Source organism: Megasphaera vaginalis (ex Srinivasan et al. 2021) (assembly GCF_000478965.1).
GTDB lineage: Bacteria > Bacillota > Negativicutes > Veillonellales > Megasphaeraceae > Megasphaera > Megasphaera vaginalis.
Map to the genome: position 1 here is coordinate 115343 of NZ_AWXA01000008.1, position 88554 is coordinate 203896.

The window sequence follows — 88554 nt, forward strand, 5'->3', positions numbered from 1 at the left end:
TCCTTGCTTAGCTTTAAAATTTATTCCATTTAAAACTTTTGCGTCTTTATTGTAAGAAAATTCAACATCTTTTAGATCAATATCAAATTTTTTCAAATTATAGTCTTCGCCCTCTTGTAATTCTTGATTTTGAATTTCTTTAAGTCTTTCAATCTTTGGCGTTAAATAAAATATCTCCATCATGCCCTCTTTAGATGCATCTAGAGAGTCTTTTATCTTCATAGCCGCCAGTAAATATCCTATAAGGTAGAGAGGGCTTATCTCTTTATTAATAATTAGATTTACCCCAACAAGTATTACGACAGCAAGGGAAATAAAGCTAAATATTGAAGATATAGACATAGTTAAAATAAGTCCTATTTCTGTCTTTAAGTGGACTTTTTCGCTTTTGTCCATTTTTTCATATAGCTTTTCTTTCATTTCCTCTGACAAGCCATAGGCTTTAATCTCCATTTGCATCTCGATATTTTCTTGAAAGCTTTCAGAGTTTTCTCTTAAGGCGTCATAATATCTTTTCTCTCCCTTAACTGAATGTTTTTTAGATAAAGGTATAAATATAAAACTTAGAATCGTTGGAATAATTACAGCTAAACCCATCTTGACATTGCCCACTAGCATCATGATGGATATAAGCGGGAAGAATAGTGCCATGCCGCCCACTTTGGGTATCGAGTGGCTCATTGCATGCTCTATGCCTTCAATATCAGCCATAATTGTTTGTGAGAGATCGGAAATATCATGCTTAGAAAAGTATGATAGAGGTAGTTTTGATAAATTCTCTGCTGTTCTTACCCTTAAATCTGCACTTTCTTGATATGTTGTGCTATATAATTTATCGTATTCGATAGAAAGCAAAATATACATTGCTATCAAAGTCAAAACCGAGAATGCTAGATAAAATCCCTTGCTTTTGTCAATATTCTCCAAAACTTCTTGCGCAAAAATCATTAGTAATATGGCAGGAAGCATGGTTATACAATAAACCAAAAATGAGGACAGTGTTGCTTTAGTTAAATTCTTCGCTCCTTTATCTGTAAGAGCAAATCTTTTTTTATAAAACTCCTTCATTTAAAACTCTCCATTCATTCGCACTGTTAAAGAGCTCTTGCAGTCTCTTATACCTTGTATCTCTTGACATTAATTCTTTGTCAGAACCTCTTTCTATAATTTTTCCATTATCCATTACAAGAATTTCATCTACATCTTTAATTGTAGAAAGTCTATGAGCAATCATGATAACTGTTTTATCCTTCATAAGGTTCTTGAAAGCTTTTTGTAGTTCAAACTCGTTATCTGGGTCAATAGATGCTGATGCTTCATCCATAATAATAATTTTGGAATCCTTCAAAATTGCTCTTGCAATTGCAATTCTTTGTTTTTCTCCCCCGGATAAATAAACTCCTTTTGAGCCTATGATTGTATTTTCTCTATCCGAGAATTTGTCCAATATCAAATCGCATCCTGCTAATTTTAAGGCTTTCATAACATCATCTCTTGTTGCATCTTTATTGGCCAAAGCTACATTGTCATAAATGCTCTTCTTAAACAACTTTGAATCTTGAAAAACAAATGAAATAGCTTTGATTAATGCCTCGTCGGAATATTCACTTATCGGAATGCCGCCTATCTTTATACTTCCTGCATTGACATTGTAAAAACCTGATATAAGTTTTGCTATTGTTGATTTACCTGATCCGGAGGAACCGACCAGTGCATAGGACTTTCCTTCTTTCAATTTAAAGGATAAGTTTTCAATGACGGCTTTATCATTATAAGCAAAGCTTACATTGTCAAACTCTATATTATAGTTTTTGAAATTTTTAAGATTGCCGTGCTCCAATTTGTCTTTTTGCATATCCTCGTATAGTGCCTCTAAAGTATCTACTGCATAATTGCCTTGAGAGATGTACAAGGAGTACCACATCATTCTCATAAATGAAACAAAGAGAACTCCTGATAAAAATAAAATCATGATAAGCTCAAGTAAAATCACCTTGGCGCTGCCTAAGCTAGCCATAAAATAAACTATAGGAACAATTAAAATTGCAATTAGACCAAAAAATAACCATTGATACAAAACATAAGGCTTTTTACAAGACAGGGAATAATTATAAGCATACTTTGAATAATCTTTTATCGCCTTATAAAAGCTTTTAAATGACTCTACATTTGCTCTAAATATTTTTACAACTTGCATTCCTCTAACGTATTCAACGGTCTCGGCACTTAGTTTAGATAGAGCTTCCTGGTATATCTTCATAAATTTTTGCTCGCCCATCATTGCCCCTAAAATTAAGCAGCCAATTATTGTAAGAGCAAGTAAAGTGATGCCAACCCTTATACTTACTATAAAGCCAAGTACAAGCACAAGCACGGGTGTAATTATTGCCTGAGAGCTATCAGGAATCATATGAGCTACAACCTGATGTGTTTGTGCGGCATTATCATCTATGATCTTTCTAATTTTCCCAGAAGGATTTAAATCAAAGAACCTAAAGCTTGCGTTCTCTAAACCATCAATTCCTCTTTTTCTTAAATTTGTTTCAAGCCTAAATCCCAATAAATGGGAAAAAGCTCCTGAAGCAAAATAAAATATTGCTCCTGCTGTTAATATAAGAGCAGATTTTATTGCTAAATTTTCTGCTCCAGATAAATCTGTATGGATAATTAAATTGTCTAAAAATCTGTAAATTAAATAGTATCCATATACTGTAATTACTGCAGATATAACAGAAAAAATTATAGCGAAAAATCCAAGATATTTTTTGTCTTGTACATAAGCAAATAGCTTTTTATAAATCTTCATAATATTATCTCCCTTTTCTTTGATATCCCGTTTAGATATAAATTTGCTTTGTTGATAGTAATTATCATTGCCTTTCTATTGTACATCGGGTATGATTACTAATACAATGGCTTGTCGAATTTAGGGCTAATTGGAATATTGTCTAAAGGGGATAGTGTGTTATGACTTATTATGATTTTGTAAAAGATTATATGAAGGTAGATGAATGTAAAAACAATAGAAAATATTCAAGTGCCGGGCATACATTTTGTTGGAGCAAAAATAATTCAACTCATGCAGAAGGGCTTTATTGGTTTTATGAAGGAGATGGCTTCATTATTGATGTCCACGATTTTTATATCAGAGAAGAAGTTATTCAAAATAGTACTTATAGTATGTCAGACTATGTTTCAATCTATTCAAGCTACATCGTCAGCGCAAATGGCGAGAAATTTAGTCCTTATCAAACTTTGACTGCAAACTCTTTATGCACTCTTGATTTTGATAATATAAGAGATGACTTCCTGTTTTTATTACACGAGAATTCATATTATCTTTCTGTTTCTATAGGCTTTAAAAGAGAACTTTTGGACAAGCACCTATCATCCATTAATATTGATCCAGAATCATTTTATAGGGCTTTACTTCAAACAAATCAAATAATACTTACAAAGTCTTTAGAAAAAGTGGCTATGGAAATTTTAAATTGCAAGATGGAAGCTCCTGCCGCTGATTTTTTCTTTAAAGCAAAGGCTAATGAGTGGATAAGTATAGTGATTGATACATACTTAAATAGAAAAAAATATAAAATTGAGTCTGATGATAATAAAGCACTTGAAGATGTAGCAAGATTCTTAGATGATCATTTCGCAATTAATATAAATCAGGAGACTCTTGAAAAAATTTCTAAGATGAGCGGGACTAAATTAAAAAATTTGTTCAAAGAAAAATATGGTCAAAGCATTACAGAATACACCCAAAGAAAAAGAATGAATGTAGCTGAAACTCTTCTCTTAAATACCGAACTACCTATAAAGGAAATAGCAGAGTCTGTTGGATACACATCCCATAGTAAATTTTCCATTTATTACAAAAGATATAAGGGAAAACTTCCTAGTGAAGTCCGTAATCTAGCTTGCGAACATCTCAATTTAAAATGCGATTGCTGTAATTAAGATAAATTTTTTTATACGCCTTTATCTTTTATGAGTTTATATATATTTGTATAGGTGTGTATAAATTTGATAAAAAATTAACAAAAAAAATAAAGACAGTCCGAGACTGCCGATATTTATCTTTCTATACCTTTGCTATGATCTTTCTTATTTGACTTAGCTTTATCATCCGTCTTAAAGCTTTCTATTTGCCCTAATATGGACTTTTTATCCTTGTCTTGACTCTTTTACCTGTTCTTTTGCTTTTAAGAGCTTAGAAGACAAAAAGAGATATTATATTAAAACAATATTTCTCCGGTACTGGGACTGGGACGGGACTAAAAATTTGAAAACGTCCTATAATTAGGTGGATTTAGTGATATTAGAAAAAATAGAATATGGTATTTTGAATGGTTTGAGATATATCGGACGTTTGGAAAAGAAAGGAGGGAATAATATATAGTGTTTTTCAAAGAATTTGAAATAAATTGGGCTGATTTAGTAAATGAAAAATACAAAGAGAATGAAATAGATAAAAAAAATAGATCATCGCCGGCTGGATGAAATTAAAAAAGAAAAAGACGGACAATTAATCGACGCAAACTATTATGACCGCAAACCGCGTAAAAGATTGGGTAGAAAAATTATGCAAAGTCCAGCAATAGTTTTTTATCTTTGATAGGTTGTAAAATTAAATGGAGCTCAATAACAGACCTAGAAAGTGTCTAAATTATCAAACTCCATTTAAATTATTTTTACATGAGCTTAGTTTAATTTAAGTGTCGCAATTTTATTTGCAATTCATCTTATCTATAGATAAGATCAACATCATCTTAAATCTTGTAATTGCAGTTACATTATGAATTACATTTGCCGGAAATACTATTTGTTCTCCGGATTCAATCTCGATTTCTTTATCTCCTACAAGAAGCTTTGCCTTGCCCTCAAGTGCTAGGACAAGAGCATCCCCAGGAGCCTTATGTGGTTTTAAACCCTCTCCTGCATCAAAGGCCATTAGAACAAGCCTAACCCCTTCTTTTGCTACAAGGTCAATATTTGCTATTCCTCCGTCTACATAATCTAAATAGTCAACCAGTTTGATTTTCTTTCCTTTTTCAATATTTTTCATTTCTTCCTCCTTTAAGTTAATTGCGATTTCTAAAAATATACTTTTTTCCCTTGCCCCTATGTCAAAAAGTTTGTCTTTTTCAAAAAGAATTAGGTCCTTGCCTGTAAGTTTTTCATTATTAAATTTAAGGTCTCCCTTTAAGACAAGATATATTCTTTCTTCAGCATAAAATTCAGGGGAAATGCTGGTGTCTTGGCCAAGACTCATAAGTAAGATGTGAAGATCAGATAAGTCTACCAGTTTCTTGCTTATGGTTTGATGGTCTTTTATGGGTATGACCTCTTCTAGTGTCAATATTTTTCCCTTGCCAATATTTTTCATTTTAATCTCCTATAGTGTAAGATGTTTATAGCTCATATTAACCTCCGTGTTTGTTTTTGTCGTGATTAACATTTTACACGAAGTTAGTATGAGTTTTTTATATTTTATTTGTGTCGCATTTAATTTTACAACCTATCACTTGCTAAAACTATATAGGAAATTTTTGTGTTTTTAGACCTCTCTAACATTTTTGTAAATCTGTCCCTATTTTCTTCTGAATAAGCTTTTTTATAAAAATTTGCAGCTCCAACTGGTCCCTCATCTTTTATAATTGTGTCCCTGTCTAAGAGCATCATCCTGCCAGTTCTTTGTGAAAAAGGTCTAAAGGAATTATCTATAAACAGTTTGTTCCAATTTTCTACGGTTAGAGGATACACGTCCATGTTTGTAAATCTTGAAAGTTGCCTTCTTATATCTTCACTTTCATTTTCCACTGCCACATCATGAGTTAATAAATAGCCGCCTTTTTTTAAAACCCTGTGATAATTTTTAAGAGCTTTTGCTTTTTCTTCATTTGGAAGCATGGTAAGCATTGCCTCATTAATTATTAAATCAAATGTTTCATCCTCAAAATCTATCTTTAAGGCATCCATATTCATAACTTCAATTTCTTTATCTAAGCCCAAAAGCTTTATATTCTCTAAGGCTTGGTCTATGACAACTTGGTCATTATCTATGCCTATTATTTTGCATTTATATTTAGTATAAACTCTTATTAGGTTATCTCCTCTATTGCAAGCAACTTCCAAAACTTGCATATCTTTATCAATCTGTACCTGATCAAGTAACCAATCGGTCATAAGACCTCCACCTGGTCTGAGTCTTGTTCGTCCAAGCATCTTTAAAAAATCATGTCCAAATGTAATTTTGTTTTGTTTCATATATTTTCTCCTCCTTAATAATGATAATCATTATATATATAATTATAACATAGGTAATTTTTATTGCAGTTGCTAAAGCAACAAGAAGAGAATGAAATAGATAAAAAAAATAGATCATCGCCGGCGGGATGAAATTAAAAAAGAAAAAGACGGACAATTAATCGATGTAAACTATTATGACCGCAAACCGCGCAAACGATTAGGTAGAAAAATTATGCAAAGTCCATCAATAGTTTTTTATCTTTAAATAAAAAAGATCGGAATATAATGTTCCGATCTTTTTACCGTTCCAATCCTTTGCTTGTATTTTTTACGATTTGTAAATTCGCATTTAATTTTACAACTTATCTCTTCTTTCGAGGAAGCCAAAAGAGAGAAGTTAATCGGAATGAAGGAGCATCCGTCGGTCCAGCCCAGTGTCATCATGCGGAAGCCTTTTTTGAACTTCATGCTGACATGGTCGAATACTTTGGACGCCAGTTCGGTGTGTTTATAGCCAATCCTCTCGTAGAGGGAATCATCGACAACAAAGCAGTCAGCCCTGTCCGTGGAAGTCAGCCCGCGCAAATGTTCATTAACGATCTTCTCAGAGAGCAGTGTAGTGAAGCGAAGCCAGTTGGAATGGGAACCGCGAAGGAAACGGTAATACGCATTCTTGGAAAAATCCTCTTTGAAGCTTCCCGTTTTCTTCTGCATGTACATGCTCCTGTCGCGGAAAACATTGCAGAGGATGTAGGTGAACAGCTTCATAAAGGGAATATCTTTTTCCTTCTTGCAGTTGCATTTATTCAGGAGGGAGCCGACTTTTAAATCACGGATAAATCGTGAAATCGAGTTGGAAATTTCCTGTTTGTTGCCGGCTTCAGATGGTATAATAGACATGGCGCAAGTCCTCCGAGGTGTGATTGGTTTTTCGTCAAATCTATTATACCAAGGTATGGGGCTTACGCCTTTTTTTATTGGCTAAACTATTGAGTTTTCAAGGTTCGCGGACATTTCCCGTGTGGGAAGTTTCAGTGTTTTACTATTTTCATGTCCCGCCAATGTCATGGATTCCGCTGTTGTGGAGAATATCCTCCACTCTGCCAACGCTGTCCTGCCTATAAAAGAGTGCATATTCATAGGCGATAAGGGCTATGACGCGAAAGCGGTCTACAATTTGGTAAAGGATGTTTACGGGGGAGAAGCCGTTATCCCTCTGAATAAGCGGAGAATGAAAGACCCCAAAAAGCTGTCCGTGGACAATCCCATCTGTGGCGCAGGCCTTGCGATGCACAAGGACGGAAAAACAACCGACCATGGCCGAACCCGACAGAAATTCTGCTGCCCTTTCCGACAATCCAAAACCGGCGTCTGCCCTTGTAACCACAAAAATTGGAATAATGGGAAGAAGAACCGAAGTAGTGCTTGACCACAAAATGTAAACTGTCAACATCGGAATTATGTCTTGCCGTACAAAGCCTTTTCCTTGTCCATTTTCAATAAATGTAGCAAGCGTGGTATTGATTTCCGTTCCTAATAGCAAAAAATGATTAGAGCAGTTTGAAACTCAATCATCTATTTTTCATAGAGAACACTGGCCGTCCTCATAACATTATTCTACTTTCATCATACGGTAGCCCACACCAATATGTGTTTGGATATATTGTGGAGACTCCTCTGTTGGCTCAAGTTTTTTTCGTAATGTCGCCATAAATACCCGCAGCGAAGCTACATCGTTATCCCAACTGCGGCCCCAGATATTCTGCGTGATAAAGGTATGGGTCAGTACCTTGCCAACATTCTTTGACAGCAAGCACAACAGCTTATATTCAATGGGTGTCAGGTGAAGTTCGTTTTTATCCAGATAAGCGCCTCCTGCGGCATAATCCACTTTCAACTTACCATTAACAAATACAGAACTGGCGGTGAACATCTCTGCCGTCATCAGAGAGAGTCTTCGCTGCGTCACCCGAAGTCGTGCCAGCAGTTCTTCTACCGAAAAGGGCTTTGTCAAATAATCGTCCGCTCCTGCATCCAGTGCCTTGATTTTATCGTTATCCTCGCTTCGGGCACTAATTACAATAATTGGAACATTGGACCAAGAGCGAATTGTTTGAATGACTTGAACGCCATCCATATCCGGTAAGCCCAAATCCAGTAAGATGATTTCAGGATTGTGCGATGTAGCTGCTATAATTGCTGCTGAGCCATTAGCTGCCACCATATAACGATAATCATTTGTTTTTAAAGTGGTCGTAATGAGATTTCGTACAGAAGGGTCATCCTCAACCACTAATATCAAAGGTTTATTCATTAAGTTCTACCTCCCCTGCAGGTAATGTAAATTTAAAAACAGTGCCATTTGGCTGACTGTCTGATACGGAAATCGTTCCGCCGTGGGCGGTCACAATGGACTTACAAAGGGCCAGCCCCAATCCAAGGCTTCTGCAGCTGTCGACCACTTTATTGGTACCACTGTAAAACATATCAAAAATACGGGGTTTTTGCTCATCAGGAATCCCAGGGCCGTTGTCAGAAACGGAAACCGTGACCCATTGCTCTTTTTGATCGGTGTCTATTTCAATTACTGAACCGACAGGGGTATATTTGATGGCGTTGTCAACCAAATTGATAATCACCTGAACGATCAACTTCGCATCAATGCGGGCAAGGATAAAGTCTTTACCGCTGGTCACGCGAATGGTGTGTTCTTTACTCTTCCTGTTGATGTGCTTCAGTGCTTCAGAAACAACCTCATCCATAAGTTCGATACTCCGAGTTAGATTGACCGGTCCGCCCTCAATCCGTGTGACTGCCAACAAATTTTCAACCAGATTGATTAGCCACATGGAATCGTCATAAATATCAGTAAAGGTCTGCTCCCGCAGTGCATCGTCCATCTTTTTATAATTTGCAAGCAAATTGTCTGCACTGCCGGAAATTGCTGTCAAAGGTGTCCGAAGATCATGGGAGATTGCCCTCAGCAGGTTGGCACGAAGTTGTTCATTTTGTGCCAGGACAGCCGCTTCCTCCTTGTCCTTGGTATTTTTGATGTTTTCCAGTGCCAATGCACACTCGCCAAGAATGGAAAGAAGCACACTGTTTTCAAAAGAGTCCAGCGGAGTACCGTTCTCAGCAATACCAGCTACCCCATATACATGCTGGTTAACCCGAATCGCAAGGTATAGACACTTTGCACTGGATAATGTATCGGTCGTTGCTCCTGCGTGTTTGTTATTTCGGAAGACCCAATCGGCGACTGCTTTCTCATTCTCAGAAATTAAACTCTCTTGAGAACTATTAACAGTACGAAAAACGTTTGGGGTGGCAAGTCCTTTACCATCAGACAGGTAGACGACGATATCTTTTTTCAACAGCTTCATGAGTTGCCCTGCCGTAACGGTGATTACCGCTTTATCCTCCTGTTCTTTTTGCAAAAGCTGGCTGGTTTCAAAGAGAATCTTTGTGCGGTAAGCTGTATGGGCAGATTGCTTTGCATTTTCCTTCAGCCGGCTAGCAAGAGAACTTGAAAGCAGCGTTACCATAAACATAATGGCAAAGGTAACAAAATAGTTAGGATCGTTAAAATCAAATGTCAGTCTCGGAGTAGTAAAGAAAAAATTAAAGGCCAACACGCTGACAACCGAAGTCAGAATCCCGCACAGTCGGTTGGTTGTGATAACGGCGGTCACAAGTACACCCAATATGTAGACCGCGACAATATTGCTTTCCGTGAATCCAAGGGCGTCAAAACCACAACCAATCAATGTAGCTGCTAGCAATACGAGTATACTTTTCAGAACATCCCGCAGGGATATTGTTTCTACCTGTGCCCTTTTCTTTTTTTTCTGATAACCGGAACCTATGCTAGCGTCTGGGATCACATGAATATCTAAATTCGGTGCACTGAAAATCAGACGCTCCGTCAAGGTGGGTTTGCTGAAAATCTTTTTTCGTGCAATGGTACTTCGTCCAATTACGATTTTAGAAGTGCCGGAAAGACGGGCAAATTCCGCAATTTGATAAGGCACGTCATCGCCATAACTTGTCTCAATCGTAGCACCAAGTTGTTGTGCCAGCCGTTTATTGTACTGCAACCGTTTTTTATCCTCGTCGTTCATCGTTGCTGTGTTAGGTGTTTCCACATAAAGGGCGGTAAATGTTCCTCGGAAGGCTCTTGCCATTCTGGCAGCAGTCCGAATGATTTTTGCGTTGGATGGCGACGAGGAAAGACAAGCCAGAATGCGCTCGTCTGTATGGTAATCGCCTCGGCTCTGTACTCTGGCGCTTTCCGTCAGCAGATTTACCCGGTCAGCACACCGACGGAGGGCAATCTCACGCAATGCAGTCAGGTTTTCAAGTGTGAAGAAATTAACAGTAGCCCGCTGTGCCTGATCTTCCCGGTACACATTTCCACTTGCCAGTCGTTCCAGCAACTCCGCAGGCTCAATATCCACTAGTTCCACCTGGTCTGCCTGATCGAAAGTAGAATCCGGAATGCGCTCCCGTACCAATATTCCGGTGATTGATGCCACAGTATCGTTGAGACTTTCAATATGCTGGACATTCACAGTTGTATACACGTCAATGCCGGCGCTTAGCAGTTCCTGGACATCCTGATACCGCTTTGTATGGCGGCTGCCTTCTGCATTGGTGTGGGCATACTCATCCACCAGGATGAGCTGAGGTTTCCTCTTTAATGCGGCGTCAATATCAAATTCACGAAGCATCATTCCCTCATAGGCAACTTGCTTCACCGGGAGCTGCTCCAGGCCGTCCAAAAGTGCCGCTGTCTGAGGTCGGGCATGGGGTTCTATGTATCCAGCAACCACATCAATGCCGCGCTCCTTAGCTTGGTGAGCCGCCTGAAGCATGGCATAGGTCTTTCCGACACCCGCTGCATAACCGAAAAAGATTTTGAGTTTTCCACTTTCCTTAGTGGCTGTATCGTTACGGATCGCACGAAGAAGCTGATCCGGATCTTGTCTTGGTAGTTCCATTTTACCCCTTCTATCTGTCACTCAAGTAAAGACGATTCTTTTCCAGAATACCGTCCAGCATCAGATTGACTTCCAGCACATTGACAGTCTCTTCACCAAAGATACCAAAGAATCGTCCGTCGGTGCAGTTTTGGATAATCTCACGCACTTCATTTTCGGTCATATCATTTGCTTTTGCAATGCGGGTTACCTGATACTCCGCTGCTGCCGGGGAAATATGGGGATCAAGCCCACTGCCGGAACAGGTGACAAGATCCACCGGAACAGCTGTTTCATCCATTTCAGGATTTGCATTGCGGAGCTTTTCTACACGCTCTGCCACAAGCTGTGCATATTCCTGACTTGCCGGAGAGATGTTGGAGGGAGCGGCGTACATCAGTGCCTTTCCGTTTTCATCCGTATAGGTTGAAACATCAATATTTATAATGCGCCCCCACATATGGGCCTCATCTGTATATTGCTGCCCAAGTAATTCACAGCCATATTTTTTCCCGTTTACTTCAATGATACTTCCGTTGGCATTGTCCGGAAAAATTAGCTGAGCAATTACTGTGACAACACCCGTATAGACTACGCCGCACAGCAGCGTAAAGATTAAAAAAATCATACCTGCCTTTGGTAGTACACTTTTCATTGATTTCATAATATATACCCCCTTAGCCGAAGATGGTGAGAAAAATTTTCTGAAGTAATTCAGGTTCCCATATGGCGAAACGCAGTGTAATCGCACATAGGACGGCTAAGGTCATTCCAAGAATTCCTTCAAAATACGAGATTGTTTTCTTTGTTATCGCATTCATATTTTACACCCTCCTTATACCAGACCAGTAAGCACAAGCAGAACATCAATCAGCTTCACAAAGATAAAGGGAGCTGCCAGACCGCCCAGACCATAAATCAGCAGGTTCCGTGACAGCAGCTTTCCGGCGGAAACTTCACGGTATTTCACACCTTTCAGCGCCAATGGAATGAGCGCAATAATGATGAGTGCATTATAAATAATCGCAGAGAGAACAGCACTTTGCGGGGAATGCAGCCCCATAATATTCAGAGCAGACAGGCCTGGATAAAGTCCCATAAACAGCGCTGGAATAATGGCAAAGTATTTTGCCACATCGTTGGCAATAGAGAATGTAGTCAGGCTGCCTCGTGTCATCAAAAGCTGTTTGCCGATGCGCACAATGTCGATAAGCTTTGTGGGCGAAGAATCCAAATCCACCATGTTACCTGCTTCTTTTGCTGCCTGTGTGCCGCTGTTCATGGCAACTGCAACGTCTGCTTGTGCCAAAGCCGGGGCGTCGTTGGTGCCGTCGCCTGTCATGGCAACCAAATGACCCTTTGCCTGAAAATCGCGAATCATTGCCAGTTTTCCTTCCGGTGTTGCTTCCGCAAGGAAGTCATCCACACCGGCCTCGGCAGCAATGGCCGCAGCAGTAATTGGATTGTCGCCGGTGATCATAATGGTCTTGATGCCCATTTTTCGTAGATCTGCAAATTTCTCCTTCACGCCCTGCTTAATAATATCCTTCAGATAGATGACGCCGAGAATCTTGTGGTTCTTAGCTACAACCAGAGGTGTGCCGCCCTTGGACGCAATAGACTTGACAACTCGATCACAGTCCGGAGAATGCATACCGCCTGCATGGGTTACATAACTTTGCATGGCGTCTGCTGCGCCTTTTCGGATTTCGTTGCCGTCAAAGTCGACGCCGCTCATACGGGTCACGGCAGTAAATGGGACAAAGTGCATATCCTTGTCCTGAAGGCTTCTGCCACGAATTCCAAACTCCTTCTTTGCCAGCACAACAACGCTTCTGCCCTCAGGGGTTTCATCTGCCAGAGAAGAAAGCTGAGCCGCGTCCGCCAGTTCCTGAATATCTACACCATCCACCGGAATGAACTCCGATGCCTGTCGATTACCCAGAGTGATTGTTCCGGTTTTATCAAGCATCAGAATGTCTACATCACCAGCGGCTTCAATGGCACGTCCACTCATGGCCAGAACATTTGCCTGGTTCAGTCGAGACATACCGGCAATACCAATGGCGGAAAGCAAGGCACCAATGGTAGTAGGCGCAAGGCACACCAACAGCGCTATCAGAGTTGGTACAGAGGTGGGATTCTCAATTCCCGCCAGCTTTGCAGAAAAAATGGAGTACGTATAGAGGGAGACTGTCACCAAAATGAAGATGATGGACAAGGCTACCAGAAAAATCTGCAAAGCAATTTCGTTGGGCGTCTTTTTCCGGGCAGCACCTTCTACCATCGCAATCATCTTGTCCAGAAAGCTTTCTCCGGCTTCATTGGTCACTCTGACAACAATCCAGTCCGACAGCACAGTGGTGCCGCCAGTGACGGCACTGCGGTCGCCGCCTGCCTCACGAATTACAGGAGCGGATTCGCCAGTGATAGCGCTTTCATCCACAGATGCCGCACCTTCCACGACTTCGCCGTCTGCCGGAATCTGCTCTCCTGCTTTGACAATCACCAGTTCCCCCTTTTTCAGCAGGGCGGATGGAACCACGGTCACACTGTCTTTCTGCGATACAGAGTGAATTTTATGTGCGTCCACATCCTTACGGGATGCCCGTAGAGAATCTGCCTGTGCTTTGCCTCGGCCTTCTGCAATGGCCTCGGCAAAGTTGGCAAATAGCACGGTAAACCAAAGGATAACGGCAATCGCCAGTGTATATCCGCTTGGAGCGTCTTTTAACCCAAACAGGGACACCAGCCAAAGGATGCTGGTCAAAATCGCAGACACAAAAACCAGAAACATGACCGGGTTTTTTGCCTGTGTTTTCGGACTTAATTTTACAAAAGAATCTTTAACTGCCCTGCCGAGCATTTTCCGGTTGGCAAAAGCACTTTTCTGTTTTGTACTCATATCTGTAAACCTCCTTTACGCAATGCTGCCAAAGAACTCAGCAAGTGGTCCAAGGGCAAGTGCCGGGAAGAAGCTCAGTGCACCGATCAGAAATACCACAACAATCAGCAGGAAAACAAACATTCCATTTGTGGTAGACAAGGTACCCGCAGTCGTGGCGATTTTCTTTTTCCCGGCCAGGCTACCTGCGATTGCAAGTGTGCCGATGATGGGCAGGAACCGGACAAAGAGCATCACCAGTCCCAAGCTTACATTTAGAAATACGGTATTCGCATTGAAACCGGCAAAGGCCGAGCCGTTATTGCCGCCACAGGATGAGTAAGCGTACAGCATTTCAGAGAAACCGTGGGCGCCGCTGTTATTCAGGCTATCCATGACAGAGGGTACTACAGCGGCAAGGCCACTGCCGACCAGAATTGCAATGGGCGTTGCAAGGCAAACCAGTACCGACCATTTCATCTCATAAGGCTCAATTTTCTTGCCAAGGAATTCCGGAGTACGGCCTACCATCAGACCAGCAATAAACACCGCCAGAATGGCAAAGGCAAGCATACCGTAAAGGCCGCATCCCACGCCGCCGAAAATAACCTCACCAAGCTGCATCAGCAGCATAGTCACCATACCGCCAAGAGGCGTGTAGCTGTCATGCATGGAGTTTACAGAGCCGTTGGAGGCTGCTGTGGTGAAGGCTGCCCAGGTAGAGGATGCCGCAATGCCGAAGCGGGTCTCCTTGCCTTCCATATTGCCGCCAGCCTGTTCTATCATAGAGGTATTGACTGTACCATTTTGTGCAAGCTGAGATGTACCGACCTGCTCACTGACAGCGATGCAACCCAAGGCAACAACCAGACAGAGGAACATTGCCATAAAGATTGCGATACCTTGCTTCTTGTTCTTTACCGCAGAGCCGAATGTGAAGCAGAGTGCCGCCGGAATTAGAAGAAGGGAAATCATTTCAATCAGATTGGTAAAGGCATTGGGGTTTTCCAAAGGATGTGCAGAGTTGACGCCCATGTAGCCGCCGCCGTTGGTGCCGGTCTGCTTGATTGCGACCTGACTGGCTGCAGGACCCATTGGTACGAACTGCTCGGTGACGATCTGTGCATCCGAAAAGATTTCGCCATCTACAGTGACGGTTGCGGTGTCTAAGTCAATTACTGCATCCTTAAGGATTTCACCTTCTGCACTGACAGCAATCGGTTCTACAAGAGATACGGTTTCTGAAATTTTCAGATTCTGGATTACACCGCCGCCTACCAGCAACAGAGAAATGACCAGATTCAGTGGGAGCAGGATGTGAACCACAATGCGGGTCAAGTCCACCCAAAAGCTCCCTAACCCGGTGGATTTCACCTTGATAAAGCCACGGATCAAAGCAAACAGAACGGCGATACCTGTGGCTGCGGAAACAAAGTTCTGAACAGTCAGACCTAAAGCCTGAGTGAGATAACTCAATGTAGATTCACCGGAATATGCCTGCCAGTTTGTATTGGTAATGAAACTTGCAGAAGTATTAAATGCCAAATCCCATTTCACACCGGAAAGATGCTGCGGGTTTCCGGGAAGAACGCCCTGTAAAAGTTGGAGCAGGAACAGAAAAACAAGTCCAACACCGGAAAAAACCAATACGCTTACCGCATATTTTTTCCATGTCATCTGTTCTGCTTTATCTACACGCATAATCCTGTAAACAAGGTTTTCACACGGTGTCAGAATTTTGGACAAAAAAGTTTTCTCGCCATTCATAACTTTGCTTATGTATGCGCCCAACGGAATTGCCAAAACAATCAGAATGGCAAGGTATAAAACATACTGAATTATGGTGCTCATGCCTGCTCATCTCCCTTCATTAAAATATAGACATACCACAGCAGCATTGCTGCCGCACATACACCTATGAGTGCAATTAGTATTTGCATAAGATTCATCCTCCTTTTTTGATACTCCAAGTATATTATAAAGCCTTTCATCTAAAAGTGGCATTAGTCATCTTTTGTGGATATAAAGATAAAATAAAGATTATAACCAACCTAAAATATATGTCATCGGAAAGGCGATAACGATTGTACTGATACAGACACACGCCAAAACCAGTAATGGCATTCCAACAAAGATGGAGATGAAGCCAAGTAGCGGATGATGCCAAATAAAGCGTTCCGCTTTTGCGTCAAATCTCTGTTCAAATCTTCTCGCTGCATTTATAATGCTCATAACTGTTCACCTCATTTCTTTCTTGCAAAGTCATAATACCACTAAAAGTATTAAGAGGGAAAAAGTGTCCTGCAATCGAAGCTAAGATTGTATAAGTTTTTACAACTTATCATCTTTAAATAAAAAAGATCGGAATATAATGTTCCGATCTTTTTACCGTTCAATCCTTTACTTGTGTTTTTTACGATTTGTAAATTCGTATTTATATTTTAATGTGTTATAAATTCTTTTTCTAAATATTTTTCCAATATATTTAAGTCTTTATACTCCATAGTGGTTTTTAGATGTTAAAAACTTATCATTTTAACATCTAAAAAATTTAGGAGGACATTATGATAAAAAACTGATAGGATTCTTAACGGTATTATGTATGGCCTTCTTTATTGCCGGATGCAGTAGTACTCCAGATGTGTCGGGAACGTACACTGCTTATAACAAAAACATAAATGGCGTTAGCTCGATTATTGTTTTAGAAAAGAAAAATAATGATAATTTATATGAATGCTCCGGTTTTTATGTTGATGAAAACAACAGAAAGTATAAAAAAAGTTCCACGCACTGGGTATCTAAATTTAACCCGGATATAAAGCAAATGGTTGCTGACCCAAACAACAATCCGCTAAATCATCGGCCCCTGTTTTTTAATGAAGATTTATCTAGTGTAGGATTCGATAAAATGCATACAAGCACTTTTAAAAAAGTTTCTAAATCCGAAGCACAAAAGTATGATAAGTTTGTAGAAGAATAAAACCATGCATTTTAAAAGGACGGATGCCCCGTCCTTTTTTGTTTGCTTAAATATCTTAACAGTCTAGACCCTTTTAAAACGTTTTCTATCATACCCAATGATGAACCAGGCAGCGACGCTCTATTTACAAGCCTTGGATAAAATCAACAAGCGTACCGACGTAATCGAAGCGGTAAAGGCAGAAAATTCTGAAGCCGTATGCGTATAGTATAATAAGAGCACGAATAGCAGTAATTTGTTTTCCGCCTTTACGAGATGTAAGAAAGGGACATTCCAATGTTGGATATCGCGAGCACATTGCAGGTACTGAAAAACACATCTAACGGGATATATGACGATTTCAAAGTGAAATTTCTGTATCACACCAATAAAATTGAAGGAAGCACTTTTTCTCTGCCGGAAATAATAACGCTGCTGAAAGAGAATTTCGTCAGTGGTGATCATTCATGGGATGATATTATAGAAACCAAAAATTCACTGCATTTATTCGACTACATCGTGGAAGACTACCAAAGCCCTCTTACCGCATTTAAGTTAAGAGAATATCATCAATTATTGAAACAATATACAACTGACGCCGATCACGGTTTCGCCGGCGTATTCAAAAAAATCCCCAATATGATTATCGGACCGGCCGGCAAACGCATCGCGGTCGAGCAGCCGCATGAAGTACCGGAAAAAATGGACTATTTATTGGGAAAATACAATGAACGCCAAATGACATTGCAAGATATGGCGGCGTTTCATCTGGAATTTGAAACCATTCATCCGTTCCAAGACGGAAACGGTCGCATCGGTCGATTTTTATTGCTCAAACAATGCTTGGCATGCAACCAAGATCCGATTTGCATTCATAGTGAAAGCGCGCAATCTTATCGCAACGCCTTGCAGTTATCTCGTGTGGAAAAAAGTATTGAGCCGTTGGTAGAAGTATTTCAATCGGCGCAAACAAATTTCAACGCGGATTTTCCATTAATATATGACATCCGAAAAAATTATGAGCAGGAAGTGCGCGATATAATGGCCGCCGAGAAGGCCGTCCAACAAGAGCGCACTCCGGAAAGGGGAATATGATGGACGAATATAAAATTGAACTAAGCCCGTCGATGATGATTTTTGAACGTGAAGTAGTTGTGGAGCTGATCGCCGCAGTATCCGGATTTGGTGACCGACATTGGCTACAAAAAAACAAGCCGATTCCTGAACATCTGTTGCTATTTATCGAGAAAATTCAAGACTATCGAGAAACGGCATTACACACGGACAGTCTGGAAGAACTGTTGAAAATCAAATTTCAAGCAAGCTTAGTGCTGGAGGTCTTGAATAAACTTTATGAATTACACAAAATCTGAACTAAACGAACAAGTTGAAATCCTTTACCGACGACTTACTCAGGGCAAAACTCCCGCCCACGAACCGCGCGCCATTCTCACCGGCGGGCAACCCGGGAGCGGCAAAAGCAGCATTGTGAGGCTCGTTAATCGTAAAGATAATAACTTTATATTTCTGAACACCGACGAGTTTCGCGATTCGCATCCGCATTACACGGAAATTCAAAGAGAATACGGATCGGATCACCCGAAACACACCGCCCAATGGTCGGGAGCGATCACGGAAGCATTAATTGAGCGGCTGGCAAAAGAAAAGTACAACTTGCTGATTGAGGGAACGCTGCGTACAACGGAAGTGCCCGAACGAACCGCGAACCGCTTGCGCGCGTACGGATATGAAGTCGATTTGTATGTCATGGCGATGAAGCCGGAAGTCAGCTTCACCGGTACCATGACAAGACTGTTTCAAGGATTGCAGCAAGACAATGCCCGCACCGTGGACAAAAAACACCATGATTTAGTCGTTTCTCTGTTAAAAGGAAATCTTATCTATTTGGCGAGAACGAAATGTTTCAACGAAATCGTCGTATGCAATCGCGCCGGTGAACTTTTCCGTTCCAAAAACGATCCAGACGAAATCACGGCCGCCATCGATCACGAATGGTCACGACCGTTGACGGAAACGGAAACGCAGGATTTGCATCAACAACAAGCATTTATTCGCAAGATGCTGGAAGCGGAGCAACAAAAAGAAGTTTCCGAAATTAATGAAGCAACTATCACGGAAATACGTTCCTTTTTAGAAAAGTGAAGCGGAAATCAAGTTGCCGATAAAATCCGTGTCATACTCTGTAACGCGCAAAAATGTAATCCTGCCGGTTCGGAAAACCTCATTAATAATAAAATATGCAATTGAAAAAGACGGGGCTCGCCCCGTCTTTTTCGTTTTTCTGAACCCTTACTTTGTGCTTTTTGGTTTCTTACTACCTTTATTTTAGCACGAAGTCGCTAACGGTCAAGTTACTTCTCAGCCAATACGAGCACTGCTGAGGCGGTCGTCTACCCGCGAGGTCTGCCGTTATTTTTGATACGACCGAATCAATTTCTCCGATATGCTGTGCAGATACTTTTCTAATTGCGTCGCGATGAAATCGATGTGAGGATCTTTATGCCGCGGCAGTGTCAGTTTTGTCAGCTTTTGTAAGCCGGACAAATGGCGACGGCGCAAAAAAAGTTTCGCTTGTTCTTCAAACGTCAGTCCGATACAACTGCGACGGGTCGGCGCATATTCAAAAATATCGGCGAACTCCTCATCGGTGGCGTTGAAAAAGAGAGAGTTTCCGTGGTCAAAGAGCGGCGCGGGACCTTTCAGGCAATTGCTATTCGTGTCCAGCAAAAACCCGAAATTGCCCAAGTGTCGATCCTCATTAGCGATCACCGCGTCAAACAAAAGCATGTCTTCCCACTGCGTCATGCCGTATCTTTCGCCGATGGTTTCCCATGTTCGCGGATCATTGAGCGAATGGGTTTGAAAATATTCCGCCCCCAGCGCATCGTACATCGGAATAAAGCCGGTGTTTTCATCCGTAAAAAGCGGGCATTTGCTGACGGAAACGCCATGAAGTTCCGCCAGTTCATAGGGAACATGGTTCAAATTCATCGCCTTGGCGATTTCCGCCGCGAATGTTTCCATGTACGGCTCCAACCCGCCATTCGCGAAACGTTCACTGCCGCCTTTATATAAATAAATCCGATCTTCTTTCCGTTGCCAACATTTCCGCAATGCGCCGCCTGTCGTAAATTCCGGCGTCGTCGTCACGCCGTCAATCCGACCGCCGACACCGGTAAACGCGAGCCGCGCGACCCGATCATCGAATGCGTTTTGATATGCATTGACCGCATCCCACGATACATCGCGTTCCCTTACCGGGCAAACCCAAAACGAATCGTTAAGCGAAAGTCCGTAAGTAACATCGATATACGTAAACGGATTCGCGCCGGAGTCAATCGCTTTCATGAGACAATCCGCGAACGCTCTGCTTTCCGGCACTTTTCTTAACTTGAGCCAGTTTCCCAATCGCTGATCCAATTCCTCCGCGCCGACGGTTTCCCCCTGCATCTGCAGCGGCAGTTGTTCGACATCTTCACATAACGAATCGACGCGGACTTGATACGCGACGCCAACTTGTGACGTCGTTGTTGCCGGAGACGTAACTTCCGTTTCTTTTTTGATGATTTGAAAGGTTAAAAGATTTTTGTCCTTATTTCGCAAAAAATACACTATAAGCCGCCTCCATCCGGCGCGCGCGGATCCATGGATTGCAATTCGATATACAAATGTTCCAGCGTATCCACCAGTTCTTGAATTTCTTTTGATTTCCGTTCGGGTAAAACAATGTCTTCTCGAATATAGGCTCGAAATATCCGCGCCCCTCCTTTGCACCGAAATATTCGCGTATGTATGCGGCATGATGAAAAGATCTCTGTCGCTTTTCCGTTCGCGCCTTTACGCTGATGCTTATTTCTTCACGATCGATCCGGCTCATGAACATGTCGCGCATCGCCGAATACTTTCATCGCTCCAGACCTTTGGTGACCTGATCGGACTCATTAAACGAAATCTTTTCCGCTTTCATGGCGCGATTTAAGGCCGGCTCTAAAAGCAGTTCTTTTCGCAGCGTCAATAAATGAATAAGAAACTCTTTTCTGATCTCTGTAATGACGGGGGTATGGGTGATAATGGCTTTGATTGTATCCATATCAATTCGCGGCACGATTCGTTTTACGGCAGCAAGGAAGTCAGGATTTTCGTAGTTCCGACAAAAATCCAAAAAGTTAATTTTAGCTCCCTTATAACGAACGGTAGAAGACGGTTCATTGGCGGAAAGTTGTTTCATCATGCTTTCGTTTTGTAAACAGGTCCGCATCTCTTCGTTTGTTAAAAGCGGGTAAAGAGATGATCCGCAATCATATATCGGCGCTAAAGAAACTTCAAATGTATGGTTGTCGACCAAATATCCCCAGTTCCCGTTATGACGATCCGAATTAGCAATAAACGCATCCACGACAAACATGTCCCAATATCTGTCGGTCAATACCTTCGGTTGAAAAACAGTTTGCTTTGAAATGAGCTCCAGCGTGCCCTCAAGAGTGGTAATCGCTTGCGATGCGCTGTTTTTTGAAATAGACGGATGCATAAAATCGGTGGCCAATTCTTTAAACGAATACAACCGCGTATTTCCTTGGCAAAAATGTTTGCAGGCAACGGCGATTCTGTCATCTCGTTTTACCAAAAAAGTTTCTTGTGTCGGTAGTCCGATCGATTCATAAATATGGGATCCGATATATTCTGATGTGTGATGATGCGTGTGTGAAATGGAAGCTTTGCGCCGGGGATATTCTTCAAATTTCAAAATATATAGAGAGTCGTTTCCTTGAACGGCATATTTATAACTTGCTCCGTCAAATCTGAGGGGAGTAATTTTTTCAAAGTGTGTAAAATCTTGTAACACGGAAACCTCCTCCTAAATTCCTAAATATTTTTTTCGTAGCGCGCGCGCTTCCGCCTCGGTAATAACGTCATGAATCAACGCCTGATTGATGTCCGCATAAACTTCTTCCCACACGAGTTTGACTTTCATTCCGATCCAAATATCGTTTGTTTTTTCATACTCCTCTTCCAACCGTTGTTGTTTGTCCAGTGTATCTTGCAGATACTTAGGAATTTTTATGTCCATGTTACCTCCTAAAGTCCCAAATACTTTTTTCGTAAATAATCGGCGACTTCTTCACTGATTACATACGCGTGTTGGTACATATTAATCGTGCCGTAAAGCTCATTATGATAAACATCCCAATTTCTTTCATCGTCTTGATGATCTAACCAATTTTGAATGTCTTGTTGCAAGTCCATCGGTAATGTTCTTTCATCCAACTCCATTTTGCACCTCTCCTTTATGTTGTCTGACCCAACGGTAAAAGGTATCTTTTGAAATACCTAAGGTGTGAAATGCTTCTACTGCCGTTATTTCTTTCTTTATCCACCGATCATATATCGGAAAAAATTCCGGCGGTAATACTTTTTTCGGTCGGCCTAACTTTATACCTCTGGCGCGCGCTGCGGCAATGCCTTCAGCTTGTCTTTTTTTAGTGCGCAACATTTCTGTTTCCGCAAGAGTAGATAAAACCTCAATCAACAGATTATTGACCATATCCATAATTGTTTTTCCTAATTCTCCATAATTAGAAAAATCAATTAAAGTAGTCGGAACATCAAGTACTCGAACCGTTATTTCTTTCTCTCTAAAATAAAGTAGTTGGTCTTTGATGATTTTTTTATTTCGTCCTAGTCGATCCAACTCATGAATATATAATTCATCGCCGGGGCGCAACAGCCGCTTTAATAAATCCAGTCCGGGACGATCTCCAACTTTACCGGTAATCCGATCAACAATAATATCGCGTTCATCAGATACATATTTCTTTAATTCATCAATTTGTCGTTTCGGATTTTGCTCTCTTGTCGAAACTCGTACATAGCCGAAAGTTTTCATTGCTCTAAGCCTCTATCAATGGATTTGGTAATTGTGATTTTGCTAGTCGATAGATGTTTTTCTAATTCCTTTGGTAAAGAATACTCTTTTATGAATTGAGCGCAAATCAACTGATAATCGTCTTGCGCTTTGCCACAAGTTTCAAATAAACGATTATATAATCCTTGCCGACACTCATTGAGCGCGGTCATATACCACGGTTTTATTTCCGGGGTAATAATAAGCGGCGGGATGTTGTGGTGCAAACATTCTTTGAACATAAGTAAGCGACCGACGCGACCGTTGCCGTCTTGAAACGGATGAATTTTTTCAAAACCGTAATGGGCCAGAGCGACTTCCTTTAGTTGCGGATTTTTTTTACCCCGACAGTCATGCAACCATGTTTTCATATGCTCCGACGTTTCTTCCGGCGATGATGTTTCGGTCAGCAGGCCGATCCGATTGGCTTCTTTTTTATACTCCCCAACGGCAAACCAAGTTTTCATCGCTTCCTCTGTTCCCCAAAACAGCAGGTAATGAAAATGCTTTATCTGTTCTTCCGTGAGCGTTTGCTCCGCGATATCCAGCATGTAATCAAATGCCATGCCATGATTACGCGTTTGAATCGCGTCATTCAGTTTCGGATAGTCTTTGCCGTTCAATCGTCCGGTGGTTAAAATGGCGTGGGTATCCTCCAAGCTGACCGTGCTGCCCTCAATCGTATTGGAAGTATATGTCAGCCAAACTTTGGTGTATTCGTACAATCCGCCGGAAATACCGCACCTCTTTTCGCCTCGCAAACGATCCAAAATAATATTTTTCATTTTATTTCCTTTCCGTCATAATAATCTATTGCTTTTTTGTATGACGTACTAATAAATGAATTTATATATTTATAATACTACAATCTTTATTATTTTTATAGGCATAAAAAAGTAGACTTTGATGAGACTCTTTATCGAAAGTTATTACCCAATTCAAAAGGGATCGGATTGCAATCCGATCCCTTTTGTTGATGCATGCTGTTTAATTTGATTTTGGCTTGCTTAAAAGGTGATTTAAATTTTGCGATGCCAGCTCTTCTATAATATCGTCATAATCAGCTGCCCATTTAAGATGAAGCAGCATATCGTAAGTGGCATTCTCCACTCCTTCTTTCCCCGGCAAATCCACATCAAGAGTAATCCCCGCTAATTCCAGCATTTTTTTCGACACTCGTGACGGCAGATGGACTCCCAAGCAAGTCGATATGACATTGAGCTTGTTTAAGTCTACACCTCTCCTCATGTTGCTAATAGTTAACTTGCCTAACCCCGTGGTATTTTCTAAAAGCTTGAATGAATAGTTGCATACTTGTTTGCTCATTAGTTTTTGTAGTGCATTGCCAAACTCAAGATTATTTATAGCTTTTAACATTTCACCGGACATCTCATTTACTAAACCGTATTGGACCGATAACTCTTCCGGTATATGGTCATGACAGTTAAACGATTTAGATCCCAGAGCTGACGGTAAAGTCACATATTTAAGCTTTCCATCTTCGTCTGTAATAAACTTTAAGAAACACTCTTCTCCATGTTCTTTCGCATAATCCGTTAGCGCAAAGGCACCGGATACGTTCTTTTCCAAATAAGTATCTTTGTTCAGGCATAAATGATCATCGACATAAGCAAACGCATCGCTCTCAATGATCGATGCCAAGGCACCGCCTTCTTTATACCATGCGCTTAGTTGCGCAGTGGGAACCGTAGTTACAATTTTTGTATCCTTTATGTCTTCCTCGGTCAGAGCAACATCGATTTGCTTGTACTCTTTCGTTTTATATTCCTCATTGAGGACTTCTTCATGGTCTATTTCAACAAACTGATCCTCTCCGTTATGCAAAAGAAAATACCGCAAATATTTATCTATGTACATAGACAGATAACTATCAGAATAGCTTTCTCCATGTTCTGCCTCGAAAAATTCCCGTGATTTCTCTCGATCACAGCTTTCTTTCAATTCATCGAAGACTCCATATTCAGAAATATTAGTCTCAGTAACTCCTTTCCTGAATAGCTCTCGTAAAAGCTCTTCAGAGCAACCAAGATTTTTAACGACTCTTTTTATTTTTCTGTTTTCAAGTTTACCAAGCATCTCATTGATATAATCGTTAAAAGTTTTATTTGGATCCAGATCAATCTTGCCAGTCTGAATGCCGTAAAGCAGGCTCCCCGCAAGTTTTTGTCTTTCTTGGGAAAGCATGGAAAATGAACTATGCAGTTCTTTCCTTAACTTTTCCGCCTCTTTTGAGAAAATATCTTCCGCTAATAACTTGGTATATTTCTCAAATCGAGAGTTCATATAGTCTTTATCAATCTTCTCACTATCGTACTCTATAATTCGAGTATCTATATCGAAGGGAGCATCATCGGTTCCGGACCCCGGGTCAGCTTTCGGTAATTCATGATATCTGGCTAAAAGCTTTAAATAGTCTTCTTCTGTGAAGATGACAGAAACGGTAGAGCCCTCAGTCTTATCTTTATACTCCCTAACGCTCCACTCAAAGCCCTGAATTAAAGCCGCATCCAGATGCCTTGAAAATGCATTGAACTCTTTCGCAAACTTTGCCTTGACTCGATCATCTTCCGGCAGTTTTTCAAAATTTTCAATACCGGCGTTTTCAAACAAGTCCCTTATATTTTCAAAGCCATTGTTCATATTTCTGATGTTAGCTGGTAATTTATCCACAAATAAACCTTGCGGAACATTTTCGGAATACGCCTTAATCGCTTCGTTTAGATTTCTCTCCATCGTGTTGGGTCTTCTGTACCATTTTATAATTCCAAATGGTTTCTCTTTTCTGTTGTAGACCCTGTTCGTTCTTGAAATCGCTTGAATGAGATTTTCATATTCAAGCACTTTGTCAAGGTACAGGGTGTTCACCCTTTTAGCGTCAAACCCTGTCAACATTTGATTGACAACAATCAAAATGTCGATTTGTTCATCTCTATTGATGTTTTCGTATGGCTCCTTATGAGCAAGTCTGGTGCTGACATCCTTTCTGAATTTATCATAAGTCGGAATCGTAAATGACATATCATACTTCGCATTATAGTCTTCAAGCATTTCTACAATGCCATCCTCTTTATCCAGAGAGGTTTGTCCATTGTTATCTATGGTCGGGTCAAACATAGCGGTAATATTAAGCCCTTCCATTTCATTCTTCATAAGCCTATAGTAAGCAACCGCTTCAGGAATACTGGAGGTGGCAAAAATAGCGTGAAATTTATTGTTATTACTATATAAAGTCCATTTCTTCTTTATATCAGTAATGACGGCCAGTCGATATTCTTCCGTTTCGTATTGCGCATTGGGCACATAGTCTTCTATGCCCTTGACCCATTTGTTATTAACGCGTTTTCCGCACATGCCTACTTCAGAAGAGTTCATAAATTTGAGGAAAACTTCTGTTTTCTTTTTATCCGTCATAGCGTCGTCAAGAGACTCCGCCTTAGCCTCATGCAAAGCGACCTGCTCTCTAACATCTTCGTCCGGATACACCTTTACCATGTACGGATCAAATCCGAGAACGTTTCCATCTCTGATACCATCCGCTAAAGTATAGCTATGAATTTCTTCTCCAAAGATCGTTGATGTGGTGCTGTCTTTCTTGATATTGACTTCTTGAATAGGCGTACCCGTAAACCCAAACATAAGAGCATTTCGGAAAGTTTTCTTTATCGTTGTAAGCATTCTGCCAAAAGTGGATCTGTGGCACTCGTCGACAATAATGACCAATCGCTTTTTCGCAATAGCTTCAACATCAGCCGTATTCAAAGCTTCCGAGTCCGCACTAATATTGGATAATTTTTGAATGGATGTGACTATAAGCGTATTGTCGTAATCATTACTCTTTAGCTTGCTAATTAGGACGTTGGTGTTTTCTGTAGCCTGCACTGATTCATCATCATTTTTAAAGGCCCTATACTCACTTAAAGATTGCGTAGCAAGCTCTTTCCTATCCACGAGAAAGATAACTTTATCAGCGTCATTGGAAGATGCAATAAGTTGCGCTGATTTAAAACTGGTCATGGTCTTTCCGGATCCCGTTGTATGCCATATGTAGCCGCCCAATTGATTCCCTTCAAACCAATCGTTTTCCGCTACTTTCTCGGCTATGCCTTTGGCCGCATAGTATTGATAGGATCTCATGACCTTTAAAATACCATCGCTGCTGTCAGCGACCGTATAAAACCCGATCAACTGATGCGCCGTCGGAATATTTAATAAGTCCGCTATGACGTGCGCCCAATTATTAATCGGTTTATTTTTATCATTTCCCCAGTGAAAATAAAAGTCTTGATTGAACTTTCCTTCTCCGGGATTGGCAAAATAAACGGTTTCTTCCGGCTGCATGGCTACAAATATCTGCACAAGAGAAAAGAGACCTCTAAAAATCCCCTCATGAGAGTATTTTTCGATTTGGTTATATGCTTGGCTAACTTCAATACCGCTTCTCTTCAGCTCCAAATGAATCACTGGCATGCCGTTAATAAGCAGCATCAAATCGCCTCTTCTATCATTTAAGATAGAAGATTTCGCTTTAAACTTCGGCTGGCAAGCAATTTGATATTTGCTCTGCCCAAAGGCAATCTCTTGCCTGTCATAGATTTTCAAGCTGACTTCTTTACCCGAATGCAGCTCATCGTCAGGATTATCCCTTTTAATCGAGACACTCCTGCCGTTAATAAAACCATTGAGCCTCATAGGACTTTGCAGAGCAGTAATCTGCTCTAAAATTTGGTCCATTTCCGTTCTCGTTAGAGGCACATCATTCAGCTTATCTTTTGACTGATTATTTTGAAATAAAATATCCGCCCAATTTTGTATAAGCGCCTCTTCGGTAGGATAGTAAATAACCCCGTCTTTCCAGCCATATTGTACTAAAGTGTCAATCACCGCTTTTTCAAATTCAGCTTCCGTGTTAAATAGCATTTTTCGGCTCCTAGACGAACATCTTATCAAGCAACAATGACTTAATATTTTTTAGCTTCTCAAGCTTTTCTTTGTTAAGTTCTATAAGTTGATCAAGTTTAGAAAAGTATTCTCCTATTGCTTTTTGTTCCTCATAAGATGGAGTCAATGTAATTATTTTTGAAAATTCTGAGCGATTTACAATTTGCATTGCACTTAATCCAGCATTCTTTTTCATATAATTTGACCACAATACACTTTCTGTCAGTAAAAAGTAAGGATGATATTTCCCACGATAAGGAATAATGCAGTTAATTTGTTGATTAAAACTTCCTTCTCTTCCCAATATTGTGTTTTTACCAATACTAGCAATACAAGTTACTAATATAGTATCTTTGGGAACTATCCTCGCAGTTTTCTTTCCTTCCACACTAAGTTTTCTTTCACTGTCAATAGTTACGCTTCCCTTTATATCTGTTGGTGTAACCCACATTAGTCCATCATTGCTATAGTTGTTTTTAATTGAAGTTGGCGGTGTGCTTCCTGTAATTATTTCACCCAATTCTCCTAACTTTCTTTTTTCCCATTCTCCACTAAAACCGTCAAACCGTATTTCCGGAGTCGTTTCTCCCTCTTTGGGAAAAAGCTTGTAAAGCATAGCCTTTTTTAGGTCGAGAAACTTTTCGTATTTCTGCTGATGAAGGGTGATAAGATAGTCAAGATTTTCAAAGAATACCCCTATGAACTCTTGCTCAGGAACAGATGGCATACAAATGACTGTGTTAAGAATATTATCGTTATACAGCCTTTTTATGGTGCTGCCCTCAATTCCATCCCACTTTACCACTGAGTAAAAACACTTCAAAAATTGGTTTGAGAGCCTTTCATCGTGCTTGAGCCACACGATATTTGAATCCTGAAAATACTCATTATTTCCAGTAAATACAACGGTTCTGCCGATACTGCCCGATGCTGAAATCAAAATATCACCCTTTTGCGGATAAGGATATTTAGATTTGTATTCTTCAAAAAGCCCTCTGGGAATAAAGGCATCAGGTTCGGCACCAAATGTTCCAATCTTATAAAAAGGTATATCTCCAACTTCTGATGTCTGTTCCTTGAAAATACGGCGGCACATTGAAATCGAGCCTATTTCTCCCAACTTACGCTGTTCCCAATCGTCAGTAAATCCTTCAAACCTTGCAAGAAAGAATCCAAGCCCGTAGAAGCAAGATTGGCGAGTTTTTAGAAAACAAGTATGGGCTAACAACTATTCCCGAGCTGGAAAAGTTATTCGCCCAACTTTCAAATGGAAAGGAGGTCTAGCTTCTACGGTACGAACCATACTATTTGTACGTACAATACACGTATTGTACGTAAAGCAGCTTGGTTCGTCTCCGACGGGCAGGGAGTCCCCTGCACCCCTTGAAGCAAATCAAAATGAGCAAACCGAAGAAAACGCACCGGCTCTATATACGACTTACAGAGGAAGAATGGCTAATCATAAATGAGTTGGCTTGTATCGCCGGAATGAACGTTTCCACATTCGTTATCTACGCCATTTTAAACGGCAAAATAATTATCAATGAAATGGATACGCAAGCCATATTGCGACCGCTATTGGGTCTGCAAAGACACTACAATACAATTCGCCACTGGATGATTAAGCACAATTACTCAAACCCTATTCTAAGTGCCGAATATGAGCAGGAGTTGAAAAGCTTATGGCAGCTATTAGCGCAGGCAAAGGATCCGGTAGCGCAAGCGGATCTATAAAGTATGTTCAATATGAAAAAGATAGCACCCGGCCCCGCGTCTTATTTTCTGAAGGTATAGAATGCAGCCCGTACTATCAAGATGCCATTGAAGACTTTGCCTATATCCGTGATATCCATCATAAATCCGGAGGCCGTGAAGCGCATCACATGGTATTGGCATATTCTCCGGAAGAAGAAAAACGTTTTACCAAAAAAGAGTTATTTGATAAGGCCATTGAGGTCGCAAAAGGAACCTTCCCTAATCATCAAATTTGGTTGGGAATGCACAATGATACGGATCATCTGCACGTACACATGATTGTAAATTCAGTTAATTTAGAAACAGGCAAAAAGCTCCAAATAGCCGGGCGTAAAGGGATGCATGAAATCATGAACAAAGTGCAAAATATATGCCACAGTTTAGAGCTTGATAATACGTTGGAAGTAGGAAAACGCAGTCAAAAGGAAGGTCAGGTGATTACACACAATATCGTAGAGTACAAATTAATCGAGCAAGGTAAATCTTGAAAGGCTGACATAGCAAAACGTGTATATGAATCTCTAAATGCGGCTGACAGTAAAATGGATTTTATTTTGAACTGCAACGAAAAAGGAGTGTTGTGCAAATGGGATGATAATCGTAAACATGTCACTTTTTGTTATATGGATAATCCATCGCGCAAAGTGCGAAGTGCAAATCTAGCGAAGACCTTTACATTAAAGCAATTAGAATCGAAAGAATCTATGGAAAAAGCATTTAAAGCAAACAAAGACAAACATGTTGAGCAGTCAACCGATGAAGATTTAGCACTTAGTCGTTCTAAATCTTTAGAAAAGCAACCTATAAAAATTTTGAAAAGAAATCGCTCTATAGAGCTTGGGAGGTAATGACATATGAACTTAATGGACAATAACAACAATGAAAACAACAACGAAAAAAAATTAGAGATTATCCGCAAGCGAAATCGTCGCGGAATTGGATTAGGCGGTTCGTCATCAAGCGCAAAAAAGAATGTAATGCCGCCTGAACAAACCATATCTGAAGATGAAGAAATAGCTGAACGCCTATATTCCTTAAGAAACAAAAATCTACAATTAAAAACGGACTCTCTCCATTTTGGCGCAGAGATTTGTAACACGATGGTTGAGCAAAATAAATTAATGCGCTCATTGAAAGCAATCATACGTCAATCCGATGAAAAAAACGAAAGACAAATCGCACCTGTGATTGAGGCATTAAAAACACTGGAAGAAAGAATCGCTAACTCTGCAGACGCTGCGGATGCCCGCACAAAAAAGACGTTGGAAGAACTTTTTTCACACCTTGATGATGCAGGAAGAACTTATAGCAAAGGCCTATGCGAACGCTTAGATGTAACTGCAACTCGTTTGGAAGTGCTACTTACGTATGGTCGTGAAAAGCTTAGGTTTTGGAGTTTTGGGAAAAAGCTTGTCGTCGCTATTCTCACCATATTGCTTTTATTCCAACTTTCCCTAAACTACAAAATGAAGAACGAATTACAGGGGCTACATACACAGGTCAGTATGATCCATAGCCTTTATAAGGGAGATGCTAAGTATTGGTTTGATCCTGACAATCAGATGACCTATGTAGAAACGCTGAAACAACATGAACAAAGAGAATAAAATTTGCATGCCATTCAATGGAAAGGAGGATAAAGTATGGCACGTGGTAATGGCGAAGGATCTATTCGTTATTTAGCTGCCAGTAATCGTTACCAGTACCGAGTTTCTTACAAAGATAAAGACGGAAACACTCGCAGAAAAGCTTTCTATGCCTCGAAAGCTGCCGATGCGCGAAAAAAAGGTCGTGAATGGCTAAGTTTTTACGAAAGCTCAAATAAAAGTGCCGATATCAATCCCATGCTGGATGATTGGATCCGAATATGGCTGGATGTTTACATGAAAAACTCAGTAAGGCCTTCCACTCTGGAAAAATATGCATGTTGTTTAGATCCGGTTGGCAAAGCGTTTAAAGGAATCCGCCTTAACAAGCTAAATCCCACTGCACTACAACAGTTTTTCCAGCAATAATTATTTAGCGGTGGTCGCAAAAAACAGGGTTTAGCACCTGTAACAGTGCGTAATCAAAGACGCTATTTGACATCTTGCATTGACATGGCGATAAAATTAGGCCTTACTAACTCAAATCCTGCAAAACTTACTATGCCTCCAAAGGTAGAAAAGAAAGAAATCCATCCCCTATCAGAGTTAGAAGTCCAAAGACTTTTGGATGTCGCGAAAGACCAAGTAGAGAAGGCTAAAGCTTCTACTAACATAGGAGATTGGATGGGTGCCGCCGATCTCTACATAGGCGTTATGATTGCTGTTTATACAGGAATGCGTCTTGGTGAAATCATGGCATTGAAATGGGGTGATTTTAATGTTCACACATCCTTTCTATCTGTGCAAAGATCTAAATCAGATGTAAAGGGTCAATCCATAACAAGCCCTAAAACAGGATACGGACGAAAAATACAAATCGGGTCTAACTTAGTGCATGCATTAAAGCAGCACAAAAAAATGCAACTCTCATACAGAGAAAATGTAGGAAATCTTTATGAGAATTGTGATTGGATCATAGGCGGCCTATTTGGACGCGGCTATAACAAAAGGCACTACAGTTCAAGAAAATTCCAAAAACTTTTAAAAGATGCCAAAATCATGCGTCATATTCGCTTTCATGACTTACGGCATACTCATGCAACACTACTATTATTAGCCGGAATAAACCCCAAAATCGTTCAAGAAAGGTTAGGTCATGCCAGCATTGACATGACCTTAGACACCTATTCACATTTAACGCTGGCCAATCAAGGTGTTGCCGTAACTGCGCTTGATTCGATTATCGCTCCAAACGATACTTGAAGAATGATTTTTAAGAAGAAAAGGCTTCATATGTACGTACCTTTTCCAATAATTCAAATCCAATTGGGCTCAAAATTGGGCTCAAACATAAAAAAAAGGCTTCTCGAATTTTCGAGAGGCCTTTTTTATGCTGGTGCGCCTAGCAGGAATCGAACCTGCGCACCCGGTTCCGGAGACCGGTGCTCTATCCCCTGAGCTATAGGCGCATGCATAATTCGTACTTAATGATAATACCATGAAATTGCCATGATTTCAAGAATTTTTTATCGCCCTTGCCGGCATGGCGGAATCAACGATTCGTCTTTGCGATCTCGACAGCGAGATGAAGTCAACAGTCCCATGATGCAAGCCGCATTTTCGACAACTTTCATTGATTGCAATCGAACAGCTGGCCGCAAGGCGGGAAGACCGTTTATTCTTTCGTAAAATCCCATTTGCTCAGGTCAAGGTGACAATACCCGCCGGGATTCTTCTTCAAATAATCTTGATGATATGCTTCAGCGCAATAAAAATTCTCCAACGCCATGATTTCCGTTACAACAGGCCGATCATATTTTCTGGATTCTTCCGCCAAAACCGCTTCGGCGATGTGCCTGCTCTCTTCGTCAAGATAGTAGATACCTGTCCGATATTGCGTTCCCACATCGAAGCCCTGCCGATTCAACGATGTCGGGTCGATGGCTTCAAAAAACACCGTCAAGATCCGTTTTAACCCCGTGACAGTACCGTCATGAACAACCTTCACCGTTTCCGCCGCTCCCGTCGCACCGGTACAGACTTGTTCATACGTCGGCTGCGGACGCCGACTGTTGGCATAGCCGACTTCCGTCGACACCACGCAAGGCGCCTTCTGCAACAACGCCTCAAGGCCCCAGAAGCACCCTCCTGCCAGATAAATTTCCGTTTCCACGCGCACACCTCCCGCCATTTTTACCATGATTTACTACAGGTGGCAACGTTCGCCACCTGGCGCACCTTCGTCCTGATTTTCACGCTTTCGCCAGGCGATGGTAACGAGCATCGTTTTATCGTCTTTTCACGCTGCCTTGACACGCACCGCACGGCCTTCTCTCACAGCCATATTCGAACATCCCTTTTGAACCGTTATACCGCCAATTCCTGTTTTCACCTAAGGATATCCCACCTAGTCGTTCCGCCGCTCCAACGGTAGATTGCAATAACCGTAAAATATCGATCTCAGTAAGCGTCACGCCGTTGTATGCATCATAATTTATGCACCCATCTCGTCAGCAATTCCCGCGACGGATGACCGTTGCATACTCTTCCGGTTTTCCAGACGGCCGTTTCGGAACAGACTTTTTTCAACAAAGAAACGGTACTGCCGAAATCGCTCTCTCCTGAGGTGCAGAAGGGAATGATCGTTTTCCCTGAAAAGTCATAACTTTCCAAAAAAGTCAGGATAATATTCGGCGCCTTGTACCACCAGATGGGAAAGCCCAAGTAAATCGTATCGTATTTTTCCATATGCGCCACGCTGTTGGCAATCGCAGGGCGAAAAGAAGGATCCTCTTTTTCTTTCGACGTTCTGCTGTTTTTATTCTGCCAGTCCAAGTCTTCCTTCGTATACGCATCTTGCGGCGTAATCGCAAAGAGATCCCCCTTCGTTATAGCAGCCAGATCTGCGACAACCTTTCTGGTCACATTTGTACAAGAAAAATAAGCCACTAACACGTTCGTTTCCAATTTATCTTCCTCCTAAATAATAACTGCGCCGATAAAAAAATACACAATCCTTGCTCCTCTTTTGCCGTCTATTGCGAAATGCCTTCCTCCGCTGTTTTACCGTAAAACAATTAAAAGATAGAAGCCAAAGTGATGAAATGACGCAACAGAATAAGACCGTAGATGAGAATAACGACGCCGCAAAGACGATTGATCCACTGTAATACCTTGCCGGTCAGAATATTGCCGATACGGGAAACAATCAACGTAATGGAGGAAAACCAAAGACAAGAAGCCGAAACAACGCCGCTAATAAAAAAAACGCCGGATTCCGGCGGCAGTGACGCCTGAAAAGCCCCCAGCATCATGGTCCCGTCAATAATCGCCTGCGGATTGAACCAGGTCACGACACAAGCCGTAATAACGGTCCGGCGCAGCGTAAAGCGGCTTTTTTCATGGAGAACCGTTTTTTCTCCCGCGCGAATCAGACCGACGGCAAGGTAAATGATAACCAGACTGCCGCCAAGCAGAACCGCGGCCTGGAGCCATTCATATGCTTCCATAATAAAGCCGATGCCGAAAAAGCAAGCCAAAGCCAGCGTAACATCAAAAAAGGTGACGATCCATGCCGTAAGCAAGGCACGGCCTGTCGATAAAGACAAAGCGCTGTTAATGACAAAGAGGTTCTGCAAGCCGATGGGCGCCACATAAGCCAGTCCCATCGTCAACCCTTGTATATACACATCCACGCTTACGACCCCTTTACCGATTGATAGACTGATTATAGCATCCCGGTATCAAGATTGGCAAATTCTCCCTGCCTTTCTATGCAAACGAAACGGCGACGTACATACAGATGTTATGACGCCGGTCCGGAATGCTTCTCTGCCCAATCGAAAACGATCATCTGCCAGGTCGGTATTCCCTCACCGCGCAAAAAATCGTCTGACAGTAAAATAAAACGGCGGCTGAAAGCCGCCGTCACCGATCTTACATCTTGCCGCCAAATACAGGAAAAAAACTATCCTTTCCGTAATCTTTCAAAGGACTGACGTGTTTCAGCCGTTCCATATCTTCAGCCGAAATAACGAAATCGACGGCTCCATTGCTCTTCATATGTTCAGGATTTACAGTTTTCGGCAAAACCACCATACCGAGCTGCAAATCATAACGGATACACAGCTGCGACGCCGAAACGCCGTATTTTTCAGCCATGGCAGTAATTTCTTCCGCCTGCAGGGCCATGCCGTGAGCAATCGGCGAATACGCTTCAACGACGATGTCTCTATGTTGGCAGTAATCGATAAGCGCGAACGGCGTATTGCCGATATGAGCCAATATTTGATTGACCATCGGTTTTATCTCGCCATGAGTGCTAATGTTCTCCAAATCAATTTCCAGAAAATTGGAAACGCCGATAGCTCTAACCTTACCTGCTTTATAAGCGTCTTCCAAGGCCTTCCAGGCCGCCAGATTTCCTTCGAAATACCGATCGTCAGATTGGTTGACAGCTTTCCACGGCTGTGGGCTGTGGATAATCATCAAGTCTAAGTAGTCCAATCCCATTTTTTTCAGCGATCTGTCGATAGACGCTGCGGCATTGGCATACTCCTTTCGTTCAGCAGCAACTTTGGAAGTCACAAAAACATCTTCCCGCTTCACGCCGGACTTACGTATTCCGTCACCGACGCCGGCTTCATTCCGATAAGCCTGTGCCGTATCGACATGGCGATAACCGATCTGCAAGGCAGCCGCTACGGCAGCACCGGCGTCTTCATCGGCGACAAGCCATGTTCCCAAAGCCAATTTTGGAATTTTCACACCGTTATGAAGGGTAAACGTTTCTTCAAAGATCATCTCAATACACCTTCCTTTATTCGATAAATTGACGGTTTGACAAAAGACAGAGAAGCACGCTCCTCTGTCTTTAAGTATACGAAATATTGTCACCTATGTAAAATACGTATTTCCTATATTTCTTTATGCTTACGACGTTTTGCAAAGACGGACTCATGCCGGTACAACACCGCAAACAAGTGCGGTAACGAGCATGATGATCGTGACGGCAAAAGCCCAGGGAATGGTCCTGCGCTGATGCTCTGCCAAATCGAGTTTGGCCATCGCCACCAGCATGAACGTAGTGCCCGTAAGAGGGCTGACGGGAAATCCCATATTCATTTGTCCGAAAAAGGCGGCCCGTGCCATTTCGACAGGCATAATGCCATATGTCGTACCGGCTTCAGCAAGAACGGGCAACACACCGAAATAAAATGACGACGGGTCAAAGAGAAGTGTCGCCGGCATGGCAAAAACGCCGACGATAACCGCCATATGCGGCCCCAGAACAACCGGAATAATCATGACCAAGGCCTCGGCCATGGCCTGAATCATTCCCGTACAGTTCATGACCCCGACGAGAGATCCTGTGGCAAAGACGATACCGGCCATCGTCAAGGCGCTATGCGAATGATAGGCCAGCATGAACTTCTGCTCCGTCACCCGAGGATAGTTGACGACCAGCGCAATTGCCAGCGAAATCATGAAAACAACGGCCGCGTGGACCATGCCGGAGATCAAAACACCGATCGTAACGACAACGAGCAGCATATTGAATTTTGCAAGTTTCGGACGTTCGTACTCAGCCATTTTGATTTCATCTACCGTCGGCTTCAACTGAATCGGTTCAGCCAGTCTGGCAAGACCGATCCGCTTGCGCTCACAACGTCCGAGATAACAGTCAATACAAAAAATACTGAGCAGTCCGACAGCAAGGGGAATAATGATCGGTACCCATAATTCGTGCGACGTCAGATTCAACGCCACCATGCAACGTTGCGCCGTCGATCCCCAGGGCTGCGTACATTGAAAACCGGCGCTCAGGGATAACACCGTAGCCAACGTCGTCCGGCGCATACCCAACCCGTCAAAGAGCGGCAGCATCGCCGGAATGACGGCCATAACCGTAACGACGCCGCTGGCGCTCATTTCCGCCAAAAGCGCCAGAATCCCCGTACCGATACAAATCCGTACCGGGTCATGACCGACTGCATGAAAAATGAAGTGAACAATAGGCCGCAGCGTACCTGCACTGATGATAACGCCAAAAAACAGTGTGGCAAAAATGAACATAATACCGATAGGCGCCACAGCCCGCATGCCCTTCAATATGAAGTCACCGGTCTGCCAACCGTAACCGGCAGTCAACGAAATAACGGCAGGAACAAGAATAAAAGCGGGTATCGGTCCCATGATACGCCGCAAAATAAAAACGACGGAAATAATTACCGTTGCAAACCCGAAGACAGCAGTCATTCTACACACTTCTTTCAACTGGAAATATTTTCATCAATGGTGTACAGTACCTGCATCTGCCAATTGCTCTTTTCAAAACACAGGCAACCAAACGCGACTGATCCCGGCAAAAAATTCGCTGCCGCCGTAAATGACAAAAATCGTATCGACTAACTACTTTTATTATAAGTAACTACGCCGGGAGACGCAAATAAAAAACGACAGTCTCCGAATCATCGGAAACTGTCGCGCAATATCGCTTATTTGCCGCAATAGGCAATAACTTCTACTTCCACGCTGGCGCCCTTCGGTAAATTGGCAATAGCGACGCAGGAACGAGCGGGCAATGTCTTTTGGAAATATTTACCGTACACTTCATTAACGGCTCCAAAATACTCGATATTTGTCAAATACACCGTCGTCTTGACGACATGATCGAAAGAAAGCCCTGCCGCTTCCAGTAACGCGCCGACATTTTTCATGCACTGTTCCGCCTGATCAACGACGCCGCCGCCGACAAGCTTTCCTTTTGCCGGGTCAAGAGCGACCTGACCGGAAGCAAACAGGAAATCGCCTGCTTTAATCGCCTGTGAATAGGGACCTACCGCGCCCGGTGCTTTTTCCGTTTTAATTACATCTACTGCCATAAGAAAACACTCTCCTTTATAATTTATTGATTATATTATACAACTTATTTTACGCTATTGCGTCATTTATTCCACAAGTTTTCCGTCTCTGTCGTATTTTTTCTTATTCAGGCCGCAGATATAATAGATCACCGTAATAGCCACAATAAATGCCCAAGAAGAAATCAGAGACATTCTCGTATCGGTGTTGAACCACATGCCGACAGTGACTAAGCCCAGGAACGCAATGCAGAACCAGTTGGCATAGGGATACAAAGGCGACTTGAAATCATGTTTCGCCATCACTTCTTCACCCCAATATTTGCGGAAGTTCTTCTGTGCATAAGCCAACACGAACCAAGCGATCATGCCAGGGAAAACGGAAGCGCTATAAAGGTAAATAAACAATTTCGAATCGGGAATCATGTAGTTCAGGGTGACGCCGACAATCAGGAGCGCAATCGTAATGCCGATGCCGATGCGCGGTACGCCGGAAGCAGACAAGCGTTTGAAAATAGCCGGAGCCTGGCCGTTCTGAGCCAGCGTGTATAACATGCGGCCGGAGCTGTAAAGACCGCTGTTGCAACCGGAAAGAGCCGCAGTCAGTACGACGAAATTGATGATGCCGGCCGCCAAGGAAATCCCGACCTTAGCAAAGGTCATAACAAAGGGACTGCCGATAAGGCTTACCTGATTCCAAGGATAAATGGAAAGGATGATGAAAATCGAACCGATGTAGAAGATCAGAATACGCCAGACGATATTTTTCGTAGCTTTCTTCAACGTATTCTTCGGATCCTGCGCTTCCCCTGCCGTTATGCCGACAAGTTCGACGCCTTGGAAGGCAGCGGCAACGACACACATGGCAGCCAACATGCCGCCGAAGCCGTTCGGCATGAAACCGCCGTTCGTCCAAAGATTGGAAATACCGACGGGAACGCCGTTATTGCCGAAGCCGAAGAGAATAACAGCGGCGCCGACGAAAAGCATAACGATAATCGTCACAACCTTAATCAGCGCAAACCAAAATTCAAATTCACCATAATATTTAACGGCAGCCATATTGGCAACAGCTACGACGACCATGCCGCCAAATGCCGCAATCCATTGCGGCAGTAAGGGGAACCAATACTTAACGTAAATGCCGACAGCCGTCACTTCCGAAAGGCCGATAGCAACCCACATGAACCAATAAACCCAAGCCGTCAGATAACCTGCATAAGGACTGATATATTTGTGTGCGTACGTTGCAAAAGAGCCGGTAACCGGTTCCTGATACAACATTTCGCCCATAATGCGCATGATGAAAAACATGACGACGCCGGTTAAGGCATAACAAAGCAATACGGAAGGACCGGCCATCATGATCGTACTGGCAGATCCCATGAACAAACCTACACCGATTGTCCCGCCTAAAGCAATCATTTCCACGTGTCTCGGCTTGAGACCGCGCTGCATTTTTTCAGATTCCATTTAAAAATCCTCCTGAACAGTTATTTTAACGTAACATGATAATGTTGAGCCCGTAATTCCGCCACCAAATGTTCCACATGCTTTTCGTTGGCCGTTTCCAGCTCAAAGGAGACGGCAGTCTGACCGATGCCGATATTATGCTGGCTCCGTTCATGGGTGATAGAAAGCACGTTGGCGTTGGATTCCGCGATAATAGACAAGAGCTTAACCAATACGCCGGGACGATCGGGAACGACGGTTTCAAAGAACACCTTGCGCCATGAGCGAAGCAATCCGCTGTTGATAACACGCGTCATATTGTTGACATCAATGTTGCCGCCGCTGACAAGAGCAGCGACTTTTTTGTTATGAAGCCCCGATATCTTACCATTCATCAACGCCGCCACAGGAACGGCGCCGGCACCTTCAGCCACCGTTTTAACACGTTCGATAAGCCAAAGAATCGCGCTGGCAATTTCCGTTTCATCAACGGTAACGATGTCATCGACATATTTTTTGCAGATTTCGTATGTATTACAGCCTGGCGTCTTTACCGTAATGCCGTCAGCCAAACTCGGTTTGCCGTTTACGGTCGTAATTTTGCCCTCTTCCAGAGACGTCTTCATTGAAGGCATATGCGCCGTCTGCACGCCGATGATCTTGATTTTCGGATTGACACTTTTCGCCGCTACGGCCAAGCCGGCAATCAGTCCGCCGCCGCCGATAGGAGCAATGATTGCATCGACATCAGGCAGTTGTTCAAGGATTTCCAAAGAAATAGTCCCTTGTCCGGCAATAACCAACGGATCATTGAAGGGATGAACAAAGGTATAGCCATGCTCTTTGGTCAGTTCCTCCGCCTTGGCAGCCGCTTCATCAAAAAAATCACCGTGTAAAACGACTGTCGCGCCATAGCCGCGCGTTGCCGCCACCTTCGTAAGAGGCGCATGTTTCGGCATGCAAATAATCGACTGACAGCCGTATTCACTGGCCGCTAACGCCACGCCTTGCGCATGATTCCCGGCTGAAGCCGCAATTACCCCCTTTTCACGTTCTTCCGGTGTCAATGAAGCAACTTTATTGTATGCGCCGCGAAGCTTAAACGACCCTGTCCGCTGCAGGTTTTCCAACTTCAGGAAAACCTTGCACTCAGCTACTTTGCTCACAGAATTTGAAAAAGACAATCCTGTTTTCTGTGCTACGCCGGCTAAGCGCGCCTGTGCCTCCTGCACCATTTTCAAACTTACACAATCTTCACTCATAACGATTTCCTCCCTAAAATTGACCGGTCGCTAAGATGTTGCACTATTTTCTATATGAAGAAAATAGTCATTCATCTTTTTGCATGTTTACTATACTCCTAACATATGTTCATTGTCAACGGATTCATATTTTTGTATAGTTTTCCGTTTTATTTTTCTTTTTCACGCTTATTTTTTGCATATTTTACATATTTTTCATATATTAAAAGTATATTTTTCGATTAATCATAAAAAATTTTTGAGTATGATCATCGCTTTGTCTCTTCCAAGAACACACGTGAATTTTATAACAATACTATCCGATATTGGCATAAGAAAAAATGCATCATCAACTTTTTTGCATATTCGCAAGAATACGAAATTCTCCTTTATTAAGCCATTTTTTACTTCTAATCCAGTATTTTAAAATAGTATTTTCAAATAATTTGTTCAACAGCCTCAAAAAAACAACCTGAATTAATGATATTGAAATTAACCTATAATTCAGTATATTATTTGTATTATAAAAGATATGTTTTTATTATTTAATGTAAATTATCCATTTTTCTTTATATATATAGTATGTTAATGAAATCACATTATCTATTCTTCTGCCATTTCGGCTATCTTCCCGCTTTTCAGAAAACGCGTCTCTTTCCCATCCATCGTGATTACGCTGAAAAACGTGGAACGATAAAAAGACGATCTGTTTCTTTGCCTTAGCTCTACCACTGTAAATTCAAGCCGCAGGCGCATCGTTTCATCATTCCTGACTTCCCTCTCCCGACCGGCCGCTCTCTTCACTACATCGCCCCTGCTCCTCGATGTAGTTGGACTGCCGACCCTGATAACGTTAAATAATCAGGCACCCGGTCTTCCCCTTTCAGCCTCAAACAAGGCCATATCAGCAGTCTGCAAAAGAACGATAATTGATGAAAAGGATGCCATATTTTCGAATATCCTGCATCGCCGCCACAAAGTTCTTCAATAAAAAAAGCCCTGTAACACGATGGTTACAGGGCCACATGATATAAAATTGGTGGACCATCAGGGGATCGAACCCTGGACACCCTGATTAAGAGTCAGGTGCTCTGCCAGCTGAGCTAATGGTCCGTACGCATGCACTTTTAAGGCACATACGTTATGTTACACCATTTATCGATAAAAATCAAGTGCTTTTTATGGCGACTCATCATGAAGTTGCAGGATTACAATACGGATGTTACACCGGCAATAAAAAGAGAAACGTCTTTGCGTTATGCTTTAAGCGCTAATCAGATCCGGTGCAAAGAAGGCGCCCTTGTGATTAAGTTCTTCCGTACCCATCATGCCAGTCGGCCGTGCGAAGCAGGGAAAGAAGAAGATTTCAAGCTGATCATGACAGGAAAACAAAGCGACCGAAGTATGTTGCCATCTTTATTCCCACGGAATGGACCCGTTTTCTTCAAAAATGGAGCGCCGACCAAATCGGCTTGCCGGCCTACCTGTACCGCACAACCTCCGTTCGTTCCGCCGGAACTGCGGTCTTTTTGACGGCCTGATGAAGGAATTCATCACAGTGAAATTGGCCGTATTGTCAATGATAAAGAAAGAAAAGTACAAGAAAGCCTGCAACGGCACGAGTGAATACCTCCGTACCGTTGCAGGCTTTTTGGTAAAGAAAAGCAGAAAAGGGCCGCCACATCTGTGGCGCCCTTTTATTGGTGGAGATGAAGAGGCTTGAACTCTCGACCTCACGGATGCGAACCGTACGCTCTCCCAACTGAGCTACATCCCCAAGACCTTACTACATAATGATAAAACTTTTGAGGAAAAATTTCAATGGTATTATTTAATTTTTTTGCCGATTTTTGTAGAATTACCATACATATCGCATGTTACACGACAGCAAAAGAGAGTCTTCTTCGTGTCATGCTTTCACGTGCTACAAAAAAGACTCTCCTCTATAGGCTAACAAATCCAAGTTTTATCGCAATTCGCAATGAAGCGTATCTTTAAGCTTTTTCAAGATACTGTCAATCGAAGACTGAATATCGCCATCAGCCAAGGTACCCTCGCCGGATCGGAACACCAGAGAATAAGCCAAACTCTTAAATCCTTCAGGAACCTGTTTTCCCTGATATAAATCAAACAGACGGACATCTCCCAAATAAATTCCGCCATATTCTCGGATAATCCCCAAAATCCGGGCATTGTCGATTTCCAACGGCGCCAAAAAGGCTAAATCACGGCTGATTGCCGGAAATCTGGCAACCTTATGGTATGCAGGGACAAAGTTGACGTGTGGCAATAACGCCTCGACGTCCATTTCAAAAATATAGACAGGGCCTTCAATGTCATAACCGTCGATAGCAGAAGGATGAAGCTCGCCAAATTGGCAAAGAATCTTGCCGTCTTTAACAAATCTGGCAGCCTTGCCCGGATGGAGCGGCGCAAAATCGGAAGTTTCCAACTCCGCTTCGATTTCCAGACCGCTAAGAACGGCTTCGACCAGTCCCTTGAGGTCATAAAAATCATAATCTACCGCCTGATCAGGCCAAGCCGCGCCGCGCCGCTGCCCATACAGAAGGCCGGCAACATGCATTGACTCACGCGGCAATTCCGTAACGGGAAGCTGCTTGGGTGTATAGACTGCCGCTATTTCATAAATTCCGACCGATTGGTTTTTTACCGCCTGATTACGGACAAGCACATCCATCAACGACGGAATCAGCGTCGTACGCATCAACGGAAATTCTTCTGTAATCGGATTCAGAATAGGAACGGCTCGATAGAGCGGATCTATTTTCCGGAAATTGTAATTTTCGAAGCGAATCGCTGTTCATAAAACTGAAGGTCACCGTTTCATTTAACCCGCTGCCGCTCAGAATCGATGATATTTTTTCGCAAATGCAGTGCCGATAGCCTTCCTGCCCTTCCGACACATTACTCAGAGGACGTGTGGACGGAATATTTTCATAACCGAAAATACGAGCTACCTCTTCGGCTATGTCGGGCATCTCCGTACAATCACCCCGCCAGGACGGCACAACAGCCGTCAAAACGGCGCCGTCCTGTGCGATGCCGAAGCCCAATGTCTGCAAGATCGCAATCATTCGTTCGGCAGGAATTTCGGTTCCCAAGAACCGATTTACTGCCGCCGCCGTAAATTTGATGTGCTGCACCTTTTGCGGCTGCGGATATATATCGACGATCCCCTGCGCTACGTCACAGGCCGACATTTGCTGCAAAAGCTGCGCGGCTCTGTCCAGCGAACGCAGGCAGCCTTCGGCATCGAGACCGCGTTCGAAACGAGCCGACGCTTCCGAACGAAGCCCAAGGGCACGACCGGTCTTGCGGATACTGGAGCCTTTGAAGGAAGCGCATTCCAAGATGACCGTCCGCGTATCTTCCGTAACTTCCGAATTAATTCCCCCCATAACACCGGCTACGCAGCAGGCTTTTTTCGGATCGGCAATGACGAGCATAGCGTCCGTCAAGGTCCGTTCAACTCCGTCGAGTGTTTTCAGACTTTCTCCCCGAGCGGCACGGCGGGCAATAAGATGATGTTCATCTACGTGATCATAGTCATAAGCGTGCAACGGAATTCCCAACTCGATCATGACATAATTCGTAACATCGACGACGTTGTTAATCGGACGAACGCCGGACTTACGTAACCGTTGCTGCATCCAAAGCGGTGAAGGCCCGACCCGGACATGCGTCAAAAGACGTGCCGCATACCGCGTGCACAAATCCTCGTCTTCAATGGAAACGGTTACTTTGCCGTTAATCGGCTCTTCACTCTCCGCAACGGTAATTTCCGGAAACATCGCTTTCTGTTGACTGAGCACCGCAAATTCACGGCTCAATCCGATCATACTGAAACAATCGGCGCGATTCGGCGTCAGCTCATATTCATAAACGGTATCCCGTAACTGCAAATAGTCGAGAGCATCGACACCGATCGGCGTATCTTGCGGTAAAATCCAAATTCCTTCCCGCTCCTCCGGAAGCAGCAAACCGTCCTCCAGTCCCAGCTCATGAGCGGAACAGAGCATGCCTTCCGATACTTCTCCGCGCAACTTCGACTTCTTGATCGTAACGCCGCCGGGCAATTTGGCTCCATGCACGGCAACAGGGACGATCTGCCCTTCACGGACATTTTTAGCGCCTGTAACGATCGTCAATCTGCGATCTCCCAGATCGAGCGTACAAATGACCAATTTATCGGCATTAGGATGGTTGACGATGTTGAGGATTTTGCCGGTATAAACATGCTGGATATCATTGCCCCAATATTCCACCTGTTCCACAGGAATGCCGGCCATCGTAAGAACGTCGGCAAATTCCTGCGGGTCTCTTTCCATATCGACAGCGACATAATCCTGCATCCATTGTAAAGAACTTTTCATCGTGTATACCTCCTAGAACTGGTTTAAGAACCGCATATCATCTTCGTAGAACAATCGCAAGTCGTCAATCCCGTACTTCAGCATGGCGATACGTTCGACACCCATCCCGAAGGCAAACCCCGTGACTTTTTCAGGGTCATACCCGTTAAGGCGGAGAACATTGGGATGGACCATGCCGCAGCCGAGTATTTCCAGCCAACCGGTGTGTGAGCAGACGCGACAACCTTTGCCGCCGCACATGACACAGGAAATATCCACTTCGGCACTCGGTTCCGTAAAAGGGAAAAAACTGGCGCGGAAACGGACTTTCGTCTGGGACCCGAAAATTTCACGCAAAAAATACTTCCAGCATTCCCTTCAGATCGGAAAAGCGTATATTTTCATCGACGATCAATCCTTCCATCTGATGAAAGACGGGTGAATGCGTTGCATCGTAGTCCCAGCGATAGACCTTGCCGGGCACGATTACCTTGACAGGCTCATTCGGCCGATGTGCCTGCAAAGTACGCGCCTGCATCGGCGACGTGTGCGTACGCAACAGAATTTTATCCGTAATGTACATGGAGTCCTGCATATCGCGAGCCGGATGGTCGTCAGGGAAATTCAGACATTGGAAATTATAATAGTCGTCTTCGATTTCCGGTCCTTCGACAATGGAAAAGCCCATCTGCAAAAATGCCTTTTCCATCAGCCGCTTCGTGCTGTGCAGCGGGTGCTCATGCCCCATAACCGGTCTTCTGCCGGGCAAGGTAATATCGATTTTTTCAGAACGAAGCCGTTCAGCCAAGGCCTTCTCTTTTACTTCTTCCGTCTTTTTTCTCAATTCTTCTTCGATCAGTCCCCGCGCCGTATTGACAAGTTGACCGACTTTCGGACGCTCTTCCGGAGACAACGTCTTCAATTCTTTCATAATTGACGTCAATTCCCCCTTTTTCCCCAGATACCGGACGCGGATATCCTGTACGTCCTGCAGCGTCGTCGTTTTTGCCAATTGTTCCGCTACTGCACTCTTAATTGCTTCGATCTGTTCATTGATCATGATATGCCCTCCTCAAAAAAAACAGACTTTCACCCCTAAAGGGGCGAAAGTCTCGTCTCGCGGTACCACCCTAATTACTTCTCCAGTATTCTGTAACGGGAACTCCCGCCTTGCCTACTCCGTTCAGCAAGAAACTCGGAAGTGAACGCATATGCTCTTCACTGCGGCCCTCTCAATAGGAAGCAGCCGTTCCCTGTAAGCGAAGATAACGCTATGCTCTCTTCTTCATCGTCAATTTACATTGTCTCTTTTATCAGTATAAGGTCTTATTCGCTATAACTAATCGCTGAATCTGATTCGTGCCTTCATAGATCTGCATGATCTTGGCGTCACGCATATATTTTTCGACAGGATATTCTTTCATATATCCGTAGCCGCCCATGACCTGAACGGCATTGGTCGTCACTTCCATAGCCACATCGGAAGCATTGCATTTGGCGATAGCCGCTTCACGGCTGAAGTCCAGCCCCTGATCTTTCATCCAGCAGGCACGCTGCACAAGAAGACGGGCGCCTTCCACCTTCATCGCCATATCGGCAATCATCGCCTGTACCATTTCAAAGGACGCAATAGGTTTGCCGAACTGAACACGCACCTTAGCATATTCACTACAGGCGCGAAAAGCCGCTTCAGCAATTCCGACAGACACAGAGCCGACAAAAGGACGAGCCGCATCCAGCGTATTCATGGCAATACGGAATCCCTGCCCTTCACGGCCCAGACGATCTTCCAACGGCACAAAGCAATCCTGGAAAATCAGCTCCGTCGTATTCGAAGCGCGGATCCCCATCTTATTTTCCGCTTTACCGACAGTAAAACCGGGCGTGCCCTTGCGAACGATAAAGGCTGTCAAGCCGCGAATACCGCCGCCTTTGCGCGTATTGGCAAAAACGACAAAAACCTCCGCCAAGGCGCCATTAGTAATAAAACACTTCGTTCCGTTCAAAACATATCCTTTGCCGTCCTTTGTCTTGACAGCCTGTGTCGATACGGATCCGGCGTCGGAACCAGTCCCCGGTTCGGTCAGGGCAAACGCCGCCAGATTATCTTCGTTGATAATATCGAAATATCGTTTCTTCTGATCATCATTACCGGCGATAATAACCGGATACGACGCCAATGCATTGGCGGCAACGGTCGTCGCCACACCGGCACAACCTTTCCCCAGTTCCTCGTAAATCGCGGCAATGGTAACGGCATCAAGTCCGGCACCGCCGAATTCTTCAGGAATCGCTACTCCCAGCAAACCTTGCGCGGCGAGCTTATCCAGCAAGCCGTCGTGCAGTTTTTCCTTCTCATCCATTTCGGCCGCATAGGGAACAATCTCTTTTTCCACCAAATCGCGAACTACCCTGATAATTTCCTTTTGTTCGTCGTTAAAAGCAAAGTCCATCCTTGATTCCAACCTTCCGTTACGTAATTACATTTTCTTTAAAATGTAGAAAGATGAGCGGCCCTTGACAATAATTTCGCCATCTTCGTCAAAAAACTCACATTCGGCAACGATTGTCTGACCGCCATGATGTACTACCTGGCCGACGCCGACTATTTTTGAACCGTCCTTGACGCTGCGAACATAGTTCATGTTGATTTCCAGTGTCGTGACCTGGTACCCCAGCGTACGACTGGCCATCCCCATCAACGTATCACAAAAAGCCGCCAACACGCCGCCCGAAGCGATTCCCCGATAGTTGCACAAATTATGGGTTATATTAAATCCCAAACGCACCCAGCCTTCATCGATATCCAGAATTTCACAAGGAAAGTTCTTAAAGTAAGGCACCTTTTTGTAGACGCCTTCATAAATATTCTGGACACGCCGCTTCCAGTCATCATTATGCGCAGGAGCATGCACATTAGTCATCGGCAATACTCCCTTCCCGACAAACATACGGGCCGGTCACAAAAAACGTACCTTTACCGTGTGCCAAATAACGGCCGTCGGCATCGTGGAAATCACAAACAGCGACCATCGTCGTCCGCCCGTTATGCAATACTTTCACTTCACTGCGTATAAGCGTATCGGCAAAGGCAGGACGAATATAATTCATACTCAAGTCCAACGTCAAAACAGCTTTGCCGAAAACGGCACAGGCAGCTTCCATGGAAGAATCAGCCATAGCATATAAAACGCCGCCGTAAGTCGTCTCGTTCGGATTGTTCCAAACATTGCCCCTGTTCGCAAAGGTGAGTATCGTACTTTCTTCATCGGCTTTTTCCACATGAAATTCCATGAATGAATCGAAGGGATTTCGCTGTATCTCTTGCTCCATCAAGGCTTCATTGACCTTATTCCGCATTTCGATACACCTCTTTTACCGTTGAAAATAAATACCTTTATATTTTACTATATGAAACAAAAAGCGTCAACTCAAATCGGCCGTTAATCGCGAATGTCAACGTATTGTAACGATATTGATCAGGAATATATAAAAAAAGAAGAGAGCCGTAGTCATAACTCTCTTCAACATGCCTGACCTGGTTTTTACCCCCACACTCGCCTGCTGGAAGGTTCGCTCATAGACGTTCAGTCCCCCACTACTGCTCCTCTCGCTTTTTCGCGGCAGGTCTTACTTCTAGGCCGCACTATGATCGGAATGGCATCCATTCCTTACGTGGATCGCTTTGCCTGCGACTGGCTTCGACTTTCAACCACAGCACATGTCACGGTCATTATACCTGCCCCGTGCCGTTGCTGTCAAACAAAAAAAGAACCGCCTCTTTGAGACGGCTCTTTCCATCGCGTTAGAATTTATACCCCATACCAACTTGCCAGCCCTTGACATCGTCGTTGTAATTATCGACGCCTATATCACTGCGGCGATATTTGACATGGGCATCCCAGTTTTCGGTAATATCGTAACCGACGCCGATTTCATACGTATTGGCGTCATCACCAAAACCGACACCGGCAAAACCTTGCCATTTGTCAGCCAACGGAACCTGCCCCTGTAAGCCGACCTGATAGCCGTAGGCATGCTGACTGGAATAGGTATTGGTCTTTAAATACGATACAGCGCCATACGCCGAAACGTACGGATTGAAACGGTAAATTCCCTTCAGGTAATTTTCATTGATCGTATTGCCGTTTTTACCTTTTGTGTAGTTGTTGACATATTGTACATCTACTTTGTCGTTTACAACGTATGTAACGTCGCCGCCGGCAAAGCGGCTGTCGGCGTCACGGCCGCCTTCCCGCTGATCAAATCCGTAATTGATGTTCGCTTTGAAGTCTCCCGGCTGCGGGTTGGTAATGGGCGCCGCATAAACGGCTGCTCCTGCCGAAACGGCAGCAGCCAAAATACCTGCCAATACTATTTTTTTCATTATATGCACCTCCGCGTCATGATCTTCTTAAGTGTCAGTATGTACATTATACCGTATAGCCGATATTTTTTCAATCATAGCCGCCTGCCATACTTCTTCAGCAGTTCCTCTCCCGCTTCAATCACGTGAGCTACGGAGATCACGGAGATCCCTTTGTATTTTCCTTCGCGGATAATCTTCTTCATACTTTTGCCGACTTCATAATGATCTGTCGATTCCAATACGATCGCTTTCTCCGTATAAGGCCCGTAAAACATGGGATTACTCGGCCCGTATAAGGCGACAAGAGGAACCTGTTGACTGACGGCTATGTGCATGGGGCCGCTGTCATTCGTAATAAAAAGGGAACACCCTTTAACGGCTGCCGCCAATTCGCCGATGGAAAACAATCCCGTTGCGATGATCGGCTTATGTTCCATAAAAGACACCGCTTCGGCGACCATTTCTTTATCCATCGGGCCGCCGAAAAAAACACAACCGTACCCTTTATCCATAAAGTAGTCGGCAACAGCGGCAAAACGCTGCGGCGGCCATCGTTTCTGCGGCACGGCACTGCCGATATTAAAGCCGACCAGAGGTTTGCCTTCCCGATTGTATTCGGCGTAAAACGCCGCCGCTTTTTCTCGCCACGCCGCTGCCAACTCAATTTCCAGCCCGCTGTTGCGACGATCTTCAATGCCGAGCTGCTCCAACACGTTGATATACATATCGGCAGCGTGAAAGTGGAGGCGATCAAGCCGCGTATATCGATCCATAAACGGCCGCGCCAAAAAATGACTCATACCGGCAAAATAGCCGGCCTGAATGGCGACGGCCAAAAAGGATGTCCGTTCGTTGGGATGCAAATTAATCAACACATCATAGTTGTTTCGATGGAGCTTTCTGCCAATACGCCAAAGAGCGGAAACAGAATTGTCCCGCCCCTTTTTATCTATTTCAATCAAATGATCTATATTCGGATTGTATCGTACAACATCCGCTACCTTTGCATCCACGACAAGGGTTATTTCCGATCCGTGCGCATGACGCCGCAAAACCTGCAAAAAAGGCGTCACCAGGATCAAATCGCCGAGATGCATAAGAAACGTGACGATAATCCGTTTCTGCCGTAAATTTATCATAACCCTACCTTCTCCGCAGCCTTACGGCACTCTGCCCATACCGTATCGACAGTAATCTTTCCCATACATTCGGGGTCATCGACTAAAGGGCGCGCAACCGTGGCCCGTGACGTCGGCGAAACGATCAGGTGAATGTAATCGCTCCCTGCGCCGCCGTAAGGGCCTGTACGATCCGGGCTGGTCGTGCCGAACAAGGCAATCAATTCTTTTTTTAGCGCATTTGCCAAATGAAGCGGTCCCGTATCGGCGCTGACGTATAATGACGACAGGGAAATAAGCGCCATCAATTCCGTCAGCGTCGTTTTTCCCGTGTAATCAAAGACATGCTCCGATGCAGTGCCGCTTTTCATCTTCTTTCCCTTTTCAATGTCATCACCGCTGCCGAGGAGTAAAACATTGATTCCTCGCTCCGAAAAGCGGGAGGACAGCGCGCACCAGTTTGCCAACGGCCATTCTTTGACGGACCAGCGGGCTCCCGGCACGAGTGCGACAAAAGGCCCTTGCAAACCGTCTGCGGCAAGCCGTTGCAGCATCTTGCTGCGAACCTCATCCAACGGCGGCAGCGGGAAGGCAACGGCGTCGACCGGGCAGTCGAGTCCTCTGGCCACATCCAGATACCGTTCAATAACATGACCGTTTTTATGCGGTCCCGTTATCCCTTTGCTGACCAGAAAGCTGCCTTCCCGCATTTCCCAATACCCGATTTTGCGCTTTGCGCCGCTGTTCATGGCCACAACAGCACTTTTGGCCAATCCCTGCAGGTCAATGCTCAGATCGAAGCGATACGGATGCAGTTGTCGCCGCAATTCCCGCCAATAACGGAAAGACTTGAGCCTGTTTTTATCAATAAAAACAACCTCATCAATATACGGCGCGCCGGGAAGCAAAGAAACAAACTGCTCATGCACCGCCCAGACGATTCGCGCTGACGGATAACGCCGCCGCAAGACGTGCAAAGTCGGCAAAGCGTGAAGGATATCGCCGAGTGAACTCATTTTGATGATAAGTATGCTTTTATAATCTTCCAAATGACGATCTCTCCTTGACGACAGCCTCTACGAACCGATCCAATCTGCCGCCTGTAAATAAGTACCCGTCAATACCGGCCGCTTCGGCGCAGGCGATATCCCGTGGCGAATCGCCGATGAGGAAAGAGCCCGACCGGTCGATATCATACTCATGAATAGCCTGCAATACCATACCGGGAGCCGGTTTGCGCCAATCACTTCGCCGGTTGTAAGCCGCTACCGGAGCGCCCTCCAGATACGGGCAATAGTAGACCGCCGTCACGGCCCCTCCGGCAGCGGCCACTTCCCGGCACATCCAATCATGCAGCGACACCACATCGGCTTCACTGTAGTAGCCTCTGGCTACGCCGCTCTGATTGGTAACGACGACGACCAAATATTCCTTTTTTTAAATAAGCCAGCGCCTCTTTGGCACCGTCTATCCAGATGAAATCCTCCCGTCTGCCGACGTAGCCGGCATCTTTATTCAAGACGCCGTCACGATCGAAAAAGACGGCCTTTCTACTCATAATAACCGTCGTTGGTCTGAATAATACGGCAATATTCTTTTACGGCTTCCGGTAACAATGTAAATCCCTTATCATAACCTGCCGCCATCAATTTTGAAGTATCGGCCTGCGTATAGCTTTGATATTTCCCTTTTAAAACATCGGGGAACGGTACATACTCAATGGTCCCCTTGCCGCAATACTCAATAATCCCCTGAACGAACTCGTTGAATGTATGCCCCGTTCCGGTACCGCAGTTATAGATTCCGGACAGTTCGGGATGTTCCCAAAAATAGAAAAGAACATTGACAACGTCGTTGACATAAATGAAATCGCGAATCTGACCGCCGTCTTCATAGCCGCCGGTACCTTCAAATAAGGTGATCTTCCCCTTTTCCTGCAACTCATGATATTTTTGAAAGATCAGAGAGGCCATACGGCCCTTGTGATTTTCCTGGGGACCAAAGACATTGAAATAGCGGAATCCGGCAACCTGCCCGTTCGCTACCGGCAACATACGACGTACGTAGCGATCGAATTGAAGCTTGGAATAAGCGTACGGATTCAACGCTTCTTCACAAGCCGGCTCCTCACGAAAGCCATGCTTGCCGCTGCCGTATGTCGCTGCCGACGAAGCATACAGGAAGGGGATTTTACGCTGCATGCAGTAATGCAAAATAGCCTTGCTGCCTTCATAATTGTTATTCATCATATAACGGCCGTCGTAATTCATCGTATCGGAGCAGGCGCCTTCATGAAAAACAACGTCAACATAGCCGATATCGAAACTGTTATCGGCTATCTGCCAGGCAAACTCCTCGTAATCCATGTAGTCATAGAATGACAGACCTTGAAGATTACGGCATTTTTCGCCATCCGTCAAGTCATCGACAACCAAAATATCGTCAATGCCGCGATTATTTAATTGCTTCACAATATTGCTGCCGATAAAGCCGGCGCCACCTGTTACTATTTTCATAATTTTCCCTTCTTTGCCAATGTTCCGATCTTTTCGATCAACGCTGTTGTGGAATAGCCTTCTTCAAAGGAAATAATTTCCACTTCCTTGACACAATCCCGGCCTATGACATCTTCAGCCTTATAATCCCCACCTTTGACGAGAATATCAGGGCGCAGCAGTTCCAGTAGTTCCTGCGGCGTATCTTCCTCAAAAACGACGACGTCGTCGACACAGGCCAGGGCATTAAGAAGAACGGCCCTGTCTTCTTGAGAAACAAGGGGGCGCGTCTCCCCTTTCAACCGCCGCACAGACGCATCGGAATTAAGGCCGATAACCAAATGTCGTCCCAACATAGCCGCCTGCTGGAGATACAGAACGTGGCCGCGATGGAGAATATCAAAGCAGCCGTTCGTAAAAACGACGACTTCTCCTTTCTTTTGCCAACCGCGGATCTTGGCCGCCATTTCGGCACGCGTCAGCGGCCGGTACGGCCGCCAGCGGGCAGGCTGCCAGTTATGCCAGTATTGTTGCAGTTCCTGACGGTGAATGGGGTATGTCCCCACTTTCGTGACTACGATACCGGCGGCGGCATTGGCAATTTGCAGACTCGTACGAATTGACAACTTGGCGGCAATTGCCGAAAGAAATGCTGCCGCTACCGTATCGCCGGCGCCGGAAACGTCGAAAACTTCATGGGCCGTAGCCGGATTGTTCCAAATATTACCGTCTTTGCGCACGACGGTAATCCCCTTTTCGGAGCGCGTCACCATCAAATGCTCGAAATCGTACTTCTCATGAAGTTCTTTTGCAGCGGCGACGACAGCGGCTCCTTCGTTGCCAACAGGATGCCCGACACAACCGGCAAGCTCCTTCATGTTCGGCGTTACGAAATCGGCGCCGTTATATTTCGTCCAATCGCGACCTTTGGGATCGACCAGGATGGGGATCCCCGCCTTCTTGGCGCTGCCGATAACGAGTTTGGCTACCTGTTCCGTCAAAACGCCTTTTTGGTAATCAGATAAAATAATCCCGTCAAGCCCCTGCTGCAACCGTCCGTCGAGCCAAGTCGCCAATTCTGCCGCTTCAACAGGCGTGACGGGCGTGACTTCTTCAAAATCAAGGCGAACCATCTGCTGTTGTGAGCCGAGAACACGCATCTTTGTCGTCGTCTGATGACGATCGCGCGTAACGATGCCGGCGCCGTCAATGCCGGCTTCATTCAGGAGGCTGCGCAACAGGCGCGCATTGTCGTCATCACCGATAAGGCCCGCCAGATAAACATTGCAATCCATATGAGCCAGATTTGCCGCAACATTGGCGGCACCGCCCAAAACGGAAGTCACATGGTCAACACGATTGATCGGCACCGGCGCTTCCGGCGAAATACGTTCAACGCTGCCGTACACATACCGATCCACCATGATATCGCCGATAACGGCAATACGCATGCGCGGCAGCAGATTATCCAAAAAATTATCAATATACCGTTCCGTCTCAACCCTCTCCTTTATGGCAAGTCGGACGGCTTCCCTTCCCTATTGGCCATCAGTCGTTTCAATTCGGCCATGAAGCTGTCCAAATCGGCAAATTGCCGGTATACGGAAGCAAAGCGAATATACGCAACGCTGTCGATGGCTTGCAATTCGTCCAGAATCATTTCTCCGATCTTGACACTGGGAATTTCCTGCTCCAGCGTATTGCGAATATTCCGTTCCACTTTCGCGACGATTTCGTCCAACTGCTGCCGGGTAACGCGGCGCTTGTTGCAGGCCCGCAACAGTCCGTTCAAAATTTTATTGCGGTCGAACAATTCGCGTCTGCCGTCTTTTTTCACGACATACAACGGCACTTCTTCCACCATTTCATAGGTAGTAAAACGGCGGCCGCAAGAATGGCATTCGCGCCGCCGGCGAATGGCCCTGCCGTCATCAGTAGCTCGAGAATCGGTTACTTTCGTATCAGCATGTTTACAAAACGGGCATCTCATAATTATCCCTTCCCCAAAAGCACTGCCAATATCTCAAAAAAAGCGGGTCCGCCGGGATCCGCTTTTGATCTTGCTGCTTATCTCATCCACGTAGGAATTTCTACGCCGCCCATATCTTTGCTTTCCTTTTTCGTCTGTCCGAAAGCGGGAATATTGGACGGTTCTTTATCGAAGCCTGTCGCTACGACAGTGATGCGAATGGAGTCTTCCATATCCGGATCGATAACGGAACCGAAGATAATGTTGGCGTCGGGAGAAACCGCTTCCGAAACCTTTTCGGCAGCTTCATTAATTTCATAAAGACTGATATCCGGGCCGCCTGTAACGTTGAGAAGAATGCTTTGCGCGCCGTCGATGCTCGTTTCCAGAAGGGCGCTGTGGATAGCCGCTTCAACGGCATCGATAGCACGGTTTTCGCCGCTGCCGACACCGATACCCATGATCGCTTCGCCTTGATCCTGCATGATCGTCCGCACATCGGCAAAATCCAAGTTGATCAGGCCAGTCGTCGTGATCAGATCGGAGATCCCCTGCACACCTTGCCGCAAAACGTCATCAGCAACCAAAAACGCTTCTTTCAGCGGTGTCTTTTTATCAATGATCTGGAGCAACTTATCGTTCGGAATCGTAATGATCGTATCGACTTTATCCTTTAAATAGGCCGCTCCCTTTTCAGCTTGTTCTTTACGGCGCTTGCCTTCGAATGCGAAGGGCTTCGTAACTACGGCTACGGTAAGCGCGCCCATTTCCTTGGCACATTCCGCAACAATCGGAGCGGCGCCGGTACCGGTACCGCCGCCCATGCCGGCCGTGACAAACACCATATCGGCGCCTTGCAGGGCTTTGATGATCTCTTCCTTGCTTTCCAAAGCGGCCTGTTCTCCTTTGGAAGGATCGGCGCCTGCACCGAGACCGCGCGTCAGCTTTTCACCGATCTGAATTTTTTTATCAGCTTGAGAGACCTCCAGGACCTGATCTTCCGTGTTGACAGAAATAAATTCCACTCCGTCAAGTCCGCTTTCTATCATACGGTTGACGGCATTATTTCCGCCGCCGCCGACACCGATTACCTTTATGTTTGCATTTTCTGCCATGTTATTTCTTCCTCCTTCGAGAGCTCGCGTTACGCTGTGCAGATAAGATTCCCTTTTATTCTACACTAAATTTTTTTATTTGTCGATAAATGATAATAAAAATTAGGACAAATCAACACCGCTTTCAACGCTTCTTTCCCGATCCCGTCAAACACTTTTTACGGCCTCCCGGAAAGGAATTTTCAAAAGTTCCTTCAGCTTCTGTGCAAGGTAAAAACACTGACCTCACGGGAGCAGAGAAAGCGGAACGGCAGCCAATGTCCGGTCCCCCTGTTGACATAGCCCCACGCCGATCCGTTTTTGAACATGCCGCGCAAATACTTAAACCCGACGGCCTGCACCAAGGGAGCAAGCAAAGCAAACTGCCCCCCATGTGTATGACCGCTCAACGTGAGCGGGATATTCTTGGCGAAAGTCTCATCGAAAAAGGCGGGATGGTGCGCCAAAAAAAGAACAAAGGCATTTTGCGGCACATATTGCAGCGCTTTCTCCGTATAACGCCGCCGTTCGGCAGCAAAGGCCTCCTCTTCCTTGGCAAAGCTGTAGTCACTGCCGCATATGTAAAAGGGGCGGTCGGACTCACGCTGTCCCGGCAGACCCTGCACGCGGAAAGAGGAATTCCGCAGAATACGAACCGGAGTCTTCTCCAGCATAGCCGTAATCTGCGGCAGTCCTCGATAATATTCATGATTGCCGTAACAAAAATCAATGCCGTCGCGAAAATAAGGCGCCAATTCCTGCAAGACGGCCTGACACTGCGGCAGCAGCGACAACTCATCAATCAGATCACCGGTTATTTCGAGGCGCTGTGCGCCGCTGCCGGCAGCGCGCAGAACAGCCTCCCGCAATTGATCTATGCTGAAGAAGGTGCCAATGTGGCAGTCTGATATTTGCGCAATTTTATAGTTTTCCAAGTATGGCGGCAACGAAGGACACGTCACATCATGGGAAGTCACCTGCAAGCAGAGATGGCCTCCCGCATTCCCAACCAGCGATGTCGTCGCGGCCAGAAGCGGAACGGCAGCGGCGCTATATTGCAGAAATGACCGGCGCGACATTCCTCCTTCGCGCCCGCCTGCAGGCTCTTCGGTATGTTTTCGGAAAAACCGCCGGTAAATAAACGTGCCAAAAGCGAGAACTATCATGACGGGAAAGGCCAGCAGAAAGGCCAACAACCAACTCAGAGAAAGCATGGCTCCGAACCATGACGCCTGCAGCACCGCCATCTGCCGCAAGTCTGCAAACGCCGTAACGTACAGGCCGACTACGGCAACAGCGACAACGGTAATGCCTAAAACGGCGGCAACGACTGCGGCGAAACGGCGACTGCGGCTGACATAACTCCACAGCACTGCCGTAAACGCGGCCACGAGTGACATGACCATCAAAAAAACGAGCAAAAAAACACCCTTCATTTATAATACGGCAGTGATCTTGCCATGCGGCCCGGCCCACGGAACTTCCGTGTACGCCGTTACCGGCAACCACTGCCAATCCTCCTTTGCCTGCAAATGACCGTGAACGGCTTTTGCCCGATAAACGTGGAGCCGCCATATTTTATGAGAAAAGACATGTTTCACCGCAGCGATTTCCGCAGCGCCGACAACAACGCTGAGACCGACGGATTGCAGCAATTTCGTAACGGCGCCGATGCCTTCCGCACCTGCTCCGCCGGCGTTGGGAAATTCCCACATCGATGCCAGCAACCCCTTTTCCGGACGACGGTGGAGAAGCCATTTTCGTTGCCGCGTACAAACAACGACCGTAATATCTTCCGTCGGAATATTCTTTTTCGTCAAACGCAACGGCAATACCGCTTCCTTCCCCGCCGCTCTCGCCAAACAATGAGACGACAGGGGACAACCTTCGCAATGCGGCTGCCTCGGCACACAGACCTGCGCGCCGAAATCCATCAGCGCCTCGTTGAAAGCGCCGGGACAAGCTGCCGGCATGACGTTATCGACTAAGTCGGTAATCTCTTTCTTTACGGCACCGGACAAAATATTCTCTTCAATGTTATACAGCCTGGCGAAAACGCGCAGCACATTGCCGTCGACTGCGGCGACGCGGCGACCGTAAGCGATACTGGCAATGGCCCCTGCCGTATATGCGCCGACTCCTTTCAGCTTGACCAGTTCCGCCGTGTCTGACGGAACCTTGCCGTCATAGGAGGCGACAACTTCCTGTACGGCTTGGTGCAAATTACGGGCGCGCGAGTAATACCCCAGCCCTTGCCATTGCCGCAACACTTCGTCGGCAGAAGCTGCAGCCAATGTTTCCATATCGGGAAAACGCTCCATCCAACTTTCATAATAAGGCCGCACGGCTTCGACCTTAGTCTGTTGCAGCATGATTTCCGAGACCCACACCTTATACGGATCTCGCCGCGTACCGCCGCGCCACGGCAATTCGCGGCAATGGACGGAAAACCATTGCAAAAGCAACGGCACCCACGTATCGTCTACTCGTTTAACATCGCTCATATCCTTATCCTTTCCGCGCACTGCCGAAAAAATTCCGCAGTACAGCAAAAGCATATTCATTATAGCATATCATTTCAAAAACACAGGCAGTGTGCTAAAATAAACAGTAGCCTTGATAAAGGAGTATTTCTCATGAGTCATGATCTGTCAAAACATATTATCGAATACAATTTGGATCTGGGCAGGACGAAGCCGGACACCGTACATCGCGACGCTTCATACTGCCCTTTTTGTGATGTCGCCAATCTGAAAAACATCCTCGACAGGCGCGGCCACATGATCTGGCTGGAAAATGCTTATCCTGTCCTCAAAGAAGCATGGCAGACCTTGATCATCGAAACGGATGACTGCGACGCCGATTTTGCAACGTACACGCCGGAATATGCGTTGGCATTACTCGAATTTTCTCTGGAAAAATGGCGGCAAGTAAAGGATATGGGGCGCTTCCGCTCCGTTCTTTTTTACCGCAATCACGGCTATATGTCGGGCGGTACGATACGTCATCCCCACAGTCAGATCGTCGGCCTTGAGCAGTATGATTACCATCACGATATCTCGCCGCAGCACCTGCACGGACACCCCATTATGACAGCGAAAGAACTGGAAATAAATCTTTCCGATGCACCGCTCATCGGCTTTTATGAAGTCAATCTGATTTTAAAGGACGAAGGAGCGCTGCCGTATTTTGTCCGTTCCATGCAGGCAACGGCGCTGTACTTCATCCGCTCCTTCGCCAGTTTCAATGACAGTTACAACATATTCTATTACGACTTTCCCGGAGATGCGTCGCTCTACGTCAAGATTGTTCCCCGCTTTTTGACAAATCCCATGTTTGTCGGCTATAAAGTACCGCAAGTCGCCAACAAAGAGCATGTTGCGCGCTTTATAAAGGATTTCAGAACCCATCTCTCTCAAGGAAAGGATTAATCTATGCGTTTATTTGCAATCGGTGATCTGCACCTGTCAGGCAATCCGCCGAAAAAGCCGATGACCGTCTTCGGCCCTCGCTGGGAAAATCACTGGCAGCGAATCTGCACAGACTGGCGCAGCCGCGTTTCCCCTGACGATACGGTCCTGATCGCCGGCGACATATCCTGGGCGATGCGGTTAAAAGACGCCCAAGAGGATTTGGATGAAATCAGAGCGCTGCCCGGTCATAAAGTACTGATCCGCGGCAATCATGATTTCTGGTGGGAAAGCGCCGGTAAGTTGAACCGCCTTGACAGTGGCAACAACATGACTTATCTTCACGGCACCACGATAACCCTCGACAATAATCGCATTGCCGTTTGCGGTACCCACGGCTGGGTCAGTCCGGGAGACATTCATTATGAAGAAGAACGCGACGCGAAACCTTACCGGCGGGAGTTGCTCCGCGTCGAAAGAACGCTGGAAGAAGCCGCCAAACTGGGCTGCGACCATACCCTGCTGTTGCTGCACTATCCGCCAGTGTGCGACCTGACCAAACCCAGCGGCTTTACGGAACTTCTCGCCAAATATAAGGTGCCGCTCTGCGTCTTCGGACATCTCCACGGCATGCAGTCGAACACGATGTTCCCGCGCCGCTATAACGGCACCTTGCTTCAGCTCGTTTCAGCCGACTACCGGGACTGCAAACTGCTGGAAATAACATTTGACGAAAACGGAGGCGCGTAAAAAATGAGCCAGATCGCAAAAAAACACCTGCTCGCCGGGATCATTTTCGGCGATCCCGCAGCTGACGAGTACATTTATCTTCCCGGCGGCGAAGTCGGCACCGAACAGCCGCTGTGCATCTATGAACACGACAACAGACAGGAAGATATCGATTTGGAAACGGCAGGATATTTAGTCGGCTATTTATCATTAAAAAAATGCTCCCATCCCGTTTTAGGGAAAAGAGCATTTTAATCTTATTTGCTTTTCATGACGGTGAACCAAAAGGTTACGCCGTCTTTTTCATTTTCTACACCATACTCCGTCCCGTGCAGCTTCAGCAACGCCGCGACGATGCCGAGTCCCAAGCCGTGACCGCCGAATATCCGCGCGGCATCGCGGGCCCGCGAGGTGTCGACCTTGTAAAAAGGCTCCCAAATTCGCTGTTGGTACTCGACGGGAATCTGCATGCCGTCATTGTATATTTTTATTTTATATCGGTCTGCAAGCATTTCGGCCGAAAGGTCGATCCGCTTCCCGACGGGCACGTAGTCAATGGCATTGGAAAGAAAATTGCTCAGCACCGTGCCCAACCGGCTGGGATCGCCGTTAACCGTCATCTCTGCCGGCAATTCCCAAGAAAGACAAATGCGTTTTTCTTCAATGGCACGGCTGAACCGCATTTTTGTTTCTTCCGCCAACGCCGTAAAGTCAAAATCGGTAAAAGATAACTGGAAATTACCCAACTCCAGACGGGACAGGTTAAGCAGGTCCAGGACAAGCTGATTCATCTTTTCCGTTTCCCTGCGGATAATGCCGCAGTAGCGAATCCGCCCTTCCTCGTCATTGACCAGACTCTCCAGCCCTTCGGCATACCCTTGGATAATAGCCAGCGGCGTTTTCAGTTCATGCGACACGGCCGAAACGAAAGCCTTCCGCATATGCTCCAATTCCTGCGCCTTGTTCAACTGATCCTGCAACTGATCATTAGACGCCTGTAAATCCGTCAATGCCGTATTCAGCTGATCGGAAAGGTCATTCAAGCTCTGACCGAGCTGGCCGATTTCATCGGTCCGTGTGCTCCGCCACTTCCTGGAAAAATCAAGGCCGGCCATACGCACGGCCAAACTTTTCAGCTCGAGCAGCGACTTCGTCAATATCCGCGAAAAGATGAACGCGCCGACAATCGCCGCCAGGAGCCAGATAAGACCGAAAATAAAGACGAATTTCTGAACGATATCGATATTTTTCTGCATCGGCGCCGCCGGCTGACTGAGGATCAGAAAAGTATGATCGCCAATACGGCTGAAAAGATCGAAAAAACGTACGCCGTTGCTGTCCTTCGGTTGGTGGGACTGAACTTCATCCAACTCATTTTCAAGCGGTTCCGCCCCGTTCAGAATAGCCATCAGTTCTCTAATATGGCGCGGCACTTCCCGCCTGACGGTCGTCGTATCGGCAGTATCCGGCGACGCGACAATGACATTTGTATCCTGCGTTCTGGGAATAATGACCTGTCGGTCTGGCCGTGACGAATACGTAAGCTTGCCGTGATCGACAATAAAGACGTCGGCCCCGGCAGACTGGCTAATACGGTCGATCTGTTCCTGCCGTTCCGGCCCGTTTTCCTCATAAATAGCGGCGATTTGGTCGCGCGCCGAAAACATATTGGTTTTCTGCACCTCGTAATAAAAAGGTTCAAACCCCAATCCGACGGCGACCATCAAGACGATCAGGCTGAGCAGGGTAAATCCGGTCAGGTCCAGGCTTACGCGCGTGCGCAGCGGTATCTTATTCAGTATCATTTGGAGCCGTACCGATAGCCGTAGCCGCGAACAGTCTGGACAAAAGCCCCTTTATCGCCCAGTTTGACGCGCAACCTGTTAATATGCGTGTCCACAGTACGCAGATCACCGTAGTACTCATAATTCCAGACCTGATTCAATATTTGCCGTCTGCTCAGCGCCTTGCCGGCATTGGTCATCAGATAATTGAGCAGCTTATATTCCGTCGGACTGAGATCAATGCTTTTACCATCAATCAGCACCTGATGGGCGTCACGGTCGATAGAAAGACCTTCCACATCGTTCACGCCGCCTTCTCTGACTGTTTCTTCTTCGGGCTGTGCACGCCGCAAAAGAACCTTGATCTTAGCGACCAGGATCTTCGGACTGAAAGGCTTCGTGATATATTCGTCAACGCCCAGATCATAGGCGAAAAGCTGATCTATTTCCTCCCCTTTAGCCGTAAACATCATGATCGGCACCGTAGAAGAGCGGCGAATCTCTCTGCACACGGTCCAACCGTCATACCCCGGCATCATGACATCGAGCAGAATCAAATCCGGATGATGATCATTAAATTTTTCCAACGCGTCTTTCCCGTCGACAGCTTGAATTACCTCGTAGCCCTCCGGCTTTAGAAAATCGGCAACCAATTGCCGCATCAATTCTTCATCATCTGCAATCAATATTTTTTCCATGATAATCTCCCCTCTTCAGGTTCTTTTATTTTTTTATTTTTTCCGCATCGGGCAGCAGAGAAAGCCATTCGCTTGCCCGTTTCCCCTTGATCGGAAGCTGAGGCGACAATTCACAGAGCGGCACCAGTACGAAGGCCCGTTCCGTCAAATAGGGATGAGGAATCTGCAACTCCGCCGTATGCACGTCCCGGCGATGCCAGAGAATATCCAGGTCGATTGTCCTGGCTCCCCATTTCTCCCTACGCACCCTTCCCAATTTCGCTTCAACGGCCAAACATAAATGCAGCATCCGTTCCGGCGGCAACTGCGTCTCGACGGCAACGACAGCGTTATAGAAAACAGGCTGATCCGTCTTGCCCCACGGCGGCGTCTCATACAGGGACGAAAGAGCCGAAACCGTAAGGCCCGGAATTTTCCGGATCTCCCGAATGGCCGCGGCAAGCAAACTTTCTCGATCTCCCAAGTTGGCGCCGAGACCGATATAATAATCAGCCATTTCGCCTTCTCTCCACCGTTACCGATGCATCGCTGAAAACGGCAGGAAGCGGTGCGCCCGGTTTATGTACGGTCACAATAACACTGTCAAGCAGCGGAAAGGCCGCTAAAAGACGGGCGGCGATTTTTTCCGCAACGCCCTCAATCAGACGACACGGCGCTTCCGTCACAGCGGTGCTGATCAAAGACGTGACAGCCCCATAATCAACGGTATCGTCCAGTCTGTCACTCTCGCCTGCAGCATGCAGATCGAGCGCGAGGCTGACGTCAACCAAAAACGTTTGTCCCCGCTCCGTCTCTTCGGGAAGACAACCGTGATAAGCGAAAAAGGACAAACCGGAAATGGTAATTTTATCCATTTCATATCCTCCTGATACGGTTAATGATGTAATCAATCGGCAAGCAGCGCATCTGTCATGCGGCAAATCCGCACGATCTCCTTGACATCGTGCACCCGCATGACGGAAGCTCCCGCCACGATCCCCAGGACCGTCACGGCCGCTGTGCCTTCCATTCGTTCCGTTACCGGCAGATCCAACACCTTGCCAATAAAACCCTTACGGGAAACACCCAGAAGCAGCGGATACGGCAACTCCGTCAGTCGGCCCAAATGCCTGATAACTTCCATGTTCTGCGAAAAATCTTTGCCGAAGCCTATGCCGGGGTCAATAATGATATTCTTTTCAGCAACGCCGGCTGCAGCGGCAATTGATGCCGCCGCAGTAAAAAACGCTTTCATTTCTTCAAAAATATTGCCATACGCCGTGCCGTTCTGATTATGCATAACGATAACCGGCACTTGGTGTTTTGCGGCAACGGCCGCCATCCATCCCGGCTCTGACGCATACTGCAGTCCCCAGATATCATTCATGATATGAGCGCCGGCCGTCATGGCATAGTCCGCCGTCGCCGCCTTATACGTATCGACGGAAACGGGAACGGGACATTGAGCCACTAAGGCAGGCAGGATTTTTTCCAACCGCCCAATTTCTTCTTCTGCCGAAATCATCGTATAGCCGGGGCGCGTCGACTCGGCGCCGATGTCGATAATGTCGGCCCCGGCGGCGACCATTTCCTCCATGTGACGCAGCGCCTTGTCCCGCTCGGCCCAGGAACCGCCGTCAGAAAACGAATCAGGCGTAATGTTCAAAATCCCCATGACCAACGTCTTTCTGCCGACAATCAGAGACTTACCGTCTCGCCATGTATACTTGCGAATTTGTCTTATCATATCATTCTTCCTCTTTCAACAGTGACCAAGCCTGATCATATAATTTTGTTCCTTCACACAACATGCCGTCGGCAGCCGTCGTCACGATTTCCGTATCGGCAGCAGCCCGATTGCGCATAGTCAGACAAAGATGCTTCGCCTTGACGATAACCAGCGTCCCCGCCGTATCGACACCGGTCGAAACGGCTCGGCAAATTTCCTCCGTCAGCCGTTCCTGCAGCTGCGGGCGCCGCGCCAGAATATCGACGGCGTCGGCAAAATGACCGAAACCGGCGATCTTCCCGTTTCGAGGAAAATAGGCGATCTGAACGGTACCGAAAAAAGGCAGAATATGATGCTCGCAAATGGAGTGAAAACGAATATTCCGAACGGCAATAAGCCCCTTGCTTTCGGTCCGAATCAAATCACCCCAGACAGCAGCAGGATCTTCTGTCAGACCGGAAAAGAAATGACTGTACGCTTCTGCCACCCGCTCCGGCGTTTTTTCCATCTGCAGCACCGCCAGATCAAGTCCCAAAGCCCGCAAAAAGCGGCCGGCAGCGGCAATTGCTTCTTCATTTCGTGCCATCAGGCGCCTCCTTAAAAACGCACGTAATACGTTCCGATAAAAATCAATCCGCCAATGAGAATACAAGCGGTACTGATATATTGATACCGTATTTCCCGGGAGTTATATAAATACACATCATTCGGATTGTCGGGATTATAGCGGAAGTCAGTAACATAGCCTGCTTCAAACTCCCATTCATTGTCCCCGAAAGTGGATTGCGACCGGTATATCTTCCCATCGACAGTAAATTCGATGACAGGAAAATACAACGTATTACTGCGCATTTTCTTTTCCACAAAACCGAGCACCTTACCTGTGCCGTATGCGGTGCAATGCCGGCTGAGCGAACGCAGCTTCCACCCGTGGAAAGCGCCTAAAAGAAGTAAAAAGACCCCAATCGCACCGGGAACGTAGTACAAAATATCTGGCAAGATGATGTCCTCCTAACAAAATGAATGATCAACAGCCGCAGCCTGTGCGCCGCTGCAAAAACCATGCTAAAGTAATGCCGGCGATTCCCGTAACCAGCTGCGGCCAGCTCATGGCAAAAAAGATCGCTTGTCGTACCGTTTCGGGAAAAGAGACACAAGAAAAGAGCAGAAAGAAAGCGCCGCAAAGGACGAGCATTTTTATAAAGGCAGATACATACAATATCTTAAGGCCGCTATTTTTAAGTAGAGCAACAGCAAAGACAAAAGCGCAATTACCGCATGCAACGGGAAAGATGAAGGGAAAAAAAGGCAGCATCCCTTCAACCCAGGCAAAAACAGGCGTTATACAAGCCGTCATATAGCCGGCTGCGGCATTGATACGCAAGACGGCGACAACCAGACAAGCATTGACCAGCGAACCGATAAGAAACAGGCTGACTGCAGCCGGTAAGGGCAGGAACAGACGCAGCCCTTGTAAAACGACAGTCAGGGCCAAAAGTAACGCTGTTTCCGTGATACTTTTGATTTTATCGTTGTCCAAATCGACACTTCCCTATAACAATCATGAAAATCTGATATAATGAGGTATATCATTTTTATGTGACAACTATTTAACAAAAAATTCTTATATTGTTTTATTGTATTCCATTGAGGTGCTTCATGTCAAAACGATTTATTTCTTCCATCAACTATATGCGCGGCATCTGCATGCTCGGCGTCATCGCCATCCATGTCGGCTCCGTCGCCTTGCTCAATCCGACACCCAACTTGGCCCTCGTCGGTGTTTTGGAGATCTTATCGCGCTTTTCCGTGCCGGCATTTTTCTTTCTTTCCGCCTTCGGCATGTTTTACAGCCAACCTCTGCATGAGCCGTTCCATTATATGGCTTATCTCCGGCGGCGCCTCCGCACCGTCTTCGTGCCGTACGTGACATGGTCCCTGTTTTACTTGGCCTTCACTGCCGTTCTCAGCCATAATTGGCAAGCCTTTGCCGTGGCCAATCTGACGAAGACCTTTTTCTACGGTTTGGCGATGTACCACATCTACTTTCTCGTCATCCTTCTCTGGTTCTATCTGCTCATGCCGCTTTGGCGCCGGCTGCTGCACCTCATGGAACACGGGGCACTGCTTTCATTCATCATTCTCTTTGCAGCCAATGTTCTATTCAATTTCTATTCCAGTTATATCTGGACCTTGCACACAGATAACCCGTTTTTACAAGACGCCTTTACTTATCGTCTGAATTACATGGTTTTTCACTATCTCTTCATCTTCATGTTCGGCGCCTATACGGCAGAGCATTTCGAAGTCGTAACGGCTTGGCTCAGCCGGCACAGCAAGCTCGTCATCGCCTTCCAACTGATCGCCTCGGCAGCGATGCTGGCAGCCTACTGCGGCGTCATGACCGTTCTCGGCTACGATGCGTTGTCCGCCGTATTCACAGTCCATCAGCTCAGTCCCTGCGGCATGATTTATACCGTATCGACACTGCTTTTTCTCCTCTGGCTCTGGGAGTGCCGCCCCGTCTCCCCGGCGACACATCGGATTTTCTCGCTTCTCGGTAATTACTCTTACCCGATCTACTTGGTTCATCCCGTTTTTCTCAGTATCTGCACCGGTTTTGCCGCCCGTTACGGTATTACCTTGCGGGCCATATATATTATCATCATCTATTGTCTCGTAACGGCAGCGGCATCTCTCTGGTCAGTTGCCATCTCACGGCTGTCCCTGCCCCGCTGGCTTTCCATTTGCCTGCAAGGGAAATAACAAAACAAAAAAGCCCGTTCCTCTCGCTGACGCCGACACACGGCGACGGGAAGAACGGGCTTTTTTACGTTAACAAATACCGGCAAGTCGATTTTCGGGCATACCTGCTCCGGCGATATGCAACGCGCCAGGTAGCCGCATCGCCGAAGAAGCCGCCTTGTTTGCCTATGCAAATTGTTTAATCGCCCTTTACAGCGGCAGACCACAAATGAACGTTCTCCTTCATCCGGCATGACGGCCCTCGCTTGCAAAGCAAGAAAAGCAAAGACCGATAACAGGATACCTTATATAAATCCGCAATCGCCATCAACTGCACCCAAAACAAGTCTCGGCGTATCACACTCGCTGCATACGCCGCAGTTCCTTCGCCGCCGCAGTTCTGATCTGTCCGAGGAGCGGATAAAGATGCGCACCGGGACAATCGGTCTCATTCTTGTCGCGGTGGCCGAAAGCGAACAAGCGATTTAAGCTGTCTCTTTGTCGGATACTCTTTGTCGAAATTACCTGCCACGTTAATGCCGACAGAAGTGTAGTTGTTTCCGTACGAATGCGCGCCGACCGTAGCCAACGGGCGTCCCCGTTCAATAGTACCGTCTTTACGGATCACGTAATGATAACCGATCCCGGCCCAGCCGTTCTGCAAATGCGCCTTGTGAATAGCCGCGGCAGACGTATCCCCGTCCGGAATACCGACGTGATGGATGATGATATTTTTCGTCTGTAAACGCACCGATAAGGGCTCAACAAAAGTAAGATTCGTTTCTTTGACGCCGATTCCCTCATTAGGCGCCGCGTCCCGTTCAGGCCGGTAAACCGGCAAATGATCGTACGAATCGGAGCGGCCATCATCATATTCTCTTAACAGTCGCTGAACACGCGTCCGTATATCCGCACTTTTCATTGCGTCTCCCGTATCGGCGGCAGTTGCCGGTACGACCATGCCGAAAAAAAGCACCGCTGCAATCACTGCGCTTGAAATCTTTACTCCCATCATATCCCCCTATCCATGAGCGGCCCCGATCAGTATATGCGCCCCTTTTGCACCGCCAAAATCGTCTCCAGCAACGCCGCGCATCCTGTCGAAACATCTTGCCACGTCGCTTCGAAATCGCCGGTGTACCAAGGATCGGCCACTTCATCGTTCCTGCCGGCGTAGGACAACAACAGACGCACCTTTTCACTGCACCCCAATAAAGTGCACATGTGATGATAGTTGGCGCGGTCCATGGCAATCAAATAATCATACCGGTCATAATCATCGCAGCACAACTGTCGCGCCCGCTTGCCGTCGCATGCAATACCATGTTCGGCCAACTTTCGCTTAGCCGGCGGATAAACGCCGTTACCAATCTCCTCCGCACTTGTCGCTGCCGACTCAATCAGGAAGAAATCTCGAAGACCTGCCTTTTTAACAATATCCTTCATCACGAACTCCGCCATCGGACTGCGGCATATATTGCCGTGACAAACAAACAATATTTTAATCAATTCCCTTCCTCCAATGTACGTGAAATATTTTTCCATTGCCGATCACGTAATGGTAACACAGCCCGCTTTGTCCGATTTGTCCGAATCTGACCGACTATCAGTTAACAACATCCGCAAATAGCGAAAGCGTAACAGAACCAAGTACCTGCCGCACGCAGCAAGTACTTGGTTCTGTTAAATATAATCGACTGACAGCATATTCATGCCGCCGTACTGATCTTACCACGTAAACCGTTAATCCTCCTCTTTCCGATTCATTTCGACAAACCAACAACTTCCCCTGACATTCACGGCAATGAACCACGGGACGTAACAATTCGGCCGACCCATGATCATGCGCAAGCTGCCTATGCGGCAGATTACAAAATCATTAAATAGCTTAATTTCTAAGCTGCCTGTACGGCAGTAAATGAAGCTTTTTTTATTATATCACAAAACATGTTGCCAAGTCTGCCATCTACATATCGATAAATGAAGAAACCTGCAACTGTAAGCTATCCCCTCTAAGCTGCCTACGCGGCAGAGAACTCTCCTCGGCGGCGACAGTAAACTGTTTTCGTTTTCTAAGCTGCCTACGCGGCAGAGAACGTAAGAAAAACGTCGCTAGTTGCCGTAATTCGCCATGTGAGCAGGAACATTCTCTTGTACCCCAAAATGGATACACAGTCCCCTATGTGGCTATTTTTCTACATTTCCGGCAACACGCTAAAATTTTGGTCAAAACTCGGGAAGCGAAGATTGCGTATCTAATCCATATGACCCAAACCCTTTGCTCACAAGTTCACTACAGTCATCTTTTGCAATAAAGAGGCGAAATCGACTTTTATTGGTTGCGCTCTCCAATCTTATATAAGGATAGGTAACGTCTTCAACGGTTTCAGGAAATATATGGACGGCTTCTTCATAAGAAATCTGATGGCGACTCATAAAACGTCTCGCTTTATTTTCTTTTGTTCTTTCTTCATGATACCGGCGATATATGGCGTACTTTTTTATTTTTTCAGGAACCTGCCGTATTTTGGTAATATGGACATAGTCTTTGTAATGTATCAATACATGCCTTATATGCAAATTCGCTAATTCCTTCTCCGTCGCTGCAAAAACACGAACCTTGTTTCCTAATGTCTCACCTTTTTCGATTTTCTTATATTCCGGAAAAGATACGCCGATAGTCCCCTTATCTTTCCCTCTCATTTGTTCGGCAAACGCAATATGCAATTGTTGATAGATTTTAGACCATATGAAATTTGTCGCTATCTCCGGAGTCGGCAATATGGTCACTTCTTGATAATACTTCACCTATGTCACTCCCTGCTGCTCTGTCCAAATACGCCGCCGCGCACCAAAACGGCCATTACATAGTGTTCCTGTTCTACATCATCCAGCTGTTTTCCTAAAGCGAATTTATCAAACAACGAATAAAAGTCCGCTTTTTCTTTAGCTACACGGAACGCCTGCCCCAAGTTGGTGACAACGCCATACGGTTCGACAGCGATAGGGCCAACGCCTGCCTCCGTGCCAAACGCCGGATACCACGTATCTATTGTCCGAATAGCATTGCCCAACTTCTGAGAATGCATGGCCGCACTCCCTTGCACTTGATATAATACTTTACTTTTTTCTCCCCTCCCTTTGTCCAAGACCAATTCTTCACTGGGATATACTTCCTGCCCGATACCCAATAATGCATACGCATTTACGCGAATAAATACATGCGGCCGCTTCCCGCTTAATGCGGCAGCTATTTTTTCTGCCAATTCATCAATCCGACTATTCCCTTCAAAATTTTTCAAGGAATAGTCATACCCATTGAAGATCCATTCCATGCCGTCTGCCGTCACATGCACTTCGATTTGTTCAGCGCCCATTCGATTTCTCCAAAGAAATCTTGCATTCGCAATATTGATTGCATACCGACGCGCCAATTCGGTGAACCCATTTTTTTGAATATACGCTTCTGCCGCATGCTTGTATTTCCAACCAAATTCCGCATGATTGCAGGCTGAAGGGGCTTCTACTCCGCTTAAAACCTTAAGCGTATATGAAAGTTTCAACGTGTCCTGCTTCATGTCCAACGCACAGGCATCAACCCGTTGTAAGTTTGCTTTCTCCACTTCTGCATTCAGTTTTGCCGGATCGTTCTGTACCGTCGGCTTCAGTCGATTGGATATCGTCCCGCGCACCGATTTCGTAACGACGGATAAGGGCTTTATTTCGCTTTCATCAAAACGGTTTTCCCAAGTCGTACCATACATATATCCATCAGACAGGACCAGTTTTTTTCATACGATAATACGGATGCGATTTCCAAGTTTTTTGTCGCCATACCAATTTCTCCTCTCCAGCAGCACCTTATTCAACTGCACTCACATAAATACAAGCCGTTTTCCCGGTCATACCGATATTGCCACATCATGGCTTCAACAGAATCAAACCGGTACGGCATAATAAACTCACCTAAAGTAACGATCGGCTCAACAAAATGATGCTCATATCTCTCATCTCGCTGATAAGCGGCCTTAATTGCCCCCGTGATATCGTTAAAGCCGACAGCCAGCGGAACAATCCACCCTTCACTTCCGTCCCGCCGGCCTATCCATTGCTTGATCTTGCCGTCCTTGTCCGGGTCCGCGCTATGGCGTACGCATAAACAGCTCAGCAGTTGATCCAGTGCGTCTCCATTTCCCTTAGCCGCTTCCATCAAGTCTTTGCGCTCGATTACCACATATCCGGGCATCAATTTTCGTCGAAGGGCACGTTGATCGCATTTATCATTTTCATCTATCACCTCGATCTGAATATGCATCTGTTCCACATTATTTTCAATATCACCGCCACAGATTTTAAGTCCCGGCAACTGCCGGTGAATGACCTCCAGAAGTTCATCTTCCGTATCAGGATCATATCCTTCAATCTCGATCAATAAGGTCACCGAAAGATGACACCGCGCTTCTTCTATAAACGGCGGTCGTTCGTAATTACCCGTCTTCTTGCTCTTTTTTAAAGGATTAGCCGTACCGATAACAGAGTTTTTATAATCATGCGGCCCTCTATATAGTTGAACATCACAGTTATGGCAAGACACGGCAACGCGAGGCAGCCGAATACGGGAAAAGCCATGACTGTGTAATTGTCTTTGCAAGGCGTGAACAGCACCTAGCCATCCCGTCATGGCAGGAAAGCCGATCGTGTACTGACTGCTCATGGCATTCGCATTATGAATTTTCAATCTTGATATAAGCAAATACTGCTTCATTGCACTGCCCTCCCATCGGATTACACCGTTTCACGGATTGCCGTATGTATACGGTGTTTCAATGCCTTAAATTCACCGTCGCCCAATTGAACCTTCTCCTTGCCCATGATGCGTTCGTATGATTTCATGATCCATCGGGCAAATGCCTTGTCGATCGATTCTTGCCATTCCTCTTCCTGCGCGCGTATGACGTCATACTTCTGATCCAGCCAAATTTTCTGATCTTTCGGCAAATAATTATTGTCCGCATCCGTCCATCCCGGTTCTACTTGTCGCAAGGCATACACGTTGAGCACAACCTGATCGATGATGGTATCTTCAATATTACGCGCCCGGCAACGGCTGATTCTATTATTGACTTTACAGGTATACACATCATGCAGCTGCCGAAAGAAGATTTGAAAGTTTCTGATCCACAAGGTATCAAAAAAATCATACCGCGGTTTGGTAACCGTTCGAGCCCGCAAAACAGGCGGATTTGACGGCAAAAGGCAGGTTCTGCCGCCGGCGGCATTGTTCAAGAAGGAAATATTCTGCGGCTTCGTCCCGCCAAAGGAGACTTCTGTCAGATCATATACTTCTGCATAAGGCTGTCCGTATGATTCCGATTCTTTATCTTTGGCCATCTTTTTTATATTTTCCATATCCCGCAGGCGCTTACGCAATTCCATCATCACACTGGACGGCGGCAGAACCGTCAACAGATGATACGAATCTTCTTTAAGCGGAAAATAGACTTGCCGCAACCGTTCATCACTTACATCGCATCCGTCCGGCTGTACGGCCTGCAGTATCAGTCTGCGGATTTCCTGATAATCTGCCTGTAAATTCTGCATTTCCATCTTGATAAAATCACTGTCGTCGAAAAAATTCTCATACACAGTCCGGCCATTCTCCAACGGCAGCAGCAGCAGTTTCGCGGCGCCGAGATAACTGGCCCCAGTCGAAATATCTACAGGGCATCTGACTGCAGATGTCAAAACATAAGGCGAATCCTGCACAGTGTTCGGTTTTACCAGCACCTTCACATCTGCACTCGGGTGAACAAATTTACCCACATGAGTGGCAAAGGTACACTTCGCCGCGTTCTTGGCCGTTTTTCTCAGCCACTCCTCTTTGGAAACAGCCCCTTTTTCCTTTGCCGCTTCCTGCTGAAGATAATCCATAAAAATGCTCATCTGTTAACCTCCAATCGCACTCATTTTACAGCTTCCTTCGCCCTATTTCCGATAAAGCCCGTATTGATCAGAATAGTAATAACCGTCGCCATTGCCCGCGTTATCGGGAAAACTCAGCAGTCCGTATTGCTGACACAGTTTTTCCAATTGCTTTTCTTCATCAACCGCATCAGATGCGGTCAGGGAAAGATTCGCCTGCAATGTTTGATAATAATCCCGCTGTAACCAAAACCTGTCACTGTTTACAGGTTCGCAAATTTCGATCTGGTACAACTCGCCTCGAGGCACAAACAGCCCCGTCTTGTCATCTTTTTCTTGAAATGACAAATGCCCGTCACTATAGCAAAGACACACCTCTACTTGAAGTCTCCCGGCGCGAAAAGGATTAATCTGTTGCGGCATGCCGGTCATCCACCAGACCTCTTCCTGCCATCCGTGTATGTACGCCGGCCCGTTTTTCGATAAGTCTTTAAAATCCTCCATCACTTTATGCTCAAGAGCCGCTAACGAATATGCCGGATCTGCAGTCGGATCCTTCTGTATGCGCGGCGTCGCATCAATACCGCGTCGTAAGACGGCTTCATCAAGGAGATCGTTCATCGTATGACTTTTTAAACGATATGCCGCCGTTTCAAATCCCGGTCGATCAAAGGCCGGTCCCTTTCGGAGAATCCCCGCTTCCATTTTGAGGCCTTTCAAATTATAACCGAGAATAGCAATATTCTCGTGTTGTATATCCTGTTGCAGAAGACGATGCCGCAATATGCGCCCTATTAACTGAATGATGGCTCTGTAGGAAAAAGGTTCAATCACGGCCCAGTCGAAATCATGATCCCTGCCGACAGCTTCAATGGGTGTCGCCACCACCAGAAAGATCACATTCTCTTCTTTCGCATTATCGATGTGGTTACGCAATACTTCATCTTCAATGTCTACCGTCGCCGCCAACGGCTTCTTTCGCTTCAGCACACGATCCAAATACCGTTCTTGCTCATGACGCAAAAGCAGTACTTGTTGGCTATGATATACCATGATCCGCGGCGCGATTTGCTCCGGCCATGCCGTCCGAACCAAATAATCTCCCAGCAATACGCAAGGACGGATGTTGTTCATACCGATGACTCCGCAGGAAACGTGTTTACCCGTTTTCTTGTCTGTAAAGCTATTGCGGCGATGCAGATCAATAACGGTTTGTTTGATTTTTTCAAAATAAGCCTGCTCCAGTTCATCTTCAGACAGGAATTTTAACGGATCGCAGTCCACAATATATCCCTTGCGTTTTATCAGTTCTTTGCTCAAGCGTACCACGCGCTTATCAACGAAAGTTTGATGCATTTGTCGATAAAAATTCCCTGCCTTCGTTATATCCGCTACCGCAATCGATCTCGTCTGCGTCCGAAATTCATCACACCATGCACAGACAATATTCAGATCTTTGCCAAAAAAAGCAGCAAAACACTTTTGCCCCTCTTGATAGGCTGAAAATAATCCTTCGGCAAGATCTGGCGAAATCGTTGCTGAAGAGATCGTTACATGATGACCGAGCATGCCTGCAAGATGAACTACTCTGGCAATGGCAACCAAATCCTGCTTGCCGAAATCATCGATCTCGTCGATAACGATATCTGACGACATGAGCCGCAATAACGGCAGCATATACTTGCCGCCGTGAGTGGCTTCCGTCGCCGGCATGATATGGTCAATCGTCGATACCAGCACAGGAGAGTAAAGCAATCGTTTATTTTTTATTGCCGCCTTGTTTTTTTGCTGATCAAAAAAGATATCGAGAAACGGTTCTTTTTCCGGATATATGCCGTTCAAAACGCCGGCAAACGATTCCTCTTCGTCCAGATAGGATGTTTCTCCGTTATCCGATCGCTTCCGCTCTTCATCGTACAGCTTCCTCACCGCCGATGAGCCGATTAAAACCGCCATTTCATCCGCTGTCAGGCCGATTCGGTTGCGATATTCCTCGCCGGTCTGCAAGGTCAACGTACGAAGCCCTAAAAGCAGATTATAGCGAAGCGTTTTATGATCTTCCGAAATGGCCTGCATCAGCTTGGCATTGGCAAAAGTTTTTCCGCACCCGGTACTGGCCATATTGACAATAAAATACCCGGAAACAGATTTATTGCCGCATTTCAATTGCTTTTGACATTCGATCAGCTTTTGTACAGCCGTATCTTGCCAACGGAAAGGGGCGGGACTTCGCTTCCGCAGCGAACGGACATCTTTTACAGATGCCATGCCGCCGGAAAACACCGGCAAATAGTGGGCAATACGAGCGGCTTGCCCGGCTACCTTCACCAAATGTTCATCCAACCGTTGTTTCAGTTCCCCTTTATATGTGTTCGCATACAACTCGGTATTGCCCTGCCGGTCTTCTTCTCCTTTGCCGGATGAGATAAAATAATCGCTCAGCATCAGACTCAATCGTGAGTATAGCAATACTAACCGAAAATCCCCTTTCTTCATCAAGGCGATCAATGCGTCTTTTTCCTGCAATAACCGGGGGACCCATTTCCTCAGCGCCTTTCGCCATGCAGAAGATTCCAGCAACAGCCCCTTTGAAAAGGTAACGTTTGTGTGCGCAGCCCCATTATCATATCCCCAGGCGGCATCGATGCGCGACATCATATCCGAAAAAGAAGTCGATCGCAGGTCATAGTATTTCTTGCACTTATCTTTTTGTAAAACCGGCAGCCGATGATGAGACAAGATCAACCAACAAAGCATTGCCGCCAGAGGCGGTAAATTGCGAAGTTTATTCCTTAATCCTTCGTTCACAGCTTGCGCAAGCGCATCGGCAGAAAAATCTCCCAGAGACAGCCGCGTCAGCCAGGCCGTATCGTCATCGGCAGAGCCGGTCAATGCGACCAATCCGGAAATCAGCCGGCAAGATATCCACTCGTGCCGGTAAGGATCCTTGCTCAACGACTGACGGCGTAATTTATGCTGAAAATGATCGGCCGCCTTGCCCCAGTCATGGAACAGCGCCGCAACAGCTGACAAGGCCTTTATTTCAGGCAGATGGAGCCAATCATTTTCCCACTCATCATGACGGATATTCTTTTGGGTATAATTCACCGGTACGACCCCCTCTTGATTAAAGCGGGAACGGTCTCCTACCATCCACACCAACTCGCTGCGGTTCCGTGACCGAATCCACCGGCAAGAAACGGACATACTTTTGGTCGCATGCTTTTGCAGGAGCGATTTCACCATTTAAAGTCCCTCAGCAGTAATAACCGTCTGCCAAGTCTCCTTCCCGATCCGATTGGCGAAGGCATCTAAAATCCGCGCCGTCGTCTTTATGGCTTTTTTATCGCTTTGACTGGTAAAAATAACCATCATTGGCAGACACCATCCCGACTCCAATACAGACTCCGTTCTTTTATGCGGTCATACATATATTCCAAGGCTTTATGTTCGGTAAATTTCTGTAAACACAATTCGCGGAATTCCCGATTCGTATATCCCTGATAGGCGGCAATAAACGCCCAAGGTAAAATCAAGCTGTCTTTGATCAAATCGGCCACATCAAATACCAACGCGCCCCGCCTGGTCTTGCCGTGCATTAATGCAAAGCCGTGCGGAATTCCCAGCACCCATAAGGCGGAAGCTGCCAATCCATAGGCCAAGTAATTGCCGTGATTCAAAAATATATTCGCCGTATCATTGGCTTCCGAATCGCGCACGAAAGACGCTAACTCCGTCTTCGCAGCCGCATATCGATAAAGCCGTTTGGAAAACAGCGCCTCTGCTGCCAGTAATTCTTTACCATTACGGCTGCCGGCAATACCTTTTTCGAAGCCCTGCAAGGCCTGCTCCATTTTTTCATCGTCCGCATAAAATCCGGCGTTGTTCAATTCTCTGTCTTTCTCCCATACGTGCTGCAAATACGCACAGCGGTCACGCTGCAAGCGCTGAGCCGCCTGCAGCCTACGCTCCTCATCAAACCAGAACGATAACCAGCCCTGCACGTATTGTGTCGGCCTGTACTCGCTCTGCGGATTCATCCAGACAATTTCAGTTCCGGCTATCAGCGGCGTGCCGCCACCGCCGCTGAAACCCACCAGGACACCGGCTGCAGACAGTAATCGCATCGCGGCTTGTGTAATTGATGTCCCTGTTCCCAATAAGATAACCGTTGTGTTGGCAATCGGGATATTCCAGTATTGTTGCCGCTTGTTTCCGTCTGTCAAATATACGACGCGGCCATCTTTCTGCATAACGCGGCACATTTCCAGATAATAGATATTGGCACGTTTAGAAAACATAATAGATTTCAATTCCGATGGCGTAAACGTTTGCTGCATAAAGCTCATCTCCAGTTAAGACAAGATATATACCGTTTTTCCCTTCATGTATTTTCATTATATCGTTTATCGAAAAAACTTTCCATCTAAATGCCGTCGTTATCCGCTGTTCATTGACGGGGCGAAAATGATTACCTTCCACTCCATAAAAACATCCCCTGACACCGGTTTCCATGCCTACCTGATGTCAGAGGATATAAAACACCTGTTAAACGCCTTACGTATCGTCATTCCCTTCGAAACGCCGTGGCCCTTTTCAAGCCCTCTGCCGGACACGACCGTTGACAAGGCAACCGATTTCATCCGGAATCAGTTGCCCCGGTTCAGCATAAACACTTTGCGCCGTTTTTCACCGGTCCAACATGGTCCCTACAAGCTTGACGCATTCGGCCGCGTCCTTTGAGTACCCGTCAGCACCGATCTCGACAGCGAATCCCGGCGTCACGGCAGCGCCGCCGATGATGATTTTCCCATTGTAACCGGATGCCGCCGCTTTGGCAATAACCGCCTTCATCTGCATCATCGTCGTCGTCATCAGTGCCGAAAGACCGACGACAGCCGCATGTTCCGCCATGGCTGTCGCAATGATCCGACTGGCGGGCACGTCTTTTCCCAAATCAATAACATGATACCCATAGTTGCGCAGCATAAGGGCAACAAGATTCTTGCCGATATCGTGAACGTCACCTTCGACGGTGGCAATGACGATCGTCGCTTTCTCTTCCGCAACATTTCCCTGCAGCAGCGGCTCCAGAAAATGAATGGCTTTTTCCATCGTATTGGCGCCGGCAATCAGTTGCGGTAAAAAATACACTTGCTGATCAAAAAGTTCGCCTACGCGGTTAATTGCAGGAATAAGAAATTTATTAATAATGGTTTCCGCCGATTTTCCCTTATCCAATTCCGCTTTTGTCAATGAAATGATCGTTCCTTTTTCCCCTTTGAGAACAGCTTCAAAAACGGGATTATCCTCTTCTCTGTCCGTTTCCGCCCGAACAGCGGTGCCGCCGTTTTTTTCCGCCGTCTGCAACGATACGGTCCGGCTGCCGTACGGTTCCATTCGTTGGATATATGCCAAGTCGCTGCCTTCATGATTCATCAGCAAATTAGCAGCGGCAGCGGCCTGAAGCAGCAGTTCCTGTGACGGATTGGCGATAGCCAGCGTCAGGCCGCCGGCAGCGGCCATGGTCAGAAACGCAGCATTGACGAAAAGCCGCTGCGGCAACCCGAACGAAATATTGGAAAGCCCGCAGATTGTCGCCAATCCGAGCGAATTACGGCAATACGCGAAGGTATCAAGGCAATCCAGCGCAGCTCGCGGCGCGGCGCCGACAGTAGCGGCAAGACCGTCGACGACGATGTCTTCACGAGCCAGACCGGCGGCTTCGGCGGCAGACGTCAACGCCCGGATAATCCGATGCTTCTCATCCTGCGTCGCAGGAATTCCGTCGTCGGAAAGGGGCAGCAAAATGAACATGGCTCCATATTTTCTGATAACCGGCAGCAGTTTTTCATATTTCGCCGTTTCATAAGAAACGGAGTTGAGCAGCGCCCTGCCGGGATAGCGGCGCAGCGCCGCCGCCAAAACATCGGGATAACTGGAATCAATGCAGAGCGGCAAGTTCGTTACGCCCGTTATTTCATCAATCGCCTGCAGCATTGTCGCTTTTTCATCGATACCGTTCATCCCCATATTGACATCAAGAACGGCTGCTCCTTTTTCTTCCTGTTCCCGCGCCATGGCCCGCACCAAGTCGAAGGTACCGGCACGCAATTCTTCTTGCAACTTCTTTTTCCCTGTCGGATTAATCCGCTCGCCGACGATCTGTAAGGGCCCGTCGAGACGAATATCCAAAACGGAGCGCTCTGAAGAAATGACGCGCCGTTTCTCTTTTTTTACGGGAAGCGGCTCCATGGTCCCGACAGATTCCGCCAAGACGCGAATGTGCTCCGGCGTCGTGCCGCAGCAGCCGCCGACAATTCGGGCGCCGGCGGCGACCAGCCGGCAGCAGGCGGCGCCGAAATCACCGGGAGTCATCGTATAAACGGTCGCGCCGTCTGCCAATGCGGGAAGTCCGGCATTGGGCTTGGCAATGATGGGAACCGTCGCATAAGCATACATTTCCTCTACAATCGGAAGCATGCCGTCCGGACCTGTCGAGCAGTTCAGACCGACAGCATCGACGCCCAGGGACTGAAGCGTCACGACGGCTGCGGCAGGCGGCGTGCCGAAGAGGGTTCTGCCGTCATTTTCAAAAGTCAGCGTCGCCATAACCGGCAAATCACAACTCTCTTTTACAGCCAAAACGGCTGCCCTCGTCTCTTGGAGACTCATCATCGTTTCAATGACAAAAAGGTCGGCGCCGCCGTCTGCCAGTGCGACTACCTGCTCTTTATACACATCGACGAGCTCTTCAAAATGAAGCTCCCCCAACGGCCGAAGCTGCCGGCCGGTCATCGTCATATCGCCGGCTACAAACGCTTTACCGGCAGCCGCTTCTTTAGAAAGCGCGACCAGATCACGATTCATTTCCGCCAATCTGTCGGCCAGGCCGTATTCGCCCAGCTTGATCCGATTCCCGGTAAAGGTCGGCGCATAAAGAATCTGCGTTCCGGCGACGACGAATTGCCGCTGCAAGTCGATCATGGCTGTACGGTTCTCCAGAATCCAGGCTTCCGGGCAAACCCCGACGGGCAATCCCGCTTGCTGTAAGTTCGTTCCCGTCGCCCCGTCAAGCATAACGATACCGTCTGCGATCAACTGTTGAAACTCGTCTCTTGTCATCCCTACCTACTCCTATCTGCGGGCCCCTACACCCCTGACTTCGTTAAAAATCCATATAGTTTATGTACAACTGCCGGAAAGCGGCATCACCTGCCAGCGCGACTTCCCTTGCTGATGCGATGATCTTGCGGAGCCTTTCTTCGCCGTCTCTCTCCGTCAGCAAAGCGACGGCGCCGGCTAATGAAGTATTACCGACATTGACGGTTCTGGCCGCCAATTCCCGGGGCAGCAAGCCAACGGCCGCCGCTTTTTCGGCCTTCAGGAAATAGCCGAAACCGCCTGCCAGATACAATGTGCCGACATCACCGTAAGTTAAGCCGCAGTGCTGCAAAAGCGCTTCCAATCCGGCGCGAACGGCTCCTTTGGCCAGTTGGACCTGCCGTATATCCTGCTGCGTCAGCGTCAATACCGTCCCGTCTTGTTTGCGCGCTATCGGAAAACCGCCGGAAAAATACGGGGCTGCCAATTTTCCGGATCGATCAACGAACCCCGCCTGCAGCAACGCCGCCAACGCTTCAATCACTCCGGTACCGCAAAGACCGGCGGCAGGCGCGCAATCAATGGTCCTGACCGCCGCTTTCCCGTCGATGATGTCCACCGCTGCAACGGCTCCGGGCACACTCCCCGTTCCGCAGCTCAGCTGGCCGCCTTCCAAGGCCGGTCCCGCCGCCGCAGAGGCGACGTAAAGCATCCCCTCTTTAGCTACCGCCATCTCTCCGTTCGTCCCCAAATCAAGAAAAACGGCGTTTTTTCCGTCGCTGTCCAAGCGGCAGGCATAAAGGCCGGCAACAACGTCGGCACCGACGTACGTGCTAATACCCGGAACGATGCGGATACGGCACGCCGCCGGCCCGGCGTAATCGGGAAATATCCGCCGCCACGGCAATACGTCCCCGCCTAAAGAAACAGGCGTAAACGGCCACCGGCCCAAGCCGCTGCAATCGAGGCCAAGAAGCAGATGCGTCATCGTCGTATTACTGGCGACAACAATTTCGCCGCAGTCGGCAAAAGTGCCTTCGTAGCGCTGCCAAAGCCGTTGCAAAGCGCCATAGATATCACGGCAGACGAGCCGGCGCAGGGCTGCCGCATGACCTGCGGCAGCCGCCTGAATGCGGCTGATGACATCGGCGCCGTAAACACGCTGACTGTTAACGGCTGTTACCGTATCGACGACCTTTCTCGCCGTTAAATCGACTAAGGACACGGCAATCGTCGTTGTCCCCACATCGACGGCGGCACCGAAGCGATGTCCGGCAGCCGCTTTTTTCAACGGCTCCGTCAACGTACCGACAGCGCGAAATGAATTCTCCTCACCTTGCGATACACAAACGGTAACGGGCTCCTGCGGCACAGCCTTGCAGGCCAGCCGCCACCCCCGGTCAAGTTCTTCAGCCGACAACGTTGCCAAATCATCGTAGGTCACATCGAGATGACCGTTGTACAGACGTACACGGCACTTACCGCAGCTGCCGTTACCGCCGCAAGCGGCTCCAAGAGACACGCCGTTACGGCGCAGAAACGTCAGAACGGATTCGCCCGGCGGGCAGGTATATACTCTCCCGGCAGCAGCCGACCGACGCAATGTACAGGTATCATTGCCGCATTGCCGACACGGATTGATTCCCGCACCTGCATCCGCATCTGTATGGGCCGTTAAATCAAAAAGAAAGCACATGGTCTTACTGGGCAGCACCATGCCTGTAGCGGTCATGGATACGCCAATGCGCCGCCGGGCTTCCGTCATCTCCAGGATACGTCGCACAGACTCCGGTTCGAGGCCGTTTCCGACTTCACGACGCCCGGCAACGCCTCTGCCTTTTTCCCGGCAAAGATCGCCTATCGTCTTTCTGATCTGTTCTTCAAAAGCGAACAGGCAACTATCGGCTATGGCATTGATCCAAAGCGCCTCGTCCTCCTCGTGCCGTGCAAACAACCGTGCCACATAATCGGAAATGGCAGCGCCCAACGTCATGACAACATATAGGGAACATTTTTCGAAAGCCAATATGGCCCTCGGCCGGATCAACATTCGCACCTGCCGTTGATATTGCTCGTAGCGAGCCGATTTATCCCCGACTCCCAGCAAGCGAAGGACGGTATCGGTGTCGGGAACGATCCGGCTGCCCGTAAGCGCGCGAATATCTGCCATCGTCATTCACGCCGATCTTTCCGGCATCGCAATTCCATCACCGCCATATGCCGACCGGTTTTCCCCTGAGACTTCCGGTACGAATAAAACAGATCATCCCGTTCATATGTACAAAGACCGCAATCGTCCAAATGTTCCGGCAGAATTCCCGCGTCCAAGAGCAAAAGACGATGTGCGCCCGGCAAGTCGAAAAGATATTTCCCCCCGCCTTTATCCTTTGCCAGGGACAACGTCCGTTCCGCGCCGAAGCATGCAGTAAACCCGTCGATAACGTCCCGTCCCACCTCGAATGACCTCTGGCGGATCGTCGGACCGATAGCGGCCAGAATATCGGCAGGAGAAGAACCGTAATCGCGACACATCGCTTCTACCGTGCAACCTGCAATATTTGCCGCCGCGCCGCGCCAGCCTCCATGACTCAGCGCAATGACGTGCCGCTTCGGATCATAAAACAAAAGCGGCGTACAATCGGCAAAATTCATTGTCAGCGGCACGCCGGTCCTGTCAGTAATCAACCCGTCACACGCCGCTACGGCTGTATTTCTGTCAACGGCGCCGCGGCCGCAATCCGCTTCGGAAACGGCAACGATATTGGTTCCGTGGACCTGGCTGCAACTGATGATCGCCGCCGGATCAACGCCGACAGCCGTTAAAAAACGCCGTCTGTTCTCAACGATGCGCCACGGCTCGTCGCCAGTGGAAAAACTCATATTCAACGTTGAAAAGTCACCTTCGCTGACGCCGCCGCAACGCGTCGAAACGGCGGCGACCAAGTCGGCAACAGACGAAAATATGGAAAAGGCCGTAAAAGAAATGCCGTTTTTTTCATCAATCATGGTCAAACTCCTCCTCACTCACCGATACGCTTCCGCCATATATGCAAAGCGATTGCCACTAGTATAGCATACTTTCCCTCATGTCCATAGAAAAAAAACGGTTCCGCACCTTTGCCGCCGCCTCGGTTAATCAGGAAAATCACTCAGTCGGTCTCCTCTCCCTCTGGCATCAAGCATACGAATATGGTATAGTTAAAACAGAACGTAAATTATTTATCCCAGGAGGCCTATTATGGAGTTTACCCTTAAACCGCAATCAACGGCGGAAGTTTCAGAAATCGTTACGGAAGACAATACTGCCATCAAATTTGCCAGCGGCACGGCGCCAGTATATGCTACGCCGGCCTTAGTCGGCTTAATGGAAAACGCGGCAGTTCACGCCGTCGGCAGCCAATTGCCGGAAGGATACGGTACCGTCGGCATCTCGATGAACGTCAAGCATTTATCGGCAACACCGATCGGACTGACGGTCACGGCCAAGGCCACGCTGACCGCACAGGATCGCCGTAAATTGACATTTAAAGTCGAAGCCTTTGATACCGCCGGCGCTGTCGGCGAAGCCGTTCACGAACGATTTATCATCGAATCGGCGCCTTTTCTCGCCAAGGCGGAAGGCAAAAAAAAATAAATGAAAAAGAGATGTGAAAATAGTTCACATCTCTTTTTTTATATTTAACTGCGCAGCGACGCACAGCGATTACCGAATGCCGGCCAATCTGGCCGGATTCATCGCCGCATCAAACGCATCGCCGCTAATCCAGCCGCTGGCCAACGCCGCTTCTCGAAGCGTTAGTCCTTCTTTGGCCGCCGTCTTCGCTATCCGGCAAGCTTTATCATAGCCTACGAGCGGCACCAGACCGGTTACGAGGATCAGGGAACGGTGAAGATTTTCATCGATCTTGTCATAGTTCGGTTTCATGCCGGCAATGCAATGAACACGGAAAGAATCCATAACATCTGTCAGAAGGCGAATCGATTGTACCAGATTATAAGCGATAACAGGCATGAAAACATTCAGTTCAAAATTTCCCTGACTGGCCGCTACGCCGACGGTAACATCATTACCCATGATTTGGACGGCAACCATCGTCACGGCTTCGCATTGCGTAGGATTGACCTTCGACGGCATAATAGAGCTGCCCGGTTCATTCTCAGGAATGACCAGTTCGCCGATACCGCAGCGCGGTCCAGACGCCAGCCAGCGGACGTCATTGGCAATCTTCATTAAATCGCAGGCCAACGCTTTAAGCATGCCGTGAACGACAACCAGTTCGTCTTTACTGGTAAGGGACTGAAATTTATTCGGCGCCGTGCGGAATTTTTCGCCCGTAAGACGGCTCAACGTTTCGGCGAAAGCCACATCGTAACCTGCCGGACAATTGATGCCTGTGCCGACAGCTGTTCCGCCCATGGCCAAATCGCGAAGAAAATCACTGCCGGCGGTGAGCATTTCCCGATTCCGCTCCAACATGCGCGCCCAACCGCTGATTTCCTGTCCCAGCGTCAGCGGCGTCGCGTCCTGCAAATGTGTTCTGCCGATCTTCACGACGGCGGCGTAGGCCTCCGCCTTGCGGCTCAGTTCTCCATAGAGGGCCTCCAACGCGGGAAACAATTTTTGCCTAAGCAACAACAGACCGGCCCCATGAAGGGATGTGGGAAACACGTCATTCGAACTCTGTGAACGGTTGACGTGATCGTTGGGATGAACGGTCACGTCCTTTCCCTGTTCGCCGAGCAGTTCCATCGCCCGGTGTGCGATCACTTCATTCACGTTCATATTGAATTGCGTGCCGCTGCCTGTCATCCAGACGGCTAGCGGAAAGTTTCCCGCCAATTTTCCTGCCAGTATTTCATCGCAGACGGCTGCAATCGCATCGGCTCTGTCGGCGTCAAGTACGCCGAGGTCTTTGTTTACCAAAGCCGCCGCTTTTTTGATATAAGCAAAGACGGTAATCAATTCGGACGGAATCTTTTCCGTACCGATGCGAAAATTTTCCAGACTCCGCTGCGTCTGCGCCCCCCAAAGCTTATCCGCAGGAACGCTGATTTCTCCCATTGAATCTCTTTCGATACGATAGTCCATGCCGTTTCCTCCCATACAAAAGCTGCATGCCTCGCCCTCCCGGCAGCAAGAGACATGCAGCACAATCATTACCGTAAATGACGCAATCCTTTGGCGCCGATATCATGACGTACTTGTTGACCGTCAAAAGAAATTTCGGCAACAGCGGCGTATGCCTTATCAATCGCGGCCTGCAATGAAGGGCCTTCGGCCGTCACGCCGAGCACGCGTCCGCCATTTGTAATGTAGGAATCATCCCTTTTCTGCGTGCCCGAATGAAAAACGACGGCACCGGCGGCAGCCGCCGCTTCAAGGCCATTGATCCGATCGCCTTTATGTGACGAAGCCGGATAGCCCTGAGACGCCATAATGACACAACAGGCAGCTCCCGCTTTCCAGTTGACCATCTCCGGCTGAAGCGTACCTTGCGTACAGGCATACATGATCTCCGCCAGATCTCCGTCAAGAAGCATCAAGACGGCCTGCGTTTCGGGATCTCCGAAACGACAATTAAATTCCACGACTTTAGGCCCGTCTTCGGTAATCATCAATCCGGCATAAAGACAGCCCTGATATGTAATCCCTTCAGTCGCCAAAGCGGCAACTGTCGGAACGAGAATCGTATCCATAACCGTCTGCCGCAGCGCTTCCGTCAGGACAGGCGCCGGCGCATAAGCGCCCATGCCGCCGGTATTGGGGCCTTCATCGTGATCAAAAATACGCTTATGATCTTGGGCGGAAATCATGGGCACAATCGTTTTGCCGTCAACGAAAGCCAGTAGACTGACCTCTTCTCCAGTCATACATTCTTCAACAACGACACGCCCGCCCGATTCGCCGAAGATTTTATCTCCCATCATCGATTTAACGGCGGCAACCGCCTCTTCCACAGTCTGTGCGACGACGACCCCTTTGCCGGCTGCCAGTCCGTCCGCCTTGACAACGACAGGCGCACTGCCGTTCCGGATAAAGTCGACGGCAGCCTTTTCGTCGGTAAAGGTCTCGTACGCCGCCGTGGGAATATGATATTTTTTCATCAGACTTTTGGCAAAAACTTTAGAACCTTCCAGCTGCGCCGCCGCCTGGTTCGGCCCGAAAACAGCCAACCCTCTCGCCCGGCATCGATCGGCCAATCCTTCCGTAAGCGGTACTTCCGGCCCGACGACGACAAGATCGACGCCTTCTTTTTCACAATATGCGGCAATGCCGTCCAGATCGGCTAGCGGAACAGCAACGCATTCGGCAAATTCAGCCATTGCCGCACTGCCGGGAATAGCATAAAGCTTTTCGATCTGCCGGCTTTGCGCTAATTTCCACGCCAAGGCATGTTCGCGGCCACCGCCGCCAATAACTGCCGCCTTCATCACGCTTTCGCTCCCTTCGTCACTTCTTCTCTCAGATATGCGGAAATGGCCGAATCGTATTGCGCCGTATGCGTAAAGGCTTCACAGGCCAGCTCCAGCCGGTAAGCATCACTGAACTCACCGTCTTTTTCCAAGATGGAAATGATTTGGTCGTATTTGGCCGGATTCGTAACGACGGCGACATACTTGTTGTTTTTTGCCGATGCGCGAACCATGCAGGGCCCGCCGATATCAATGTTTTCGATAGCTTCCGCAAGTGTTACGTCCGCTTTGGCAATCGTCTGTTCAAAAGGATACAGGTTGACGACAACAAGATCGATTCCCGTAATATCATGCTCTTTCATCGCCTGAACGTGCTCCGGATTGTCACGGATTGCCAAGATCGCACCATGAATCTTCGGATGCAAAGTCTTGACGCGGCCGTTCATCATTTCCGGAAAACCGGTGACATCCTGCACGGCCATGACCGGTACGCCGGCGTCCTGCAGCGCTCTCATCGTCCCGCCGGTAGAGATTATTTCAATCCCGAGCCCGGTCAGCGCTTGTCCCAGTTTTACAATGCCCGTTTTATCAGAAACACTGAGTAATGCACGTTTTACTTTCATTGCCGACTACCTCCTCAATCAACCGTTAATGGTAACAATATTTCCGTTCACCTGCAATTTATCATCGCAAAAGAGAGTGACACATTCCACATAAGCCGGATGCTCTTGCGTCAAAATCCGGGCAGCCAGCGTGTCTTCCGTATCATCGGCGTAAACCGGAACGGCCCGCTGCGCGATAATCGGACCCGCATCCATATCAGGAACGACAAAATGAACCGTACAGCCGGCAATCTTCACGCCGGCGGCGACAGCCTGCCCCTGCGCATGAAGGCCGCGAAATGACGGCAGTAAAGCCGGATGTATATTGATGATCTTATTTTCGTAATGACTGATAAACGTACTGCTCAAAAGGCGCATAAACCCCGCCAGGCAGATCAAATCCGCCCGATACGGCGCGATAGCCTGCAAAATGAAAAGTTCAAAGTCTTCTCTGGAAGCAAATTTCTTCCGATCTGCGAGAATCGCCGGAACGCCCCATTCTTCAGCTTTACTGAGAATACCGGCGCCGGGAATATCACAAACGACGGCGTTGATTTCACCGTTAATTTTGCCGGAAGCGACGGCATCATGAATCGCTTCCGCATTGCTGCCTCGTCCCGACGCAAAAATGACGATCCTTTTTTTAGTCATCAAACACGCCTCCCTTGAGAACGACCCGTTCACCGCCTCCGGTTGTCTTGCCAATGATATAGGCCTTTTCGCCGGCCTTGGCAAGAGCGGCCATAACGGCATCCGCTTCTTCTCCGGCGACGATCATGATCATGCCGATTCCCATGTTGAAAGTGCGGTACATCTCTTTGTTGTCCACGTTCCCCCACTTTTGGAGAAGACCGAAAACAGGCAGCTGCGGCCAAGAGGTCACATCGATTTCGACGCCGATACCTGGCGGCAATACACGCGGTATATTTTCGTAAAAACCGCCGCCCGTAATGTGCACCATGCCCTTGACGTCAAAATTGCGAATAATGGGCAGACATACCTTCGGATAAAGCCGCGTCGGCGTCAATAGACATTCCCCGATCGACATGCCCAATTCATCAACGTACTGATCCGGCTGCATGTTCATCCGTTCAAAGACAATCTTACGGACCAACGAAAAGCCGTTGGAATGAATCCCTGTAGAAGGCAACCCGATCAACACGTCAT

The 88554-nt window shown here is 46.6% G+C and carries 79 protein-coding genes, 3 tRNA genes and 5 pseudogenes (1 of these 87 running past the window's edge); 17 read left to right on the forward strand and 70 right to left on the reverse strand.

All coding sequences use genetic code 11. From position 1 onward, the window contains the following. Together HMPREF1250_RS02465 and HMPREF1250_RS02470 are read right to left on the reverse strand one after the other, a co-directional pair. Nucleotides 1–1068, reverse strand: the 5' portion of a protein-coding gene (locus tag HMPREF1250_RS02465; protein WP_023053058.1) for an ABC transporter ATP-binding protein. Its footprint begins 654 nt before the window's first position; only the first 1068 of its 1722 coding nucleotides appear in the window; the start codon lies at nucleotides 1066–1068; the stop codon falls past the left edge of the window. Then, entirely contained in the window at nucleotides 1052–2806 is a 1755-nt protein-coding gene (locus tag HMPREF1250_RS02470) for an ABC transporter ATP-binding protein (RefSeq protein WP_023053026.1), read from the reverse strand. The genes HMPREF1250_RS02465 and HMPREF1250_RS02470 overlap by 17 nt, the downstream gene beginning before the upstream one ends. Nucleotides 2807–2967: 161 nt before the next feature. Between HMPREF1250_RS02470 and HMPREF1250_RS02475 the strand changes: the two genes are divergently transcribed. After that, the gene (locus HMPREF1250_RS02475) at nucleotides 2968–3960 is read left to right on the forward strand and encodes a helix-turn-helix domain-containing protein (RefSeq protein WP_023052984.1); all 993 of its coding nucleotides are present in this window, start codon (nucleotides 2968–2970) and stop codon (nucleotides 3958–3960) included. 116 nt (nucleotides 3961–4076) lie between these two features. Here the strand turns inward: HMPREF1250_RS02475 and HMPREF1250_RS11725 are convergent. From HMPREF1250_RS11725 to HMPREF1250_RS02490, 4 genes and pseudogenes are all read right to left on the reverse strand, one after another. Continuing rightward, nucleotides 4077–4224 (reverse strand): annotated as a pseudogene (locus HMPREF1250_RS11725) (DNA-binding protein); the annotation flags it as partial. A gap of 505 nt (nucleotides 4225–4729) precedes the next feature. Then, on the reverse strand, nucleotides 4730–5389 hold the full coding sequence (locus HMPREF1250_RS02480; RefSeq protein ID WP_023052939.1) for a cupin domain-containing protein: 660 nt from the start codon (nucleotides 5387–5389) through the stop codon (nucleotides 4730–4732). Between the two features lie 125 nt (nucleotides 5390–5514). Next, entirely contained in the window at nucleotides 5515–6270 is a 756-nt protein-coding gene (locus HMPREF1250_RS02485) for a class I SAM-dependent methyltransferase (RefSeq protein WP_023053014.1), read from the reverse strand. Nucleotides 6271–6513: 243 nt separating this feature from the next. Continuing rightward, nucleotides 6514–7152: a transposase gene (locus HMPREF1250_RS02490; RefSeq protein ID WP_023053071.1), complete on the reverse strand. Its 639-nt coding sequence runs from the start codon at nucleotides 7150–7152 to the stop codon at nucleotides 6514–6516. Nucleotides 7153–7318: 166 nt separating this feature from the next. On the opposite strand from HMPREF1250_RS02490, the gene HMPREF1250_RS12255 reads away from it, so the two are divergent. Beyond that, nucleotides 7319–7681: a hypothetical protein gene (locus HMPREF1250_RS12255; RefSeq protein ID WP_419177270.1), complete on the forward strand. Its 363-nt coding sequence runs from the start codon at nucleotides 7319–7321 to the stop codon at nucleotides 7679–7681. 183 nt (nucleotides 7682–7864) lie between these two features. On the opposite strand, the gene HMPREF1250_RS02500 is transcribed toward HMPREF1250_RS12255, so the two are convergent. From HMPREF1250_RS02500 to HMPREF1250_RS02525, 6 genes are all read right to left on the reverse strand, one after another. After that, complete coding sequence (locus tag HMPREF1250_RS02500) at nucleotides 7865–8566, reverse strand: response regulator transcription factor (protein WP_023053025.1); 702 nt, start codon at nucleotides 8564–8566, stop codon at nucleotides 7865–7867. Further along, on the reverse strand, nucleotides 8559–11252 hold the full coding sequence (locus tag HMPREF1250_RS02505) for a sensor histidine kinase (protein WP_023053100.1): 2694 nt from the start codon (nucleotides 11250–11252) through the stop codon (nucleotides 8559–8561). The genes HMPREF1250_RS02500 and HMPREF1250_RS02505 overlap by 8 nt, the downstream gene beginning before the upstream one ends. A gap of 10 nt (nucleotides 11253–11262) precedes the next feature. Continuing rightward, the gene (gene kdpC / locus HMPREF1250_RS02510; RefSeq protein WP_023053016.1) at nucleotides 11263–11895 is read right to left on the reverse strand and encodes a potassium-transporting ATPase subunit KdpC; all 633 of its coding nucleotides are present in this window, start codon (nucleotides 11893–11895) and stop codon (nucleotides 11263–11265) included. A gap of 171 nt (nucleotides 11896–12066) precedes the next feature. Beyond that, entirely contained in the window at nucleotides 12067–14136 is a 2070-nt protein-coding gene (gene kdpB, locus HMPREF1250_RS02515; protein WP_023052973.1) for a potassium-transporting ATPase subunit KdpB, read from the reverse strand. A 15-nt stretch (nucleotides 14137–14151) separates the two neighbouring features. After that, a complete protein-coding gene (kdpA, locus tag HMPREF1250_RS02520) occupies nucleotides 14152–15966 on the reverse strand; it encodes a potassium-transporting ATPase subunit KdpA (RefSeq protein ID WP_023053007.1) in 1815 nt (604 codons plus the stop codon). A 189-nt stretch (nucleotides 15967–16155) separates the two neighbouring features. Then, nucleotides 16156–16347, reverse strand: a complete 192-nt coding sequence (locus HMPREF1250_RS02525; protein WP_036242383.1) for a hypothetical protein — start codon at nucleotides 16345–16347, stop codon at nucleotides 16156–16158. Between the two features lie 370 nt (nucleotides 16348–16717). On the opposite strand from HMPREF1250_RS02525, the gene HMPREF1250_RS02530 reads away from it, so the two are divergent. The 4 genes from HMPREF1250_RS02530 (at nucleotide 16718) to HMPREF1250_RS02545 (ending at nucleotide 19237) form a co-directional block, all read left to right on the forward strand. Then, nucleotides 16718–17095: a hypothetical protein gene (locus HMPREF1250_RS02530; protein WP_036242386.1), complete on the forward strand. Its 378-nt coding sequence runs from the start codon at nucleotides 16718–16720 to the stop codon at nucleotides 17093–17095. Nucleotides 17096–17371: 276 nt separating this feature from the next. Next, on the forward strand, nucleotides 17372–18169 hold the full coding sequence (locus HMPREF1250_RS02535; protein WP_023052938.1) for a Fic family protein: 798 nt from the start codon (nucleotides 17372–17374) through the stop codon (nucleotides 18167–18169). Next, nucleotides 18166–18447, forward strand: coding sequence for a hypothetical protein (locus HMPREF1250_RS02540; RefSeq protein WP_155914478.1), 282 nt, complete (start codon nucleotides 18166–18168; stop codon nucleotides 18445–18447). The genes HMPREF1250_RS02535 and HMPREF1250_RS02540 overlap by 4 nt, the downstream gene beginning before the upstream one ends. After that, nucleotides 18428–19237: a zeta toxin family protein gene (locus tag HMPREF1250_RS02545; protein ID WP_023053019.1), complete on the forward strand. Its 810-nt coding sequence runs from the start codon at nucleotides 18428–18430 to the stop codon at nucleotides 19235–19237. Before HMPREF1250_RS02540 ends, HMPREF1250_RS02545 begins: the two co-directional genes overlap by 20 nt. Nucleotides 19238–19504: 267 nt before the next feature. Here the strand turns inward: HMPREF1250_RS02545 and HMPREF1250_RS02550 are convergent, their stop codons facing one another. The 8 genes from HMPREF1250_RS02550 to HMPREF1250_RS02585 all read right to left on the reverse strand — a co-directional run bounded on the left by HMPREF1250_RS02550 (nucleotide 19505) and on the right by HMPREF1250_RS02585 (nucleotide 29184). Further along, on the reverse strand, nucleotides 19505–20707 hold the full coding sequence (locus tag HMPREF1250_RS02550) for a HipA-like C-terminal domain protein (RefSeq protein WP_023053048.1): 1203 nt from the start codon (nucleotides 20705–20707) through the stop codon (nucleotides 19505–19507). Between the two features lie 292 nt (nucleotides 20708–20999). Continuing rightward, entirely contained in the window at nucleotides 21000–21938 is a 939-nt protein-coding gene (locus tag HMPREF1250_RS02555) for a HipA domain-containing protein (RefSeq protein WP_023052936.1), read from the reverse strand. A gap of 12 nt (nucleotides 21939–21950) precedes the next feature. Beyond that, entirely contained in the window at nucleotides 21951–22163 is a 213-nt protein-coding gene (locus tag HMPREF1250_RS02560; RefSeq protein WP_023053095.1) for a hypothetical protein, read from the reverse strand. An 8-nt stretch (nucleotides 22164–22171) separates the two neighbouring features. Next, entirely contained in the window at nucleotides 22172–22366 is a 195-nt protein-coding gene (locus tag HMPREF1250_RS02565) for a hypothetical protein (RefSeq protein ID WP_023053004.1), read from the reverse strand. Further along, nucleotides 22353–22979: a recombinase family protein gene (locus tag HMPREF1250_RS02570; RefSeq protein WP_023053012.1), complete on the reverse strand. Its 627-nt coding sequence runs from the start codon at nucleotides 22977–22979 to the stop codon at nucleotides 22353–22355. The genes HMPREF1250_RS02565 and HMPREF1250_RS02570 overlap by 14 nt, the downstream gene beginning before the upstream one ends. Next, a complete protein-coding gene (locus HMPREF1250_RS02575) occupies nucleotides 22976–23782 on the reverse strand; it encodes a Fic family protein (RefSeq protein ID WP_023053108.1) in 807 nt (268 codons plus the stop codon). The genes HMPREF1250_RS02570 and HMPREF1250_RS02575 overlap by 4 nt, the downstream gene beginning before the upstream one ends. A 202-nt stretch (nucleotides 23783–23984) precedes the next feature. Next, on the reverse strand, nucleotides 23985–27935 hold the full coding sequence (locus HMPREF1250_RS02580) for a type I restriction endonuclease subunit R (protein WP_023052946.1): 3951 nt from the start codon (nucleotides 27933–27935) through the stop codon (nucleotides 23985–23987). Nucleotides 27936–27945: 10 nt separating this feature from the next. After that, the gene (locus tag HMPREF1250_RS02585) at nucleotides 27946–29184 is read right to left on the reverse strand and encodes a restriction endonuclease subunit S (protein ID WP_023053077.1); all 1239 of its coding nucleotides are present in this window, start codon (nucleotides 29182–29184) and stop codon (nucleotides 27946–27948) included. Nucleotides 29185–29354: 170 nt separating this feature from the next. Between HMPREF1250_RS02585 and HMPREF1250_RS02590 the strand changes: the two genes are divergently transcribed. The 6 genes from HMPREF1250_RS02590 to HMPREF1250_RS11985 all read left to right on the forward strand — a co-directional run bounded on the left by HMPREF1250_RS02590 (nucleotide 29355) and on the right by HMPREF1250_RS11985 (nucleotide 32560). Beyond that, on the forward strand, nucleotides 29355–29690 hold the full coding sequence (locus tag HMPREF1250_RS02590) for a plasmid mobilization protein (RefSeq protein WP_155914479.1): 336 nt from the start codon (nucleotides 29355–29357) through the stop codon (nucleotides 29688–29690). Then, nucleotides 29639–30199 carry a relaxase/mobilization nuclease domain-containing protein gene (locus HMPREF1250_RS10860; protein WP_023052951.1) on the forward strand — a complete coding sequence of 187 codons (561 nt, stop codon included), beginning with the start codon at nucleotides 29639–29641 and terminating at the stop codon, nucleotides 30197–30199. Before HMPREF1250_RS02590 ends, HMPREF1250_RS10860 begins: the two co-directional genes overlap by 52 nt. A 54-nt stretch (nucleotides 30200–30253) precedes the next feature. Continuing rightward, nucleotides 30254–30559: a hypothetical protein gene (locus HMPREF1250_RS10865; RefSeq protein ID WP_051356040.1), complete on the forward strand. Its 306-nt coding sequence runs from the start codon at nucleotides 30254–30256 to the stop codon at nucleotides 30557–30559. Between the two features lie 6 nt (nucleotides 30560–30565). After that, entirely contained in the window at nucleotides 30566–31318 is a 753-nt protein-coding gene (locus tag HMPREF1250_RS02600) for a hypothetical protein (RefSeq protein WP_023053103.1), read from the forward strand. 36 nt (nucleotides 31319–31354) lie between these two features. Further along, a complete protein-coding gene (locus HMPREF1250_RS11980) occupies nucleotides 31355–31726 on the forward strand; it encodes a hypothetical protein (protein WP_231391268.1) in 372 nt (123 codons plus the stop codon). Between the two features lie 84 nt (nucleotides 31727–31810). Next, a complete protein-coding gene (locus HMPREF1250_RS11985; protein WP_231391269.1) occupies nucleotides 31811–32560 on the forward strand; it encodes a tyrosine-type recombinase/integrase in 750 nt (249 codons plus the stop codon). Between the two features lie 131 nt (nucleotides 32561–32691). Here the strand turns inward: HMPREF1250_RS11985 and HMPREF1250_RS02610 are convergent. The 26 genes and pseudogenes from HMPREF1250_RS02610 to mutY all read right to left on the reverse strand — a co-directional run bounded on the left by HMPREF1250_RS02610 (nucleotide 32692) and on the right by mutY (nucleotide 58775). Next, a tRNA-Arg gene (locus HMPREF1250_RS02610) sits at nucleotides 32692–32766 on the reverse strand. 206 nt (nucleotides 32767–32972) lie between these two features. After that, on the reverse strand, nucleotides 32973–33470 hold the full coding sequence (gene msrA, locus HMPREF1250_RS02615) for a peptide-methionine (S)-S-oxide reductase MsrA (RefSeq protein WP_023053046.1): 498 nt from the start codon (nucleotides 33468–33470) through the stop codon (nucleotides 32973–32975). A gap of 314 nt (nucleotides 33471–33784) precedes the next feature. Beyond that, nucleotides 33785–34264 carry a flavodoxin gene (locus HMPREF1250_RS02620; RefSeq protein WP_023052995.1) on the reverse strand — a complete coding sequence of 160 codons (480 nt, stop codon included), beginning with the start codon at nucleotides 34262–34264 and terminating at the stop codon, nucleotides 33785–33787. Nucleotides 34265–34374: 110 nt separating this feature from the next. Then, nucleotides 34375–34992 carry a LysE/ArgO family amino acid transporter gene (locus HMPREF1250_RS02625; protein ID WP_023053091.1) on the reverse strand — a complete coding sequence of 206 codons (618 nt, stop codon included), beginning with the start codon at nucleotides 34990–34992 and terminating at the stop codon, nucleotides 34375–34377. A gap of 241 nt (nucleotides 34993–35233) precedes the next feature. Next, nucleotides 35234–36100: an aldo/keto reductase gene (locus tag HMPREF1250_RS02630; protein WP_023053085.1), complete on the reverse strand. Its 867-nt coding sequence runs from the start codon at nucleotides 36098–36100 to the stop codon at nucleotides 35234–35236. A 153-nt stretch (nucleotides 36101–36253) separates the two neighbouring features. After that, nucleotides 36254–37555, reverse strand: coding sequence for a CitMHS family transporter (locus HMPREF1250_RS02635; RefSeq protein ID WP_023053074.1), 1302 nt, complete (start codon nucleotides 37553–37555; stop codon nucleotides 36254–36256). Nucleotides 37556–37794: 239 nt separating this feature from the next. Further along, a complete protein-coding gene (locus tag HMPREF1250_RS02640) occupies nucleotides 37795–38181 on the reverse strand; it encodes a RidA family protein (RefSeq protein ID WP_023052965.1) in 387 nt (128 codons plus the stop codon). A gap of 66 nt (nucleotides 38182–38247) precedes the next feature. After that, nucleotides 38248–39633, reverse strand: a complete 1386-nt coding sequence (locus HMPREF1250_RS02645) for an amino acid permease (protein ID WP_023053057.1) — start codon at nucleotides 39631–39633, stop codon at nucleotides 38248–38250. A gap of 20 nt (nucleotides 39634–39653) precedes the next feature. Next, entirely contained in the window at nucleotides 39654–40874 is a 1221-nt protein-coding gene (ilvA, locus tag HMPREF1250_RS02650; RefSeq protein ID WP_023053065.1) for a threonine ammonia-lyase, read from the reverse strand. Nucleotides 40875–41890: 1016 nt separating this feature from the next. Next, nucleotides 41891–41966, reverse strand: a tRNA-Lys gene (locus tag HMPREF1250_RS02660). A 588-nt stretch (nucleotides 41967–42554) separates the two neighbouring features. Next, nucleotides 42555–42630, reverse strand: a tRNA-Ala gene (locus HMPREF1250_RS02670). A gap of 189 nt (nucleotides 42631–42819) precedes the next feature. After that, nucleotides 42820–45247: pseudogene (pheT, locus tag HMPREF1250_RS02675) on the reverse strand (phenylalanine--tRNA ligase subunit beta). Nucleotides 45248–45259: 12 nt separating this feature from the next. Further along, nucleotides 45260–46271, reverse strand: a pseudogene (gene pheS / locus HMPREF1250_RS02680) (phenylalanine--tRNA ligase subunit alpha). 268 nt (nucleotides 46272–46539) lie between these two features. Further along, nucleotides 46540–47679: an acyl-CoA dehydrogenase family protein gene (locus tag HMPREF1250_RS02685; RefSeq protein WP_023052981.1), complete on the reverse strand. Its 1140-nt coding sequence runs from the start codon at nucleotides 47677–47679 to the stop codon at nucleotides 46540–46542. A gap of 27 nt (nucleotides 47680–47706) precedes the next feature. After that, complete coding sequence (locus HMPREF1250_RS02690; RefSeq protein ID WP_023052940.1) at nucleotides 47707–48150, reverse strand: PaaI family thioesterase; 444 nt, start codon at nucleotides 48148–48150, stop codon at nucleotides 47707–47709. Next, entirely contained in the window at nucleotides 48143–48586 is a 444-nt protein-coding gene (locus HMPREF1250_RS02695; RefSeq protein ID WP_023053037.1) for a PaaI family thioesterase, read from the reverse strand. The genes HMPREF1250_RS02690 and HMPREF1250_RS02695 overlap by 8 nt, the downstream gene beginning before the upstream one ends. 445 nt (nucleotides 48587–49031) lie before the next feature. Continuing rightward, on the reverse strand, nucleotides 49032–49613 hold the full coding sequence (locus HMPREF1250_RS02700) for a porin family protein (protein ID WP_023052966.1): 582 nt from the start codon (nucleotides 49611–49613) through the stop codon (nucleotides 49032–49034). Between the two features lie 74 nt (nucleotides 49614–49687). Beyond that, entirely contained in the window at nucleotides 49688–50734 is a 1047-nt protein-coding gene (locus tag HMPREF1250_RS02705; RefSeq protein ID WP_023053066.1) for a glycosyltransferase family 9 protein, read from the reverse strand. Then, nucleotides 50731–51762 carry a glycosyltransferase family 9 protein gene (locus tag HMPREF1250_RS02710; RefSeq protein WP_023053117.1) on the reverse strand — a complete coding sequence of 344 codons (1032 nt, stop codon included), beginning with the start codon at nucleotides 51760–51762 and terminating at the stop codon, nucleotides 50731–50733. The genes HMPREF1250_RS02705 and HMPREF1250_RS02710 overlap by 4 nt, the downstream gene beginning before the upstream one ends. Further along, nucleotides 51749–52271, reverse strand: a pseudogene (locus HMPREF1250_RS02715) (D-glycero-alpha-D-manno-heptose-1,7-bisphosphate 7-phosphatase). Before HMPREF1250_RS02715 ends, HMPREF1250_RS02710 begins: the two are co-directional and overlap by 14 nt. Beyond that, on the reverse strand, nucleotides 52264–53229 hold the full coding sequence (rfaD, locus tag HMPREF1250_RS02720; protein WP_023053080.1) for an ADP-glyceromanno-heptose 6-epimerase: 966 nt from the start codon (nucleotides 53227–53229) through the stop codon (nucleotides 52264–52266). The pseudogene HMPREF1250_RS02715 and the gene rfaD overlap by 8 nt, the downstream one beginning before the upstream one ends. After that, nucleotides 53226–54659, reverse strand: coding sequence for a D-glycero-beta-D-manno-heptose-7-phosphate kinase (rfaE1, locus tag HMPREF1250_RS02725; RefSeq protein WP_051356044.1), 1434 nt, complete (start codon nucleotides 54657–54659; stop codon nucleotides 53226–53228). The genes rfaD and rfaE1 overlap by 4 nt, the downstream gene beginning before the upstream one ends. 59 nt (nucleotides 54660–54718) lie before the next feature. Continuing rightward, a complete protein-coding gene (nrdR, locus tag HMPREF1250_RS02730; protein ID WP_023053106.1) occupies nucleotides 54719–55198 on the reverse strand; it encodes a transcriptional regulator NrdR in 480 nt (159 codons plus the stop codon). A gap of 77 nt (nucleotides 55199–55275) precedes the next feature. Then, complete coding sequence (gene ftsZ, locus HMPREF1250_RS02735) at nucleotides 55276–56292, reverse strand: cell division protein FtsZ (RefSeq protein WP_023052987.1); 1017 nt, start codon at nucleotides 56290–56292, stop codon at nucleotides 55276–55278. 194 nt (nucleotides 56293–56486) lie between these two features. Then, nucleotides 56487–57692, reverse strand: coding sequence for a metallophosphoesterase (locus tag HMPREF1250_RS02740; protein WP_023052941.1), 1206 nt, complete (start codon nucleotides 57690–57692; stop codon nucleotides 56487–56489). Between the two features lie 15 nt (nucleotides 57693–57707). Then, nucleotides 57708–58775: an A/G-specific adenine glycosylase gene (gene mutY / locus HMPREF1250_RS02745; RefSeq protein ID WP_036242448.1), complete on the reverse strand. Its 1068-nt coding sequence runs from the start codon at nucleotides 58773–58775 to the stop codon at nucleotides 57708–57710. Nucleotides 58776–58907: 132 nt separating this feature from the next. On the opposite strand from mutY, the gene HMPREF1250_RS02750 reads away from it, so the two are divergent. Genes HMPREF1250_RS02750 through HMPREF1250_RS02760 form a run of 3 tightly spaced genes read left to right on the forward strand, consistent with a single transcriptional unit; the run spans nucleotide 58908 to nucleotide 60665 of the window. Next, entirely contained in the window at nucleotides 58908–59702 is a 795-nt protein-coding gene (locus tag HMPREF1250_RS02750; RefSeq protein WP_023053028.1) for a DUF4931 domain-containing protein, read from the forward strand. A gap of 3 nt (nucleotides 59703–59705) precedes the next feature. After that, nucleotides 59706–60431, forward strand: a complete 726-nt coding sequence (locus tag HMPREF1250_RS02755) for a metallophosphoesterase (RefSeq protein WP_023053050.1) — start codon at nucleotides 59706–59708, stop codon at nucleotides 60429–60431. Nucleotides 60432–60434: 3 nt separating this feature from the next. Further along, nucleotides 60435–60665, forward strand: coding sequence for a hypothetical protein (locus HMPREF1250_RS02760; RefSeq protein ID WP_023052933.1), 231 nt, complete (start codon nucleotides 60435–60437; stop codon nucleotides 60663–60665). Between the two features lie 2 nt (nucleotides 60666–60667). Here HMPREF1250_RS02760 and HMPREF1250_RS02765 read toward each other — a convergent pair whose 3' ends face one another. Genes HMPREF1250_RS02765 through HMPREF1250_RS02800 form a run of 8 tightly spaced genes read right to left on the reverse strand, consistent with a single transcriptional unit; the run spans nucleotide 60668 to nucleotide 66140 of the window. After that, nucleotides 60668–62215, reverse strand: a complete 1548-nt coding sequence (locus HMPREF1250_RS02765; protein WP_023053024.1) for a sensor histidine kinase — start codon at nucleotides 62213–62215, stop codon at nucleotides 60668–60670. Beyond that, complete coding sequence (locus HMPREF1250_RS02770; protein ID WP_023053002.1) at nucleotides 62212–62892, reverse strand: response regulator transcription factor; 681 nt, start codon at nucleotides 62890–62892, stop codon at nucleotides 62212–62214. Before HMPREF1250_RS02770 ends, HMPREF1250_RS02765 begins: the two co-directional genes overlap by 4 nt. Nucleotides 62893–62917: 25 nt before the next feature. Continuing rightward, entirely contained in the window at nucleotides 62918–63388 is a 471-nt protein-coding gene (folK, locus tag HMPREF1250_RS02775) for a 2-amino-4-hydroxy-6-hydroxymethyldihydropteridine diphosphokinase (protein ID WP_023052964.1), read from the reverse strand. Further along, nucleotides 63381–63746: a dihydroneopterin aldolase gene (gene folB / locus HMPREF1250_RS02780; protein ID WP_023053061.1), complete on the reverse strand. Its 366-nt coding sequence runs from the start codon at nucleotides 63744–63746 to the stop codon at nucleotides 63381–63383. Before folB ends, folK begins: the two co-directional genes overlap by 8 nt. A gap of 32 nt (nucleotides 63747–63778) precedes the next feature. Next, nucleotides 63779–64618, reverse strand: a complete 840-nt coding sequence (gene folP / locus HMPREF1250_RS02785; protein WP_023052950.1) for a dihydropteroate synthase — start codon at nucleotides 64616–64618, stop codon at nucleotides 63779–63781. 1 nt (nucleotide 64619) lies between these two features. Next, nucleotides 64620–65186 carry a GTP cyclohydrolase I gene (folE, locus tag HMPREF1250_RS02790; protein WP_023052931.1) on the reverse strand — a complete coding sequence of 189 codons (567 nt, stop codon included), beginning with the start codon at nucleotides 65184–65186 and terminating at the stop codon, nucleotides 64620–64622. A gap of 11 nt (nucleotides 65187–65197) precedes the next feature. Continuing rightward, a complete protein-coding gene (locus HMPREF1250_RS02795) occupies nucleotides 65198–65599 on the reverse strand; it encodes a DUF3592 domain-containing protein (protein ID WP_023053051.1) in 402 nt (133 codons plus the stop codon). 28 nt (nucleotides 65600–65627) lie between these two features. Beyond that, the gene (locus HMPREF1250_RS02800; protein ID WP_023052954.1) at nucleotides 65628–66140 is read right to left on the reverse strand and encodes a hypothetical protein; all 513 of its coding nucleotides are present in this window, start codon (nucleotides 66138–66140) and stop codon (nucleotides 65628–65630) included. A 119-nt stretch (nucleotides 66141–66259) separates the two neighbouring features. Here HMPREF1250_RS02800 and HMPREF1250_RS02805 point away from each other — a divergent pair, with 119 nt between their 5' ends. After that, entirely contained in the window at nucleotides 66260–67366 is a 1107-nt protein-coding gene (locus HMPREF1250_RS02805; RefSeq protein WP_023053097.1) for an acyltransferase, read from the forward strand. 427 nt (nucleotides 67367–67793) lie between these two features. On the opposite strand, the gene HMPREF1250_RS02810 is transcribed toward HMPREF1250_RS02805, so the two are convergent. The 11 genes and pseudogenes from HMPREF1250_RS02810 to pgeF all read right to left on the reverse strand — a co-directional run bounded on the left by HMPREF1250_RS02810 (nucleotide 67794) and on the right by pgeF (nucleotide 83377). Continuing rightward, nucleotides 67794–68360: a peptidoglycan recognition family protein gene (locus HMPREF1250_RS02810; protein WP_231391270.1), complete on the reverse strand. Its 567-nt coding sequence runs from the start codon at nucleotides 68358–68360 to the stop codon at nucleotides 67794–67796. 26 nt (nucleotides 68361–68386) lie between these two features. After that, entirely contained in the window at nucleotides 68387–68854 is a 468-nt protein-coding gene (locus HMPREF1250_RS02815; protein ID WP_023053049.1) for a low molecular weight protein-tyrosine-phosphatase, read from the reverse strand. A 717-nt stretch (nucleotides 68855–69571) separates the two neighbouring features. Further along, the gene (cas6f, locus tag HMPREF1250_RS02820; RefSeq protein ID WP_023053116.1) at nucleotides 69572–70153 is read right to left on the reverse strand and encodes a type I-F CRISPR-associated endoribonuclease Cas6/Csy4; all 582 of its coding nucleotides are present in this window, start codon (nucleotides 70151–70153) and stop codon (nucleotides 69572–69574) included. Nucleotides 70154–70158: 5 nt separating this feature from the next. Continuing rightward, nucleotides 70159–71109, reverse strand: coding sequence for a type I-F CRISPR-associated protein Csy3 (gene csy3 / locus HMPREF1250_RS02825; protein WP_023053015.1), 951 nt, complete (start codon nucleotides 71107–71109; stop codon nucleotides 70159–70161). A 101-nt stretch (nucleotides 71110–71210) separates the two neighbouring features. After that, on the reverse strand, nucleotides 71211–72110 hold the full coding sequence (gene csy2, locus HMPREF1250_RS02830) for a type I-F CRISPR-associated protein Csy2 (protein ID WP_023052957.1): 900 nt from the start codon (nucleotides 72108–72110) through the stop codon (nucleotides 71211–71213). Between the two features lie 20 nt (nucleotides 72111–72130). After that, entirely contained in the window at nucleotides 72131–73288 is a 1158-nt protein-coding gene (locus HMPREF1250_RS02835; protein WP_023053042.1) for a CRISPR type I-F/YPEST-associated protein Csy1, read from the reverse strand. 42 nt (nucleotides 73289–73330) lie between these two features. Then, a pseudogene (gene cas3f / locus HMPREF1250_RS02840) lies at nucleotides 73331–76642 on the reverse strand (type I-F CRISPR-associated helicase Cas3f). Further along, on the reverse strand, nucleotides 76639–77607 hold the full coding sequence (cas1f, locus tag HMPREF1250_RS02845; protein WP_023053060.1) for a type I-F CRISPR-associated endonuclease Cas1f: 969 nt from the start codon (nucleotides 77605–77607) through the stop codon (nucleotides 76639–76641). Before cas1f ends, cas3f begins: the two are co-directional and overlap by 4 nt. A 349-nt stretch (nucleotides 77608–77956) precedes the next feature. Continuing rightward, entirely contained in the window at nucleotides 77957–80392 is a 2436-nt protein-coding gene (locus tag HMPREF1250_RS02850; RefSeq protein ID WP_023053039.1) for a homocysteine S-methyltransferase family protein, read from the reverse strand. Nucleotides 80393–80435: 43 nt separating this feature from the next. Beyond that, entirely contained in the window at nucleotides 80436–82547 is a 2112-nt protein-coding gene (locus tag HMPREF1250_RS02855) for an ASKHA domain-containing protein (RefSeq protein WP_023052952.1), read from the reverse strand. Then, nucleotides 82544–83377, reverse strand: coding sequence for a peptidoglycan editing factor PgeF (gene pgeF, locus HMPREF1250_RS02860; RefSeq protein ID WP_023053000.1), 834 nt, complete (start codon nucleotides 83375–83377; stop codon nucleotides 82544–82546). The genes HMPREF1250_RS02855 and pgeF overlap by 4 nt, the downstream gene beginning before the upstream one ends. A gap of 232 nt (nucleotides 83378–83609) precedes the next feature. Here pgeF and HMPREF1250_RS02865 point away from each other — a divergent pair, with 232 nt between their 5' ends. Next, nucleotides 83610–84005, forward strand: coding sequence for a thioesterase family protein (locus HMPREF1250_RS02865; protein ID WP_023053086.1), 396 nt, complete (start codon nucleotides 83610–83612; stop codon nucleotides 84003–84005). A gap of 69 nt (nucleotides 84006–84074) precedes the next feature. On the opposite strand, the gene fumC is transcribed toward HMPREF1250_RS02865, so the two are convergent. The 5 genes from fumC to HMPREF1250_RS02890 all read right to left on the reverse strand — a co-directional run. After that, nucleotides 84075–85460, reverse strand: coding sequence for a class II fumarate hydratase (gene fumC, locus HMPREF1250_RS02870; protein WP_023052969.1), 1386 nt, complete (start codon nucleotides 85458–85460; stop codon nucleotides 84075–84077). Between the two features lie 68 nt (nucleotides 85461–85528). Next, a complete protein-coding gene (purD, locus tag HMPREF1250_RS02875) occupies nucleotides 85529–86803 on the reverse strand; it encodes a phosphoribosylamine--glycine ligase (protein ID WP_023052963.1) in 1275 nt (424 codons plus the stop codon). Continuing rightward, nucleotides 86803–87408 carry an MGS-like domain protein gene (locus tag HMPREF1250_RS02880; RefSeq protein ID WP_023053090.1) on the reverse strand — a complete coding sequence of 202 codons (606 nt, stop codon included), beginning with the start codon at nucleotides 87406–87408 and terminating at the stop codon, nucleotides 86803–86805. The genes purD and HMPREF1250_RS02880 overlap by 1 nt, the downstream gene beginning before the upstream one ends. Nucleotides 87409–87426: 18 nt before the next feature. Beyond that, the gene (gene purN, locus HMPREF1250_RS02885) at nucleotides 87427–88038 is read right to left on the reverse strand and encodes a phosphoribosylglycinamide formyltransferase (protein ID WP_023052974.1); all 612 of its coding nucleotides are present in this window, start codon (nucleotides 88036–88038) and stop codon (nucleotides 87427–87429) included. Then, nucleotides 88031–88554: phosphoribosylformylglycinamidine cyclo-ligase (locus HMPREF1250_RS02890; protein ID WP_023053009.1), on the reverse strand; the 524-nt coding region annotated here is incomplete at its 5' end. The genes purN and HMPREF1250_RS02890, both read right to left, overlap by 8 nt.

Bases quoted from the DNA above. Each gene is read 5' to 3' on its own strand.
- HMPREF1250_RS02850 (WP_023053039.1), bottom strand. From the start codon at position 80,392: ATGACAAGAGACGAGTTTCAACAGTTGATCGCAGACGGTATCGTTATG.
- HMPREF1250_RS02755 (WP_023053050.1), top strand. From the start codon at position 59,706: ATGCGTTTATTTGCAATCGGTGATCTGCACCTGTCAGGCAATCCGCCG.
- csy3 (WP_023053015.1), bottom strand. From the start codon at position 71,109: ATGTATGGTACGACTTGGGAAAACCGTTTTGATGAAAGCGAAATAAAG.
- fumC (WP_023052969.1), bottom strand. From the start codon at position 85,460: ATGGACTATCGTATCGAAAGAGATTCAATGGGAGAAATCAGCGTTCCT.
- folB (WP_023053061.1), bottom strand. From the start codon at position 63,746: ATGGATAAAATTACCATTTCCGGTTTGTCCTTTTTCGCTTATCACGGT.
- HMPREF1250_RS02500 (WP_023053025.1), bottom strand. From the start codon at position 8,566: ATGAATAAACCTTTGATATTAGTGGTTGAGGATGACCCTTCTGTACGA.
- HMPREF1250_RS02560 (WP_023053095.1), bottom strand. From the start codon at position 22,163: ATGGACATAAAAATTCCTAAGTATCTGCAAGATACACTGGACAAACAA.
- HMPREF1250_RS02540 (WP_155914478.1), top strand. From the start codon at position 18,166: ATGATGGACGAATATAAAATTGAACTAAGCCCGTCGATGATGATTTTT.
- HMPREF1250_RS02485 (WP_023053014.1), bottom strand. From the start codon at position 6,270: ATGAAACAAAACAAAATTACATTTGGACATGATTTTTTAAAGATGCTT.
- folE (WP_023052931.1), bottom strand. From the start codon at position 65,186: ATGGCACGAAATGAAGAAGCAATTGCCGCTGCCGGCCGCTTTTTGCGG.
- HMPREF1250_RS02580 (WP_023052946.1), bottom strand. From the start codon at position 27,935: ATGCTATTTAACACGGAAGCTGAATTTGAAAAAGCGGTGATTGACACT.
- HMPREF1250_RS02590 (WP_155914479.1), top strand. From the start codon at position 29,355: ATGAGCAAACCGAAGAAAACGCACCGGCTCTATATACGACTTACAGAG.
- HMPREF1250_RS02855 (WP_023052952.1), bottom strand. From the start codon at position 82,547: ATGACGATGGCAGATATTCGCGCGCTTACGGGCAGCCGGATCGTTCCC.
- HMPREF1250_RS02760 (WP_023052933.1), top strand. From the start codon at position 60,435: ATGAGCCAGATCGCAAAAAAACACCTGCTCGCCGGGATCATTTTCGGC.
- HMPREF1250_RS11985 (WP_231391269.1), top strand. From the start codon at position 31,811: ATGGCGATAAAATTAGGCCTTACTAACTCAAATCCTGCAAAACTTACT.
- HMPREF1250_RS02480 (WP_023052939.1), bottom strand. From the start codon at position 5,389: ATGAAAAATATTGGCAAGGGAAAAATATTGACACTAGAAGAGGTCATA.
- HMPREF1250_RS11980 (WP_231391268.1), top strand. From the start codon at position 31,355: ATGGCACGTGGTAATGGCGAAGGATCTATTCGTTATTTAGCTGCCAGT.
- mutY (WP_036242448.1), bottom strand. From the start codon at position 58,775: ATGAGCGATGTTAAACGAGTAGACGATACGTGGGTGCCGTTGCTTTTG.
- kdpB (WP_023052973.1), bottom strand. From the start codon at position 14,136: ATGAGTACAAAACAGAAAAGTGCTTTTGCCAACCGGAAAATGCTCGGC.
- HMPREF1250_RS02750 (WP_023053028.1), top strand. From the start codon at position 58,908: ATGAGTCATGATCTGTCAAAACATATTATCGAATACAATTTGGATCTG.
- pgeF (WP_023053000.1), bottom strand. From the start codon at position 83,377: ATGATTGATGAAAAAAACGGCATTTCTTTTACGGCCTTTTCCATATTT.
- HMPREF1250_RS10865 (WP_051356040.1), top strand. From the start codon at position 30,254: ATGGATTTTATTTTGAACTGCAACGAAAAAGGAGTGTTGTGCAAATGG.
- HMPREF1250_RS02630 (WP_023053085.1), bottom strand. From the start codon at position 36,100: ATGATCTTTGAAGAAACGTTTACCCTTCATAACGGTGTGAAAATTCCA.
- HMPREF1250_RS12255 (WP_419177270.1), top strand. From the start codon at position 7,319: ATGGATTCCGCTGTTGTGGAGAATATCCTCCACTCTGCCAACGCTGTC.
- rfaD (WP_023053080.1), bottom strand. From the start codon at position 53,229: ATGAAAATAGTAACAGGTGGCGCCGGCTTTATCGGCAGCAATATTGTG.
- HMPREF1250_RS02645 (WP_023053057.1), bottom strand. From the start codon at position 39,633: ATGGAATCTGAAAAAATGCAGCGCGGTCTCAAGCCGAGACACGTGGAA.
- HMPREF1250_RS02565 (WP_023053004.1), bottom strand. From the start codon at position 22,366: ATGGAGTTGGATGAAAGAACATTACCGATGGACTTGCAACAAGACATT.
- HMPREF1250_RS02835 (WP_023053042.1), bottom strand. From the start codon at position 73,288: ATGAGCATTTTTATGGATTATCTTCAGCAGGAAGCGGCAAAGGAAAAA.
- HMPREF1250_RS02575 (WP_023053108.1), bottom strand. From the start codon at position 23,782: ATGAAAAATATTATTTTGGATCGTTTGCGAGGCGAAAAGAGGTGCGGT.
- HMPREF1250_RS02765 (WP_023053024.1), bottom strand. From the start codon at position 62,215: ATGATACTGAATAAGATACCGCTGCGCACGCGCGTAAGCCTGGACCTG.
- HMPREF1250_RS02640 (WP_023052965.1), bottom strand. From the start codon at position 38,181: ATGGCAGTAGATGTAATTAAAACGGAAAAAGCACCGGGCGCGGTAGGT.
- cas1f (WP_023053060.1), bottom strand. From the start codon at position 77,607: ATGCAGCAAACGTTTACGCCATCGGAATTGAAATCTATTATGTTTTCT.
- HMPREF1250_RS02685 (WP_023052981.1), bottom strand. From the start codon at position 47,679: ATGGACTTTGCTTTTAACGACGAACAAAAGGAAATTATCAGGGTAGTT.
- HMPREF1250_RS02865 (WP_023053086.1), top strand. From the start codon at position 83,610: ATGGAGTTTACCCTTAAACCGCAATCAACGGCGGAAGTTTCAGAAATC.
- kdpA (WP_023053007.1), bottom strand. From the start codon at position 15,966: ATGAGCACCATAATTCAGTATGTTTTATACCTTGCCATTCTGATTGTT.
- rfaE1 (WP_051356044.1), bottom strand. From the start codon at position 54,659: ATGCGTATTGCCGTTATCGGCGATATCATGGTGGATCGGTATGTGTAC.
- HMPREF1250_RS02880 (WP_023053090.1), bottom strand. From the start codon at position 87,408: ATGAAAGTAAAACGTGCATTACTCAGTGTTTCTGATAAAACGGGCATT.
- HMPREF1250_RS02535 (WP_023052938.1), top strand. From the start codon at position 17,372: ATGTTGGATATCGCGAGCACATTGCAGGTACTGAAAAACACATCTAAC.
- HMPREF1250_RS02530 (WP_036242386.1), top strand. From the start codon at position 16,718: ATGGCCTTCTTTATTGCCGGATGCAGTAGTACTCCAGATGTGTCGGGA.
- HMPREF1250_RS02545 (WP_023053019.1), top strand. From the start codon at position 18,428: ATGAATTACACAAAATCTGAACTAAACGAACAAGTTGAAATCCTTTAC.
- folK (WP_023052964.1), bottom strand. From the start codon at position 63,388: ATGGCTGATTATTATATCGGTCTCGGCGCCAACTTGGGAGATCGAGAA.
- HMPREF1250_RS02490 (WP_023053071.1), bottom strand. From the start codon at position 7,152: ATGTCTATTATACCATCTGAAGCCGGCAACAAACAGGAAATTTCCAAC.
- HMPREF1250_RS02505 (WP_023053100.1), bottom strand. From the start codon at position 11,252: ATGGAACTACCAAGACAAGATCCGGATCAGCTTCTTCGTGCGATCCGT.
- HMPREF1250_RS02695 (WP_023053037.1), bottom strand. From the start codon at position 48,586: ATGCGGAATAAGGTCAATGAAGCCTTGATGGAGCAAGAGATACAGCGA.
- ilvA (WP_023053065.1), bottom strand. From the start codon at position 40,874: ATGAGTGAAGATTGTGTAAGTTTGAAAATGGTGCAGGAGGCACAGGCG.
- ftsZ (WP_023052987.1), bottom strand. From the start codon at position 56,292: ATGGCAGAAAATGCAAACATAAAGGTAATCGGTGTCGGCGGCGGCGGA.
- HMPREF1250_RS02570 (WP_023053012.1), bottom strand. From the start codon at position 22,979: ATGAAAACTTTCGGCTATGTACGAGTTTCGACAAGAGAGCAAAATCCG.
- HMPREF1250_RS10860 (WP_023052951.1), top strand. From the start codon at position 29,639: ATGGCAGCTATTAGCGCAGGCAAAGGATCCGGTAGCGCAAGCGGATCT.
- HMPREF1250_RS02770 (WP_023053002.1), bottom strand. From the start codon at position 62,892: ATGGAAAAAATATTGATTGCAGATGATGAAGAATTGATGCGGCAATTG.
- folP (WP_023052950.1), bottom strand. From the start codon at position 64,618: ATGATAAGACAAATTCGCAAGTATACATGGCGAGACGGTAAGTCTCTG.
- csy2 (WP_023052957.1), bottom strand. From the start codon at position 72,110: ATGAAGCAGTATTTGCTTATATCAAGATTGAAAATTCATAATGCGAAT.
- kdpC (WP_023053016.1), bottom strand. From the start codon at position 11,895: ATGAAATCAATGAAAAGTGTACTACCAAAGGCAGGTATGATTTTTTTA.
- HMPREF1250_RS02525 (WP_036242383.1), bottom strand. From the start codon at position 16,347: ATGAGCATTATAAATGCAGCGAGAAGATTTGAACAGAGATTTGACGCA.
- purD (WP_023052963.1), bottom strand. From the start codon at position 86,803: ATGAAGGCGGCAGTTATTGGCGGCGGTGGCCGCGAACATGCCTTGGCG.
- HMPREF1250_RS02470 (WP_023053026.1), bottom strand. From the start codon at position 2,806: ATGAAGATTTATAAAAAGCTATTTGCTTATGTACAAGACAAAAAATAT.
- HMPREF1250_RS02635 (WP_023053074.1), bottom strand. From the start codon at position 37,555: ATGACTGCTGTCTTCGGGTTTGCAACGGTAATTATTTCCGTCGTTTTT.
- HMPREF1250_RS02700 (WP_023052966.1), bottom strand. From the start codon at position 49,613: ATGAAAAAAATAGTATTGGCAGGTATTTTGGCTGCTGCCGTTTCGGCA.
- nrdR (WP_023053106.1), bottom strand. From the start codon at position 55,198: ATGAGATGCCCGTTTTGTAAACATGCTGATACGAAAGTAACCGATTCT.
- HMPREF1250_RS02475 (WP_023052984.1), top strand. From the start codon at position 2,968: ATGACTTATTATGATTTTGTAAAAGATTATATGAAGGTAGATGAATGT.
- HMPREF1250_RS02600 (WP_023053103.1), top strand. From the start codon at position 30,566: ATGAACTTAATGGACAATAACAACAATGAAAACAACAACGAAAAAAAA.
- HMPREF1250_RS02805 (WP_023053097.1), top strand. From the start codon at position 66,260: ATGTCAAAACGATTTATTTCTTCCATCAACTATATGCGCGGCATCTGC.
- HMPREF1250_RS02705 (WP_023053066.1), bottom strand. From the start codon at position 50,734: ATGATAAATTTACGGCAGAAACGGATTATCGTCACGTTTCTTATGCAT.
- HMPREF1250_RS02690 (WP_023052940.1), bottom strand. From the start codon at position 48,150: ATGACTAATGTGCATGCTCCTGCGCATAATGATGACTGGAAGCGGCGT.
- HMPREF1250_RS02810 (WP_231391270.1), bottom strand. From the start codon at position 68,360: ATGATGGGAGTAAAGATTTCAAGCGCAGTGATTGCAGCGGTGCTTTTT.
- purN (WP_023052974.1), bottom strand. From the start codon at position 88,038: ATGACTAAAAAAAGGATCGTCATTTTTGCGTCGGGACGAGGCAGCAAT.